The sequence below is a fragment of the Amycolatopsis sp. CA-211722 genome (assembly GCF_056828465.1).
In genome coordinates this window covers 2580722-2692702 of sequence record NZ_CP184752.1, presented here as the reverse complement: position 1 = coordinate 2692702, position 111981 = coordinate 2580722, and the positions used below count along the sequence as shown (strand labels likewise).

Here is a 111981-nt window from a genome sequence, read left to right as displayed (position 1 = left end):
AGATCAACCGGGCGCGCGACTACAGCGACTGGACCTACTCCTGGGACGAGTGGACCAAGCTCTCCGCGCTCGCGAGCTGAAGTACTCCCATGGAACCGGGCGGCCGGAGACCTTCGGGGTCTCCGGCCGTTCGTGTTGGTCGCCGTGCGCTGTTTGGTCGCCGTGCGCTGACTGGAAAGTTCCGCGGGGCGCGGTACCGCGATCGTCCTCCGGTGGTCCTGGAAGGCGCCCCGCAAAACGTTCCAGTGGGCCTTCGGCCCGAAAGAGGGCGCACGGGTGAAGTCTCCGTCGGGCGCGGGGCGCCCTTGGGGAGACAGCGTCCTGAGACTTTCCTAAAAGTCGATGCAACCCCACGGTGAGCGGGACGCATGTCTAACGCGTAAGGCGCCGCGGCCAATGAGCGGCGCCCGGATCGAGGAGACACTTTTGCGTACTCGTATCGCTCTCACTCTCGGCGCGCTGCTGCTGGCGGGCGGCGCCGCCTTCGCGACCACGTCGCTGGCGTCGGCCGATCAGAGCGCGCCGTCGCCGACGGCCACTCAGGCGCCCCAGCCGCCGACCAAGGCGCCCACCGCGGCGCCGGAGGAGCCGACCCGCGCCACCACCGCCCCGCCGCGTCCGGAGCCCGCCCCGCGGACGACCCGCCCCGGCGTCGTGAAGCCGGGCGAGCACCGCGTGCCCAAGGCCGTTCCCGCCGGCCCGACCGGGGATCTCCACCTCCCCGCCATCGTCGAAGGAGCCGGTAACTAGGTGTCGTCGAGCCGCTCGTCGAAGACCGGGACGGGCTCGCCGTGGGACGGCGAGTTCGCCCGGTACTTCGACGAGCGCGCGCACAGCCTGCGTGCCACCGCGTACCTCCTGTGCGGCGACTGGCACCAGGCCGAGGACATCACCCAGGCCGCGCTGCTGAAGCTGTACCTGGCTTGGCCGAGGCTCTCCCGGCACGACGCGCTCGACGGCTACGCGCGCAAGATCGTGCTGCGGACCTTCCTCTCCGAGCATCGGCGCGGGTGGCGCAAACGGGAGAAGCTCACGGACGCGCTTCCCGACGTCCCGGGCGAAACCACCGGCACGGATCAGGAGATGCTGGTCAGGCACGCCCTGTCCGGCATCGCCCCGAAGCAGCGGGCCGTGCTGGTGCTGCGCTACTTCGAGGATCTCGGCGTCGAAGAGACGGCCGCGGCGCTGGGTTGCAGCACCGGGAACGTGAAGAGCCAGGCCGCGCGAGGTCTCGCGACCCTGCGCAAGCGGCTCGGACCGCATTTCAGCGAACTGGCCTTGACCGGAGCGCACGACGATGGGAGGTGAGGGATGGACGAGGACATCAAGGGCGTGCTTTCGCACGGCGCGAGCGGTCCCCCGCTGGGTATCCGGGCGGCGGACATCATCGAGCGGGGTGGCCGGATCCGGCGACGACGCAAGCGGCTGGCGGTGGCGGGGAGTTCGCTGGCGACGGTCGCGGTGATCGTGTTCGGCGCGATCGCCGTCGGTGGTCGCGGCGGCGAGGGCCCCGCTCCGGTCCAGCCCGCGGGGCCGGGCTTGTCGACCATCGCCCCGGCACCGGTCTCACCGGCGCCTTCCGAAACGTCGCCCCGTCCTGAAGTCTCTCCTGAGAAGCCGCCACCACCCACGACGGGCCCGAAGCCCGATCAGACGCGTTCGACACCGAAGACCGTCCAGCCCGGACGTACGACGACAGCCGTTCCTCCTCGCGCTCCGTCACCGACGAAGCAGCCGAGCGAGCCGCCGACGGCGGTCACGACCCACTGATCTTCGCCCGGAACGTCCGTTTCCTGAAGTGTGACCCAAAGTAATCAGAAATTCTCTGACATCGGCTTTACCTGGTGCTTCGTCACCGATTCGGGGGAACGGCGTTCGGTCGACCGATCCAAAGCGCTGAACCCGGACGTTTGAACACCTACGGTCGAGGGAACAAACCCTCGACGATGGGTAAGTAAACGGGTGGGTCGGGAGGTCAAACCCATGGCCGAAGAGGCGCTGAGCGCGTCACATCAGGAAAAAGGGGAACCGGCGGAGGCCCCACCTGAGCAGATCAGAAAGGCCGTCGCCGGAGCGGCGATGGGTAACTGCATCGAGTGGTACGACTTCGGTGTTTTCGGCTTCATGCCCGCCATCCTGGGGCAGGTCTTCTTCAACGCTTCGAGCACTTCGGAAGGTGCGCTGGCGACCTTCGCGGTCCTCGCGATCACTTTCATCGTGCGACCGTTCGGCAGCTTCGTGTTCGGTCCGCTGGGGGACAAGATCGGGCGCCAGAAGGTGCTCGCGCTGACGATCATCCTGATGTCCGGGTCGACGTTCATCATCGGCCTGTTGCCGTCCTACGCGACGATCGGCCCGGCCGCCGCGGTCCTGCTGATCCTGTTGCGCACCATCCAGGGCTTCTCGGCGGGCGGTGAGTACGGCGGCGCGGCGACGTTCATCGCGGAGTACGCGCCCGCCCGGCGCCGGGGTTTCTGGGGCAGCTGGCTGGAGTTCGGCACGCTCGTCGGGTTCGCGATGGGCGCCGGTTTCGTCACGATCTTCACCGTCGTCCTCGGCGACGAGGCCATGCGCGAATGGGGCTGGCGCCTGCCGTTCCTGATCGCGGGCCCGCTCGGCATCGTCGGTCTCTACCTGCGGAACAAGCTGGAGGACACTCCGCTGTTCCAGGAGATCGAGAAGAAGGACGAGGTCGAGAAGTCGCCGCTGAAGGCGTTGCTCAAGAAGCACTGGACGTCGATCCTGCACCTGATCGGCATCGTGGTGATGCTGAACGTCGCCGACTACATCGTGATCACCTACCTGGAGACCTATCTCAAGGACGTGGTCGGGTTCAGCGGGCACGCGCCGTTGCTGATCATCCTGGCGACCATCGCGCTGATGCTGATCCTGATCGTGCCGATCGGCATGCTGTCCGACCGCATCGGGCGAAAACCCATCCTGATCGCGAGTTGTGCGAGCTTCCTGGTACTCCCGATCCCGGCGTTCTCCTTGATGGGCGCGGCCGCGGACGACCAGAACGGCTGGCAGCTCACGCTCGGCGTGCTGATGATCGCGGTACCGCTGGTGCTGATCCTGGCCGTGCTGGCCGCGACGCTGCCGGCGATGTTCCCGACGCAGGAGCGCTACGGCGGTTTCTCCATCGGGTACAGCGTTTCGACCGCGGCCTTCGGTGGCACGGCGTCGTACATCATCGGCAGCCTGGTGAACTCGACCGGCGACAACCTGTGGCCCGCGTACTACCTGATGGGCTCGGCGGCGATCGCGGCCATCCCGATCCTGCTGCTGCCGGAAACGGCCGGGGTGTCGTTGCGCGGCATCGTGAACTCGCGGATCGCGCGACGCCGGAAGCCGGAAACGGCCACTCCCGGCGGCACCTCGGAGCTACCGGCGAGTTAACGTCTGTCCATGAGCCGTATCTCGCAGCCGTGGCCGCCGGTCGAAGTCGAACCGGCGACCGTTCACCCGAAAGCCCCGCAACCGGGCAGCCACCTCGGCATCCACTTCGGTGAGTGCTTCGGGTGCGGCGACGAGATCGAGGCCGGGCTCCACCTGCATTCGACGGTGGGCGAAGGGACGACGGTGTACTCCAAGTTCACCGTCACCTCCGCCCACCAGGGTGCGCCCGGCCTCGCCCATGGCGGTCTCCTCGCCTGCGCCTTCGACGAGGCGCTCGGCGCGACCGTCGGCAACCTGCTGCGCCGCCCCGCCGTCACCGGGAAGCTGGAGACGGATTTCCTCCGGCCGGTCCCCGTCGGCTCGACCCTGTACATCGCCACGAAACTGGACGGCGTCGCCGGCCGGAAGATCTACGTGAGCGCCGACGGACGGCTCGACGCCGAAGACGGCCCGGTCGCGGTGCGGGCGCGGGCGCTGTTCGTGCGGGTCGAATTCGAGCACTTCAGCACCCACGGTGACCCCGAGGCGCTGCAGAAGCTCGCCGCCGCGCACGAGAAGGCCAAGCGCGAACGCGAGTGGGACATCAACCCCTGAGCGTTTCGTCCTCTGGTTGCGGTAGTTCGTCCTACGAACTACCGCAACTAGAGGACGAAACGCGTGTCAGGTCAGGGTTCTCGGCCGGATCGCGTTCGCCTTGTCGACGAGTTCGACCCGCTGGTCGACCGATCCGGCCAACCGGGCCAACGTCCGGTAGCAGCGCTCGAGCCCGAACCGCAGGTCTCGCTCGTCCAGGGCACAGCCCAGCACCTTCGCCCCCGGTGTCGGCTGGTTCTTCGAGTTGAGCCAGCCGTAGGCCGCTTCGAGGACCTCCGCCGACAACCGCGTGCGACGTTCGGCGTCGAGCTGCAGGCGCTCCAGCCTGGTCGAGGCGTCGACGAGATCCCGCTCGGACACCATGACCGGGTCCTTGCCGCCGCCGTTGACCCTGGTCTTGATCTTGATCGCGGCCACCTGCGCGGCGACGTGGTGCGACGACGACGCGGGGACGGCCTCCAGCACCTCGATGGCGCTGGCCCTGGCGCCCTGCGCGAGGTACACGCGAGCGAGGCCGAAGGCGGCGCTGACGTACGACCGGTCCGTTCGCCACACCAGCTCGTAGTAGCGCGCGGCGCCGAAGTAGTCTCCGACCCCCTCCGCGCTGACGGCCAAGGCCAGCTTCGGCGCGATCTCGCCGGGCAGGTCCTCGTAAACCGCTTCGAACGCGACGTGCGCGACGCGGGACCGTCCGCCCGCGAGCTCGATCAACCCGCGATACCAGTCGATCCGCCAGTCGTGCGGGAAACCGGCCTTGATCGCGAGGTATTGCGCGGCCTGCAGCTGCCGCTGGGCCTCGACCAGCTCACCGAGCTCGATCCGGGCGCGGACGATGCGCAGCCGCACCTCGATCGACTCGCGCGGCGCCCCGGCCAGCGACTCGATCGCACCCTTGGGATCGAGCGCGACCGTCGACGCGAGCACGCCGGCCGCCGGGTCGTCCGTGTCGACCTGCGGGATCGGCAGACCCGCGACCACCTCGCCGGGATCCGGCAGGGGCACGCTCCCGCCGTGCTCCGGGACGACCATGTCCACGCCGAACGTGCGGCTCTCCGGGCCGAACACGGTCGAAGCGCCGGGACGGGGCTTCCCGGTGCCCAGCGCCATGATCTCGCGGAGCACACCGGTCAGCTGGTCGGCCATCTCCTCGGCCGCGATGAACCGGCGATCCGGGTCCGTATGCGTCGCGCGCTTCAGGAACCGGTAGTACGAACCGAAGAGCGCGAACAGCGGGACGACGTCCGGGCCGGGCAAGGTGGTCTTGTACTTGGTGGTGTAGCCGGAGAATTCGAAGCTGAGGACGGCGAGCGTGCGGCCGACGGTGTAGAGATCCGACGCCACCGAAGCGCCGTGTGTCGCCAGCTCGGGCGCGCTGTAGCCGGTGGTGAAGAACAGCGGGCTCTCGTAGTCGTCGATGCGGCGGACCGCGCCGAGGTCGATCAGCTTGAGCTGTTCGTGCGTCTGGATGACGTTGTCGGGTTTGAGGTCGCAGTACAGCAGGTTCTGGCCGTGCAGGTACCCCATGGCGGGCAGGATCTCGAGCCCGTAGGCGATCACCTGGCCGATCGGCAGCGGCTCCGGGCGCTTCGTCTCGCGGTGGTGCGCGAGCGCGAGCTGGCGCAGCGACTGGCCGCCGACGTACTCCATGACGATGTAGCCGACCGAGTTGCCGGTGTCGCCGTCCGGATGCTGCACGAAGTTGTGGATCTTGACGATGTTGGGATGCTCGACCTCGGCGAGGAACCGCTGCTCGTTGGCGGCGGCCGCCATCGCGGTGGCGTCACCGGTGTCGATCAAGCCCTTGAGGACGACCCAGCGGTCGCTGACGTTGTGGTCCTGCGCGAGATAGATCCAGCCGAGGCCGCCGTACGCGAGCGCGCCGAGGACCTCGTACTGGCCGCCGACGATCTCCTTCGGCCGCAGCTTCGGGACGAAGGAGAACGGGTTCCCGCACTTCTCGCAGTTGCCCTCGGGCGAACCGGGTTCGCCGTCCTTGCCGCGGCCGACCTTGGCGCTGCAGCTGCCGCAGAAGCGCTTCTCCTCTGACACCATCGGGTTTTCGAGGACCGCGGACGCCGGGTCGCGGTACGGCACCTGCGGGACGTCGACGAGCCCGGCGCCGAGACGGCCGCGGCGCGACGTGCGGGACGACGTCCGGCGCGCGGTGCCGGGGAACGAACCGGTTCCGGTGCCGGTTCCGGTGCCTCGGCTGCCCGATCCGGTCCCCGTCCCGGTTCCGCGGCTTTCGCTGGAGCGTTCGGGGAGGACGCTTTCCGTGCCCGGGTCCGGCAGCGGGCCGGGACCGTTGTCGACGCGCGGCGTCGGCGGCATGATGCTCTGCGTCTCCGGCGCCGGCGAGGCCAGCACGCTGGTCGGCTGCGGCGCGTCGGCGGGCGCCTGCCGATCAGGCCGGACGGCCTGGGGGTTCGGGCTCACCGGGGCCAGATCGCCCGGCGGGCGCGTCGGATCCTCGGCGCCGGGGATCGGCCGCTGACGGCCGCGCGGTGGAGTCTGGGGAGGCTGGACGGGCGCGTGGATGGCCGTGCGCTCGGCGTCGCTCTCCGGCTTGGGCGGCGGTTTGGGCCGCGACGGCTCGGAGAGATCGAGCCTGCCGGAAATGGACGGTTCGGGCGTTTCCCAGCGGACCGGCGCCGGCGGTGTCCAGGAGGCGGGCTCCGCCTCACGACCCGGCGTGGCGTCGTCCGGCGCTGCGTGCCGAGGACGGCGCGGCTCTTCCGACACTGGTACCTCCCGAAATCCCCGCGACAGCGTCCCTCCGATCCTAGACGTGCGCGGGCAGGTCGTGTCCGCGCCGGGTCGAACCCGCTACGGTGCGATGGAGAACCGATTCAGCAGGTGATTAGGGGAGGGACCGGTGCCTGCGTCATTTTCGATGTCGATGGCCCAGCTCGACGTCGTACTCGAGGATCTCGGGCTCGGCAGGTTCGTGCTGCCTTTCGAGATCCCGACCGTCGGGACCACCCTCTCCGAACGCGAGCGGCACTGCGAAGAGATCTGGGCCGGGCTGGCCGAGCGAGGCTTCGCGCGCGATCGCGAGCTGCTGCGCGACTACGAACAGACCCTCCGGCTCTGGGCCACCGGGGACTTCGTCGTCACCATGGAGGCGCACGAGGTCGAGCAGGACGCCGAGTACCTCTACCGGGGCGCTTGGAACAGCGGTCTGGGCGTCGTGAGCCAGCAACGCGGATTCGACATCCTCTTCGAGCCGGTCTACCCCGAACAGGTCGTCGCGACTTTGCTCGGTTATCTGCCGTCCCTGCAACCGTTCCCCGGTCGGGTGACGACGTCCAGCACACTCCCCCCGGCCAAACGCCCGGACGACCCTTTCGACGAGGACCCGGACAACCTCCGCCTGGGTGCCGCCGCTCGCTTCTTCGAACACCCGCTCGCGCGCCTGGGCACGGTCAGCGTCACCCTCCGCGACGACCGGGGCAAACCGCAGCAGAAGAGCGTCCAGTGGTTCGACAGCCTCCAGGGCCGCTTCATGCTCGCCACCGACCGCTTCCCCGACGGCGAGGTCCGCCGCACGTTCACCCCGACGAGTGGCTCTCACCTCGCACGATGGGTCCACGACCTGGTCGAAGCCGCCCGCGTCGGCAGCGCGTGATCCTCGCCGGAGGGCGGGCTTCAGGGCCGTTTCCGCTGATATCGTGATCTGACGAGCGCAACGAGTAACCGGGACTTGGTGCAGGGGAGAGACCATGACTGACGGCGCCGGCGGACCGCCGGGCAACTTCTCGGACATCCTGGGCGACTTCTCGGAGCAGGCCGATCGGATGGTGACGGCGGCGAAGGAAGGACGGTTCGCGGTCAGTCCGGAGATGGGTCAAGCCTACAAGACAGCCCTGCAGGATTACCTGGACAGCTGGACCGGCAACAAGATCCACTTCGACAGCCTGGCGAATTCTCCGGAGCTCGGAACAAGCCCCTATACGGAGCGAGTCGGGCAACACATGACGATGGTCGCGTCAGGTGACGATCAATCCGCGAAAACCCAACTCGAAAGCCTCCAAGCTGTCGTCGAACGCGCGCAGGCGGCAATCGACATGGCGATCAGCAAGTATCAAGCCACCGACCACGCGGCCAGCAAGGACCTCTCCGACATCGGCAAGGAAATCCACTAGATGAGCCAGTACGGGACCAAGTTCCTGAAGCGTTCTCTTCCCATCGCGCTCGCAGCTCTACCGCTCACTCTCGCAGGGTGCACTACCGAAAAGCCCGGGAATCCCACCACGTCTACACCAGCACCATCCACGTCCGGCCAGAACGCCAGCAGCTCCCCACAAGATGCCTTCGGCTCTTTGAAGGCCTGCGACCTATTGGAGCCGATCGCTTCTTCACTCGGTTTCGAGCCTCCGGCGGTCGAGACCTATGAGAGTGACAACGGTTGCGGATCGAGCAAACCCCGATACGGAACCGTAGCGGTCTATCTCGTGCCCAATGCGGGCATCGCGGATCTGAAGACCGACACCGGCGAGGTGAATCAAATCACTGTCGGTGGGCGCAAGGCGGTCGAGTTGCCCGGAAGCGCGGGCAAGGGCGCCTGTCTGATCGGGATCTCCGTCGCCGAGAAGGCCAGGGCGACGGTGAATCTCGGGCTTTCGAACAGCGGCACCACAGAACAAGCTTGCACAGACGCAAAATCCATCGCCGAACAAATCGCACCGAAGCTCCCCCAAAGCGGCTGATCAGATCAGGGAGGGGACATGGCAGACAACGCCGGTCAGGACAACGTCGAGTCGGTGCTGAACCTCGACGGCAAAGCGCGCCGGACGTACGAAGGCAAGCGCTACGCGGAGACTTACGAAGAGGTCAACCAGGGCCCAGGCGGCAACTCCGTGACCGCGCGACTGACGGCGGAGGCGAAGGCAGGCCAGTATTCGAGTGATCAGGCCGCGGCCCTCACCCAAGGCCAGCAGTTCCGTGGCGGACTCGGGCCATCGGACCAGCGCTACGACGGCAACTCGCACGGCGACTTGATCGGCATGGTCTCCAACAACCTCTCCGCCGAGAAGATCGACCAAAAGGGCGAAATCTGGAACAAGCAGGGCGATGCGCTGAACACCTTCAGCAGTGCGCTGAGCTCCGCCGCCAGCAAGGAGGGGGCCCATTGGCAGGGGCCTTCCGCGGAGGCCGCGCACGGGTTCTTCAAGAATCTGGGCAAGTGGGCCGACACCGCGGGCGACGGCGCGTATCTCGCGTCCAACCGGTTCTCCCAGTCGGCCGCCGCGGCCACCACCGCGAAGAACTCCATGCCCGAAGAGATCCCCTTCGACCGCAACGCCGAGTACAAGAACGCCCTCAACCAGCTCGCGACCGGGAATCTCGCGGGCGCGGTGGACACGGTCGGCAACATTTCGGCCAAGCAGGAGCAGTCGTTCCAGGCGCATCAGCAGGCCGCGCAGGTGATGCACACCTACGACCAGTCGCTTTTCGACGTCAACTCCAAGCAGCCCACCTTCGCCCCGCCTCCGGAAATGGGCGAGTCGACGACGGCGTCCGGGTTCTCCGGGGGTACGGAGGCCAAGGGCTTCAGCGGCGGCCCTGGCCCCAACAGCGGTCCTGGGCCGGGGATACCCGCATCGGGTGGTCCGAACGCGCCGGCGCCTGGGATCACCACGGGTGGCGGGCACACCGGCGTGCCCACGCCGGGTCAGCCGGCCGGCGGGCAGCCGGGGACGTTCCGGCCGGGGCCGGCGCCTGGGTTGGCGGCGCTGAACACGCCCGGCCCCAGCGGTCTCGGCCGGTTGGGCAGCGAGCAGTACCGCGGCAAGCCCGGCCGGACGACGAGCGGGCCGGGTGGTAGCGCGGCGAGCCGGTTGACCAACGGCGGAGGCGGCGGGTTCGGGCGCAACGGTGGCTCGGGCAACGTCGCCGAGCGGCTCGCGGGCGGCAAGGTTTCGGCCGGTGAAGCCGAGAAGCTCGCGGGCAAGGGCGGCGGGTCCGGGTCGGGCAAGCTGCCGGAGGAGCGGATCACCCGGGGTGGCGCGGCCGCCGCGGGCAAGACCGGTGGGCCGGGCGCGATGGGCGCCGGCGGCGCTCCCGGTGGCCGCGGCCAGAAGGAAGAGGACAAGGAAAAGAAGTCCCCGAACTACCTGCAGGAGGAAGACGCCGACGTGTTGTTCGGCGGCTACGAAGGCGAAACGAAGCCGGTGCCGCCGGTGATCGGCGAGAAATCCCCGTGAGCCGAAACGGGCCGTTCGGGAGCGAATCCCGGACGGCCCGTTCTCACTTGTACTGGGCCGGAGGCGGCGTTCCGCCCTCGAGTTTGTTCCCGATCCATTTCGCGTAGCTGGTCTGCCACGCGCCGCCGCGCACGTTCTCCAGCACGGCGTTCACGAAGCGCACCATGTCCTCGTTCTCCTTCGGGACACCGATGCCGTAGTTCTCCTCGGTGAACCGGCTCCCCACGATCTTCAGCGTCGGGTCCTGCGCGAGCATCCCGGCGAGGATGACGTCGTCCGTCGACACGGCCTCGACCTGCTTCTGCTGCAGCATCACCAGGCAGTCCGACCAGTTGTCCACCGAGACCGGCACGGGTTTCGACGGATCCGCCGCGATCTTCGTCAGCGAGGTCGACGTCTTGGTCGCGCACACCCGCCGCCCGCCGAGGTCCGACAGGTTCGCGACCTTCGAGCCGGATTCGACCAGGATCCGTTGCCCCGCCTGGTAATACGCGGTCGAGAAGTTGACCTTCTTCAGCCGGCTGCAGGTGATGCTGTAGGTCCGCACCACGATGTCGACCTGCTTCTTCTCGAGCACTTCTTCCCGCAGCTTCGACGGGATCGCGCGGAACTGGACGCGCCCTTCCGCGCTGCCGAAGATCGCCTTCGCGATCTCGTTGACCATGTCGATGTCGAAGCCTTCGAGCTGCCCCGAGGTCGGATTCCGGAAACCGAACAGGAACGTCGTCTGGTCGACGCCCGCGACGAGTTTGCCCTTCTCCTTGATCTTCGCCATCGTCGAGCCGCTGGTGATCGACGTGCCGCTGGTCGGCCGCAGGCTGGCCAGCGGGTTGCAGCTCGTGTCGGTCGTTCCGCCACCGCCGGCGTTGTCGGCGCCGCCGACGTTCGCGGGCAGCGGCGGCGCGACCTCGCCGACGGGAGCCGGGTCGACCGGCGCCCCCGCGCTGCCACAAGCCGTCGCCAGCACCAGGACCGCGCCGAGCACGGCCGTTCGCAGACCGTTCCGCATCACCGGTACTCCCTCAGCCGTTCACGGATTCCCAACGCGGCCCCCGCCGCCGCGATCAGCGCCAGTACCGCGATTCCCGGCGCGAGCAAGGTCAGCGCGCGGTCGGCGCCGCGGGTGTCGTCGAGGAATTCCTGTCGTCCCACGTTGATCGCGGCGACCAGGTTCTCGTCGAGCCGCTGGAACGCCACGGCGGCGCCTTCCTTCTTGTCGTCACGGATGGCGGTGTCGACGGCGTCCTGGTAGGAGCCGTCGTCGTCCTGCCGCCGCACCTGACCGTGTGCCTTGAACCAGGCCGACGCCGCCTGGATGGCCGCGTCCACCTTGTCCGCGGCCGCGCCGCCCGCGGCGAGACCACGGGCCTCACCCAGCAGGCCGCCTTGGCCGTCCGTCCCGCCGAGCTGCCCGGCGAGAGCGGTGAAGTCCTTTTCGTACGCCGCGCCGTCGCCTCGGGCGACGAGGGTCAGGGTTTCGTTGGCCCTGGCCTGCAGCGCCGCGATCCGGGCGCGGACGAGGACGTCCACCTGGTGCGAGCCGTCGTCCTCGCCGCTGCCGACGAGGGAGCTCTGTACGATCAGCGCGACCGCGCCCCACAGCAGGGCCACCACCACCGACACGGTCGCGACGACCAGCCCGACGTTCAGCAGCCGGTTGGTCCTCCGGGTCAGATGCACCTGCGTGACGATCAGCGCGGCGAGCAGGGCGAGCAGCAAAGCCGTTGCCAGCCAAGGGAATCCGGTCGCGTCGTCCTGTTCGGCGGCGAGCCGGTCGGTGTCGGTGCGGTAGAGCTCCTGTGCGGCCGGAAGGATTTTCGACCGCATCAGCTCCGACGCCTCACGCAGATACGAGGCACCGACGGGGAAACCCTGCCGGTTGTAGGTGCGCGCGGTCTCGATCAGTCCTGTGTAGACGGGGATCTCGCGGCCGAGGATGTTGATCTGCTCGGCCGCCTTACCGACTCCGGAGGAGTCCGATGCCGCCTTCGCCAGCGCGGCCCCGGCCTCCGCGATGTCGCGTTCGTACCGCTGGCGCATGGCGAGCGGCTCGGTGCCGATGGACAGGAACGAACTGGCCGCCGTCGCGTCGGCGTCCGAAAGCGCGCGGTAGACCTGTTGCGCGGCGGCGGCGAGCGGTTCGCGGTGGTCGATCAGGCCGTTGATCGTGTCCTTCTTGTCCTGCGCGGCCAGCGTGCCGAACAGGCCCGCGACCAGCGACAGCAGGACGAGCCCGATCGCGATCACCGACAGCCTGCCCGGCGTGGTCGCCGCGGACCGGACGATCGCTCGGATACCGTTGCCCGGCAGTTCGAGCAGCCCGGCGATCCCTCCGCGACCTCCTGGCGCGGGGGGCGGCTCGGGGCTCCCTGGTGGCCCCGGCCGGGTCACTGTGCTCGTCATCGCCGATCCTCCCCATTGGCTCTACCCGCAAAAGGTATCCGAGTCGGGATCAGCGCAGCCAGTGACACCGGTGTGTGTCATCGGCACGTGATCTCCCGGCCGGCGGAAAGGCCCCTTTTTCAGGCGTACCGCACGATCGCGCACTCAGGCGCGGACGGCGGGGGCGACCGAATGCGGGAGCACCTCGCCGTCGGACGGCCGTTCGACCACGACCTCGACGTCGTCGCCGAACCGGTACGGCCTGGCCAGCAGGAACCCGCCGAAATGCCGCCTCATCCTGGACATCTCCGCGCGGACGGTGACGGTGCGGCCGGAGTCGCCGAAGAGATCGCGCGACAGTTCCGACGCCGACCTGCCCTCGCGATGCCGCGCGAGGACGTACAGCATCTCCGCGTGCCGAGGGCTCAGCCGATGCGACCAGGTTCCCGCCGCGCCCGAGACGCGCAGCATGCTTTCCCGCGGAGACCGCAGATCGAGCACGACCCGCGTCGGCGGCGCGTCCTCCCCCTCGGTGAACCGGACGAGCCAGCCGCCGGGCAGCGGCTCCAGCAGGCATTCGCCGTAGGTCGGCAGCCAGGCGCGGCCGGGAGCGGCGGCGTTCGGCAGCGCGATCCGGCCGACCGGGACGAGACCGGCGGAGGCCGCGATCCAGCCGTGCGGGTCGGCGATCACCGCCCGGCCCTTGACCTTGGCGAGCAGCGGTGTGGCCAGACCTCGCAACCGTTCGAGATCCGAGAGATGGGTGGTCCGCAGGTGCGCTTCGGCGAGCTTCGCGACCGTGTCGACGAGGGCGAGGGTCGTCGGGTGCACGGTGGAGGCCGGTCCGGAGAGGTCGACGACGCCGAGCAGCCTGCCGTCCCTCGGGTCGTGCAACGGCGCCGCGGCGCAGGTCCAGTCGTGCTGGTTGCTGACGTAGTGCTCGGCCGAGTAGACCTGGACCGGATGCCTGGCGACCAGTGCCGTCCCGATGGCGTTGGTGCCCGCGGCGTGCTCGTGCCAGTCGACGCCTTCGACGAAGCCGAGCCCGTCGGCGCGGCGGCGGACCGCGGTGCTGCCGTCGCGCCAGAGGACACGGCCGTCGGCGTCGACGACGGCCATGATGTGCGCGGCCTGCTCGGCGAGGCTGATCAGGCCACCGCGCAGAACGGGGAGGACGGCCGCGAGTCCGCTCTCGCGGCGGCGGGCTTCCAGCTGGTCCGGGGTGAGCGCGGACGACGGCGAGCCGCGATCCGGGTCCAGGCCGAGACGCCGCATCCGCTGCCAGGACGCGCCGATGACCGCGCGCGGAGCACTCGGAAGGGTGGTCCCGGCCAGCGCCGCCTCACGCACCTCGGCGAGGGCACGCGCGTGCCGCCGCGGGTCCGCACCGACCGGCAGCGCCGCCTCGAGCTGCACCTGGCCCACTCCTTTGGTCTGTTCAGGCCAGTGTGCCCGGACGTCCCGGGGAGCGGAAGGTCTCTGTGACCTGGGCGCGGCCTACCCGGGGAAGGGCGCGTCCGCGAGGCGGGGCCGGGGAAGGACCTCCGCCGGCTTCCGGCCCAGCAACAGACCGGTCCGGGTGGCCTCGGCCATCACGGCGCGGACGTCGACGCACCACGGGCCGTCGGGCTTCAGCTCCACGAAAGCGCTCTCTCCCGGCTTCAGCACGAAATGCGGCTGGCCGTCGAGCGCGATGGAGCCGCCGGCCGCGGCGAGGTCGACCCGAACCCCGGCGTGCAGCACGCTCCAGCCCCGAACACCCACCGCCCGGACCTCGCCGGGCGCGATCGGCGCCTGGACGACGTACGGCGTCTCGTCGACCGGCCCCAGCGAGACGGCCACACCGTCCACAGTGGACTTCGGGCTCGGGCACAGCCGCCCGGGGATACTCGACAGCCCGACCCCGTCCGGGACGGCGAACGTGCAGTACAGCTCGGTCAGCGACGCGGGATCCCATCGGCTCTCCGAGCACACGCTGACGTCGGTCAGCGCGATCTCGCGGCGGGCCTTCGTGACGACCTCGAGCACGGTCGCGCGGTTCGTGACCAGGTCCGTGTCCACCTGATGGGTGGCCACCAGCCCGGCGGCGAGCCCGGCGACGGCGGACTCGTCGGCGCCTCCGGCGGGCAGCATCAGCAGCGGCACGTCGCCGCAGGCCGCCGCGGCCGCCCGCATCATCGTCCCGTTGCCGAGGCAGATGATCACGCTGGCGCCCGCGTCCACCATCCGGCGGACGGTGCCGATGATCTTCCCCGCGTCGGTCCACACCATCACGCGGCCGGCGCCGGCCACCCTCAGTGCCGAACGCAGGCTCTGGATGTCACGCTCCGAAGCGGGGTTCGCCACGATCCCCGCAACCGCTTCGCCCACATGTCCTCCGCTGCCGCGCCAAGTCCCTACAAGGAAACGACGTCCGGGCCGCGAAAGAAAGAGTTGCACGAGGTTGCATCACCAGGAAAGGGGACGAGGCTTCCGGTCCGCGGTCCGCTTGCCCGCCAGGACACGCACGCCGAGCGGGACGAGCACCAGGCAGAGGGCCACGGCGGTGAGGACGCTGAGGAGCTCGCTTTCCTTGAGCACCCCCATCCAGATGGTGCAGGGCCAGAGGAACAGCAACGCCCTCCCGGTGCCGAAGGTCCCGGCCCGGAAGGCGCCGATGGCCAGCAGCAGTCCCCCGGCGTATTGGCCGACCGACGCGGTGACCGGGATGCGCCACAGCCCGTAGGACAGGTCGACGTAGTCGTCCATCACCAGCTTCGTCGCCTGGTCCAGGCCGAGTGTGTCGACGAGTTCGAAGGCCGTCAGCTCGACACCGGCGGAGTAGAGCCGCGCGAACAAGCCGAACGCGAGCAGCACGAATCCCCAGACGGCCAGTGCGGGCGCCTTCTCCGCGACGATCTTCGCCAGCATCAGGAAAGCCGCCAGCAGGAGAACCGCGCCCAGCAGGAAGACCGAGTACGCGGCCGTCACGAAGCCGGGGTCCGCGGCGTACGCGGCCAGCTGGCCGGGCGCGGCGAACGGGTACTGGTCGAACCACGCGACCTGCTCCGGCGTGAAGTCCGCGAGTACCAGATGTCGCAGCGACAAACCCACGAACCACACGAGCGGTGCGAGAATCAGTGCCACGCCGCCGATCCAGCGGCCGGTTTTGCCGTTCATGGTGGAAGCGTCGCCGATGAGGACGGCCTGAGGCAGCGAGCGAAGGTCAGGAGGAGACCTTGACTTTCGTCAGGCACGAAGTCGGCGGGATGAGCCGGGGCCTGGATGGACGGCACGGGGTGCGGCCGGACCCGGGAAAAGCAGCAGGGCCGCCTCCCCTAGGGGATGACGGCCCTGCTTGGAAAGCTTGGATCAGATCACGGTGACCGAGGTGGCCTGCGGACCCTTCGCGCCCTGCCCGATCTCGAACTCCACGCGGGCGTTCTCCTCGAGGGTACGGAAGCCGTTGCCCTTGATCTCGCTGTAGTGCACGAAGACGTCGCCGCCGCCGTTGTCGGGAGTGATGAAGCCGAACCCCTTCTCGGAGTTGAACCACTTCACAGTGCCCTGAGTCATAAAATCTCCATATGCAACACAAACAAACAGGAAGCCACGTCGGCAGCCCGGGTCATGACCAGACGGTTTGCTTCCCCGGAAACACGAGGAGACACTACGCCCGCTGAGTTCTGCGAGCGTGAACCAACACGAACACAAAAAACGAGACCTGAATCAGTAAAGCACACCTCACGCAGGCCGACAAGCGTCTTCACCCTGGTGTGCGCAGCCGCACTGTACCTCTCCCGGCAGGGCCTCCGGCGGCCGGGCTATTCGCCGCTGGCGGCGCGCAGGGGTACCTCGGTGCCGAACGGCGAACGGCGCAACGCCTCCCGGTTCGTGGCCACGACGGCGATGTCGTGGGTCTCGGCGTCCGCGCTGAACAGCACCGGCACCACGCCGGAAACGGACTTGTCCTGTGGCTTCGTTTCGTCAGCCATGTTTTCTCCCAGTGTCAACACAATGCTCTAAGTACTGCGTGCCAACAACTTCACCGGTGCTCGCTCCGGTCCATATCGGACCCCTCGGTGTTGCGGCGATTGTGCCACGGCCGACCGACAAAATCCGGTCTCCGCGACCGAAAGTCGGCCGAGTCGTCACCGGTTTCCCACCCTTTGGAGCAGGTGAAGGCGGCCCCACAAGGGTTTCTGTGTATCCCCTGAGAAAAAAGTACCGCCCGGTGGTCGGCGCGGCGGCCTCTACTGGCCTCCTTGCTGCGGCCTCGCGGCGCCCAGCAGGCTCGTCAGCCGGATGTCCGGGGTCACCACGTCCGGATCCGTCCTGATGTCGATCACGCACGGCCGTTGCCGCACCAGCGCGCTCGCGATGATCGGCTCCAGCTCTTCCCGATCGTCCACGGTGTACCCGGCGGCGCCGAGCCCGCGTGCCCACGAAGCGAAGTCTGTGATGGGGACGGTGACGCCCGAAAGCCGTCCGTGCTTGCGCGCCTGGTGCACGGCGAGCGGGCCGTGCACTCCGTTCTGGAACACCAGGACGGTCACCGGAACGCGGTAGCGGACGGCGGTCTCGATCTCCTGTCCGGTCATGAGCGCGCCGCCGTCGCCCGCCATCGCGATCACCGTGCGGCGTGGTTCGGCGAGTTTCGCCGCGACCGCCGCCGGGACCGCGTAGCCCATGGCCGCGTTGCTCGGCCCGAGCTGGCTGCGCGGCGCGGTGAAGCACCAGTAGCGATGCATGAACTGGGCGAAGTTGCCCGCGTCGCTGGTCACGATCGCGTCCTCGGGCGCGAGTTTGCGCACCGCCCGGATGACGTCGGCGGGATGGACGCGGGTGGCGCCGCTGGTGTCGGGCGGCGTCATGAAGGTGTGCACGGCGGCGTTCGCGGCCGACGCGCGCCGCTGCCGGGGCGAGGCCACATTGCGCAGCTCACGCAGGAAGGGCTCGACCTCGGAGTCGACCCGGAAGGTCAGGCCACCGCGGCGGGCGGGCTCGATCCCGGTGCCGACCAGCACCAGCGTCTGCGACGGCGTCGGGTAGCGGAAGGACTGGGTGGTGACCTCGTCGAGCTGTGTGCCCAGCGCGAGCACGAGGTCCGCGCGCTCCAGCGCGTCGAGCTGCCGAGCTGGGATACCGATGCCGAGATGGCCGGCGTAGCGCGCGTGGTTCTCGGGGAAGGCGTCCTGACGGCGGAACGCGTTGTACACCGGCAACGCGAGCTCGTCGGCGACGGCGATCAGCTCGTCTCGCGCCGCACGGGCCCGGCCGCCGACGATCACCACCGGATAGCGGGCCTCGTCGACCAGTTGCGCGACCGCCTCGGCGGTCCGGCCGAGCGCGCCGGTGGCGGGCGGCCGCACGGAGGCGACCGGTTTCGCCGAATCGAACGGGACACCCCAGAAGTCGGCGGGGACGGCGACGACAGCAGGGCCCGGCCGCCCTTCGCGGCAGCGGGTCAGCGCCTCGACCAGCAGGCCGGGGACCTCGTCGGGCGATTCCGCGCGGCCGGTCCACTTGGAGATCGGCTCGAACATCGCGGTCAGGTCGGCGGTGGGCAGCTCGCTCGTGGCCCCCGGGTCCTGCGGCGGGTTCTCCAGGAGGACGACCATCGGGCTCTCGTCCTGGTACGCCGTGGAGACACCGATCGCCAGGTTCGCCGCGCTCGGGCCGCGGCCCGCCAGCAGCACGGCGGGGTGCTCGGTCAGCTTGCCTTCGGCCTCGGCCATGAAGGCCGCGCCGGAGTCGTGCCTCGCCGAGACGAAGGTGATCGAGCGCTCGCGTTGCAGCGCGTCGAGCAGATCCAGGAAGGACTCACCCACCACCGCGTACACGCGGTGGATCTGCGCCTCGGTCAGGATCCGCACGGCCGTCTGGGCGACGGACGCTCCCGGTTGGTATCTAATGAGAAGAGCTTAGGCGGGCGGTGATCGGTGCCGTCAAGCGATCTTCCGATTCCGGCAACCCCGGAGCGGCGGAATGTCCGATATTCGGAACGTGTTCGAGCAAGGGAGCACGAAAACGTGACCTCAGCCACCGCCGGACGTGAAACTGTTTTCACTTACGGGGCGCCGGCCTTGAAATACGGCACCGGGTCGAGCGACGAGATCGGCTACGACCTCACCCAGTACGGCGCACGCCGGGTGCTCGTCCTGACCGACGCGGGTGTCGCCGCGACGGGCTGGCCACAACGGATCGCCGAAGGTATCGCGACCTATGGCATCGAAGCCGTCGTCTTCGACGGCGTGCACGTGGAGCCGACCGACGTCAGCATGCGGAAGGCCGTCGACTTCGCCCGCGGGCAGGGCGAGTGGGACGCCTTCGTCGCCGTCGGTGGCGGGTCGGCCATCGACACCGCCAAGGCGGTGAACCTGTTGACCAGCAACGACGGCGACCTGATGGACTACGTCAACGCGCCGGTCGGCGGCGGCCGCGCCCCGAGCGCGCCGCTGAAACCGCTGGTCGCGGTGCCGACCACGACCGGGACGGGGTCGGAGAGCACCACGGTCTGCGTGCTGGACGTGTTGTCACTGCGGGTGAAGAGCGGCATCAGCCATCTCCGGATGCGGCCGAGTCTCGCGGTGGTCGACCCGAGGCTGACGGTCTCGCAGCCGCCGGAGGTCACCGCCGCGAGCGGGATGGACATCCTTTGCCACGCCGCGGAGAGCTACACGGCCAAGCCGTACACCGAGTTCGACCGGAAGCGGCCGGAAGACCGCGTTCCTTACTGTGGCTCGAATCCGCTGGCCGACATGTTCGCCGAGCAGTCCCTGCGGCTGCTGTCGTGGGCGCTGCCCGCGGCCGTGCGCGACGGCTCCGACATGAAGGCGCGCGAGGCGATGGCGCTCGCGGCGACGTTCGCCGGGCTCGGGTTCGGCAACGCCGGGGTGCACATCCCGCACGCCAACGCGTATCCGATCGCCGGGCAGGTGCGGGAATTCCATCCCTCCGGGTATCCGGGCGACGAAGCGATGGTGCCGCACGGGATGGCCGTCTCGCTGACGGCGCCGGCGGCGTTCCGGTTCACCTTCGACGCCGCGCCGGACCGGCACATCCGGGTGGCGAGGCTGCTCGCGCCGGACTACGAATGGCCGGGTGATCTGCGGGACCACCTGCCCGCGGTACTCGGGCAGATCATGCGGGAGATCGGGATCCCCAACGGGATCGGCGCCGTCGGGTACACCGAGTCCGATGTGGACTCTCTGGTTTCCGGCACGGTGAAACAACAACGGCTGCTGGCGACGGCGCCGCGAGAGGCGTCCGAAGCGGATCTGGCGCTCATTCTGCGGGAGTCGGTGACGCTGTGGTGAACGCCGAGTATCCGCATTGGCAGACGGTTCCGTTGCGGTGGAAGGACAACGACGTGTACGGGCACGTCAACAACGTCGTCCACTACTCGGTGATGGACACCGTGATCAACACGTGGCTGATCGAACGCGGCGGCCTCGACATCGAGACCGGCGAAGTCATCGGGCTGTGCGTGGAATCGCAATGCAAGTACCACGCTTCGGTGTCGTTCCCGGGAGAGCTCGAGGTCGGCCTGCGGGTAGGCCATCTCGGCCGGTCCAGCGTGCGCTACGAGGTCGGGATGTACTCGAAGGAGACCGTCATCGCGGAGGGACACTTCGTGCACGTCTTCGTCGACAGGAAGTCTCGGCGTCCGGTTCCCGTCGAGGGCCTCCTGCGTGCGGCCCTCGATGAGCTGAAGGGGACTTTCCCCGCGTAAGACGCGGTGAAGGACGCTTTCGTCGCATCGTACGCGGGGAAAGCGTCCTTCAGCCCCTCTGGACCGGAGCCGGACCGGGCTGGGGTAACCGCGGCGACCAAGCGTGCATGAGCTGCGCGTAGCGCGCGGACCGGTCCATGAGTTCGAGGTGGGTGCCCAGCGCGGTCTCCTTGCCGTCCATCACCAGGACCCGGTCCGCGCGCAGCGCCGACGTCAGCCGGTGCGCGATCACCACCAGCACCCCGCCCCGCTCGGCGAACGCCCGTTCCGCGCGGGCTTCGGCGGGCGGGTCGAGGTGCGACGTCGCCTCGTCGAGGATGACGACGCCCGCGTCGCTCGCGTAGACGCGCGCGAGCGCGATCAGCTGCGCCTCACCGGCGGACAGCGTGCCGTGCCCGATCTCGCCGTCGAGCCCGCCCAGCCGCGTGACCAGCGGTTCCGCGCCGACGGCCACCACCGCCGCCAGAAGTTCGCGGTCCATCGCGGTCTGCGCGAACAGGCCGACGTTGTCCCGCACCGACCCCGCGAAGACGTACGCCTCCTGCGGGATCAGCGCGACCATCCGGTGCCGCAGCGCAGCCGGGACCTCCCGGACCGGAACTCCGCCGAGCAGCACCCGACCGGCCTGCGGTTCGAGCATGCCGGTCAGGAGCCCGGCCAAGGTCGACTTGCCGATACCGCTCGGCCCCACGACCGCGAGCCGCTCGCCGGGCCGCAGGTGCAGGTCGAGCCCACGCACCACCGGCTGCGCGGCCGCGCCCCAGCTGAAGGTCAGGTCGCGCACGTAGATCGCGGTCCCGTCGGGTTCGGCCGCGCCGTCGGGCTCGGGCTCGGCCTCGGCGGTCTCCGCGAGCCGCCGCAGCGCGACGATCAGCCGCAGCACCACGGTGCTCGCGGTCGCGGCCAGCCCGCGCAACGCCGGCTGCATCGTCGTCGCGAGATAGACGAGCGCGCCGAGCGCGGCGCCGGCGGTGAGCACTCCGTCCCTGACCATGCCCGGCGCGACCAGCAGCGCCAGGAGCAGCGGCACGAACCCGCCGGTCGCGATCACCACCGTCCTGGCCGCCCCCGACCGCGCCACCCGCACGGCCGCCGCGGCCTGCGTGTCGATGGCGTCGTAGAGCTCCAGCGCGGCCAGCGGTTCCGCGCCGCAGGCGACGACATCGCGCATCCCCGACAGCGACGCGCCCGCGACCTCGGCGGTCCGCTCGTCGGCCAGCGCCAGCGCGCGCTGACGGCGAGCGAGCGACGGGAGCAGGCAGCCGAACACGAGTACCGAGACCACGACCGGGATCGCCACGATCAACGCGAGCGAACCGGCGACGGTGAACAGCCCGGCCAGCGCCGCCACCGTCGTCACGATCATCCCGCGCGCCTGCACCAGCAGCCCGGCCGTGGCGTCGCGGACGACTTCGACGTGCTGGGTGATGCGGGCGACGCCGCTGGCGTCCGGTTGATTGCGCGGCGGCGCCGGATCGTGCAGGACCCCGCGGACGACGGCCGTCACCAACGCGTCGCGCAACGGCTCGACGACCTTGCCGAGCTGATGCCACACCAGCCGTGAACCGAACGCGCCGATCACGGCGACCAGCCCGAAGACCGCGAGCCAACGCAGTCCGGTGCCTGGTCGATCCGCGGCAAACCCCTCGTCAACCGCGAGTTCGACCAGGCGACCGGACAAGAACGCGGGCGCGCTTTCCAGGACGGAGCAGGCCAGCAGGACCAGCCCGCCGCGCCACTGCCCGGCCAGCGCCGAGCGGTACAGCCCCCAGACGCTCATCGCACGCCCTCGGTGAAGACGGCCTGGTACGCCGGATCCCGCCACAGCTCGTCGTGCGCGCCGACCGCGCGGACGCGGCCGTCTTCCAGCCACACCACCGTGTCCGCCCGCGACGCGGTGGCCGCGCGATGCGTCACCACCACCCGGGTCCGGCCGGGGAGCGTGCGTTCGATCGCCTCTTCGACCGCGGCTTCGGTGACCGTGTCGAGGCTGGCGGTGGCGTCGTCGAGGATCAGCACTCGCGGCGCGTGCGCGATCGCGCGGGCCAGCCCGATCCGCTGTGCCTCGCCGCCGGAGAGCGGTGTCTCCGCGAGCGGTGTCCGGTAGCCGTCCGGCAGCCGGACGATCAGGTCGTCGACCTGGGCGGACCGGCAGGCCGCCCGCACGGCGGCCTCGCCTGCCCACGAGCCGTAGCCGACGGCGTCACCGATGGTCGCCCCGAGCAGCGCGGGCCGTTCGAAGGCGAATCCGACGACCGCGCGGAGCTCGCTCGGCCGCAGCCGCTCCAGCGGACGGCCGTCGAGCAGCGCCGTTCCTTCGTCCGGGGTCAGCAGTCCGCCGAGGACGTTGACCAGCGCGGACTTCCCCGATCCGGATCGCCCGACGACCGCGGTGAACCGGCCGCCCGGCACGAGCAGGTCGACGTCGGCCAACGCGCCTTCGATCGTGACCCCGCGCAGTTCGAGCGTGCCCCGGCCGGGGACGACGCCGAGGTCACCCGGTTCGGGGACCGGCGAGTCCAGCACCTCGCCGATCCGCCACGCGCATGACCGCGCGCGGGAAAGTGTGGTGAGCAAAGGGATCTGGGTGATCAGCCCCATGCCGAGCGCGACGTAACCGAGTGCCGCGAGTACCTGGCCGACGGTCAGCCTGCCGTCCAGCACGCCGAACCCGGCGGCGGCGAGCACCGCGAGTTCGACCGCGGGCAGCAGCAGCCCGGAGCGCCACACCATCCTGGCCTGCGTCCGCCACATCCCGCGGCCGGCGAGGCTCAGTTTCGGCAGCGGCCGCAGCACCCGCTCCGCTTCGCGATCGGCGGTGCCCGACGCCGCGATCGTGCGGAGGCCGGCGACGGCGTCGACCATCCTCGCCGCGAGTTCGCCGGACACCTCCTGATAGGTCAGGACGTCGTCCGCGGTGTTCTTCAGATGGGTGCGCGCGAGCATCAGGCCGAACGGGATGCTGCCGAGGAAGACGAGCGCGAGCCGCCAGTCCATCAGCGCGAGCAGGACGACGGCCCCACCGGAGATCAGGGTGGTCGACCCGAGCTGGACGACGACCGAGGCGACCAGTCCAGCGCCGGTGCAGTCGCCGGTGAGCCTGCTGATCGCGTCGCCGTCGGCGAAGGTCGACCGGGTGCCGAGCGCGAGGTAGCGGTCGGCGAGTTTCCGGCGCAGCCAGGCGGTGGCGGACGCGGTCATCCGCGCGGTGAGGATGCCGCCGATCAGGCCGACGGCGATTTCGGTGACACCGAGGGCGATCAGCCAGGTGACCTCGGGCAGGCTGGGCCGTCCGGCCACGACCGCGTCGACCGCGGCGGCGAGCGCGCCGGGCAGGAGCAGCCCCGCCGCCGTCCCGGCGAGCGCGCTGAGGATCAGCGCGATCAGGCGGGGGCGATCGAGCCAGGTCACCGTGACCAGCAACCGATCGGCGGAACCCGCCATCCCACTCCTCACACCGTGATCCCAACGAGATGAACCGGAAGGCAAAATGAAGGCGCGGGAGCGGCGCACTTGGCCTGTGCCGCTCCCGCGCCTTCAGTGATCAGCCGTGACTCAGTGGCAGGTCAGCAGGCTGACGGTGCTGTTGGCGCAGGAGGCCAGCAGGCTGAGGTTGCTCGCGCCGCCGTGGCTGCCACCGCCGCCGCCCTCGAGAACCTCGGGGGTTTCCAGGGCCTGCAGGTCGAGAACCAGTTCCATGGTGTTCCCTTTCACTAGTTATCTTGGTCCGCCGTCCTCACTGGACAGCAGTTCGGGAGGACAGGAACGGCAGCGCGGCCTTCCCGTCCAGGGTGGCGGCCAGTGCGAGCAGGACGCCCGCGCCGCCGGTGACGACGTCCATCGACAGCCGCAGCAGCTGGTTGCCGGGGAACGCCAGGCCGCCCTTGTACGGCACCGCGTACCAGGCCAGCCGGGAAAGATGCAGGTCGATGGCGTCGCGGACCCGCTGGTCCGGTTCGGCGCCCATGGCCAGCGCGGTCATCAGCCCGCCTCGGCCGAACAGCAGACCGGGATGGATGACGAACTCCCCGCGGCACGCTTCACGCAGGCCGGGCAGGCTCTTCAACGCCTTCGCGTCGGGACGGTGCTTCGCCAGCTCCTCGGCGACCATGAGGATCCCGGCGCTGCCGACACCCACGTAGGGCAGCGTCCGGGTCTCACCGTCGCGGACCTGCAGCGAGCCGTCGTCGGATTCGACGCACTCCTCGATGTCCCGCTCCAACGCCTGGTCGGCGAAGGACAGCCAGCCCTCTTCGCGGGTGCGCTCGAACAGCCGCACGAACAACAGCGCCGGACCGGACCAGCCGTTGAGCAGCCCGGCCCTGCCGAAGTCCCCGGGCGGGGCGGCGGTTTCGAGCGCTTCGGCGAGCCGGACGGCGGTGGCGAGCGCCTGCCTGCCGAACTCGTTGTCCTTGCGGGTCACCGCGAAGTGCAGCTGCGTGAGCCCGATTCCGGACAGGCCGCCTTCCAGACCGTGGTCGGTGGTCTGCTCGACCAGCGTCGCCGACGCCGTCAGCAGCTTGGTGGCCTCGTCCCGGTACCCGAGTTCTTCGAGGACGTACGCGATCCCGTACGAGCCGTCGTAGAACCCCGGACGTCCCGGGGGGTCGCGGCGGATCGAGTCCAGCAGCCAGCGCTCGTGCTCCCGGTGGCGCTCGCCGCTGGTCGCTTTCAGCGCGTGGAGGACGCCAGCCGCGCCGTAGCCGAAGCACGCTCCGCCGACGCGGAACTGTTCGATGTCGCCGGGAAAGAGCCGGTCGGTGCGCTCGGGGGTCGCGCTGGCGAGGATCGCCTCGGTGATCTGCTTGCGCACCAGCGCCCAGTCCGGCTTGTCCTGGTCCAGCTCGGTCGCGCTCGTCAGCGGCGGCACGTTCCGGGGCGCGAGCTCGGCGACGATCGAGTCGGCGTAGCCCTCCGGGACGTCGAAGCGCTGCTGGACGAAGTCCGCGAGCCCGCGCAGCTTCGCCGGGGCGAGCTCGAGGAGCGTGGTCAGCGGCAGGAAGATCCACAGTTTCAGGACGGCGAGCGCGTACTCGTCGACCTCGAAGCCGGTCCGGTCCCGCGGGGCGCGGAAGCCGGGTGCGCCGAGGGCGGGCCGTTTGCCGCTTTCGATGTCGGACGCCATCTCGAAGTCGATCAGCGAGACGGCGTTTTCCTCTTCGTCGACCAGGATGTTGAGCGAGTGCAGGTCGCCGAAGACGATCCCGCGGCCGTGCACCTCGCCGACCATCGCCTCCACCCGCCGGACCAGCGACAGCGCGCGTTCGGTGTACGCGGCGATGTCCGCTTCGGTGGTGTCTCGCCTGGTGAGCGGGTAGTTGCGGGCGAGCCAGTTGCCCAGCGAGACACCGGGCATGTACTCCATCGCGAGGAAGTGGTGCTCCCAGACGGTGAAGCGGTCGTAGGTGGCGGGGATGCCGTCGATGCCCTTCAACCGCTCCAGCACCTCGTGCTCGCGGCGGAGCCGTTCGACGGCGTCGACCTCGTCACGGTCCAGGCCGGCGAACGGCCGCGCCTCCTTGAGGACCACCCGTTCGCCGTCGGTCTTCCGGTCGGCGAGGTACACGCCGCCGCCGTTCGAGAAGTGCAGTGAGCTTTTCACCTGATAGGGGAACTGATCCGCGCCGCCGCTCTTGCGAGCCGCGAGATGAGGCGCGAGGAACTCCGGAATCGTCACCCAGTCGGGTACGGAGAAGGTCGGCTCGCGTTTGTCCGGGACCAGGGTCCCATCCGGTTTGCGCACCGCGAGGACCCGCTTGCCGTCGAGTTCGACCCATTGCTCGGCGAATCCGCCGTAGCGGACGTAGAGCGGCCCGGCACCATACCGAAGATCACTGAGAATGTAAGCCCCCGGCTCACCGTCGAGCTTCGCCGACAACCCGGCGAGAACGCGCTCGAGCTCGTTGTTGTCAGCCGGATAAAGAGTCAGTAACTTGCCGCTGCCGTCGCGCGGAGCGTATTTCGAATTCCTTGCCAGCAGGGTGCTCCGCGAGCGTAGATGCTTGTAGGACACGCCGTGCTCGACACAATGCTCGTGCACCTTCACGAGCACTCGCTCGGCGTTGCCCAAACCTGCTGAAACGTGGATTTTCCAGCCCTGCAAGGGAAGGTTTCGAGCAACAGGGTGCAGCAGCCGCCACACTCCGCGCACCCCGGTGCGCCAGCCCGCCTCGGGAGCGGGCAACAGGGAGGCGAAATCGTCGGCGGCGTCCCCGGTTTCCCGCTGCTCATCGAAGAACAGTGGATCGGCGAAGCAATACGCTTCGTACCGGACGTCCATCGAGCGCCCCCTCCTTGGCACCAATCGGATGGGCCATGTGCACCATCGCGATGGAGAATATTCCACCCGCCGGACCCCGAACGGCCAATCCGCCATATCGGGGGTTCGGCTCGGCTGTTCAGGGACGTGAATTCGAAATCTACCGAATGGTAGGAGTACCCAGCGTGAGATCAACTCGTATTTCAACCACCCGGTCGGTGTGTAACAGGAACGAACCGGCGGCGTAATCCCTGGTACGGGCGGCGATCACAATAACGCGCGACCGAATTGACAGTGCGCCAACCGAACGCGCTTCGTGATCTATTCACCCGAGGTCTGGACCAGTGCGCCGGTGCGTGGCGCCCGCCACGCACCCCACCGGTCGCCCGTCGGCGGTGATCCGCGCGGAGGTACGTTGTCGCCGGTGGAGCAGGTAAGGAGGCCGACGTGATCACAGGCTTCGCGGTGACCGTCGCGATCTGCGCGACGCTGGTCGCGGCGTGGAGTTTCGTCCAGGCCGCGCGCAAGAAGCTCCCGGACAACGCGCTGCTCGGCGGCCTCGCCGTGGTCGAAGCCCAGCTGGTGGCCCAGCTCGTGATCGGGGTCGTGCTGCTGATCGGCGGCGGCACCCCGGGCAGCATGGCCACCTATCTCGCCTACCTGATCGGCTGCCTCGTCGTACTCCCGCTCGGGACGGTCTGGGCGCTGGCCGAACGAACCCGGTCGAGCACCGTGATCCTCGGCATCGCCTGTCTCGCGATCCCGGTGATGGTGCTGCGGCTGCACGAGGTGTGGGCGGGCGCCAGTGCGTGAGGAAACCGAGGAGAAGACGGTGGACAAGGCTTCCGGCCCGGGACGGATCCTGGTCGCCGTGTACGCGATCTTCGCGCTGGCGGCGACTTCACGCGCCGCCGTGCAGATCAGCACCAAGTTCGACGAAGCCCCGCTGGCCTACGCCCTTTCCGCGTTCGCGGCCGTCGTCTATCTCCTGGCCACCGTCGCGCTGGCCCGCCGCGGCGCCGGCTGGTGGCGGGTCGCGCTGATCGCCTGCGCCGTCGAACTGGTCGGAGTGCTGACCATCGGCACCCTCAGCCTCTTCGACCGCGAGGCCTTCCCGCACGCCACCGTGTGGTCGGTCTACGGGCAGGGCTACCTCTTCATCCCGTTGGTCCTGCCGGTGATCGGGTTGTACTGGTTGCGGCGGACGAAGCCCTGACACCGAACTCGCGTGATCGAAGACGTATCTCGCGTGATCAGAGGCGTAACTCGCGTGATTGGAGGCGTAACTCGCGAGTTACGCCTCCAATCACGCGAGTCGCGCCTCTGATCACGCGAGTCACGACTTTGCCCACGCAGCTCACTTGTCGAAGCAGCCCTTTTCGTTGAGCGGCCCGAACGTGGGCAGGACCAGCCCGCACAGGTAGCCGTCGATCCAGCGCCCGTTGCCCGCGACGTTGGTGAGCACCCGGATCGCCGGGGCGAACGCGGCGATCCCCTTGGCCAGTGAATCCTGGTTGCGTTGGAGCATCGACGTCAGCCGGTCGAGTTGGTCGAGCACCGGCCCGAGCTGGCCGTCGTTGTCGGCGACGATGCCGTCGAGCGCGGTCGCGAGCCGTTTCGATCCGTCCAGCAGATCCTTGATCGCCTGCTGCCGGGTGGAGATCGCGCGCAGCAGCGCGTCGCCGTCCCGGATCAGCCGCTGGACCTCGGTGTCGCGGTCGACGAGGGTCTGCGACACCTGCCGGGTGTTCGCGAGCAGCGTCCGGAGTTGCCGGTCGCGGGAGGCGATGGTGCCGGAGAGCTTCGAGATCCCGTCGAGCGCCGAGCGGACGTCGGCGGGCGTATCGGCGAAGGTCTCCGAAATGGTGTCGAAGCTTTTCACGAGTTGGCCGACATCGATGGCGTCGACGGTTTTCGACAGATCCCGAAACGCTTCAAGGACGTCGTACGGCGCGGTGGTCCGCCGCAGCGGAATGGGATCGCCGGGATCGAGGATCGCTTCGCCGCGCGGATCGAGCGCCAGGTACTTCTGTCCCAGCACGTTCTTGATCTGGATGGACGCGCTCGTGGCGTCCCCGACCCAGGCGTCCTTCACCCGGAAGGACACGAGCACGCGATCGCCGTCGAGCTCGATCTCGGACACCTTGCCGACCTTCACCCCGGCGATCCGGACGTCGTTGTCCGCGCGCAGCCCGCCCGCGTCGGAGAATTCGGCGGAATAGGTGGTGCCGCCGCCGATCACCGGCAGCGCGTCGGCGTTGAGCGCCGCCGCCATCCCGAGGGCCATCGTGGTGAGCCCGGCGAGCGCCAGCTTCACCGGATCCACCGCGCCGAAGGACCTCATCGCCTCACCTCGCAGGTCACGAGCGGCAAAGCTTAGGGGCCGCTCCTGCCCATCGCCAGGCGAAACGTTGCACCGATCGGGTGGCAACGTCTGTCCACTATGGACATAGCGCTAGCGCCAAAGCCCGTCCGCCGTCCCGCGCGCGACGTGCTCCTCGTAGATCTCGACCTTCCGGCTGATCAGCTCCAGGCAATCGGCCAGTTCGGCGATCCGGTCCCGCACGGTGTTCTGGTGATCCCGCAGCAGCTCCAGCCGCTTCTCCTCGTTTCCCGGCCCCTGCCGGACCAGTTCGGCGAATTCGCGAATGGTGGCCAGCGGCATTCCCGACGCCCGGAACTTCGTGCAGTTCACCAGCCAATCGACGTCCTGGTCGGTGTACACACGACGGCCGTTCGCGTCCCGTTTCACCGGCGCCGCGAGCAGCCCTTCCTTCTCGTAGAAGCGAAGCGCGTGCACGCTGAGGCCCGTCCGGGCGGTGACCTGGCCGATCGCGAGTTCCGTCACCGGACCGACGGTAGCGCCCTCGACGGTGTTGACCTAGAGAGCCCTCTAGCTCCTAACGTCCGCCCCATGACCAACGCACAACACAAGATCGGCTCCGGCTTCGGCGCGCGCAGCACCGCAGGAGAAGTACTGAACGGCATCGACCTTTCAGGCAGGCTCGCCCTCGTCACCGGCGGATATTCGGGGCTGGGCCTGGAAACCACGCGCGCGCTGGCGAACGCGGGCGCGCACGTCGTCGTCCTGGCGCGCCGCCCGGCCGACGCCGAGGCCGCGCTCGCCGGGATCTCCGGTACCGAGGTCTCCGAGCTCGATCTCGCCGATCTGGCGAGCGTCGAGGCCTTCGCCGGCCGGTTCCTCGGCACCGGCCGGCCCGTCGACCTGCTGATCGCGAACGCCGGGATCATGGCCGCGCCGGAACGGCGGGTCGGCCCCGGCTGGGAGTCGCATTTCGCGATCTGCCACCTCGGCCACCACGCCCTGGTGAGCCGGCTCTGGCCCGCCCTGAAGGCGGCCGGCGGCGCCCGCGTCGTGACGGTGTCCTCCGCCGGGCACCATTCCTCGCCGATGCGGTGGGACGACGTCCAGTTCGAGCGCGGCTACGACCGCTGGCTCGCCTACGGCCAGGCCAAGACGGCGAACGCGCTGTTCACGGTGCGACTGGACGCTCTCGGCGCCGACCACGGGATCCGCGCGTTCAGCCTCCATCCAGGCGCCATCCTCACTCCCCTGCAGCGGCATCTGCGCCACGAGGAGATGGTCGAGCGTGGCTGGATCGACGAACACGGGAACCAGGCCGACCCGGATTTCAAAACGCCGGAGCAGGGCGCGGCCACCCAGGTCTGGGCGGCGACGTCACCGCTGCTCGACGGGATGGGCGGGCTCTACTGCGAGGACTGCGACGTCGCCGAGCTCGCCCCCGAAGAGGGCGAATGGGTCGGCGTGCGCCCGTACGCGGTCGATCCCGGTGAGGCCGCGCGGCTCTGGGAGCTCTCCGAGCGCCTCACCGGGACCTCGCTGGGCTAATTCCAGAACTTGATCTCGGGGTTGCCCGGCACCGGCCCGTCCAGCAGCGGCTGATGCCCGCCACGCAGGTTCCTGTCGAAGAACGCGGAGACGTAAGTCCTGGTCAGCGCCATCCCGCGCTCGCCACCGAGCAGGCCGGGCTTGCCGAGCCCGAGTTGCTCACCGAGAACGCCGACGTCGGTGAAGGACGCGTGCCCGGCCGCCGCGACGCTGATCCAGCGCTTCCAGCCGGTGAGGTTCGGCCAGCTGCCCGCCCACGTCGTGTCCGGTCCGGCCGGGGTGTACTCGCTTTCGCGGCCGAGCAGCAGGAACGGCCGGTCGATCCCGGACGCGGGGATCGGCGACCACAGCCTGCCGTCCAGGTCCGCGCCCGCGCGGATCCGCCGGTCGCCGACCATCGCGGCCGGCGTGCTGTACCCGCCGATGGAATGCCCCGCCATCCCGATGCGGGTCCGGTCGATCAGCCGGGACCAGCGCGACGAAGGACCGGTCAGCGTGTCGAGGACGAACGAGACGTCCGCCGAGCGGATCGGCGGGAGCAGGGTCGAATCCGACCCGCACGCGGCACATTCGGTGACGCGGCCGTCCGGGAAGGCCGTGCCGTGGGACTCGTGGTTGTGGCCGATCAGCGCGACGACGAACCCCCGGCTCGCCAGCTCCTCCGCGAGCCCGGTGAGCGTCGTTCGCGGTTTGCCGAATCCCGGCGACAGCACGACGAGCGCGCGCTTCCCCGGCAGAGGCGGGGCGTCGACCCTGGCGCTGGTCCTGGTTCCGGCGACCAGCGCGGGGTCGACGTCGGGGAGGCCCGATTCGGTCAGGAACGCCTTGGCCTCGGCCAAGGTGAGGTAGGGCCGTTTCGGGCCGAGCGGCACCAGCGCGGGATAGAACATCGACACCATCAGCTCGCGCGGCCCGGACGGCACCCAAGGGTCCTGGCGCGAGCGGTCGACGAGGTGGAGATCGGTGGAGCCGACGGGATGCGAGCCGGTCGGCGGCGGCAGCGTCAGGCGCGGGGTCGCCGCGGCCGGGCTCGCCAACGACACCATGCCGGCGAGGGCGGCCAGCGCGACGAGAAGCCTTCTCATGAGGTTTCCGTTTCTGTCGAGGATCTTCCTGAGACCAGGCTGGAGCCCGGCGCCGTATTCGCGCGTCTGCCGCAGGTCGTATCCCGGGGTCTGCCGCGAGAGGGATTCGCGCGGCCCGCTCCTCCGATTACGCTCGGGTGGTGCTGGCCTTCCTCAGGAATCACCCGAGAGCCGTCGACCGCGGCCTGACCATCCTCATCGGACTGTCCACTGTGGTCTCGGCCGACGACCCGGAGGGTTTCGAGTGGTGGCTGGTCTCCTTGGCGGCCTTGGCTTCTCTGCTCGTCCGGCACCGGAACCCCACGATCACCTTCGCGGCCGGGGGTACGGCTTCGCTCCTGCATCTGGCCATGGGCAACGACCTCAAACCGGTCGACGTCGTGGCGTTGATCGGTCTCTTCTCCGTCGCGGCCTGGGGGTCGCGACGGCGTTCCGCCGGCCTGCTGGCCGCGGGGTTGCTCGTCGCCGGGGCGTGGTCTTTCTACGCCTCGGAAGCGAACACGCGGACCCCCGTCCCGATGCCGCCGCGGCTCATCGTCATCGATCGGCTGGCCCCGGTCGTCACCGACGCCGACGATCACCAAGTGCAGGACTGGGGCGGTTTCCCGGCCATCGGCCTGTCGCTCGGCGTGGCGTGGCTCGCCGGGCTGAACACGCGGCAGCGCCGCGTCCGCCTGTCGGTGCTGGAGCAACGGGCCGCCGATCTCGAACGTGAGCGCGACACCCAGGCCGCGCTGGCCGTGGCCGCCGAACGCGGCCGCATCAGCCGCGAACTGCACGACGTCGTCGCGCACGCCCTGTCGGTGGTGGTCCTGCAGGCCCAAGGCGCCCAAGCGGAGCTGGACCGGCGGCCCGAACGATCGCGGGAGGCGCTGGACGCCATCGTCGACACGGGGCGCACCGCGTTGAGCGAGATCCGGCGGCTGCTCGGCGCGCTCGGCCAGGACGAGCCGGACTGGGAGCCACGGCCCGGTGCGGAGCGCCTGCCGCGGCTGGCCGCCGACATCCGGTCGGCGGGCACGCCGGTCGAGTTCCGCGTCGAAGGGGAACCCCGGCCACTTTCGTCCACAGTGGACCTGGCGGCCTACCGGATCGTGCAGGAGGCGCTGACGAACGTGCTGAAACACGCCGGTCCGGCCGCGTCGGCGGCTATCGTGATGCGCTATGGCCCCGGGACGCTGGAGATCGAAGTGACCGACGACGGCGTCGTGGCGGAACAGCCGTCCGGCACCGGGCACGGCCTCGAAGGGATGCGGGAACGGGTGAACGTCCTGGGTGGCACCTTCGACGCGGGACCACGGCCGGAGCGCGGGTTCGCCGTCCGCGCGACCCTGCCGACATGACGATCCGGGTGGTCATCGCCGACGACCAGGCCCTCGTGCGCACCGGACTGCGGATGATCCTGGACAACGCGGACGACATCGACGTCGTCGGCGAGGCGGGCGACGGCGCGGAGGCCGTCGCGCTGGTGGCGGACCTCGATCCCGACGTCGTGCTCATGGACATCCGGATGCCCGAACTGGACGGCGTCGAGGCCACCGCCGCGATCGCCGCCGCCCATCGTGCCCGCGTCCTGGTGCTGACCACGTTCGACCTGGACGAATACGTCTACGCCGCGCTCCAGGCGGGGGCCAGCGGTTTCCTGCTCAAGGACGCGCTGGCGCCGGATCTGCTCGCCGGTGTCCGGGTGGTCGCCTCGGGCGAGGCGACCCTCGCGCCCACCGTCACCCGGCGGCTGCTCGACCGCGTCGTCACCGGCCTGCCCGTGTCGCCGGCGGACGACCGGCTCGCCCTGCTCACCGACCGGGAGAACGAGGTGCTGCGGCAACTGGCGCGAGGCCTGTCCAACGCCGAGATCGCCGAACTGCTGTTCCTCTCACCCGGCACGGTGAAGACCCACGTGGGCCGCATCCTCACGAAACTCGGCCTCCGCGACCGTGTCCAGGCCGTCGTCTTCGCCTACGAATCCGGGATGATCAGCCGCTGAGCGCGGCGGGCGTGCGCCAGTGCTTGCCGCGCCGGGGCCGCCGGTGCTGGCCGCGCCTGCCGAGGTCGGCGAGGCTGTCCACGGGGCGCGCGGCGAACTCTTCGGCGGTGATGCCCATCCGCACGAGGTACTTGATCTCGCCGCGCACCACCTCCGTGTCACGCAGCCTGCCTTCCTCGCGGAAGCCGAGACCGCCGTGCAGCGAAAGCGAGGCCAGGTTGCCGCCGTACACGCTGACCTCGCATTTGCGGAAGCCGCGCTGCCCGAACATGTGGGCCAGGAGGACGGTGATGGCGTCCGTGGCGTATCCGCAGCGCTGGTGGCGCGGGGCGATCCCGATGCCGTAGCCGAACCGGCCGGTCACCGGGTCGGCGCCGATGGTGCAGACCGAACCGACCAGCATCCGGCCGCGCACCGTCTCGATGCCGAAGTGGATGTCGTCGCCGGAGGACCCCGAGCGGTGCGAGGCCCAGTGCCGGTGCCCGCCGCCGAGCAGCGGTGTCGCCTCGCGGGCCATGTCACGGTCGAAGCCCATCAGGACCCGGCGATCCCCCAGCCCGACCTCGCGCAACCGCACCTTCCGCCCGACCTGCTCGGGCTCCAGGGCGGAGCGGCTCACCGCGTCCGGCCGCACGGGTGCTCACGAACGATCACAAGCATGCTCCGACGATATCGGGTGCCGAAACGCCCGAAGGCCCCCACCCGGTACGGATGGAGGCCTTCGGTGTGAAGAAAGTCAGATGGCGACGACGCGCTGGGCCTGCGGGCCCTTCTGACCTTGGCCGATCTCGAACTCGACGCGCTGCCCTTCGTCCAGGGACTTGAAGCCGCTGCCCTGGATCTCCGAGTAGTGCACGAAAACGTCCGGTCCGCCGTCGTCCTGAGCGATGAAGCCGAAGCCCTTTTCGCCGTTGAACCACTTAACGCTGCCCTGAGCCATACTTTTTCTACCTGCTCTTCATAGCGAGTCTGAGCTCATTCGATGCCCCGATCTCGGGGACCATTCTCGCAGGTCTTGCCCGGTAACACACGTCGCCGTCGCAAATTCGTGCAGATCGCCAGGTCAAGGTCACCCTCGGCGGGTCACCCGGTGGGCCGGACCGCCCCGCGCCCCCAATGCCACATTGGGGACAGTCAGCGTCTCCAAAGCCACATTGGGGACACCTGCCGGCGACCTCGCACACTCCCGACCTGCACACTCGGGCAGCGGACCGCCCGATCGCATCAGTGCGCGTCCGGCTCGGACCCGATCCGGTACGGCACGGGCTTGCCGTCCTCGTCGCATACCTCGACCGGGTTGCCCTCGACGTCCACGATCTTGCCGTCGACGATCTTGTCGCCGTCCTTGAGCCGGGAGAGGGCCTTGAGGTCGGAGTAGTCGATCACCCTGGTCGCGGTCGCGAACACCGACGGGTCGCCGCCCGCCTTGGCCGGCCTCAGGTGGTTGAACAGCAGGTTCAGCACGACGGCCATGAGCGCGGCGGAGCTGATCCCCGAGTGGAAGATCGTGCCGACCCACGCCGGGAAGTGGTGGTAGAACTCCGGCGCCGCGATCGGGACCATGCCCAGCCCGACCGAGGCCGCGACGATCACCAGGTTCATGTTCCCGTTGTAGTCCACTTTGGACAGTGTCTTGATGCCGGACGCCGCCACGGTGCCGAACAGCACCAGCCCGGCACCGCCCAGCACCGGGTACGGGATCGCGGCGACCACCCGGCCGAGCACCGGGAGCATGCCCAGTACCAGCAGGATCACGCCGCCGGCGGTCACCACGAACCGGCTCCGGACGCCGGTGATCGCGACGAGCCCCACGTTCTGGGCGAACGCGCTCTGCATGAACCCGTTGAAGACCGGCGCGACCGCCGAGGACGCCATGTCGGCGCGCAGCCCGTCGCCGATCCGGCGTTTGCCGACCTTCGTCCCGACGATCTCCCCCACCGCGAGCATGTCGGCCGTGGTCTCGGTGAGGGTCACCAGCACGACGATGAACATCGACACGATCGCGGCGACGTCGAAGGTCGGCGCGCCGAAGCCGAACGGGGTCGGCACCGCGAAGATCGGGCCGTCCCAGACCTGGGAGAAGTCGGCCTTGCCCAGCACGGCGGCCAGCACGGTGCCCACCACGATCGACAGGAGGATCGAGAGCCGCGAGATGGCCGGGACGGCGACCTTGCTGAGCAGCAGCACGATCGCCAGCGTCATCGCGGCCAGGCCGATGTTGGAGACCGAGCCGAACTCCGGCGACTTGGTGTTGTTGCCCATCGCCCACTGGGCCGCGACCGGCATCAGGCTGAGCCCGATCACCGTGATCACCGTCCCGGTGACCACCGGCGGGAAGTACTTCACCAGCCGGGAGAACACCGGGGTGATGAGCAGGCCGAGCACCGCGGACGCGATCACCGAGCCGAACACGGCGGGCAGCCCGCCGTCGGCCACGATCGCGGTCATCGTCGCCACGCCCGCGAAGGAGGTGCCCTGGACCAGCGGCAGCCGGGAGCCGAAGAAGGGGATGCCGAACGACTGCAGGATCGTCGCCAGACCACCGATGAACAGGCACGACGCGACGAGCAGCCCGATCTCGGCCGTCGAGACGCCCGCGGCGCCGCCGATGATCAGGGGCGGCGCGATGATCCCGCCGTACATCGTCAGGACGTGCTGGACGCCGTAAGTGAAACTCTTGCCGATCCCGAGCCGTTCGTCCTCGGGCCTGCCGCTCGCGGCCGCTTCGGCCCGCGTCCTCTTCACCATGGATCCGCCTCTCGATAGAAGCGAGCGATGCCGGGCAATTTCAATCTGCGGAGGTTAACTTCCACATAGCAGAACTTGCAAGACCCTGCCCGTACGGGTCGTCCTTCCGGCGGGCGGACAAAGATCCGTTCCGCGCGGGGAGCCCCGGGTGCGGCGATGGTAGAAATCGTCTGCCCCGTCGGTGAGGATCCCGAGGCAGGAAAGACGGCATACATGGCGAATCCGCTGGTCGCTGAGCGTCAGGACTCCACCAAGGCCCACTCCGGGGTCCCGTTGCTGGAATCCGCGATCGACCTCAAGGAAGGCATCGAGAAGGGCGACTGGGCCGCGGTCGCGATGGGCGCGGTCGGGACGGCTCTCGACGCGCTGTCGATGGCCATGGACCCGTTCGGCTCGATCCTCGCCGCGGGGGTCGGCTGGCTGCTCGAACACGTCGGCCCGCTCTCCGACGCGCTCGACGCGCTGACCGGCGACGCCGATCAGATCAAGGCGCAGGCCGAGACCTGGTCCAACATCGCCAAGGAACTCGGCGCCATCGGCACGGATCTGACCGACCTCGTCAAGGCCGACCTGCAGACGTGGGCGGGCGACGCCGCGGACCGCTACCGCGAACGGTCACAGGACACGGTCACCGTGCTCACGGCCGCGCAGAAGGGCTGCGAGGGAGCTTCCAGCGGGGTCAAGACCGCGGGCGAGGTCGTCGCCGCCGTCCGCACCCTGGTCCGCGACATCATCGCCGAACTCGTCGGTCACCTCATCAGCTGGGCGCTGCAGGTGCTGTTCACCCTCGGTATCGGCCTGACCTGGGTGGTGCCGCAGGTGGTGACCGCGGTCGCCAAGACCGCTTCGAAGATCGCCGACCTCACCACCAAGCTCGTCAAGGCGCTCAAGGGCCTGATGCCGCTGCTCAAGAAGGCCGACACGCTCTTCGACGACGCCGCCAAGGCCCTGCGCAAGCTGCAAGGCGGCAAGGTGGACGCCCCGCCGCCGCCCAAGACCAAGGGCGGCAACGACCGCGGGATCGACGAAGGCACCACCAGCTCCAGCGCCGACGGCAACGGCAGGCCGGGCGGCGGCAACGACGGCCCCGCCAACGACAAGAGCACCAACACCAAGAGCGACAACGACCAGACGAACACCAGCGGCACTGGCGGCGGCGGTGGCACGCGCGACCGGGGCGGTGACACCGACACCACCAAGAAGGACGGCAACGGCGACCGCTCGACGTCGTCGGATTCCAAGAACTACTGCGGTGACCCCGTCGACGTCGCGACCGGCGAGGTCGTCATGAAGCAGGTCGACGTGACACTGCCCGGCGACGTGGCCGAACTCGAGCTCTCCCGGACACATCTGTCGTCCTACACCGCCGGCCGCTGGTTCGGTCCATCTTGGACGTCCACAATGGACCAACGGCTGACCTTCCACGGCGACCGCGTCCTGTTCCACGCCGAAGACGGCATGGTGCTGACCTATCCCGTCCCGGCGGGTGTCCCCGTCCTGCCGGTGCAGGGCCCTCGGCACCGGCTGCGCCGCGCGGCGGACGGCTACCGCCTGTCGATGGGCGATCGCGAACTGCTCTTCGCCGGGGCGGGCCGGGTCCTTCCGCTCACGGCCATCGAACAGAACGGCGCCCGCACCGAGTTCGCCTACGCGCCCGACGGAACGCCCGTGGGACTCCGCCGTGACGACGGCGTCGAACTCGCGATCGGCACCGCGAACGGGCGGATCGTCGCGCTCGGTGCTCCCGGACAGCCGCCACTGGTGCGCTTCTCCTACAACCGGCTCGGCCAGCTGAGTGTCGTCTCGGACTACGCGGGCCGCCCGATGACCCTCGACTACGACTTCGGGCACCGGCTCGTCGGCTGGAAGGACCGCACGGGCACCTGGTACCGCTACGTCTACGACGACGCCGGCCGCTGCGTCCGCGCCGTCGGGGCGAGCGGCTACTACAACGCGACGTTCGCCTACGAACCCGGTACGACGCGGCACACCGACGCCGCCGGCCACACCTGGACGTACCGCCTCAACGACGCCAGGCAGCTGATCGAACGCGTGGATCCGCTGGGCAACTCCCAGCGCTACGCCTGGAACCGGCGCGACGAGCTCTTGTCCACAGTGGACGAACTGGGCCGGGAGACCGGCTACGAGTACGGCGAGGACGGCGAACTGGCCGCCGTCCACCGCCCCGGCGGATCGACGGTGCTGCTGACCCACGCCGACGGCGAGGTCCGGCTGTCGGCGGGAGACGTCCGGCGGACGGTCCCCGCGTTCGACCCGGCCACCACGCTGGTCGGCACCGGGATGCCGGTGGAGATCCCGGACGCGCCCGACCCGCTGACCGACGCTCCCGTGACGGACCGCCCCGGCGACCGCGACCTGTTCGGCCGCCCCCGCCTCGCGTACACGGCCTCCGGCGGCGCGGCGAGGCTCGGCTGGACGGCCGACGGGCGCCGCGCCTGGCGGCTGGGCCCCGACGGCGGCCGTGAGACGTGGGTGCACGACGCCGAAGGCCACGTCGTCGAGCACCGCGACGCGGCGGGTGCCGCGCGGCGCCGCGAGTACGGCCCGTTCGGCCTCGTCCTGGCGGAGACCGATGCCGCGGGCGCGCGCACGCGGTTCACCTACGACGGCGAGCTGCGGCTCACCTCGGTGACCAACCCGAACGGCCGCACCTGGCGCTATGTTCGCGACGCCGCGGGCAGGCTCGTCGAAGAGGTCGACTACGAGGGCCGCCGGACCGGGTACGACTACGACGCGGCGGGGCAACTGCTGCGCATGACGAGCAGCACCGGTGACGCGACCGAGTACGACTATGACGTCGCGGGCAACGTCGTGGCCAGGCGCACCCCGGACGACGTCACGCGGTACGAATACGACGCGCTCGGCCGGATGACCGTCGCCGAGAACACCGAATCGCGGGTCGAACTCGTGCACGACGACGGGGACCGGGTCGTCGTCGACACGATCAACGGGCTCGGCGTGTGCTGGCGCCACGACGGCGACGTGCTCGTCCGCCGGACGTCGTCCGGGGTGGACAGTGAGTGGCGGTTCACCGCGTCCGGGCTGCCACGGTCACTGCGGATCGCCGGCCACGAAGTCGAATTCGGCTACGACGACGCCGAGCGGGAGATCACTCGCGCCGTCGACGGCACCGTGGTGCTCCGGCGGCGGTTCGACGCGGAAGACCGGCTCGCCGAAGAGCACGTCTCGGGCGTCGGGCAGCGCGTCTACGGTTATCGGCCGGACGGCAGGCTCGCCGCCGTCGACGACGCGATCCGGCCTTGGCAGCTCACCTTCGACACCGCGGGCCGGGTCAGCGAGGCGCGCGGACCGGCCGGGGTCGAACGGTTCGCCCACGACGCCGCGGGGACCATCGTCCTCGACGACGGCTATGAAGACGACGAGCGGGGCCGGGTCGTGTCGGACCAGGCCCGCGCCTACGAGTGGGACCACCTCGACCGGCTGCGCTCCGTGCGCACCCCCGACGGCGCGCTCTGGACCTACCACTACGACCCGCTGGGGCGACGGTTCGCCAAACGCCGCTGGCTGATCGGCCCGGAAGGCGAAGCCGAGCTCACGCACGACGTCCGCTTCCTGTGGAGCGGGATGACCGTGGTCGAGCGGATGGACTACGACCCCGCCGACGAGTCCTACCGGCTCCTGACCTGGGAACGCTACGACGACGACCGCCCCGTCGTGCAGATCGAGCGCACGGGCGCCCTCGAAGACGCCGTGTTCCGCGCCGTGATCACGTCGCCCGCGGGCACGCCGACCGAACTGCTCGACGAACACGGCACGCTGGTCTGGCAGGACCGCAGCAGTTTCTGGGGTGTGCCGCTGCCCGGCGCCGACACCGCGTCGATGCCGCTGGCGTTCCCCGGCCAGCACCGCGACGAGGAAACCGGGCTGCACTACAACGTCTTCCGGTACTACGACCCCAGGACGTCGCGGTACCTCAGCCAGGACCCGCTCGGCCTCGCCGCCGCGCCGAACCCCGTCGGCTACGTCGACCAGCCGCTGCTCATCGGCGACCCGCTCGGCCTCGTCCCGCCCTGCGGGCGAAGCGGTCCGGGCAACCAGCAGCGGCCTCAGCCGGTCGGCCCCAGCGGGCAACCCCAGCCGCTGCGGAGGAGCCCGCGGAAGCCTCCCATCGACGTCGACAAGATGTCGAAGGAGGAGTTCGAGAAGTTCAAGCCGAAGCTCGACCAGATCCTGAAGGCGGACAAGCATTTCTTCTGGTCCGGCGGCACCAAGAAGCGCAAGCGCGGCGAAGAGGACGAGTACCTCGGCTCGGTCGAGGAGAAGGCCACCAAGATCGCGAAGCAGAACGGCGGAAACACCCTCGAGGGAACCCTCAAGGACAACAACATCAAGATGCCCGGGTGGATCAACGATCCCAACGACCCGAGGAAGGCGCTCGTCCAGGAGAAGTGGGACTACGTCTCCGAAACCTTCGCCAAGAACTCCAACAAGGACACGCACGTGGTCTTCCCCTACTGGCCGGGCAAGGGACACGACGTCTATCCGCATCGCCGCGAGGACAACGTGTTCGACGTGACCGAGTATCCGAGGCTCGAATCGATGGGGATCGACAACATCACCAAGCACAACGCGGAGACCGGGCACACGCGCCCGTACCGGCACACCAAGTGACATTGCCGCCGCTCGCCGGATTTGGTATACCAAAGAGAGTCCGGCGAGAAAGGTGTGCCCGTGGTGATCCGTGACGTCCGCCCGTGGGGTGGACAGCGCAGCGACGTCGAGGTGGCCGACGGCCGGATCACCGCGGTGCGGCCGCACGATCCCGCCGCCACGCCGTCCCCGGACACGGTCGAGGGGCGCGGGCGGCTGCTGTTCCCGTCGTTCAGCGACGTGCACGTCCACCTGGACTCGACGCGGATCGGGCTGCCGTTCCGGCCGCACACCGGCGCGCCGGGGGTCTGGGCGATGATGCTGAACGACCGCGAGAACTGGCGGAAAGCCGAGGTCCCGCTGCCCGAACGCGTCGCCGGGACGCTGGAGCGCATGATCGCGAACGGCACCACACGCGTGCGCACGTACGCGCAGGTGGACGTCGACTGCAAGCTCGAAAAGCTCGACGCCGTCCTCGCCGCGAAGGAACGCTTCGCCAAACACGCGGACGTCGAGATCATGGCGTTCCCGCAGGCCGGGATCCTGCGGGAACCCGGCACCGTGGACGTGCTGGAGGCTTCGCTGCGCTCGGGCGCCACGGTCGTCGGCGGGATCGACCCGTGCTCGCTGGACAAGGACCCCAAGGGCCATCTCGACGTCGTGTTCGGGCTCGCCGAGAAGTACGGCGTCGAGGTCGACATCCACCTGCACGAACCCGGCCACCTCGGCGTGTTCTCGACCGATCTGGTGATCGAACGGGTCCGCGCGCTGGACATGCGCGGCAAGGTCACCATGTCGCACGCGTACGAGCTGGGCTCGATCTCGGAATCGGTGAGCCGTCGCCTGATCGACACGTTCGCCGAACTGGACATCGCGATGGCGACCGTCGCGCCGTCCACCGACGGGCAGCTGTCGCTCGCGGACCTCACGACCGCGGGCGTGCGCGTCGGTCTCGGCGAGGACGGCCAGCGGGACTACTGGAGCCCGTACGGCAACTGCGACCTGCTCGACCGCACCTGGCAGCTGGCCTTCACCCACGGCTTCCGCCGCGACGACCTGATCGAGATGGCGCTGGCCGTCGCGACGATGGGCGGCGCGTCGATCATGAGCCACGACGTCCCGCGGCTGGCGGGTATCGAAGACCGGCCGGGCGTGGCCGTCGGCGACCGCGCCGACCTGGTGCTGGTCGACGGCGAGACCCCGACGAGCGCGGTGATGGACCGCGGCAAGGACCGCACGGTGCTGCACGACGGCGTCGTCGTGGCGGACGGGCTTTCGGTGCTCGGGTAAAACCGTTGGCGCCCGATCGCGGCCGCTGCTAACTTGCCGGAGGCCGTGCGAGCGAACGAGGAGGTGGTACCCGTGAACATTTCGACATGGGTGCTCCCCTCAGGGGTCACGGTCGGGCGATAGGTCGTCCGGGAGCGCCGTTCCACGCGCACTCCCGAAAGGCACGACCATGCGTTTCACTTCCGAACGACGCCTCGAAGACGCCCTCGAGCGCGAATTCACCCTCGGCGAGATCCCCGGCATCCTGTGGACGCCCGAATCGGCCGCACCCGCCCCGCTGATCCTGATGGGTCACCCCGGTGGGCTCGGCAGGATGTACCCCCGGCTCGCGGCCAGGGCCCTGGCCTGCACGGCGACGGGCTACGCCGCGGCCACCATCGAACTCCCCGGAGCCGGTGACCGGCCCCCGTTCCCCGCCGTCGACGAGGCTCGCGCCGACCTGCAGCGCGCACTGAAGGCCGGCGAACCGGTCACCGAAGACATCGTCGACCGGCTCGTCCTCCCGCTGGTCGAAACGGCGGTCCCGGAATGGCGGGCCACCTTGGACGCCCTCCTCGCGCTGCCCGGAATCGGCGGCCCGGTCGGGTTCTCGGGCGGGGTGATCGCCATCGCCACGCGGCTCGCGGTCGTCGAACCCCGGATCGGGGCCGCCGTCCTGTTCGCCGGGAGCTACGTGCCTCGCAGCATCCTCGAAGAGGCGCGGCAGGTCACCATCCCGCTGCTGGTCCTGCTGCAATGGGACGACGAGGGGAATGACCGGCAGCAGGCGCTTGATCTGTTCGACGCCTTCGGCTCGCAAGAGAAGACACTGCACGCCAACATGGGCGGCCACACCGGCGTCCCGCACTTCGAGGGCGACTCAGCCGGCCGGTTCATCACCCGGCACCTGAAATAACCCGATGTCGATTTCCGGGTGCGCCGTTCGTGGGGTAGTCGCAAGGCCGCCACGACCCCAGGAGATGAGAATGTCGCACCCGGAACCCGTCGCCCGCCGCATGTACGACCTGGTCGAGCCCATCGGCTTGATCCCCTACTTCGCCGACGAGTCCGACGAGGCCCTGATGGCGCTCGGCCTCCGCAACCCGTGGGACGCCTACTTCGCCGGGCGGGCCGCGCCGTTCGGCCGGTCGGTGCCCGCCGAAGTGATCCACGCGATCTTCTACAACTTCGCCCCGGGCGAGGTGGCCCGGCATCTCCCGAAGGTCTGGGAGCTGACCACGCCCGAGGCGGCGCTCGCCGCCCGCGAACGCGGCTGTGTCGCGGGGCTGCGGCGGATCCTCGGTGACCTCGCCGACGAACCCGGCGTCAGCCGCGCCGGCGATCTCCTGCTGAAAGCGGCGACCAGCGCCCCGGTGGAGGGACGCGCCCTTTTCGCCGCGGTCCGAACGCTCCCGATCCCGGAGGAGCCCGTGGCCCGGCTGTGGCACGCGGCCACCCTGGTGCGTGAGCACCGCGGCGACGGCCACACCGTCGCCTTGGTGGCCGAAGGCGTCGGCGGGACCGAATGCCACGTGCTCCACGCCCTGTCCGTCGGGATTCCCGCGAACGAGTACGGCCGGGTCGGCCATCTCCCCGCCGCACGGCTGACCGCGGTCGTGGACGCGATGCGCGACCGCGGCCTGATCGGGTCCGACGGGTGGCTCACCGACTCCGGCCGGGCCACCAAGGAGCGCGTCGAGGCAATGACCGACCGGCTCGCGGAAGCGCCCTACAACGCCCTGAGCCCCAGCGAACTCGATCGTCTCGTGGCCGACCTCGAACCGGTCTCGGCCGCCATCCGGGCCGTCATTCCGTGGTAGCCACGACGCGATAGCGCCGGTGGGTGGCGACGCCGGCGACAGATTCGCCCTGGGGGACGAACTCGCCCAGCCGCCCGGCGAACACGGAGGTCCCCTGGCCCAGCACCACGGGGGCCAGATGGAGGTAGACCTCGTCGAGCAGGCCCGCGGCCAGCAGCTGCCCGGCGACGTCGGCGCCCATCACGAGTACGTCCTTGTCCCCCGCGGCGTCCTTGGCACGGTGGACCGCCGCCTCCAGCCCGTCGAAGGCGAACGTGCCGCCGTTGCCGCCGAGGAGGTCTTCCCTGGTCCGATGGGTGACCACGAAACTAGGGACACTGGGCCACGGCGTCCCGCCCCACGGCCGCAGCCCGAGGTCGAAGGTGCGCCTGCCGATGACCGTCGCCCCGACCATCGCGTTCACCTCCTCGACCACGCGGGCGTCGGGCCCCGCCCCGGCCATCCATTCGTGCAGCCGTTCCCCGCCGTCGCCCATGGGCTCTTCGGGTCGGACATTCGGCCCGGCGGTGAAACCGTCCAGCGACATCGACACATCCAGCACCACCTTGCTCATCACAAGGCCTCCTTCGCTCCGGTGTTTCCGGAAGGGGGTCGGAGCGGGCTCGGCCGTCTCGACATCCACGCACGAACGCCCTCGCTCCCCCTTGTGACACCGAAGCCCGGTGGCCTGCATCACCAGGCCGTCCTGTCACGGGAATCGGGTCACCGGGATCTCTTGGTCACGACACCGAGAGAAGGACGCCCACCGCGATGGAGGCCGTCCTCTTCTCGACCGACACCGAAAGGTTCGAACCATGAGCAAGTTCGCGGTGGCCGGAGCGACCGGCCGGCTGGGACGGCACGTCGTCGACGTCCTCACCGAACGAGGACACCACGTCATACCGATGTCCCGGACCACCGGCGTGGACGTCGTCACCGGTGAAGGACTCGCCGAAGCACTCACCGGAGCCGGAAGCATCATCGACGTCGCCTCCTGGCACGACTCCGAACAGGAGGCGGCGACGGAATTCTTCCGCGCGTCGGCCCGCAATCTGCACGAAGCCGGCCGACGGGCGGGGGTCGCCCGGATCACCGCGGCGTCCATCATCGGCGCCGACAAGGCCACCGCCGGTTTCCTCGCCGCCAAGAAGGTGCACGAGGAACTCCTCCTGGCAGGACCTCTACCGGTTCGCGTCCTGCGGGCCGCGCAGTTCCACGAGTTCGTCGGCCGGCTCCTGGACTGGCGGCGGGGCGACGTCGTCCACCTGCCCGCCCTGCCCACTCAGCTCGTGGCCTGCCGCACGGTCGCCGAGGAGCTGGTCGACCTCGCCACCGGACAGGAGGACCCTGGACCGCCGATCCCCGAAATCGCGGGTCCCCGCAGGGAGATCATGGCGGACGCGGCCCGCCTACTCGGCGCCCGCCGGGGCATCGAGGTCGTCGGCGTCGACGGCTCCGATATGCCCGACGCCGAGATCGCGGCCGCCGGCGGTTTCCTGCCGAGCCCGCACGCCAAGCTCGCGGGCCCCACTTTCGCGGAGTGGCTCGACGCCCAGCCCTGAACCGGAATGGCCGAAATCGCCGAGAGCACCCGGCGTCAGGAGAGGAACCCGGTACGAAAACCGGCGGCGACCGCTTCGGCGCGATCGTGGACGCCGAATTTGCGGAAGATCCGCTTGCAATGGGTTTTGACGCTGTCCTCGGAGAGGGCGAGATCGGCGCCGATATCGAGGTTCCGCTTGCCCTGGGCCATGCCCCAGAGGATCTGGAGCTCGCGTTCGGACAGGTGCGGACGTTCGACGGCGGGCGATGCGGTGTCCTGGGGCGCGGCGGCGATGGCCAGTTCGGGGTACAGGCCGTCGTGATTCCGGAGGAATCCGCCGACACCGGGCACCAGGGCGACCGTGCCGGACGATCCGAACATGATCACCGAGGCGTCGGGGGCGACCGACAGCAAGGTCGCCGCGGCCGCGGGACCGGACGGCTCGCCCGGCCGGACGGCGACGAACACCACGTCGGCAGGCGACCGGACGTACCTGCTGACGAGTTCGTCGCCGCTCGCCGCGCATTCGACGCGCCCGATTCCCGGCGCGCCCTGCAGCGATCGCGCGAGCCCATGACGCGTATTCAGCCGGTCGGCGTAGACCAGGATCTCCACCGCCGCGGCCATTTCCGAAGGTTCTTCGCGATCGCGCTCGTTTCGGGGATTGAACACGGCCTCCATGCCCCGGGAACGTCGGTCCATCCATTCCCTTACGCGGGATGAGCAAAACGTTATGAAGTCGATCACCGCGCCGGTTCCGTCGCCAGTACCAGCGACAACGACGCCCCGTTATCGAATCGTAACCCTTGTTCTCGCGTGCCGCGCGATCCAGATCGCGACGAGCGGTTGATCACTGTTTTTCCGATTCACCCGATCGTGCACTTTGGGTCGGGCGCCCCCATTTCGACACCGACGGAAAGTGGTTCGTTCGGGAGCCGGTGACTGTATGGAGTGGCGACGGCGGGTCCCGTAAGTGGCAGTTCCCTATCGCCTGACGGGTCCTTACTGTCGTTTGTTGGGGCAACCCCTTCGAGCAAGCCGGAAATGGTGGAGTGCGATGGTGTGGCTGCGAACGACTCGGTGTGAAACGGGCACGTCGCCCGTTTCGCGCGGTCGTCGCGGGCGCGCCTTGCTCCGTTTCGGCACGCTGGGCGGACTGGCGATCGCCGGATTCGCCGGCGCCGCCGTCCTGGCGGGTTCGGCCACCGCGGAAGAGGTTTCCCCTCTCCCCGTCGCCGCCGACCCACCGGCCGAAGACTCTCCGGAATACCCGCCGCGATCCGTCCCGGCTCCACCGCCGACGAATGTGGGAGACCTGGTGCGGGCAACGGTCCGCGAGGTCACCTCGGACGCCGTCGCGGCGACACAGCAGGCGCTCGGCACGGCGAACACGGCGGTCACCGCCCTGACGGAGCCGGTGCTGGAGACGGCGACGCGGACCGTCCGCTCGGTGACCGACACGGGTTCGGCTCTGGTCGCGCCCGCGGTGCAGACGGTTTCCGAGGTGACCGCACCGTTGACCGTGACCGAGTCGGCGGCACACCGGACGGTCGGCTGGGTCACGGTGACGGTCACCTCGGTGATCTCACCGAAGACACCCGCCCCCGAGGCCACGTCGTTCGTCCCGGCGATGCCGGACATCGCACCGGTCGCGGCGCCGGAACCGGCCGTTGACGCGCCGGTGCCCACGGCCGACTTCGCGGCCGCGGCCGTCGGAGTGACCGACGCGGCGCCGCTGTCACCGGCCGCCGCTCACGCACTGCCTCACCTGACCACCCCCGCCACCCCGTCGCCGCTGTCACCACTGTCACCACTGTCGCCGATCGTCCCGATCGCGCCCGCGGTGCTGCCCGGGAGCGCCCCCTCGTCGGGCACGTCGGCCGCGCAGGGTGGTTCCTCGACTTCCGCCGCGATCTTCGACGGCGGACCGATCGGCTCGCGGTTCACGCTCGGCGAGCCGGTCTCGGATCACCATTTCCCGCTCCGTATGTGTGCGGACGATCCTTCGGTGTCGCCGGACTGACGTGTCGGCCGCCAACGCGATTCACGCGTAAGCGATCGCGAAGCAAATCCCTTGATCGGTAGCGACAGCAGGACCGTCGAGGTGCAACTCGACGGCCGGCACGCGAACTCAGGGCTGAAATCGCGAGTCGGTGGTTCCCGCTGCCACTACCTCCATCAACGGCTGGTGTCCAAGGGCTGTCGGCGAAAACAAGACCCGTTTCACAACAGACACGTCAACCGCCGCGCCGATGTTATCGGCAGGCGCTCATCAACTGGAGCGTTGAAAATGAAATTCACACGTTGGACTCGGCGCCATCGCGCCGATGTCCCCAGCGGAAGGGCCCCCGTCGGCCTTTCCCTCGCGAATCCCTGTTCCCGCCGGTCGAGTCGCACGCTGCGCAATGCGGCCGCGATGTCGGTCACCGCGACCTTCGCGCTGATCGGCTTGACCGCCAACGCCGCTGCCGCCTCCCTGCCGGGCCTCGACGGCCTCGGCCTTTCCGGAACGGACACCACCTCACTGTTCGCGAGCTCTCAGCCCAGCTCGACGGTGAGTGCTTTCGGGACGAGCGGCACCTCCGGCAGCCGGCCCTCGGACCTCCCGACCGCGCAGATACCGACCGTGGGCAAGTTCCTCAGCGGCGACGTGCTCAGCGGTGGCGTTTTCACCGGTGGCCTGTTCGGCGGCGAGACGAAGCAGACGTCCGTCGACCCGAACCAGTCCGGCGGTGGCCACTCGACCGGGGACACCTCCCACGAGGGCGGCGGCGACGCGTGCGACTTCTTCCTGCAGCACATGTGGAAGAACGAGGACGGGATTCCGTTGCTCGGCAGCAACTCGCACGCCCTCACCTACCACACGGACCCGGCGTACAAGAACCTGATCCTGTCGATGGCCAGTGGCGCGATCGGGAACTCGCACATGCCGGTCGTCGACGCCTACGGCGGACCGCTGGGCTGGATCCCGATCTTCAACCCGTCGCACGTGCGGGGCCACGGCACCGATTACCTCACGATGGCGACCGGGTGCGGCGGGATGGGCCTGCCCATCGACACCAAGACCATGGCCGTCGACATGTCCCGGCTGCCGACGCCGGACAAGGTGGCCGACTTCGTCCAGAAGGGGATGCCGAGCATTCCCGACCCGGCGAAGGTCCTGGCACCGGACTACCTCTACAACACCCTCCAGGTCGCCGAGATCATGAACCGGCTCGGCCCGGACACGGTCTTCACCCCGGACGAGTACCTGTCCTTCGCGGGCAACAACTTCGACGCGATGCGCCTGCTGTGGCAGACCGCGTTCGAAAAGATGAGCAGCGGCGACCCGGCCGCGATGCTGGACGTCCTGAAGATCACCGACAACATCAAGACGCTCCAGTCGCTCGGCCTTCCGGGCCTGCCCGGCTCGAGCGGTGAGACCCTCACCGGTGGCCTCCCGACCGGCGGCCTGCCGATCGTCGGAGGCGCGCTCGGCGGTTCGACGCCGATGCAACCGGGCGTCCCCGCCATCGGCGGCAAGCCGATCTCGGGCGAGGGTCCGACCATCCCGGCCGGCTCGCCGGTCTCGGGTTCGGTCACCTTCACCAACAAGGGCACCGAGCCGCTCACCAACCTGAGCGGTTCGTTCCCCGGCGGCACCGTCACCCCGTCCGCGACCTCGGTCGCGCCGGGCGGCACCGTCACCTACACGTTCACGGCTCCGGCGAAGCCGGGCTCGCAGAGCGCGAAGCTGACGATCACCGGTACCAAGCCGAACGGCTCGACCGTCAGCTCGGAGACGACGATCCGCTACGTCGGCACGCCTGCTCCCGGTACGCCCGCTCCTGGCACTCCTGCTCCCGGCACGCCTGCCCCTGGCACGCCTGCTCCGGGTACGCCCGCGCCGGGTCTTCCGGGGCTGCCTCTTCCGGGTCTGCCGAGCCTGCCCCTGCCGGGTACCCCCGGCGAGCCCGGTACGCCGACCCAGCCCGGTCTTCCCGGACTGCCCGGACTGCCGGCCGTCGGTGGGATCTTGGGCCCGGTGACCGGGCTGCTGGGCAACCCGCAGCCCCAACCGACCCCCGTCCCGGTTCCGCAGCCGCAGCCGACGCCGACCCCGGTCCCGGTCCCGGCCCCGCAGCCGGCTCCGCACCCGGTTCCGGTTCCGCACCCGACGCCGCAGCCGACTCCGGTCCCGGTGCCTGTCCCGCAGCCGCAGCCGACTCCGGTTCCGGTCCCGCAGCCGCAGCCGCAGCCGCAGCCGCAGCCGCAGCCGCAGCCGTCGGCGAGCATCTCCGTCGGCACTCCGTTGGTGAACGGGAAGGCCGCGGGTACCGCTCCCGGCCCGAACGTCCCGTCCGGCAGCCAGGTCACCATCACGATTCCGGTGACCAACAATGGCACCGTCCCGGTGTCCGGGCTCGGCGGCACCACCTCGCTCGGCAAGCTGAACTGCGGCTCGGGCCAGTTGGCACCGGGCAGCACCACCCGCTGCACCGTCACCACGACCGCGCGGCCGGGCTCGAACACCGCGCAGTTCAACTTCACCGTGTCGGGTCCGAACGGCACCCAGCAGAGCAAGGCCTGCCGGGTCTTCTACACCGGTACGCCCGCGGGCGCCGGCAAGCTGACGATCACCGGCAAGCCCTCGGTCAACGGCGCCGTGATCGGCTCGAACTCGACCGCGACCGTGCCTGCCGGCAGCAAGTCCACCATCAAGGTGCAGATGACCAACACCGGCACCGCGCCGATCACCGATCTGCGGGGCACCTCGCAGAACGGCCGGGTCACCTGTGGCAGCACGACGCTCGCCCCGGGTGCCAGCACCCAGTGCACGATCGGGTTCACCGCCGGTACCGGCGCCAAGACGGTGAAGGCCACCTTCACCGGCAAGGACGCCGCCGGCAACACCTCGACCGTCGGGTTCTCGCAGCGCTACACCACCACCGGTGTGTGCACCTGCGACCCGGCCAACTCGACCGCCACCGCCACCGCCGCCTCGACCAAGGCGACCACGTCGCCGCTGTCCGCCATTTCTCCGCTGTCCGCGCTGACCGGCGCGAGCACGCACTGACGGATATCGGTTGACGACGGCCGGACACCGCCGAGATCACTGATCGGCCCAGCAGAGCTTGGAAAGGTTTCTCATGCGTACCTGGGTAAAACGGTCCATCCAGACCGGGTTGCTCGCAGGCGGCTTGATGTTCCTCGGCGTGGGTGTGGCCCACGCCGAGGAGGCCACCGAGCCACCGCGAACAAGTGACCAGACGACCGCGGACACCAGTCCGCTGACCACCGTGACGTCGCTGGTGTCGGGACTCGTGCAGCCGCAGAAGGCGGCATCGACCAGCACGACCTCGGCGTCCGCGACGACGACCGGCGCCGATTCGACCAGCTCGACCACGTCGGCGGGCAGCGGATCGGCGACTCGATCGGACTCGTCCGTGACACGAGTCCTCGAGCCGGTCAGCTCCGCGCTGACCACGCGATCGGGCTCGTCCAGCCCGGTGACCGCCGCTTCTGGCGGAGCCACCAGCGTCGCCAAGACAATGCCGGCGACCTCCGCCGGCGGTACCGGCACAGGTGACAGCACTGTCGGTGCGACCACCACCAGCCAGGTGTCGGCACCGGCCGACACCGGGTGCGCGTGCCACTTGACCATGGGCACGCCCACGGTCGACGGCACCAACGCCGGAGCACCGGACAACGCCGTACCGGTCACCGCCGACCAACCGGTGACAGTGACCGTTCCGGTGACCAACACCGGCACCAGCACCGTCGACAACGTCACCAGCACCACCCCCAGCGGTGCGTTGACCTGTTACGACAGCACGCTGACCGCCAGTGAAAGCACCTTGTGCACCGGGCCGTTCACACCGGCCGCGGACACCACCGCGGTCCCGGTCACCGTCACCGGCACCACGGCGAACGGAGAGCAGACCGGCACCACCGGCACCGCCTACGTCGCCCCGGCCGGCGGCAGTGACACCGGGTGTTCGTGTCACCTGACCATGGGCACGCCCACGGTCGACGGCACCAACGCCGGAGCACCGGACAACGCCGTACCGGTCACCGCCGACCAACCGGCGACGGTCACCGTTCCGGTCACCAACACCGGCACCAGCACCGTCAGCAACGTCACCAGCACCACCCCCAATGGTGCGATGACCTGCGCCGACAGCACGCTGGCCGCCAAGGAAAGCACCCTGTGCACCGGAACGGTCACGCCGGCCGCGGACACCACCACGGCGCCCGTCACGGTCACCGGCACCACGGCGAGCGGAGAGCAGGCCAGCGCCACTGGCACCGCCTACCTCGCCCCCGCCGGCCAGGCACCGGCTCCGGTACCCGCACCGGCACCTGTTCCGGCTCCGGCTCCGGTGCCAGTTCCGGCACCGGCACCTGGCACCGGTGACCCGCACGGTGGCTCCGGGAACCCACCCGGAACCCACCCCGGTTCGCCGTCCGGTGGCAGCACCGGTGGCACCGCCGGTCACCAGACCGGTGGTTCCGCGCACGACACGATCGGTACCGCGGCCGGCTACCCGGTGGGTAGCCATCACGGCGGTCTCACTGCGTCGGCGGTCGGCAGCGCCCACGAAGCCGGAACGCACAGCGGTTCGGTCGAAGCGGCCACACACGGGTCCGCGGGCGAGCACGTCGACGCCGGATACCCGGTGCCGGCCGGCGCGGTCGAGGCCGGCGGTGGCGGTACCGCCGATGATCACCAGGGCGTCGTCGGCGGAATCGTCGGTGGCGGACTGGCGGTTCTGGTGATCGCCCTTCTCCTGGTGACGGCGGTATCCGCGCGCCGTCGTCACCTTCGTTAGGGGGAACGGTGTGGTGTGGCCATGCCCCGGCCACACCACACCATCCCTCCTGTTCGACTGGAGTGGGTCATGACCGTGACCGAAATCCAGACCCGGCTCACCCTGCTCGTGCTGCTCGGCTTGTCTTGGATGCTGACCGCCGTCACGGTCCTGCCGGAAAACACCGGCTTCGCCGTGGTGAGCGCGTCCCTCGTCATCATCTGCGCGGTCGGCTGGGAGACGCTCTATCAGGCCGGTCGGCGGTTGCGCCGGGACAAGGAGTGGCCGCGTCCCGCGTTCGGCGCGATCACCGCGACCCTGGCCGCCGCGGCGGCATTGGGGCTGGTGATCGGCCTGACCACGGACAGGACGCCGTCGCCGGCCGCGATAGCCTCCGCGCCCGGCACGACGCACGCCGCACCGTCGGCCTCCCCGCCGCTGGTCGTCGACCCCGCGATCCGGATGGCCCCGATCGCGGTGCGCATCCCCAAGATCGACGCCGACTCGTCGCTGATCAAGCTCGGACTCGACGCGAACCGGCGGATGCAAATCCCGTCGGTGGCCACTCCGATGCAGGCCGGTTGGTACGAGCCGGGACCGGCGCCCGGGCAGACCGGGCCAGCGGTGATCGTCGGTCACGTCGACGGCAGGGCCCAGCCCGGCATCTTCTTCCGGCTGCACGAACTCGCGGCGGGTGACCGCGTCACCATCGAACGCGCGGACGGCTCCGTCGTCACCTTCGTGGTGCACCGAACCATTCGCGTCCCCAAAGATCGCTTCCCCACCAAGGAGGTCTACGGCCGCACTGGCGGTCCGGAACTGCGACTGATCACCTGCGGCGGCTCCTTCGACGGGACCGCGCGCTCCTACCGCGACAACGTGATCGTTTTCGCCCGGTTGGAAGGAGGCAGCAGCCGCGTCGCCGGCGATGGACACGAGACACACGGTCCGCTCAGGGCTTCAGTGCCGTCGAGTTAGCCGAGAGGCCGCAGGACAGTAGCCAGCGAAAATCTGATGGTGGGCCGCCTGGGGCTCGAACCCAGAACCTACGGATTAAAAGTCCGCAGCTCTACCAATTGAGCTAACGGCCCGTGCGGCTGAGTCTAGTAGACCGCCGTCGACCACCAGGATGGCGGGGCGGCCGCCCGAGCGCCACGGAATTGTCGGGGGTGTCTGCCAAGGTCGGGGCATGGACACGATCCCTGACGAGAACTACGCGGCGAGCTGGGAGGGCGACCGTCCGAAGCCTCCGCGCGTGGCGAGTGAGCGCGAGATCCTGACGTCCACCCTCGACTGGCATCGCCGCACCTTCGAGCTGAAGTGCCAGGGGCTGACGCCGGAGCAGATGGCGCTGCGGGCGGTCGAGCCGTCCGGCTTGTCGCTGCACGGGCTGCTCAGGCACCTCACCGGCGTCGAGCGCTGGTGGTTCCGCCTGCAGTTCGCGGGTGAGGACGTCCCGCTGCTCTACTACTCCGACGAGTGGCCCGAGCAGGACTTCGAGGACACCGGCGGCGACGTCGAGGCCGCGTGGGCGGCGTGGCACGACGAGTGCGCGCGGTCGCGCGAGATCGTGGCGGCCGCGTCGCTCGACGACACGGGCAAGAGCCGCCGTGACGGCGAGCCGTTCTCGCTGCGTTGGCTGTTGACGCATCACATCGCCGAGTACGCGCGTCACGCCGGCCACGCCGATCTGCTGCGCGAGCGCATCGACGGGAGGACAGGCCACTGAAACCTTGAAATGCGATGCTGGGCCGATGAACGCCGATCCCGATTCCGGCCTCCTGTCCCCGGTCCGCGCCGGCACGCCCGCCGAGGCGGCGACGGGTGATCTCGCCTGGGTGCGGGCACTGTTGGACACCGAGGCGGCGCTCGCCAGGGCTCAGGCCGCCACCGGGCTGATCCCGCGGGCCGCCGCGGAGGCGATCACCGAGGCCGCCGCGTCGGTCGAGATCGACGTGGTCGGGTTGGCGAGGGCGGCTCGCGAGACGGCGAACCCGGTCGTGGGGCTGATCAAGGAGCTGACCGAGGCCGCCGGGACGGAGTACGTCCATCGCGGCTCCACGAGCCAGGACATCTTCGACACCGCGATGATGCTGGTCGCCGCGCGGACGCGGACGCTCCTCGTCTCGGACCTCGAGGCGACGGCGGACGCGCTGGCCGGCCTCGCCCGCGCGCATCGCGACACGCTCATGGCCGGGCGCACCCTCACCGCCCACGCGGTCCCGACCACGTTCGGGCTCAAGGCGGCGGGCTGGCGCCAGTTGACGCTCGACGCGCTCGACCGGCTGAACCGTGTCGTCCTCCCGGTCTCGCTCGGTGGCGCGGCGGGCACGAGGGCCGCGTACGCCGAGTACGCGCGCCTCGCCGATCTGCCCGACGGCTATCCGCAGCGGCTCCAGACGGCCTTCGCCGAGGAGACCGGTCTGGCCGAGACCACGCTCCCCTGGCACGCCCTCCGCACCCCGACGGCGGACCTCGCGGCCGCCCTCGCGTTCACGGCCGCCGCGCTCGGGAAGATCGCGGTCGACGTCCAGTTCCTGACGCGCACCGAGGTCGGGGAGGTCACCGAGCCGGCGGGTGAGGGGCGTGGCGGGTCCTCGGCGATGCCGCACAAGCGCAATCCGGTGCTCGCGACGCTGATCCGGTCGGCCGCCCTCCAGGTCCCGGTGCTGGCCACGGGCGTCACCCAGACCGTGCTCTCCGAGGACGAACGGTCCGCGGGCGCGTGGCACGCCGAGTGGCAGCTGCTGCGCGAATGCCTGCGCCTGACCGGCGGCGCCGCGCATACGGCGGCCGAGCTCGCCCGAGGCCTGGTCGTGCACGACGAGCGCATGCGCGAGAACCTCGGCCTCACACACGGCCAGATCGTCTCCGAGCGCCTGTCGACCGTGCTCGCCCCGCTGCTCGGCAAGGCGCGGGCCAAGGAGGCGCTGGGACGCGCGTCCAAGCTCGCACTGGAGCAGGGCAGGGCGCTCGGCGAAGTTCTTTCCGGCCTGCCGGAGCTAACCGGAGTCCTCCCCGCGGATTCCCTCGCCGAGCTGCTGGATCCGGCGAACTACACCGGGTCGGCCGGGGCGCTCACCGACGCCGCGCTGGAGGCGCGCGAAGAAAATCCGAAAACTCCTTGAACCGGTCCCGCACCGGCTCCGTGTAGGGGGTACGAGCTCACCGCGCCAAGCCGCGGAACCCCTACGAACAAGGAGAAATCCCATGCTTCGCAAGCGTTTCGTCGTCGCAGCGGCGTCCGCGGCCGTGGGCCTGGTGGCGTTGTCGGCCTGCTCGGGCGGCACCGAGACGGCGGCGCCCGCCGTCGCTCCCGCCGCCGCGGTGGCCGGGGCGGGAGGGAACGCCCCCGCGGCCAAGGGCGAGACCAAGGTGGCCGTGGCCGACGCCGGCGACCTCGGCCAGGTACTCGTCGACAAGGACGGGTTCACGTTGTACCGCTTCGACAAAGACAGCGCGAAGCCGCCGAAGTCCAATTGCGACGGTGACTGCGCGAAGACCTGGCCGCCGATGCTGGCCGAGGGCGACGTCCAGATCGAGGGCGTGGATCAGGCGCTGGTCGGCGAGGTGACCCGCGCCGACGGCCGCAAGCAGGTCACCGTCGGCGGCTGGGCGCTTTACCGCTACGCCAAGGACGCCAAGGCGGGCGAGACCAAGGGACAGGGCGTCGGCAGCACTTGGTATGCCGCGAACGCCAAGGGCGGCAAGGCGGGCCAGGCCGCGAAGGAAGAGGCTCCGGCCGAACAGAAGGACGGCGCCACGAAGCTGGTCGCGACCAACGTCGACGGCATCGGACCGGCCATTGTGGACAAGGAGGGCTTCACCCTCTACATGTTCACCAAGGACAAGAAGAACAAGCAGCCGACCTGCAACGGTGACTGCGCGAAGACCTGGCCGCCGGTGCTCGCCGAGGGCGACGTCCAGCTCGAGGGCATCGACCCGAAGCTGCTCGGCACGGTGAAGCGCGCGGACGGCACCACGCAGGTCACCGTCGGCGGCTGGGCCGTCTACCGCTACGCCAAGGACGCGAACGCCGGTGAGGCGAACGGGCACGGTGTCGGCGGAACCTGGTTCGTCATCGAGCCCGCGGGCTGCAAGAGCACCGCGCCGGTGAAGAACAAGGCGGCCCAGAGCGGGAACGCCGCCCCCAAGAAGGAGGAAGGCGCTCCCGCCCAGGACTACGGTTACTGAGACCTAGTGGGCCAGGCCCGGCGGTCGCTCGTCACGAGCGACGGCCGGGCCTTTCTCGTGCTTCGCCCGTCGCGAAGTGTCCGGAAGAGGCTCGACGACCGTGGCGCTGTCGGCCCGGCCCGTCACCACGTTCTCGTTCTCGTCCTCCGGCAGCAGCACCTTGTGCCGCGCCGGCAGGACCGCGATCAGCAGCCCGAGGGCGGCGAGGCCGAGGTGCAGCCAGTTGTCCGTCGCGTTGAGGTTGAACGGATTCCCCGCCTCTGAGACCGGATTCGTCGAAACGGTCCCGGCGATCATCAGACCCCAGACGAACAGCGCCCCGAAGGCGACGAACGTCAGGAGACCGAAGACCCTGGACCGGCCCGAGCCGAAGGTCAGCAGCAGACCGATCGCGCCCAGCAGGACGAATCCGAGGTTGTAAAGGGGATTCACCGAGAATCCGAGCACCGTCGCGTCGCTGCGACCGGCGAAATCGGCGAACCCGGTCCTGGTGAAGCCCACTATCCCGAACACCAGGAAGGCCAGGCTCGACAGCCCGGCGAGAACCTGCGCGGGCTGCAGGCCCGCGGTCCGGATACGAGCGCGTTGTGCACGTGCCATTGCTCCGCCTCCCAGAGTTGGCGACCTGAATTCAGGCTTGGGTGCCGGATACCCCGGGGTCCTCCCGGGCAAACAGAGGCGGCCGAACGGCCTAACCGTGAACACGATCGGGTGATCCGGTCAACAGGTCGTGTGGGCAAGGTGAGCGGAGTCATTCTCCTGGTGGGGTTGTGCCTGGGCGCCGTCCTCGCGATGGTGCTGGTTCCGCGGTCGCGTCCGGGCCCGGCGGCGGTCGCGGCCGCGGCCGAGACGGTGGTCACCCTCGAAGCCGAACCGGAACCGGCCGAGTCCCCGTCCCCGTCCCCGTCGCCGCCTTCCTCTTCGGCGGCACCGGGATCACCGCCGAAGTCCGTGGACACCGAGGAGCTCGCGGAACTCGTCCCCGGTGGGCAGGTGAGCGTGGTCGTCTACGACCGCATCGCCACCAAGACCACGGTTTCCCTCAAGCCGGAGCGGGCCTACACCTCGGCTTCCCTGGTGAAGCTCCTCATCGCGCTGGAAGCGCTTCAAGCGGGCACACCGGCGAGCACCGTGCAACGGATGCTCTCGGTCAGCGACGACGACATCGCCAGCAGGCTGTGGACGGCCCTCGGCGGACCGGCCATCGTCACCCGATGGGCGGGCAAGATCGGCCTCGGCGGGACGCGGCCGCCCGAGGACCCCGGCCGCTGGGGCGACACCCGGATCACCGCCGCGGACGTCGCGAAGATCTACCGCTATCTGCTGGAGAAGGCGGGCGCGGGGACGCGGACGACGATCATGCGGGCGTTGAGCGGCGCGACGGAGAGCGGATCCGACGGGATCCGGCAGTATTTCGGCATCCCGGACGCCGTCGGTTCCCTTCGCTGGTCGATCAAGCAAGGCTGGTCTTGCTGCCGCGGCTCCCGGATCCTGCACAGCTCCGGAACCGTCGGTGAGGACGATCGCCACATCGTCGTCGTCCTGACCTCCCAGCCGTCGTCGACCACCTACACCGGTGCCGGCAAACGGGTGTCCGACGTGGTGAGGGCGCTCCGCCCGGCTATTGACGACCTGTAAACAAGGTGGGACAGTGGCCGCACGCCGCTCTCCCGGGAGGTCGTCATGAGCACCGAAGCCCGCCTGCCCGCCGTGACCCCGCTCGGCCCGGATTCCGTCGCCTGGCGAGTGGTCGGCGACCGGAGACTGCTGCTCGGGGCGGGGACGGCGTTGCTGCTGCAGGTCGCGCATCCGGTGGTCGGCGCCGGTGTCCACGACCATTCGAACTACACCGAAGACCCGTGGGGCAGGCTCGACCGGACCATCGATTCCTTGCTGTGCCAGGTTTTCGGCGGCCGGGAGGCGGTCGCCGAGGCCGAACGGCTCCGCGAGCTGCACAAGGCGATCAAGGGCGTCGACCACCACGGCGAGCGCTATCACGCGCTGAACCCCGAGGCCTACCGATGGGTGCACGGATCGACCTTCTGGACGACGATCCGCATGCAGGAGGTGTTCATTCATCCCTTGTCCCACAACGAAAAGAACCGCTTCTACGCGGAATGGCGCCGTCTCGGCCTGCTGCTCGGCCTTCGCGAGCACCACATGCCCGAGGACCTCGATGGATTCGAGGCCTACTTCGACGACGTCGTCGCGAACCGGCTCGAGGACAACCGCACGGTCCGGGAACTGCTCCACTCGATCACCATGCGGGACACGCCACCGCCTCCGTGGTGGTTCCTGCCGGAGGCCTTGTGGCGCCCCGTCCGGCCAGCGGGCGGGAACGTGCTGACCCTGTGCGCGATCGGCTTGCTTCCGCCGGTGCTTCGCGACCGCTTGAGTCTCAAGTGGACAGATGCGGACGAGCGGCGGCTCCGGCGCCTCGGCGCAGTCACGAGGGCGGCCGGGAACCGCGTGCCCGACCGGCTTCGCTTGTACCCCAAGGCATATCGCGCCAGGCGCGGGTAGCTACTCGACGACGTCGACCAGCGCGCCCTTGGCTCCGGTGTTCGGCAGCGGCCACGGCTTGACCCCGCCGTTGGTGACGATCTTCTTGTCCTGCGGCGCGGACGGCGGCAGGGTCCGCGCGCCGATCCACGCCAGCACGTCGGGGATCTGCGTCTTGAAGGTGTTCATGTTGTGGCCGGCGTCCGGGATTCGCCACGACGACAGCGTCGCGGGCGTGCGGACGGCCGCCTGGAGCTGATCGAGCGAGGAACTCTCGAAGCCTTCCTTGTCCCCCGCGATCGCCAGGATGTCCACCGGCGAGGGGTGCTTCTGCAGGTTCAGCGTGACCTTGTTCGCGTCGATGATGTCCTGTCTGCCCTTGAACAGGTTCTCCGTCTCCGCGTCCACCGAAGCTTCCGCGTAGCCGCTGACACTCGCCGCCTGGCCGTACCACTGCGGGTGCCGGGTCACGAGGTTCATCGCGCAGTACCCGCCCGAGGACCAGCCCGCCATCGTCCACGCCTTCCGCTGCGGATTGGCGCCGAGTTTCTCGATCGCCCAGTCGCGGATGTCGGCGGTCAGGTAGGTGTCGTTGGCCGATCCGTCGACCTCGTCGACGCACTGGGTGTCGTGGCCGATCTTCGGTTTCCCGGTCGGATCCGGGATGATCACCAGTGACGGCGGGAGCGCGTTCCTCGCGATGGCCGCGTCGAGCTGAGCGGGCAGTCCGTACGGACCGGTGACCACTTCCGGCCCGGACGGATAGTTCGGGATCCATTCGATGACCGGGAATTTGAAGCCCTGGTACGCGGAACCGTAGTACTGGGGCGGGAAATACACCGAGACATCACGGGTCAGGCCGGTGCGCTTGCCGGTCACCGTCATGTACACGACGGAACCCTTGCCCTCCTTGGCGCGCGTCGCCCCGCCGGCGCCCAGCTTGTCCAGGTCCGCGCCGTTCTGCCCACCGACGGCGTCGACCCCCTGCCCCGAGTACACACCGGTGCCGAACAGGGCGCCGACCGTCGGGAAGAACCCGCCGATGATGTTCCCACCCATCCCGGTGCCGACCACGATCAGCACCACCGCGAGGACGATCGTGGCGCTGCGGCCGAAAAGCTTGCGGCGCCAGCGTTCCCAGAAGAACGGAACGGCGATGATCGCGAGCAGGGCCAGCACCACGACGATGACGAGGTTCAGGGTCGAATCCAGCCGGATGGCGCTCAAGCCCAGTCCCATGGCGATCGTCCCTCCCGGCGGCGGCACGCCCCCGCGCCGCGCTTCCCACATCCGGATCAAGAGACGTGCGGCCGCCGGAAAGTGTTGTCCGGGGTGACACGCGTCACCCCGGACGGACCGTCAGCCTTCGAGTGCGGCGCGAAGCACCCCGATCGCCTGCGAGATCGCGGCTTCCGCGGCGTGCGTTCCGCGCAACGTGTTGAGCATGACGAAGTCGTGCACGATGCCCTGGTACCGCACGGCGGTCACCGGAACCCCGGCCTGACGCAGTTTGGCGGCGTACGCCTCGCCCTCGTCACGCAGGACGTCGGCCTCGGCGGTGATCACCAGTGCGGGCGGCAGGCCCGCGAGCTCGTCGAGGCTCGCGCGCAACGGCGACGCGGTGATTTCCGCGCGCTGCGCCGGATCGGTCGTGTACTGGTCCCAGAACCACTTCATGCCGTCGAGGGCGAGGAAGTAGCCCTCGGCGAACCGCCGGTAGGACTCTGTGTCGAAGTTCGCGTCGGTGACCGGGTAGAAGAGCACCTGCTGGCGGAAGGTGACGTCGCCGCGTTGCTTCGCGAGCAGGGTGAGCGCCGCGGTCATGTTCCCGCCGACGGAGTCTCCGGCGATCGCGATCTTCGTGCCGTCGAGCCCGTTTTCGGCGCCGTGTTCGGCGACCCACTTCGCCACGGCGTAGTTCTGCTCGATGGCGACGGGGTAGCGCGCCTCGGGCGAGCGGTCGTATTCGGGGAAGACGACGGCCGCGCCCGCGCCGACCGCGAGCTCGCGGACCAGGCGCTCGTGGGTGTGGAAGTTGCCGAAGACCCAGCCGGCGCCGTGGACGTAGACGATCACGGGCAGCGGCCCGCTCGCGCCCTGAGGCCGCACGATGCGGACCTCGACGCCGTCCACCTGCGTGGTCTCGACGTCCGCGGCGGGCAGTTCGACGTCACCGCCCTGGACCTCGTCGACGGCCTTGCGGCCTTCCTCCGGCGGCAGCTGGAAGAGGAACGGCGGGGTGGCGGTGGCCTCGACGAAGGCCTGCGCGGCCGGTTCGAGGGCCAGGTTGTGCGGGTTGGCGGTCATTTCTGCCTCCTGGGTTCCGAAGTCGATGCGCCCAAGGTAGCTCGCAACTCAATTGTGCACAACTAAAATGTACTCAAGGAGATTTGGCTCACTCGAGTGGCGATCTGCGGCATGATCGACGCACCATGGGGGAACGAGGAGGACCGATGCCGACGGACAACACCGGATCGCTGTGCCTGGACGATCAGCTGTGCTTCGGGCTCTACGCGGCATCGCGCGCCGTGACCGCGCTCTATCGCGTGGTGCTCGACGATCTGGGCCTGACCTATCCGCAGTACCTGGTGATGCTCGCGCTCTGGGAGGAGGACGAGCGGCTGGTCAAGGAGCTCGGCACCGTGCTGAACCTCGATTCCGGCACGCTGTCGCCGCTGCTCAAACGACTGGAGAAGTCCGGACTGGTCGAGCGCGTCCGGCAAGCCGACGACGAGCGGTCCGTCCGGATCAGCCTGACCGGGGACGGCGCCCGGCTCCGGGAGCGCGCGAGCGGGATCCCGAAGATCATCGGCGACGCGATGGGCCTCGACGCGGCCGGTCTCGCCCGCACCCGCGCGGAGCTCGATCGCCTGACCGAATCCGTGAACGCCTACCGCGAGGCCTACGTCCCGGCCGGTTAGCATGGGATTTCCGGCGCGGACAAAGGGATGACGATGATCGATCACGACGCGGCGCTCAAGGCCGTCGAGAACAGCTTGGACCGGCCGTCCGCGGCGCGGGTCTACGACTACTTCATCGGCGGGGACACCCACTACGCCATCGATCGCAACTTCGCCGAGAAGGTGCGCGAGCGTCTGCCGCTGATGGGCGACTACTGCAAGACCAGCAGGCAGTTCCTCGGCCGGGCCGTGCGGCATTGCGCTGAGCTGGGCATCAAGCAGTTCGTCGACATCGGTTCCGGCCTGCCGACGGCCGGCAACGTGCACGAGGTCGCCGACGAGGCGCGGCCGCAGGAGGACACGCACGTCCTCTACATCGACAACGAGCCGATCGCGCTCGCGCATTCGACGTTGCTGCTCGCCGACACCGCCGACCCGGATCGCCACCACGCCATCGCCGCGGATCTGTTCGACCCCCAGGACCTGTGGGACCGGGTGATGGACTCCGGCATCATCGACGTCCGGGAGCCGGTCGCGCTGGTGGTCAACGCGGTCATGCACTTCATCAAGGACGAGCAGGATCCCGACGGGCTGCTGGACTTCTACCGCGACCGGCTCGCCCCGGGTTCGCTGCTGGTGCTTTCCCAGATGACCAACGAGAACCCGGCCAACGAGGAGGAGAAGCAGGCGCTTCTGGACATCCTCGAGTACTACGAGACCACGACGAACCCCGGTTTCCTGCGCACCATGGACGAGTTCCGGCGCTTCTTCGGCGGCTGGCCGCTGCTGGAGCCGGGCCTGGTCTACGCGCCGGCGTGGCACCCGGACGAGAAGACGATCTTCGCCGCTTCACCTTCGGAGTCCCGCGTCATCGGCGGGATCGCCCGCAAGCCGTAGCTCTGCAAGTACGTGAAGGCCCCCTTCATTGCGCCTAACGCAATGAAGGGGGCCTTCACGTACTTGTGACGCGCGTCGCCTTGCAGTGCAACTAGGTGCATATGAAACTAGGTGCATGGCATTGGAGCACGCGATCCTGGTTTCGCTGTCCGAGCGATCCGGCTCGGGCTACGAGCTGACGCGCCGCTTCGAGAAGTCCATCGGGCTGTGGTGGAACGCCACCCACCAGCAGATCTACCGCGTCCTCAAGCGGATGGAGGACGCCGGCTGGGTCGCCGTCGACCACGTCGCGCAGTCCGGGAAACCCGACAAGAAGGTGTACACCGTCGGCGACGCGGGGCGGGCCGAACTCGCCCGTTGGCTCGCCGAACCCGATCCGTCGGCCACCGCCAGGGAGCTCGCCGTGAAGATCCGCGGCGCGGCGCTCGGCGATCCGGCCGCCGTCGCCGCCGAGGTCACCCGGCATCGCGACGCGCACGCGGCACAGCTCGACGCGTACCTGCTGATCGAGAAGCGCGACTTCCCCGACCCCAGCGTCCTCAGTGGACAGTCGTTGCACCAGTTCCTCGTGCTGCGCGGAGGAATCCGAACCGAACAGGGCCACGTCGAGTGGCTCGAAGAAGTCCTCCGGGCATTCCACCACGATGCGTAAGGACCAGCGATGAGCCCGTACCCGAACCTGCTGTCCCCGCTCGATCTCGGCTTCACCACCCTGCGCAACAGGGTGATCATGGGTTCGATGCACACCGGTCTCGAAGACAAGGAAGCGCATTTCCCGCAACTGGCCGAGTACTACGCCGAACGCGCCCGCGGCGGCGTCGGGCTGATCGTCACCGGCGGCTTCGCGCCGAACCGGACCGGCTGGCTCCTGCCGCTGGCGTCGAAGCTCTCGACGCGCGCGGAAGCCAAGGCACATAAGCAACTCACCGACCCGGTGCACGAAGCGGGCGGCAAGATCGCGCTGCAGATCCTGCACGCGGGCCGGTATTCCTATCACCCGCTGAGCGTTTCCGCGTCGGGTATCAAGGCGCCGATCAATCCCTTCAAACCGCGGGCGCTCTCGGGGTACGGCGTGCTGCGCCAGATCCGCGCTTTCGCCGATTGTGCCTTCCTGGCCAAGGAAGCGGGCTACGACGGCGTCGAGATCATGGGGTCGGAGGGCTACTTCATCAACCAGTTCCTCGCCGAGCGGACCAACAAACGCACCGACGAATGGGGCGGCAGCGCGGAAAACCGGCGCCGGATCGCCGTCGAGATCGTGCGCCGCACGCGGGAAGCGGTCGGCGAGGACTTCATCATCATCTACCGGCTGTCCATGCTGGACCTCGTCGAGGGCGGGCAAAGCTGGGAAGACGTCGTCGCTTTGGCCAAGGAGGTCGAAGAGGCGGGCGCGACGATCATCAACACCGGTATCGGCTGGCACGAGGCCCGGGTACCGACGATCGTGACGTCCGTGCCTCGCGCGGCGTTCACCTGGGTGACCGGCAAGCTCAAACCGCACGTCGGGATCCCGGTGGTCACGTCGAACCGGATCAACATGCCCGAGGTCGCCGAGGAGGCGCTGGCCGGCGGCGACGCCGACCTGGTGTCGATGGCGCGGCCGTTCCTCGCCGACCCGGAATGGATCCGCAAGGCCGAGAGCGGGCGCGAGGACGAGATCAACACCTGCATCGCGTGCAACCAGGCCTGCCTCGACCACGCTTTCAAGCGGAAGCTGGTGTCCTGCATGGTGAACCCGCGTGCGGGTCACGAGACCACGCTGACGCTTTCGCCCACCCGCAAGACCAAACGCGTCGCCGTCGTCGGCGCGGGTCCCGCCGGGCTCGCGGCCGCGACCGGCCTCGCCGAACGCGGGCACGCGGTCGAACTCTTCGAAGCCGACGACGAGATCGGTGGCCAGTTCGGGATCGCTCGGAAGATCCCGGGCAAGGAGGAGTTCGCGGAGACCATCCGGTACTACACGCGGCGGTTGGAGGTCACCGGCGTCAAGGTGCGCCTCGGCACGCGCGTCGCCGCCGCCGACCTGGTCGACGCCGGGTTCGACGAGGTCGTCCTGGCCACCGGCGTGACACCGCGGGTGCCGTCGCTGCCCGGTATCGACCACCCCAAGGTTCTGTCCTATGTGGACGTCGTCCGGCACGGGAAGCCGGTGGGCGGCAAGGTCGCCGTGATCGGCGCGGGCGGGATCGGCGTGGACGTCAGCGAGTTCCTGACGCACACCACCTCCCCCGCGCTCGATCTGGACGCGTGGATGGCCGAATGGGGCGTCACCGATCCCGAGCGGGCCGCGGGCGGGCTGACCGAGCGGAAGGTCGAGCCGTCACCGCGGCAGGTGTTCCTGCTGCAGCGCAAGAAGTCCGGGATCGGCGGGGGGCTGGGCAAGACCAGCGGCTGGGTGCACCGGGCCGCGCTGAAGGCCAAACGCGTCGAGCAGCTCACCGGGGTCACCTACGACCGGATCGACGACGACGGCCTGCACATCACCGTCGGTGACCGGCCGCGCGTGCTCGATGTCGACACGGTCGTCGTCTGCGCGGGGCAGGAGCCGGTGCGCGACCTCGTGGACGACCTGCGGGCGGCCGGACTCCCGGTGCACCTGATCGGCGGTGCCGACGTCGCGGCCGAACTGGACGCCAAACGGGCCATCGACCAGGGAACCCGCCTGGCCGCCGTTCTCTGAACTCCTGGCGATGAACCCGCGTTCGCGATCGACGTCGACAGGGCGCTCCCGGAGCATCCATCTCACGAAGTCGGACAGGGCGCCCTGCCGCCGCGATAGCGAGGCCTCGGCCAAGGCGGGTTCACGTGTCGGGCGCTTCGGACATGCGGCTCCAGCTCCGCCCACAAGCTCTGACGAGTGGCCACCTAGATGGCAGGATGAACCCTTGTGCGGGACGTATGCGTGATCGGGCTCGGGTTGATCGGTGGTTCGCTGCTGCGCGCGGCGCATTCGATCGGCCGCACCACGTTCGGGGCGACGACCTCCGAAGCTGACGCGGACGCCGCCAGCAGAGCGGGTTTCGACGTGACGACGCAGGTCGAAGCCGCGCTGGGCAAGGCGGCGGAGCGGGACGCGATGATCGTGCTCGCGGTACCGCTGCCCGCGGTCGAGGAGGTGCTCCGCACCGTTTCCCGGGTCGCCGGGCACTGCGTGCTCACCGACGTGACCAGCGTGAAGGGCCCGGTGCTCGACTCGGTCCGCCGTCGCGCGCCGTACGCGAAGTTCGTCGGCGGGCATCCGATGGCCGGGACGGCGAACTCCGGCTGGAAGGCGAGCAATCCGGCGCTGTTCGGTGGCGCGGCGTGGGTGCTGGGCGTCGAACACGACACCGATCTGACCGCGTGGGCGGAGGTCGCCCAGCTGGTGCTGGACGTCGGCGCGCATGTCGTGCCGCTGCCGGCGGACTCGCACGACGAGACGGTCGCGCGGATCTCGCATCTGCCGCATATCTTCGCGGCCATCCTGGCCACGATCGGCGCGCAGGGCGGGCCGCTGGCGATGTCGCTGGCCGCCGGGTCCTACACGGACGGCACGCGGGTGGCCGGGTCGAGCCCGGCGCTGGTGCGGGCGATGACCGAGGGCAACCGGGACGCGCTGCTGCCCATCGTCGACGAGGCGCTCGGGCGGCTGGGCGCCGCGCGGGGATCGCTGGCGTCGACGGGCGGTCTGGCGGTGACGGTCAACGCGGGTCACGAAGGGGCGCAAGCGTTCGCGGCCGCCAAGGACGCGGAACGCGCCGGGGTCCGGATCAGTCTGGGCGCGCCGGACGCGCGCGACGGTTTGATCGCGCTCGGCGAGCGCGGCGGCCGGATCACCGCGATCGAAGGCGAGACCGCGATCGGCGAGGTCTCCTGACGCGTTTCGTCCTCTGGTTGCGGTCCTTGCGCGTGCAAGTACCGCGTCCAGAGGACGAAATGCGGGGAGTTACTGGCCCTGCGGCGGGTTCTGGGGCTGGGGGTTCTGGGGCGGGTTGTCGGGGGTGTCGTCGAACTTGTTGATGAAGCCCTTCGCCTTCTCGACCCCGGAGTCGATCTGCGAGTCGTGACCGGAGAACTTCGACTTCGCGAAGTCCGCCGCCTTGTCCAGGCCGCCCTCGATCTTGTCGTTGTGCTCGCGGAGAGCGTCGGTGGCCTTGTTCTTCAATTCGTCGAAGTTGATGCCCATGGGCACATCGTCACACAAGAAGCGGCCGGCCCGCCCCGGCGATCACCCGTCGTGGGGACGCTCAGAACGGCCGATCGCCCACGATGGCGACGCGTTCGGCCACCCGCGCGTGCGGGTGGTAGTCGTTGACGGCGTAGTGCTGGGTGGCGCGGTTGTCCCAGAACGCCACCGAACCCGGCCGCCAGGCGAAGCGCACCTGGAACTCCGGGATGTGCGCCCGGCTGAACAGGTACCGCAGGAGCCGGTCGCTCTCGTCGCGGTCCATGCCGACGATGTGCGTCGTGAACGCCTGGTTCACGAAGAGGGTGCGTCGCCCGGTCTCCGGATGTGTGCGGACGACCGGATGCTCGACCGGCGGGAACGCGTCCTGGTGACGCGACAGCAGCTCCGGATCGGAGAAGCGGTCGAAGCCGGGGATGAAGTCGTGCACCGCGGTCGCCCCGTCGATCCGCTCGCGGATGTCGTCCGGCAGGTTGTCGTAGGCGGCGGCCATGTCGGCCCACATCGTGTCGCCGCCGACCGGCGGGACCTCGATCAGCCGCAGCACCGAACCGAGCGCGGGCTCGGGCCGGAACGTGACGTCCACGTGCCAGATGTTCTCGAAGGCGGGCATGCTCGCCGAGCGGGTGAACCGGGTGGTGTCCTCGGTCTCCCCCTTCGGGATGAACGGGTTCGTCTCCAGTTCACCCCAGTTGGCGGCGAACGCGCGCTGATGCGCCGAAGTGATGTCCTGATCGCGGAAGAACAGCACCTTCCACTCCAGCAGCGCGCGGTTCAGCTCGGCGTGGAGAGCGGGCGTCAGCGGCCGGGCGAGGTCGACGCCGCCGATCTCGGCGCCGATCACCCTTCCCAGCGGGCGTAGCGAGAAAAGCTCGTACGGGCGTTCTTCGACGCCCTCCGGCAGGCGCCGCAGCAGCCGCGGCCCTTCGAGGATCCCGCCGTCGGGAACGGTCGCGGGGCGGAGGCGGACACGGTCGGGCAGTTCGATGGACATACGTGCTCCCAGGATTCACCGTCGGATGACTTGGCGAGATGAGGAGCTACGCGGGCGGGGAGCCCAACCGTCCACGGCGCAGGAACAACGCGACGACGCCTTCGCCGGCCGAACGCGTCGGCGCGGACTCCCAGTGGACGGACACGTGGCCATCGTGGGCGCGATTTGGCGCGCGGTCAACGGTGCCCATGAGACGGGACGGGTCATCGCCTCCGCTCGGAGGGGAAGCTCCCCGACCAGGTGTTCCGCTCCTCGCGCGGGCGCAGCGCCTCGGCCAGTACCCACTGCGAATGTGTCGTGCCGCCCCGGCCGACCGGACCGAGCTGGAAGGTGACCCAGCCGACCCAGTGTCCTGTGGTCGTCGCCCGCCACATCCCCAGCAACCCGGGGACCGTTCCGGTCAGATCCAGCCCGTCCGGCAGGCGGGTCTTCACCGCGCCGACGGGGTACACCAGCTTGAGATCGACCCAAACGGGCTGGTTGGGCCGCACCATGCGCAGGTGACGCGGCCCCGGCGGCAGCGTGTCACCAGTGTCGAGCATGGGTCGATTATGCGTGAAAACTCGAACGTCAGTTCGAGATGATGCTCACTCATCCCCCGTACGGGTGGGTGGTCAGGCGCGGCGGTGGTACGGCAGGAACCGGCGGACCAGGCGCAACGGTGCGCGTTCGACGAGGTCGGGGCCGCGCACGGCGTCGAAGGCGGCGCCGATCTGGTCGACGACGCCGGACAGCTGGTCGTTGTCGGGCATCGGCATCTCCGCCGGTTCCCGTTCTTCGCGGACCGCGGCCGCGAGTTCGGCGAGGGCGGCGGTCAGGAGGGCGACGTCGGCGTCGGCCGGGGCGGGGGCACCCCGGCCGAGGGTGACGCCGACCTCGGTGACGGCGTCGGCGACGCGTTCGAGCCCGGCGATCACCGGCCACCACGCGACGGCCTGCCGCCCGGCGGCGGAGGGTTCGACGACGACCTGCTGGAACGCGGTCCGCAGGTCGGCCAGTGCGCGGTAGGCGCGGCGGCGGGCACGAGAACGTTCCAATCGCGCTTCGCCCGACGGCGCGAGCACGAGTCCTTTGTCGACGTACTTCACCAGGCTGTCGAGGCTGTCGGCGAGCCGTCCGCCGACCTGCGGCCGCCGGCTGCCCGGCCAGAGCAGGTAGCCGAAGAGCAGGACGATCGCGCAGCCGAGCACGGTGTCGACGAGGCGTGCGAGTACGACGTCCCAGCTTCCCGTGCTGGCGAGGTCCATCTGCAGGATGATCAGCGGGGTCACGAAGGCGCTGAGGATGCCGTAGTTTCGCACCTTGCCGACCGCGACGCCGCCCGCGAACACGGCGATCAGGAGGACCAGCAGCCAGCCTTCGCCGCCCGCCGCGAGTACGGCCGCGCCGATGCCCACCCCGATCACCGTGCCGATACCGCGCAGCACGGCGCGGCCGAAGACCGAGCCGAAGTCGGGCTTGAGGACGATGCCGACGGTGAGCGTGATCCAGTAGGACCGTTCGAACGGGACGAGCAGCGCGACGACTTCGGCGATCGCGACGCACAACGTGAGGCGCAGCGCGGCGAACCAGGTGAGCGGACCGGAGATCAGCGACCCCGCCCAGCCGCGAAGACGTTTGTGCCACGGCTGGATCTCGCGCCGTTTCCGGTTGTCGCCCTTGCCTATCCGGGCGAGCCCGGCGTAGAGCGCGGCGAGGACCGGGTCGGCGTCTTCGGGTGCCTCGGGTGGCTCCGGCAGGTCCTGGTTCGCGAGTACGGCGGCCGACGTCGCGATGAAGTGGTCGATCACTTCTTCCGGGGCGTGGCGGCCGGCGTTGACCATCGCGACCGACGCCTCGACGGCGGGGGTGCTGGCCGAGAGCAGGTTGAGCAGCTGGCGGTAGGTGGCGTCGCGGCCCGACAGCCAGGATCGCGCGGTGAGCAGCCGGTCGTACGCGGTGTTCATCGCGGTCGTGAGCTGGTGGCGCGCGACGCGGGAGGTGGCTTCGTCGGTCGCGGACAGCATCGCGGCGAGTTCGACGTAGACGTGTGCGACGGCGCCGCGTTCGGGGCTGGTGGCGCGGAAGGTCCAGGTGGCGAGCGCGACGAGCAGGCTCCAGGCGGCGCCCACGCAGAAGTAGCCGAGGAGGACTTCGACGCGCAGGCCGGTGACGTGCTGGCCGGTGCCGAGGACGCAGAAGACGAACATCTGGAGCCCGGCGACCGACGCGTTGCTGCCGGCCGCGCTGATCAGCGCGGACACCGCCGCGACTCCGACGACGACCGGGATGGACGCGGCGGGGATGCCGCCGGTGATCAACCCGGCGAAGTAGCCGAGACCCGCCGCCGCGGTGGCTCCGCCGAGCCGCCGGGCGCGGTAGCGGTACGGGCCCGCGGATTCGGAAAGGACGGTGGGCAGGGCGCCGGTGGAGATGAGCGCGCCGACGCCGATGTCGCCGAGCGCGTAGCCGACGGCCAACGGGATGGCGAGGGCGAGGACGGCGCGGGCGACCATGTTCCACGGAATGGGAACCGGTGTGCTGCGGAGCAGCTGCACCAGCCAATGCGGTGCGGCGATCTCGCGGCGCGGCGTGCTCACGTCCCTATCTTCACTCATGCGACGGTACGGGCGAGGGTGGCACGTTGCGAAAGCCACTTTCACAACGTTGAAGGTTGCGAAAGTGGCTTTCGCAACGTCGCCGGAGGCGGCCCCGTCATCCTCGACCACTTATCCGTGGCGTTCGGAGCGGTTATCGTCGCCGCATGGGCAAGACGTACTCCTTCGAGGTCAACCGGACGAGCAGTGCCCCGCCCGCTTCACTGTTCGCGCTGGAGGCCGATGGTTCCCGGTGGTCGGAATGGGCGAAGCCGGTGGTGTTCCACTCGCGCTGGGCGCGGAAGCCCGACACGGGCGAGGTGGGCGCAGTCCGGGCCGTCGGGCTGTGGCCGGTGTATCTCCACGAAGAGACGCTGGAGTACGAACAGGACCGAAAGCACGTCTACGGCTTCGCGGGTCTCGCGCTGCTGAAGGACTATCGCGCCGAAGTCTCGTTCACGCCGAACGCCTCCGGCGGCACGGACCTGCGCTGGACCGGCCGGTTCACCGAACCGCTGCCCGGCACCGGCGCCGCCGTCCGCACGGCACTGCGCACCGTGATCTCCATCCTGGCCACTCGCCTGGTGAAACACGCGGAACGCACCTGACCCCACCCCCCGCCCTTCCCAAGGGGGGCGACCCCGAGTCCAGTCTACCGGCGATGGGGGCGGGGCAGGGCCGCTCGGCGGAGTTGTCCACAGGTGACGGTGGTTGTGGACAACTCCTGTGGGAACTGAAGGACGCCATAGCCGCATAGGACGCGGCGAAGGGAGCCATCACTGCATCGCGCGCGGCGAAGGGAGCCATCACCCCACCCGGCACGCCGCGAAGGGAGCTTTCACCGCATCGCGCGCGGCGAAGGGAGCCATCACCCCACCCAGCACGCCGCGAAGGGAGCCATCACCCCAGCACGCGCAGCGAGTCAGCCCGCCCCCAGGCACAGGAAGGGACGCCGCAGCGGATCGGCGGCGGTCGCTTCCGCGAGTGCCAAAGCGGGCGCGGTCCCCGAAGCCAGCCGCCGGTGCAGGTCGGACATCGCGGCGGCGGCGGCCTTGTCGCCGACCCGCGCGATCGCGCCGATGACCGTCCGCGAACCACTGGCCAGCAGCGTCCCGGCGAAACCGAGCGCCTCCTCGCCGGGCCGGATGTGACTCATCGCGAGTTCGCAGGCGGCCAGCACCACCCTTTCCGGCGGCTTCGCGAGCCGGGCGGTTTCGTGCGCGTACAACGGGCCGTCGACCAGTTCCAGCCGCGAGAACAGCGCGTTCGCCGGTTCGTGCGCGCCGTGCGCGACCAGATGCGCCATCCCGGAACCGTCCAAAGCGGACAGTACGGTGTCGCTGGTCGCCTCCTTCCCGTCGACGAGCCGGGCCTGCGGGTACACGGTCCGCAGGTTCCGCACCTCACCGACCGAACCCGGCACCCCCGGACCGCCGGCGAGCAGGACCGGGCCGGAGCTCCGCCGCCCCGACGCGCTCACCCAGGCGGTCGCCGACGGCGCGATCGACACCGGATGTCCGTGCAGTGACGGCAAAGCGCCCCACGGCAACGCGTACAGCGAGCCGATCGGCACGATGATCAGCTCGCGGTTCTCCAGCGTCTTCGCCAGAGAAGCCGAGATCAGCTTGTCCAGTTTGTCCGCCCGGCGCCGCGCCGAACCGGTGACGACCTCGACGAGCGGCGCGGGCAGGTTGTCCGGGGCCAGCGCGTCGAGGTCCGCGTGCAGCTGCCGCGCGGTCTCGACGATCTCCGCGAGCGGCCCCAGCTTCAGCAGCCGGAACCGGCCGTGGTCGACCACTACCGCGTACAAGGTGTCGCGATACCCCATCAGGCTGACCAGGACGCGGTCACCGAGCCGCTCCACCACCTCTTCGGGTGTCGAGACCGGACGCGGACGGCCCCATTGGCTGGTGTACCACCCGAGCCGAGTCGCCTCCCGCTGCAGACGGTCGTAGCGCTCCTCGAGCTCCCCGACCGGCTCACCGGACAGCCGCCGCGCCTGGATCGTCCCCTGTACGTGCCGCATCTCGTTGATGTGCCGGGCGAGCGCGGGGTCCTCGATCAGCGGAAGCGGTTCGTAGCGGTACACCTGCGCGCGCGTGCGTTCCAGCCACGCGAACAGGCTCTTCGCGCCGGCACCGCTGCGCCTCGCTTTCTTGAGCACCAACGTGAGCGCGAGTTTTCCCAGTTCCTCACCGTGCGCCGCCGTCCCGCAGACGAGGTCGAGCCCGCCCATGCGGTCGCGGATCTGCCCGAGTTCCGCGAGCCCGGCCCGCGCCTGCGCGAGCGCCGAACGCGGCCGATGCGACGCCACCGCGAGTTCGGCCCGGCACAACCGCAGCTGCATCCGGTGGTCGATCGGCGTGGTCTGCCGTGGTTTCGGTACCTGCGCCAGGAGTTCCTGCGCGGCGACCGTCTCCCCGCGACGGATGAGCAGCCGCACCGCGAACATCCTCGCCGCGCCGGCTTCGTCGCGCAGACCGAGTCCGGCCAGCCGGATGGCGAGATCGGCCAGCCGTTCCGGCAGTTTCGCGGACGGCTTCTTCTCCCGTTCGGCCAGGACTTTCACCGCGTCCGCACGGAGCCTGGTCAGCTCGGCGATCTCCGCCCACCGGCCGTTGCCGCGCCGCAGGAAACTCCGCCGCGCGGACGTCGCGAGCTTCTTCGCGAGGACGTGGTCGCCCTCCAGGATGGCGGCCCCGGCCCGGGCGACCTCGGCTTCGGCGACGAGATGGTGCGCGCCGTTGCCGCGGAGTTCGGGGATGGCCTCGTCGAGATGTCGCGCCGCCTCCTCGGCCAGCCCGGCGGTGAGCAGGGCCTTCGCCTGATCGAGCCGGACGAGCGGCAGCGAACCGGGCCCGTCGGTGACGAAGATCGAGGCCGCCTGCTCGTAATGCCGGAGCGCTTCGGGGATGTCGCCGAGCAACTGGGCGTGATCACCCAGGTTGTGCCGGATCTTCCCTTCGAGCATCCGGTGCCCGTGTTCGACCGCGATGTCGAGCGCGGCGACGAGATCGGCGTGCGCCGCGTCCGGATTGGTCATCTGCAGATGCAGCCAAGCCCGGTTCACCAGGTTGCTCGTCATGAACTGGCTGTGCGCGTCGACGTAGGGCGCGAGGCTGGGGAGCACCGCGTCATAGATCGGGAGCGCCTCGTCGAACCGGCCCGCTCGCATGAGGATGACGCATCGCTGGAGCACGACCGCGAAACGCAGGAACCGGCGAGTTTCCCCTTCGGGCAGGAGCAGGCGTACCCGCTCCGCCTCGCCCAGCCGCGCGAATCCGTCCTCTTGGGACGTGGTCTCCGCTTCCGCGGCCGCGAGACTGACCAGGATCCGGACCCGGATCTCCAACCGTTCGGGACGATCCTCGTCGACCGGCCCGAGCCGGGACAGTCCACGCCGCAACAACCTGATCGCCGCGCCGGGCCCGTGATCGGAGGCCGCCACCCTGGCCCGGCGGTGCAGATCGGCTGCCGACTCGGCTAGGGAATCGACGTCAGGAAGCTGCACGGGCACACGCACTATGGGAGCACACCCGCGCCGCATAACGGAACAGCCGTCCGGTTACAGCACCACTGTCGGGGTCACGACGGTCCGGCGACAGGTCACGTCGCCGAGGTGGATCACGATCTGGGTGGTGCCCTGGGGGACGTTGTCCAGCACGAACCGGCCTCCTTCGTCGGCGGTGGTGGAACTCGTGCCGTGCTCGGCGACGCGAACCTCCACTCCGTACTCGCCGGCGGGCACGAGCCAGCCGTCGATCCGGTGCTTCTTGCCGATCTTGGTCAGGTTGATCATCACGGTCAGATCGCTGACGGTGAAGGTGATCGTGCCGGTGTCGCTGCCGCGCACGCCCGCCGTGGCGTCCATCCGTTCCCAGCGGGCGACCTCGACGTCGAGGTTTTCGAGCGCGAGCGCGAACTGAACCCGCTGCACCAGGTCTCCCGGTGGCGGGTCCAATTCGTCCATGAAGCGCCCGATGTCGGCGAGCAAGGCCTCATCGCCCGGGGAGGTCATCTCCCCCGGCGTCCCGAGGTCGTTCATCGGCTTCCCCCTTCGTGGGCCAGCAGGTCGCGCATCGATTCGAGGCAACGGCCCCTGGTCGGGCCGACACTTCCGCGCGGCATACGGAGTGCTTCGGCGACCAGTTGGTATTCGGCCCGCCCGGCGAGCACGGTCAGCCGGAGGAGCTGCTGACAGCGGTGCGGCAGCCGGAGGAAGGCGCGCCAGACCCGGCGATCCCGGTCGGCGCGGACGGCTTCCTCCTCGGGAGCCGGATGGGTGCTCTCCATGTTCTCGGCCACCTCGTCGGTCAGCGGGACAGGCTGAGCGCGGCGGCCGAAGGGATGCTGGGCCTCACGCCTGGTGGTGGTGATCAACCAGGCGGCGAGTGCTTTGGGGTCCCGAAGTTTTTCGAGTTGGCTGAAGAGGGCCAGCCACACCGTCTGGACCACGTCCTCGGCGGTCAGGCGGTCGAGCCCGTTCGCGCGCGCGACATGCCACACGAGCGGGGTCAGCTCGTGCACAAGTCTGTCCATCGCCTGGCGGTCACCGGCCCGCGCCGCGCGCATGCAGGCGGCATGCAGGTCGGCACCGGTCAGTCCTTCCCATGGCGGGTCTACCTCGGTCGTTTGCACGTCGGTCACCGTATCTGCCCCACTTCGGACGTGTCTTCGTGTCGGCGCTGGCAGTATCGCGGGCCCTTCGGGGAGAAGGAGCGTGCAAGAGGCTCTGGGATACATCAAGTCACTAACTTTTTTGTCGAGTTTCGGTCGTCCCCCTCGGTCTGGGGTGCGGGGACAAAGGCACCGGCCGGCGCGAGTAGGTGTGGACTGCGCACCGGCCGGTCCTTTTTTCCCTCCCCCCGGGCCCGCTCCCCAACGGGCCCGCGTCCGGGCGTCCCCCTCCCCCGAAGGAGCACCCGGAGGCAATGCCCGGAGGCCCCCTCGGCCTCCGGACATCACCTGTCTGTGTTCGATCAGTTCGATTTCGGCGGGTTGCCGAGCGGGTCCCAGTTGCCGTCCGGGCTGGTGCCGGGGCGAGGCGGGACCGGCGCCGTGATCGGCTTCGGCTTCGGAGTCGGCTCTTCGAGGTCTTCGGTGGCCACGGCCTCGTCGTCGACGGGTGCGGTGTTGGTCTCGGTCGTCATCGGGTGTCCCTCATTTCCTCGACTGCTCCATAGGACGCAACGAGGCTGCCACCAGATACACGCAGAGCCAGCTTTTTCATGGAAATTTCTTAATCTGTGGCATGCGAGTGACCTGATCAGCGCTTTTACCGCGAAATGGTGTCGCTGAGTAGCCGCCGGCTCACGTCCGCGAGTTGTTCGGCCCAGCGCCGGTAGCCCTCGGGGCCGGGGTGGAAACGGTCTTCGGCGAAGGTCGCCGGGTCCAGCATCGCGGCGGGCATCGGGACGTGGACGACGCCGGGCAGCAGCGCCAGCCGCGCGGCCGCGGCGTCGAGGACGGCCGACCGGGCGCCGAGGACGTCCCGCAGCGGACGCGGCAGCGAGGGGAACCGCCCCATCGGCGGGACACCCGCGAGCACCACCGGGACCAGGCCCACCCGGCGCCGCACCGCGACGACGAGGTCGAGCAGGTCACGCCGGTAGCGCGTGGCCGAATGCAGTTCGATCGTGTCGTTGACGCCGAGTGCGATCACCACGAGGTCGGCGGGTTCGAGCAGCGGCAGCAGTTCCTCGCGCGCCACGCGGGCGTTGGCGCCGGTCTTGCCGATGGCCTGCCAGGCGACCGCGCGGCCGCCCCGCGCGAGTTCGTCCGCGAGCCGTCCGGTCAGCGCTTCGGCGTGCGTGGCCGCGCCGACGCCGTCCACGGTGGACTCGCCGAGCACCGCGAGCCGCACCGGGCGGCCGTCGCCCTTCACGAGGCCGGCGACCGGCCCCTCGGCGCCGGGCAGTCTCGGCGTCGTGCGGCGCACCCGGACGGCTTGCGCGAGCAGGATCGGGGCGAGCACCACCGCACGGCTGATCACCCCGCGACTCTACTTCCGCGTTTCGTCCTCTGAACGCGATCGTTGCGCACGCAACAACCGCAACGAGAGGACGAAACGCGGGGGTGTCAGCCGTGGGCGATCGAGACCGTCTGCCGGACGAGCGAGTCGTCGGCGGCCGCGCGGAGCAGGTAGTCGGCGACGTCGGCGCGATTGATGCTGTAACTCCCGCGCACGTTGCCGTCGGTGCGGGCGGCGATCGCGCCGGTGTGCGGCCCGTTCAGCAGGCGCGGCGGACGCACGATCGTCCAGTCGAGGTCGCTCGCGCGCACGATCCGCTCGGCGGCGACCATGTCCGCGAAGGCGTGCCGGAGGACCCTGCCCAGGATCGGCTTGACGATGTTCCTGGTGAAGAAGCCGTCGCCGTCCACGAACGGGCCGCTGGCGCTCACCAGCAGCAGCCTCCGCGTGCCCGCCGAGCCGAGCGCGGCGACCGCGGCGTGCGCCCCGTCGGTGACGATGGTCGTCGGGTTGCGGTCGCGGGCGCCCAGCGCCGAGATCACCACGTCGCGCCCGGACACCGCCTCGGTCAACGCGCCGTGCTCGGACAACTGGGCGACGACGACCTCCAGCAGTTCCCCTTCGGCGTGCAGGCGGGACGGGTCGCGGACGACCGCCGTGACGTGGTGCCCCGCGGCCAGCGCCTGCTTGACGACTTCGGAGCCGACCCCGCCCGTGGCACCGAGAACAGTGAGCTTCATGGTCACGCCTTCCTGGGTTAGTGAACACTCACCCACTATGGTGAGTGTTCACCCACCACTTGTCGAGCGAACGCTGAGAAGCCCTCAGGAGCGAACATGGGAAGCCGCGAGGAGATCGTCGCCGCGGCGGCGAAGGTGATGCGCGAGCAGGGCTACGCGCACGCCACGACGAAGGCCATCGCACGGGCGGCCGGCTACTCCGAGGCGTTGCTGTACAAGCACTTCAAGGACAAGACCGAGATCTTCATGAGCGTGCTCACCGAGCGGCTGCCCGCGCTCGGGACGACGCTGGACGAGCTGATGAGTTCCGCGGCGGACGCGCCGCTCGTGGAGAATCTGGCCCGGCTGGCGCGGATCACGCTGGCGTTCTACCTGGAGAGCTTCCCGATCTCGGTGTCACTGTTCTCCTCCCGGGAGCTGCTCGCGACCCATCGGGAACGCGTCATGAGCCGGGCGGGCGGGCCGGACCTCCCACTGGTACGCCTGTCCGCGTACTTGGGCGAAGAGGTCCGGCTCGGCAGGGTCCGCGAGGACGCGGATCTGGACGCGGCGGCGTCACTCCTGCTCGGGGCCTGTTTCCAGTACGCGTTCCTGGCGTCCTTCGAGGACCGCGAGCCGTCCGCGGAGGAGCTGGACGGGTGGGCGAGAAGGCTGGCCGGCACGCTCGTGGTCGCGGTGGCCTCGTGAGTGGCGATTCGCGTGACGGGCAAGTCTGGTCCACTGTGCCGTGAAGGCCACATACGCATCAGCAGTCACGGCGACCGCGGGTGAACTCGACCTTCACGCCTATCCCAAGTACATGAAGGCCCCCTTCATTGCGCCTGGCGCAATGAAGGGGGCCTTCACGTACTTGCACGCGACCAACGCCGCCGGAACATCGTGGTCGCGGTGGCCTCGTGAGTGGCTAGGACGGTTAGAACCGTCCTAGCCACTCACGAGGCCCAGCACCTACTTGCCCTTCGCGGCCCGCATCTCGTGCCACTTCGCGTACATGTCGTTGAGCTCCTTGATCATGAAGCTCAGGAAGTCCCGCATCTCCGCGACCCGCTCACCCGCCGGTGTGTCCGCGCCCAGCGCCGAAACGCCCTCGTCCGCCGCGTCCCGCCACATGGTGATCATGCGGTCGCGCTTCATGAAGGTGGCGTACCAGAGGTCGTCGAAGAGCCGGTAGTGGTCGCGGCGCGAGCCGGGTTCGCGTTCCTTGGCGACCAGGCCGATCTGCTCCAGGTACCGCACGGCTCCGGAGATCGCGGCCGGGCTCACCGAGAGCTGGTCGGCCAGCTCGGCCGCGGTGAGCCGGCCGGCGTCGGTGGTCATCAGCGCGGCGAACACCCTGGCGGGCATCCGCTGCATCCCGATCTGGGAGAGCGTGAGGCCCAGGTGCTCCACGTAACGGCGGACGGCGTCCTCGTCTCTCTGGGTGCTCGAAGCACTCTCAGGCGTCGTCGTCATGGGCACATCCTCTCCTACCTTCCCCAGAGTGATCACACCATCCATACGTTTTCTTAACTTCACAACTTCGTGAAATCACTGTACCTTCAGACGCATGGAAAACGCCATCTCCATCTCCGGCCTCCACAAATCCTTCGGCCGGACCAAGGCCTTGGACGGCCTTGACCTGCGGGTACCCGCTGGGGAGGTGCACGGCTTCCTCGGCCCGAACGGCGCGGGGAAGTCGACCACCGTCCGGGTCCTGCTCGGCCTGCTCCACGCGGACTCGGGGGACGTCCGCCTGCTCGGCGGCGACCCCTGGAAGGACGCGGCGAGCCTGCACCGGCGCCTCGCCTACGTCCCCGGCGACGTGAACCTCTGGCCCAACCTGTCCGGCGGCGAGGTGATCGATCTGCTGGGGCGGTTGCGGGGCGGCCTCGATCAGCGCCGCCGCAAGGACCTGATCGAGCGGTTCGACCTCGACCCCAGGAAGAAGGGCCGCACCTACTCCAAGGGCAACCGGCAGAAGGTCGCGATCGTGGCCGCGCTGGCCTCGCGTGTCGACCTGCTGATCCTGGACGAGCCGACCTCCGGCCTCGACCCGCTGATGGAAGCCACCTTCCAGTACGCGATCCAGGAGGAACGCGAGCAGGGCCGCACGGTGCTGCTGTCGAGCCATATCCTCGCCGAGGTCGAGGCGCTCTGCGACAAGGTCAGCATCATCCGGAACGGGCGCACCGTCGAGACCGGCACACTGGCCGAACTCCGGCACCTCACCAGGACGTCGATCTCGGCCGAACTGGCGGGTCCGCCGAACGGCCTCACCGAACTGCGGAACATCCACGACCTCAAGGTCGAGGGCAACCGCGTCCGTTTCGACGTCGAAACCCGCTCCCTCGACGACGCCCTGCGCCAGCTCACCCAGGTCGGCGTCCGCAGCCTGACCAGCCAGCCGCCGACGCTCGAAGAGCTGTTCCTCCGTCACTACACCACCGAAGCGAGCGCGAAATGACCGCGACGCTGGACCGTCCCGTGGCCGCCGGACCGGCGCATGGACTGGTCGGCACCTGGCAGCTGACCAGGCTGGCGCTGCGGCGGGACCGGATCGTCCTGCCGATCTGGATCGTCCTGCTCGGGATCATGCCTTCGACGTCGTCGGGGACGTTCGAAACGCTGTATCCGACGGCCGCCGAACGGGCCGGCCTCACCGCGAGCATGGGCGCGAACCCGTCGCTTTCGCTGATCTACGGCCCCGCCTTCGATCTTTCGACCGCGGGCGGGTTCACCGCGTGGCGGCTCGGCGGGTTCCTCGCCCTGATCGCCGGGCTGATGGCGGTCTTCACCGTCACCCGGCACACCCGCGCCGAGGAGGACTCCGGCCGCGCGGAACTGCTGGCCTCCGCGGTGGTCGGCCGGTACGCCCTGCTGACCGCGGGCGTGCTGGTGTCCGCCGGCGCGAGTGTCCTCATCGGACTCGTCGAGACCGGGCTGATGATCGGCGCGAAACTGCCCGTCTCCGGCTCGCTCGCGCTCGGCGCCGCCACCACGGCGACCGGGCTGGTCTTCACGGCGATCGCGGCGGTGGCCGTCCAGGTCGCCGAGTATTCGAGGACGGCCAACGGGATCGGCGCCACCGCCGTCGGGGCCGCGTTCCTGCTGCGCGCCGTCGGCGACTCGACCTCGGACGCGACCTGGGTCTCCTGGCTTTCCCCGATCGGGTGGGCGCAGCGGATCCGGCCGTTCGCCGATGAGCGCTGGTGGGTCTTCCTGCTGCCGCTGGCCGCGACCGTGGTCGTCGGCGCAGCCGGGTACGCGCTGCTTCCGCGGCGCGACGTCGGCACCGGCATCGTCCCGCCTCGCCCCGGCCCCGCCCAAGCGGCGGCGTCGCTGCGCAGCCCGTTCGCGTTGGCGTGGCGGCTGCACCGGGGCCCGTTGATCGGCTGGCTGATCGGCACGGCGGTCTGCGCCGCGGTGTTCGGCTCGGTGGCGAGCGGCATCGGGGACGTCGTCGGGGAAAGCCAGCAGGCGAAGGAGATCTTCACCCGGCTGGGCGGCACGGACGCGCTGATCGACGCCTTCATGGCCGCCATGGCGGGCCTGTTCGCCATGGTCGTCGCGCTCTACGGCGTGCAGTCCGCGTTGCGGCTCCGCGCCGAGGAGACCGCGGTGCGGGTCGAGCCGCTGCTCGCGACGAGCGTGGGCAGGCTGCGGCTCTTGGGGAGCCACCTGGTGTTCACGTTCGGCGGCACGGCGCTGATGATGGTGCTCAGCGGTGTCCTTTTAGGACTGTCGAACGGGATGCGGGCCGGCAGTGTCTCCGACGCGATCGGGGACATGGTGCTCGCTTCGCTGGCACAGCTTCCGGCGGTATGGGTGATCACCGGCCTCGCCGTGACACTTTTCGGCCTGGCGCCGAAGTTCTCGACGGCGGCGTGGGCGATCGCCGGGCTGGCGTTGCTGCTCAGCCTGTTCGGCCCGGTGCTGAACCTGCCGCAGGCGGTCGTCGACGCCTCACCGTTCTCGCACGTACCGAAACTGCCCGCCGCGGAGTTCACCGCGACACCGCTGGTCTGGCTGACCGGGGTCGCCGTGGTCGCGCTCGTGGCCGGGCTCATGGGCTGGCGGCGTCGCGACGTCGGCTAGCCACAGGGGAAAACCGTGAAGGCCGTCCGACGGGGTGGACGGCCTTCACGGTACTTGCCGTACTTCGCCGCCGGACGTCACGACCAGCTTCGCGACCGGCTCGCCGCCTCCGCACGCTTTGCTCACCGGATAGGCGAGCGCCGGGGTCACGTCGAGGGTGTAGGGCTGTCCGTCGTCGAGGGTCACCGTGGTCCGGACCGGCGTGGTCGGCAGGCCCCGGGTCGGGATGAAGACGTGCTCGCCGCCGGGCGCGGACTCGGTCACGCAGGTACCGGCCCAGCACAACTCCAGCGACACGCGGGTGGCTTCCGGTGGGACGTCGAGGGAGATCCCCTCCTGCAGGCCGATGGCCGCACAGGCCTCCTCGCCGGAATGGCACGCGGCCAAGGTCGCGAGCAGGAGCAGGCAAACAGGCGCTCTTCGCATACCTGGACAGACGACGCGAAGGGCCGCCCGGGTTGCCTCAGTCGCTGCGGAACCCGGTGGTCGTGGACGGCGGCAGCTCCGTCGAAGTGGGAGATGGCGTCACGGTCTTGGTCACCGTGCGCGGCGCCGGTGTACTGGTGCGGGTGACGACGAGCGGTTCCGGCGCGCTGCCCGGCACGGTCACCGTGACCGGCCCGACCGAACGGGACGTCGTGACCGGCGACGGGGTCGTGCCGACTTCGTAGACGCGGCGCTGCGGCTCGCGGCCTGCCACCAGAAGGGCGGCGACGAGCAGCCCGGTCGCGAGGCCGGCGATGGCCGCGACCGTGACGGAACCCTGGCTCGACATCCGGCACCCCTCAGTAAGCACTGTCATACGAAGCGCAGGTACGAGGACTACTCGTGTCGATCTTACGTTTCGTTACGTTGCGTGCGCAATCCGTCGACAACGATCCGCGCGAGATGGCGTTCTTCGAGCGAATACCGTTCCGCGGCCAGGCATCCGGCGATCAGGGCGCGCAGGTCGTCGCCGTCGATGTCCTCGCGGACCGCGCCCGCGGCCTGCGCCCTGGTCAGTAACGCCTGCGACGCGGACCGGAAGTCGTTGCCCGCGCTCGCTTTGAAACCCAGCCCGGTCGTCTCGGCGAGCGCGTCGCAGAGGGCCCGGTTGCGTGACGCCTGCTGGACGACGCGGTTGAAAAAGCCGAAGAACGCTTCACCGGGGTCTTCGGCGGCCAGCAGTTCGCGCGCTTCCCCCGCGAACTGCTCCAGCCGGTCCACCACGACGGCCTGGAAAAGCGCTTCCTTGCTGGGGAAATGCCGGTAGACCGTGCCCGCGCCGACACCGGCGATCCGGGCGATCTCGTCGAGGGGGACGGCGAGGCCGTCGACGGCGAAGGCCTCTTCGGCGGCCGCGAGCACCTTCGCTCGGTTGCGGCGCGCGTCGGCGCGCAGCACGGGCTTGTCCACTGTTCCCTCCTCGAACCGGGTCCGGCGTTCCGATTCAACGCCGCCTGCGACGAGGGCATTCCTCAATGCACCGCGGTCTGCGTCCCGTCCGGCGTGAGCAGCCCTTGGACCGTGGTGAAGAGGTACTCCCAGACGCCCGGGATCAGCACCACCGCGGCGACCGCGAACACCGGGAAGATCAGCCGGTTCTCCACCTTCTTGCCGGTGCGGAACCGCAGCGGTTTCGGCGGCCGGATCTCGTACCAGGTCTCGCCGGCGATCGGGATCGGGAACAGGAACGGGCAGCCGGACTCGGTCAGCGCGTCGCCGAGGCAGTGCACGAAACACCCGGCCGCGACGGCGACGCCGAGCCAGCCGGAGATCTCCGCGAGTTGCGCCGCCTTGTCCGGCGGGGCGGTCCACACCCACCAGGCGACCGCAGCGCCGCTGACCGGCAGGAGCCAGTCGCCGAGCGCGCCTTCGGCGAGCAGCAGGCCGAGGACGACGACGCCGAACACCGCCCACGGGCCGCCCTCGGCGGTGCCCCAGGAGGTCAGGAAGCCGAGACCGACGGCGAACAGCACGGTGTGCGAGAGATGCCGGTGCTTACCGGTGACCTTCTCGTCCCGTGGTCCCTTGGTCAGCGCGTACAGCGCCGCCGAAACCCGGCGGAGCAGCCAAGAGATCGCGCCGGTGAACCAGCCGAGCAGCTTCGACGCGCGAGCGCCCGGGTGGTCGAGGTCGGGAAGGAGGGCGAAGCCGGCCGTGGTCGCGGCGAACACGACCGCTTGATGCACCGTCCCCGCTCCGACGACGGGCGCGAGCGCGAGACCCGCGCACCATCCGGTCAGGGCATGCGTCCGCCCCATCATCGTGCTGCCCCCAGGTGTCGCGGATCACGAGCCCACGACCGTATCGGGGGATCAGGCGGGGGGCTCCTCCGACACGCTGAGGTGCTCGGCGACGCCGGTGAGCTCGATCACTCGGCTGACCTGCGGGCTGGGCACCAGTTCGAGCTCGACCTCCTTCTCGGCGGCCTGACGCTGTGCCTGGAGCACCACGTTCAGCGCCGAGGAGTCGAAGAACGTCACACCGGTCAGGTCGGCGACCACGCGACCGGACGGTTTGTCCGTGATCAGGGCCCCGAGGGTCTCCTGAAGCTGCGGGCTCGTCAGCAGGTCGAGCTCACCGGTGACCACCACACGCGGTTCAGACGCGTCGGCGTCCAGCGTGATGCTGAAACCGGGCGGCGTGGTGTTCTGGTCCGCTGCGGGCATGCACATTCTCCTCATCAGGTGAGAACCGACGCTCAGCGCCGGAACGCGCCTGTGGTCTCAAGCGACGGCCGCGCCCAGTCCGGACACGGACGCACGCTCTTCTTCGGCGGGTAGGCGTGGCTGTCCCCGCAACGACAGTCCCAACCCTAACCCAGTACGGACGGGGCGCCACGATCGCCGTCGCGCGCGTCGCCGACCGGTGCTCCGGGCGCGCTCAATGCGCGGTCAACGCCTTGCGCCCGGCGCGGCGTTCGCGGAGGAAGAGCTCGCGGCGCTCGATCTCGCCCAGCCCGCCCCAGATGCCGTACGGCTCCTGCACGGCGAGCGCGTGCTTGCGGCACTGCGCCAGCACGGGGCAGGTGTGGCAGATGGCCTTGGCCCGCGATTCGCGCCGCTCGCGAGCCGAACCGCGCTCGTTGTCCGTGTGGAAGAACAAGCTGCTGTCGGCGCCTCGGCACGACCCACGGAGCTGCCAGTCCCACTCTTCCGCCACCACGTTCGGCAGCCGGCTCACGTCAGCCATGTCGGTCCCCGCCTTCCCAGGAGATCGTTTGTCGCCGGTTACATGCCCGCCCCCTGCACGGCTCAAACGTGGGTTTGGTTTGCTCACACCCAGGGCATCTGACCGATCGGCAGTGCAGCTGGAGAGAGGAACACACGTGGTGGACAACACCCCGCCCGGCGGGGAGGGCGCTCAACTCATCGAGGTACGCACGGCCGCGGTACCGCACGTGGTGCCGACTCTCCGGACGATCGTCGCGGACATCGCGATGCGCCAGGACTTCGACCTGGACGCGGTCGAGGATCTCCGGATGGCGGTGGACGAGGCCTGCTCCATGCTGCTCCCCTCGGCCGCCGACGGGCACCTGACATGCGTCTTCTCGTGGAAGGACGGGCGGATCGAGGTGACCGTCTCGGTGCTTTCGGATTCTCCGGAACCCGACGACGAGACCGGTCTGTCCTGGCAACTGCTGACCGCGCTGGCGACGTCCGCGCGACGGAGTGTCACCCCGGCCGACGGCGGCTACCTGTCCAGGGTGGAGCTCATCCGGGAGAGCGAGGCGGCCCGGCCGTGACCGAACCCGTCGAGCAAGACGGCGCGGACGTTCCGGCCCTGTTCGAGCGCATGTGCGCGCTGCCGCAGGACTCCCCCGAGCGCGAGACGCTGCGGGACGAATTGGTGCGCGCGCATCTCGAACTCGCGCGCAACCTGGCGCGCAAGTTCCGCAACCGGGACGAGTCGATGGAGGACCTGGTCCAGATCGCGACGATCGGGCTGATCCACGCCGTCGACCGGTTCGACCCCGGCCAGGGCAGCGACTTCCTGGCCTTCGCGGTGCCCACCATCTCCGGCGAACTGCGGCATCACTTCCGGGACAACAGCTGGTCGGTGCGGGTGCCGCGGCGGCTCAAGGAACTGAACGCGAACATCTCGGCCGTGCGCGAGGAGCTGACGGTGCGGCTCTCCCGGGCGCCCAAGCCCAGTGAGATCGCCGAGCACCTCGGTGTCCCCATCGACGAGGTCTACGAGGGTCTCCGTGCCGGCCAGGGCCGGTACGGCGCCTCGCTGGACAACCTCCTGGAGAACTCCGCGCACACCCGCTTCGGCGAGGCCGACGCCAATCTGAGCCAGGCGGAGCTGCGCGAGGCGCTGCGGCCGATGCTGGAACGGCTGCCCGACCGTGAACGCAAGATCGTCGCGTTGCGGTTCGGGTCCGGGATGAGCCAGTCGGATATCGCGCGCCGTGTCGGTGTTTCCCAGATGCAGGTGTCGAGACTGCTGGCCGCCACGCTCAAGAAACTGCGTGAAGGACTGACCGAGACCGAACTCACCGACGGAGTCTGATTCGACCACGCCCCTTGTGGGTATCAGGGAGGCGAACGGCCGATCTGGGAGTCTCTCGTGAAGGGAGGTGCGGAACCATGACGATGTCCAGGACGCGATCGGAGGGCTCGTTGCCGGTGGTCTCCCTCCCTCTGCCGGTCGATGTGACGGCGCCCGCCGTCGCGCGGCAAGCGGTGCGAGCGACACTGGCGGACTTCGGCCTCGACGGCCCCGCGGTCGACGACGTTCTCCTGGCGACCTCCGAGCTCGTCACGAACGCCTTCGAGCACGGGGAGAAGCCGGACAGGCTCGAAGTCGAGTATTCCGACGGAAGGCTCACCCTGCGGGTCTTCGATTCCGGGACGAACCGGCCGAAGCTGAAGGAGCCGTCACCGATGGCGGCGCGCAGCCGCGGTCTCCAGCTGGTGCACGCGTTGTCCGACGACTGGGGCCACGAGCTCTGCTCCGGCGGGAAGTACGTCTGGGCCGTGTTCAGTCTCGACCGGGCCGACGCGTCAGCTTGAGCGCGGCGTCCGTTTCGGCGATGCGTTCCCGGAGCGATTTCCGCTCCAAGGCCTCGACGGCGGCGACCAGCACCTCCCTGAGCGGGTACGGCAGTTCGGCTTCCAGCTGCGCGGCCGCGGCGCTGGTCGCCGCCCATTCCGCCTCGAGCGTCGGCATCAGCCGCTGTGTCTTTTCGGTCAGCGAGACGATCCGCTGCCGGGCGTCGGTCCCTGGCCGCAGCGAGACGAGGTCCTGACGCGCCATCTGCGCGATCGTCTGGCTGGCCGCGGAATGGGTCACGCCGACTTCGGCGGCGAGGTCGCGGATGGGCAGCGGCCCGTGGGTGACGATCGCGCGGACGAACGGCGTGAACCGCGGGCGGTAGTCGCCCAGCCCGATGTCCTCGAAGAACGCGGCGACGTCCGCCTCGGTCACGTCGAGGACGTGCCTGAGCAAAGTGCCCATCCCTCGTTCGCGCGGCGGCCTCCCCACCAGCGGATCATAACGACATAATCGCCGGATGACGCCCGAAGAGCTGCTGACGACCACCCGGACCGTCCGCAAACGACTGGACCTGACCCGGCCGGTGCCTCTCGAACTGGTCAAACACGCCCTGCAGGTGGCGCTGCAGGCGCCGAGCGGATCGAACACCCAGCGCTGGCACTGGCTCGTGATCACCGATCCCGGGCAGCGGGCCGAGCTCGGGAAGCTGTATCAGCGGGCGTGCCGCGAGTACCTCGACTCCCCGCGGGCGGCGGGGAAGCTGTTCGCGGACGACCCGGAGCGGTCGAAGGTGCAGAAGCGCGTCGGCTCCAGCGTCGAGTACCTGGCCGACAAGATGGGCGAGGTGCCCGTGCACGTCGTCCCGTGCCTGGAGACGAACAGCGCCGAGCTGCCCGCCGGCAACCAGGCCGGCCTGTGGGGGAACCTGCTGCCCGCGGTGTGGAGCTACATGCTCGCGGCGCGCGCCGTCACGCTCGGCACCGCGTGGACGACGCTGCACCTCGCGTACGAGAAGGAGGCCGCGGAGATCCTCGGCCTGCCGGAGAACGTGCACCAGGCCGCGCTCATCCCGACGGCGTTCTACACCGGCGACACCTTCAAGCCCGCCGCGCGTCAGCCGCTCGACGACGTCATGCGGCTGGACCGTTGGTGAGGTAGGACTCCAGCCGGTCCGCCAGTTCCTGGGGACGGCTCAAGGGCACGGAGTGGGAGCCGTCGATCTCGTCGGGGGCGAAACCGAGCCTGTCCTGGACGACCCGGCGCTGGAACTCGGGCGGGAAGAAGCGATCGTCGCGCCCGATGAGCACCTTCGTCGGGACGTCCGGCCACTCGTCCAGCGGCCACGGCTGTCCCCATTCGGCGCTGACCTGGTTCCGGGCGTGCGAGCCCGCCTCCGCGACGATGCCGGCTGGGACGCCGTTGTAGAACTTCTCCTCGTCGGTGAGGTCCTCGGCGTCCTCGAAACCCGTGTTGCCCCACCAATCCCCCGGTGTCTCGCCCGGTTTCGGGATCATCGGGGTCAGCATCACGAGCAGCCGCGCCGAAAGCTTCCCGGCGACGATCGGCGCGGTGAAACCGCCGTAGGAATGCCCCAGCACCACCAGGTCCCGGCGGTCTCCGACCGCGTTCACCACCGCGTCGACATGCTCCGGGAACCCGGCCTTCTCGTCGTCGATCGGCAGGTCGACCGCGACGACGTCATGCCCGCGGCCGGTCAGCTCCGCCTCCAGGAGGTGGAAGTCCCAGGCGCTGCCGCCACCGCCATGGATCAGTACGAAGGTCGCCATGGCCCCAGCCAACCCGAAGCCGGGCGGATCAGCAACGACCGAGCATGTCGCCGAGCGCGCTCTTCTCGGCGATGGTGATCGTGAGGCCGTAGTAGTGCTTCACGGTGATCCAGTCGGTGGCGTAGGTGCACCAGAACGAGACGAGCGGCGGCTTCCACTGGTCCGGCGCCTTGTCGCTCTTCTCCTGGTTGACGTTGTCGGTGACGGCGAACAGCTGCGGCCGGGTCAGGTCGTTCGCGAACTGGCGCCGCTTCTCGTCGGTCCACGACTTCGCGCCGCTGACCCAGCTCTGCGCGAGCGGGACCATGTGGTCGATGTCGACGTCGGTCGGCTTCGTCCAGGTCTCCCCGTCGTAGATGCTCGTCCAGCTGCCGGAGGTCGGGGCGCAGTCGGAACCGGCCTTGACGTCCTTGCCGTCACGTTTGAGCACGAACTCGCGGGTGTTGCAGTTGTTCCCCTGGTTGTCCCAGTGCGGGTACTTCTTGCGGTCGTAGCCGTCCATCGAGCCGCGCGGCGCGACCGTGAGCTCGTCCAGCTGCTTGCGCGCGTCGGCGGCGCTCGCGGGGTTCGCGGGCTTCGGCTGCAACGCGTCGCCCTTGCCGCTCACGAACCAGAACACCGCGAGCACGACGGCGGCGAGGGTGATCAGCAGGAGCAGCCGCTGAGCCGTGGTCATCTGGCTGGTACGCGTTGCCACCGCGCGGTTCCTCTCGACGGGGTTGGGGAGCGCCCGAGTATCACCTCGCGGCGCGAGGGAACCTGGTGCGACACGACGATGACACCGTGCGACGTGATCCAGACCACTTCTCCGGATCGGTTACGGTCAGGCCGTGAACGAGGCACTCATCGGCATCAAGACGGCGAATTGGGCGACCGTCGCGGTCCGCCGCCGGGTCCTCGTGATCGCGCACAACGTCACCACGGTGACACGGCTGCTGGAGGTACTTCCCGCCTTCGAGAACGATTTCCGCGTCCAGGTGGTGTTCACCTGCGCCGAGGACCCGTTCCGGCACGGCCTGCGCGAACTTCTCGACACGCTGGGCATGGCCGTCATTCCTTGGGGCGAGGCCAAACGGTACGAGTTCGACCTGGTCGTCACGGCGAGCCATCACGGCGGGATCGGCGACGTCACCGGCCCCAAGGTCATTCTTTCGCACGGAATAGGATATACCAAGTACTCGCCGGTAAATCGGGAATCAGGAAACCGGCAGATCTTCGGCCTTTCGCCACAATGGTTGCTCTACGACGGCGAACCGATCGCCGAAGCCTACGTCCTCTCCCACACCGCCCAGCTGGACCTGCTCACCGAGACGGTCCCCGCTGCCGCCGAGAAGGCCGTGGTCGCCGGAGATCCTTGCTACGACAGGATTCTCGCCGGCCTGCCGTACCGGGACAGATATCGCGAAGCGCTGGGTTCCGGTGACCGCAAGGTCGTCCTGACCTCGTCGACATGGTGGTCGAACGCCCTGCTCGGCTCCTGGCCGGATTTCCTCCGCACTCTGCTCGCCGCGCTGCCCCTCGACGAATTCCAGGTGCTCGCGGTCGTGCATCCCAACGTCCGGCACGGGCACAGTCCCTGGCAGCTGAACACGTGGCTGGCCGACTGCGTCCGCTCCGGCCTGGTTCTTCTGTCCGAAGTGGACGATTGGCAGGCGGGTCTGGCCGCCGCCGACCTGATCGTCGGCGACCACGGCTCGGTGACCGGATACGGTGCGGCGCTGGGGAAACCGACTGCGTTGGCCGCGTTCGGCGACGACGACGTCGCGCCGGGAACGGCCATCTCGGTGCTCGGCGAGACCGCGCCCCGGCTCGACCGGCGGCGTCCGCTGCTCGACCAGGTCAGGCGCGTCCTCGACGAATACCGGCCGGACGATTTCGCGGGTGTCGCCGAACTGGTCACCTCGGTCCCCGGCGAATCGCTCCAGCGGCTCCGCGGCGTCTTCTACCGGCTACTCGGCCTTTCCGAGCCCGCGAACGAGATCCCGCTCGGTCCGGCGCCCGCGCCCCGGCTCCCGATCCTGCCGTCCCACCGCGTCGCCGCCGAGGTCCACCACGAGACCGACCGTGCCGGGCGGCTCGTCCGGCTGACCAGGTATCCGGCCGAGCTTCGGCGTGGGACCGGGACCGATCCACATCTGTCCTGCCCGGACGACCACCCGCTCCGCTCGATCCGTTCGGGCGCCTCGGTGCTGACCGGCGCGAACGTCGTCGCCGGGCTGCGCGCCGGAGCGGTCGGCGCCGTCCTCGAAGCTGGGCGGAGCGTTGTGACGACACCGTCCGGGCAACAGATCGAGCTGACCGGCCCAGGCCCGACCGAAGTGCACGCCTCTGTCGTCCGCGCTTGGCTGGACGACGGGCATCCTCTCGAGGAGCTGGCTCCGTCGATCACGGTCGAGCTCGGCTTGAGCCGCTACCGCCTGGACGTCACTCTTCGCTGAGCACGGCGCGGATCTCCTCGGCCTGCTTCGCCATTCCCAATCGTTCGAAGAGGGCCAACGCCGGAAGCAGCAGCTCCTCGGCGTCCTCGCTGAGTTCGCGCAGGATCATGCCGAGCCTGCCGCCCGAAAACGCCTTGTTGGCCTCTTCGCCATCGGCGGCACGGAAGAATTCCCAGGCCGCCGCGGCGGGCTCCCGGGCGTCCTCGAAGCGGCCGAGCTTGAACAGCACCCGCCCGGTGTGCATGTCGAGCAACGCCCGCGCCCGCGGTTGCCGCGAGAACTCCATCGAGGCCACCGCTTCCCGCGATTTCCCGAAGAGCTCGAGCGCGGATCCGTGGTCGCCGCGGGCTTCCTTGGCCAGGGCGTACCAGTCGTAGATGCTCTGCCGGCCTGGCGGATAGTCGACTTCCAGCGCTTGCTCGACATACGCGTCGGTCTGATCGAAATCTTCGGCGGCTTCGTGGAGCCCGGTGAGGTCACGGAGGACCTGCCAGCGATCCCGCGGCTCCGTCCAGCGGCCGAGGATCTCGTGATAGGCGTCGATGACGTCGTCGTGCCGCTTCGTCTGATAACCGAAGTACCACAGGGAGAACGGGAAGATCGCCCCGATCTCCCCGGACGGCAGCGCGCGGGCCTCCTTGGCGGCCGCCACGATATTGGGCCATTCCCTCGTGTACTCGGCCCAGGCGTCGCCTTCGAAGGCCTCGACCCCGGCGTAGTGGCTTTCCGCCTGGATCGGGGCGGGCCGGTTCGACAGCGTCTTGTCCAGCGAGACGGCCAGCCGCCAGTTCCACTCGACGGCCTTCGTGGCGATGCCGGCGAAATCCGGCTGGTCGAACTCGGAAAGCGCCTTGTCCTTGGCGAATTCGCGCAGGAGGCTGTGATAGCGGTACCTGCCGGGGCCGGTGCGTTCGATCAGGCTGCCCTTGGTGAGCCGTTCCAGCAGGCGTTTGGTGTGGGGTGCCGCCCGGCCGAGGACCGCCGCGGCGATGGCCGTCCCGAAATCGACGCCGGGGAGCAGGCTCAAGGCCTTGAACGCGAACCGCTCGTCGTCGGCCAGTTCCGCGTAGGCGAGGTCGAAGATCTTGAGGACCGGGTGCTCGTCGTCGAGTTCGAGGGCGTACAAGGGGTTTCCGGCGCTCAGCTCGGCGACGTACTCGGCGGGGGTGCTCCCCGTGTCGCTCAGCCGCGTCGCGGCGACGGAAAGGGCGAGCGGCAGCCCTTCGCAGATCCGGTTGACGGCCTCGATCTCGCGGGCGCCGACCATGGTCCCGGTGCGTTTGACGACCAGCTCGGCGGCCGCCTCCGGCCCGAAGGTCTTGACCACCGACGTGGTGAAACCGTTCATCCGCAGCTTGTCGAAGCTGCTTCGGCTGGTGACGACCACGGCGAGCTGGGGCGAGGCGAACAGCAGCGGCACCACCTGGTCGGCCGTGGCGACGTCGTCCAGGTACAGCAGCACCTTGCGGCCGGCGAGCCGGGCGCGCAGGGCCGCGATCCGGCGCTCGTCCTTGGCCGGCATGGCTTCTCCGGCCACCCCGAGGTCTTCGAGAAGGTGCAAGGCGATCTCCGGGGCCTCCAGTCGCCCCTTCGTGCCCGCCGAACCCTGGGTGTCGCAGAAGAGCACGACCTCGTAATGCTCGGCGACCTCGTGACAGACCTCGGTGGCCAGCACGGTCTTCCCGACGCCTTGGGGGCCGGTGAACAGGATCAGATGAGGCTGCCCGGCGGAGCGGGCCTCTTCGTTGCGCCGGCGGAATTCGGCGCGCTCGGGGCCTCGGTCGACGAAATACGGATTTCGCATCTCTGCGAGCACGGAGCCGCTCCTTCCCCCTCGGGCATCGGCTCCGACCCTACCGCGAGGCGATCTCGAAGCGTGATGACTTCAGCACTTCCCGTTGGCGTTCTGGATCGCGTCGACGGCCAGCGACGCGGCCGGATAGGTCGCCAGCCGCGACCGCATCGACGTCGTCTTCGCCAGGACCCGGCCGTCCCGGAGCAGGCGCTCGACGGCCGGCACGAGCGAGGTCTCCGGATCCCAGACATGGGCGAGTCCCAGTTCCGCGAGTCTGCGTGCGGTGACGCGCTGTTCCCGGCTCCGGGGCGCGACCAGCATCCGCGCGCCCTGCGCCAGCGCCTCCTGCACGGAGTTCATCCCGCCGTGGGTCAGGAACGCGTCGACCCTGGGTAGCAGCTGGCGTTGCGGCAGCCAGCGGCGCGCGATCACGTTGGCGGGCAACGGACCCAGCGCGGAGGGCTGCGTGTGCGAGGTCGCGATCAGCACGGTCCACTCCGTACCCGAGAACGCCCGCGCGATCCGCCGGAAGAAGTCCGGCGTCCTGGCGAAGACGGTGCCGGGCGACACCAGCAACGTCGGGCCGTCGGGCGCCGGGCAGTCCTCGGTGGTGGCCGGCGCGATCAACGGCCCCACGAAACTGAAGCGGTGCGCCCGCGGCTGGAGTTCGGGCAGGGCGTTGACCAGCGCCGGGCCCGAACGGGCCGCGGTGCCGGCGTGGGTCGTCCAGAACGTGACGACGGGCAGGGCGTGCCGCCGGGCGAGACGGCGCGCCCACGGGACCATCGGGTCGGCGATCACCAGGTGCGGCCGGGTGGCGAATTCCCGTTCGCAGCGGCGGGCGGCCGCCGACCAGGCGACACGTCGGCGTGTCCGGTTCCGGATCCACGCGGCGATCTCCGGTGGCCGTGCCGTCGGCGCCACCCGCACGACGTGGTCCGGCGACGAGACCACCGGTTCGGCGCCCGTGCGGCGGACGGCGTCTTCGAATCGCGTGCCGGAGAGGACCACCCGCGCCCGATGTCCCCTGGACACCAATTCGGCCAAGACCGGGAGCATCGGGGTCACATGTCCGTGCGCGGTGTACGGCACGAAGACACAGTCCATCATCGGTCGATCATCACTGTCCGCTTGAGTCCGGGTTCGCCCGGTAGTCGTTGCCGGGATGGTGTCACATCGGGGCCCTGAGCAGCGACTACCCCAGCGACGCTGCCGGAAGGAGCGGGCTTGTGGGCGACGGAAAACGTAAGTGGAACACCCGGGTCGACGACTATCTGAACCGGAAGGCGGCGGAGCGCGGGCACGTGATCGCCATGGCGCGGATGGGATCCACCGCGTTGGAGCGCGGGGATCTCGACGAGGCGGAGGTGTGGTTCCGGAAGGCCGCCGAGGGCGGGGACAGGGTCGCGATGGGCAATCTCGCGCATCTCCTGACCGAGCGCGGCGTGCCCGAACAGGCCGAACGCTGGTACCGCGAAGCCGCGACGGCCGGTGATTCGCATGCCATGTCGCTGCTGGGAAATCTCTGCGCGAAGCGAGGGGATGCGGACGCCGCCGAGGACTGGTGGCGGCGGGCGGCCGCGGAGGGCCGGGTCGAGGCGATGGCGGAACTGGCGCGGGCGCTGCATCGGCGCGGCGAGCTCGAAGAGGCCGAGTACTGGGCCGGTGAGGCCGCAGAGGCGGGCAACGTCGAGGGGATGATCACGCTGGGCGCCGTGCTCTGCGACACCGGCCGGACGTCCGAAGCGGATCCCTGGTGGCGCAAGGCGAGCGAAGAGGCCGACGCGTCGTCGCTGATCAAACTCGGCCACCAGGCCCAGCAACGGGGCGACCTCACGCGCGCCGAAAGCTGCTATCACGCCGCCGCGGCCGCCGGCGCGCCCGACGCCGCCGTCCGCCTCGGCCTGGTGCTGCACCGTCGCGGCGAACTCGATGCCGCCGAACGCTGGTATCTCAAGGCCGCCAAGCGGGGCGACGCGGCCGCGATGACGAACCTGGGTGTGCTCGCCAACGACCGGAACGACCCCGGCGAGGCGACCGCCTGGTACCGGAAGGCCGCGGAACTCGGCAGTGTTCCCGCGTACACCAATCTTGGCAGGCTCGCCGCCGACCACGGGAACTTCCAAGAGGCCGAGCACTGGTTCCGCGCGGCCGCCGACACCGGCGACCAGGCGGGCCTCCATGATCTGGAGGAGCTGTACCGCAACCGTCAGCGGTACTAGGCCTTCCAGTTCCGCATCGCCGCGAAGCCCTCGCGCAGCCGCTGGAGCTTGCGGCTGCGGTACGGGTCCTCACCGTCGTCGAGCCGCCACCGCTCCTCGACGCCGGCGCGGAACACCGCGAGCCCCTCGAAGCCGAGGCCCGCGGTGAAGTCCGCGATGTTCACGTCGACCCGGCCCGAACCGTCGAGGTCCAGCCGCAGCAACCATTCCGCGAGCTCCTTGGGCTCCGGCGGCGAGTCCGCGCAGGCCTCGGCGTACAGCGCGAGCGCGCCCGACACCTCGGAGCCGAGCGCGCCGAAGGAATCCTCGACGAAGTCCAGTGCCTCCACCACCAGCTCGATGACGAGGCACAGCAGCGGCCCGTCCATGAGCTCCCGGGCGGTGGCGAGCACCTCGCGCACCTTCTCGGTGTACGCGACCGTGCCCTGGAAGCCGACGAAACCGCGCAACCGCAACGTTCCCTCGACGTGGCGGCGCAACGCGTCGAGGTCGCCGCGGCCCGCTTTCAGCGAGAGTTTGCGGAACAGGACCGGGTCCTCGTTCGCGTGCCCGACGAGGAGTTCGACCAGCTCGTCGCGGCCCAGCGACTCGACGTACCCGCGGATGTCGGCCGCGCCGCCGTCCGCCACGCCCTCGAGGACCAGCAGCCCGACGGCCACGCAGTGTTTGCAGAAGAAGCCGTCTGCCGCGTGCGGGCAGGAGCACTCGCCGACCAGTCCGCCGTCGACGTTGCGCAACCGGACCGTGTACCGGTCGGTGCCGCTGACCACGGCCGTCACCCCGCCCGCGACGTCGTCCAGTGTCTCGACCGACTCCAGGTACTTCGCGCCTCGCGCGAACGAGACGTCACCGGCCTGCCTGCGGAGTTCGTCCTCGCTGAACCACGTCACCGGCCTATTCTGCGCCTTGGCCCGGCGGCCCGAGGAACAACCCGCCGCTCGCCTCGATGACCTGCCCGGTCACCCACCGGGCGTCGTCGGAGACGAGGAACGCGACGACGTCCGCCACGTCCTCCGCGGTCCCGAGCCTTCGGTGCGCGGTGAGGGTTTCGATGGCGGCCTCCAGCTCCGGTGTGAAGATCGCGCCGTTGTCCGCGGTCCTGGTGGCGCCCGGCGCGACGACGTTGACCGTGATGCCGCGCGGTCCGAGCTGGTGGGCGAGAGTGCGGCTCATCGTCTCGAGCGCGCCCTTGGTCATCGCGAAGGAGGTCTGCGCCGGGTTGGCCATCCTGGTGGCGACCGACGAGACGTTGACGATGCGGCCGCCGTCGTTCAGCGGTGCCCGCTGGATGAGGAAGTACGGCGCCTTCACGTTCACCGCCATCAGGCGGTCGAAGCTTTCGGGTGTGTCCGTCTCGATCGGGCCCGCCGGCTGGGCGGCCGCGTTGTTGACCAGGATGTCCAGGCCGTCGATGCCTTCGAGGGCTTTGTCGACACCTTCCATGGTCGACAAGTCGGCCTGGCCGCTGTCATGCCGTCGGACTTTGACGCCGTCCTTTTCGAGCCGCCGCGCGATCGCCGCCCCGATCCCCCGCGACGCCCCGGTCACCAATGCCGTCTTCATGCTCACCCCAGATGTTAGTGACTAACACTTTGATAGTGTCTACCACGTGAGCCTCCGAGACCGCCAGCGCGCCGAAACCCGGCTTCAGGTGCAGTCGCACGCCATCCGCCTCTTCACCGACGTCGGCTACGACGAGACCACCGTCGCCGACGTCGCCGCGGCCGCCGGCGTCTCGGCGATGACGGTCTACCGGCATTTCCCGACGAAGGAGGACCTGGTCCTCTACGACGAGTACGACCCCGTGACCGCTTCGGCCATCGCTGCCGCGCCCCCTGGGCCCTTGCCCGCGCGGATCGGACACGCGCTCTCGGAAACGGCCGCTCACGGGTCTTCTTCGGAGAAGGCGTTCCTGCTGGCGCGGCTACGGCTGATGATCTCGGTGCCGGCGCTGCGGGCGCGACATCTGGACAGCCAGTACGCGACGGCGGACGCGATCGTGGCCGCTCTCGGTTGTTCTCCCGAGGAGGAGTTTCGGGTGCGGGCTACGGCTATGGCGTGCCTTGGGGCGGCGCATGTCGCGCTGCTTCGGTGGGCGGAGACGGACGGGGAGGCGGATCTGGCGGGGCTGATCCGCGAGACGATGACCAGCGTCTTTGGGGATCAGCGGCACCCAATCAGCAATTAACCGCGCCACGCCATGATCAAGATCCCAAAGTTGTCAGCCCTTACGACTAGCATCGAACCCGTGTTCGATCATGTCCACGACGACGTCCACCGCGGCAGCCAGCGGCACGTGCTCCCAAATGCGAGCCACGCGCCAGCCGGCGTCCTGGAGCGCGTCCGTGACAAGTCGGTCGCGCTCAACGTTCCGCCGAAGCTTTGGCGTCCAGTACCACTCGTTCGACGTGGGCTGGCGGCCATGCTCAGGGCACACGTGCCAGAAACATCCATCCACGAAGATCGCGATCTTCTTTGCGGTAAAGACGATGTCAGGCCGGACGGCGACACCACTGTCCAAAACGAGCCGGAGATCCTTGCGATAACGGTAACCAAGCCGGTGCAGCTGCACACGCAGCGCTACTTCGGGCTTGGTGTCGGTCCGCCGGTTCGCCCGCATATTGCGCGACCGGCCAGGGTTAGCCGCAGCCGGATAAGGACGCCTGGCACTTTGACCTTCTCCAGGTCCGCCACCGCTTGTCTCCGACACGCCTACCTACCACCGAACCTGTCGCTGGACCACGAAGCCTGTCAGGCAAGATACCTCTTGCAGGACAGCGCACGGCCATCGCCTCGGAAGGATCATCATGACTGAACGTCTCAAGGCGATCGAAATCTGCGCTGGCGCCGGCGGCCAGGCCCTCGGCCTTCACCAAGCCGGGTTCGACCACAAGCTCGCCTTCGAACTCGACGATAACGCGTGCGAAACGCTCAGGCAGCAAGCCATTGTGGACGAAGTAGTCGATGGCGATGTCGCCAACCCCAAGAAATGGGAGCTGACCAAGGAGTTCAAGGGGATTGACCTCCTCGCTGGCGGAGTTCCCTGCCCCCCATTCACGATCGCCGGGAAGCAGCTCGGGGCAGACGATGAACGCGACCTCTTCGCCTGGACGGTCGAGCAAGTCGCGGACCTCCAGCCCCGCGCCCTGCTGCTCGAGAACGTCCGGGGCCTCAGCATGCCAAGGTTCGCCGGCTACCGGCAGCACGTCTTGGATCGCCTGACCACGATGGGCTACTTCGCCGAATGGCGGCTTCTGCAAGCTTCCGACTTCAACGTCCCACAGCTACGGCCGCGATTTGTCCTAGTCGCTCTAGAGGCCGAGTACGCTGATTACTTCGCTTGGCCTGAGCCTCAAGGCGAAGCCCCCACAGTCGGCAAGACGCTCAAGAAGCTCATGGGTTCGGCCGGCTGGGAAGGCGCCAACGACTGGGCCAAGAAGGCCAACAAGATCGCGCCGACGATTGTTGGCGGATCCAAGAAACACGGTGGAGCCGATCTCGGCCCGACCAGGGCAAAAGAAGCATGGAAGCTACTGGGGGTCGACGCGATGGGCGTGGCAAACGAGCCACCCCAAAGCGGTGACACATTCGACATAGGACCAAAACTAACCTGCGAGATGGTCGCCAGGATCCAAGGCTTCCCACCCGGAACCTTCTTCTCCGGCAGGAAAACCGCGCAGTACCGCCAGATCGGGAACGCCTTCCCTCCGCCAGTCGCAAAGGCCGTCGGCGAAGCCATCCGCAAGGCCCTAAGCGGCAAGGGGAAGCGAGTGTCCCGCGGGGAAACCGAACACGACCCGGTGTATCGAGCACTGAAAAAGGCCGGCGACTTCGTCAAGGCGGAGACTCTGATCAAGACGAGTGACGGACAGCTCGATGTGCCTGACCTTGAGCGGCGAATCAGCCTCCTGCAACGGGACTTCGATGTCGATGTAGTTACCAGCAATGGAACAACCCTCTACCGCTTGGGCAAGTTCAAGGCCTTTACCGGGCAGCACGACCATAACCGCCATGAGGTCTTCCTCAAGAACCGCGCTCGCATCAGCTGACGAGCTAGCAGGGTGCACCGGGCAGCCGTCCCGTGCACCCTGCTGCAGCCGCACCTTGAACCAATGACTCACTAGCGGGGGACTACCGGCGCTGGCACCGATGACTTCTCACCGCTCCAGGCAATAGCCCAATAGTTCCCCTCAATTTCCGCCTTTGGCCGCGGGTCCTCAAGGTCAACTGGAACTACTCGAGCAGCGATTACTTCCCCTTTTCGGGGGCAATCCAGCCCCAGCGAACGAGCGACTAAGGGATCATTACTTTGATGCCCAAGCACAAGGATCCCCTCGGGCCGAAGGTACGCTCGCGCACCGCCCGAATCCCTCGCACGCTTCATCGAGTCATCCTGCTGCGCAACGGTAGCAATTTCAGCTCTGCGGACGATCCGCCTCTGAACTACCCTGAAAAGCTCATTTACTCGCGATTGCCCAGTGACTCCACGACTCCCACGCGCATTAAAAATCCGTTCCCTATCACTATCAGAAATCTCCAGGAACAAGTTGGGAGCTAGGCGCCCATGATCCTCCCAAAGGGGCAAGATCGCGGAGTGCGCCTCCTTCTTAAGGGTATTCTTGCGATCCCGGTTCGCGCCCCTATTGAGGAACTCCTCACGAACTCTCACCAGACCAGCAGACCATGACTGCGCCAGGTCGTTCGCCCACAAGAGAAGACAGATATGGCCGATAGCCTCAGGTGGCAGCATCCACGCTTTGGACATCGAATACTTGCAATCTACCTGAATTCCTGCGATCCGGTAATCCGTGGCATCTCCATCTTCAAAGCCAAACTCACGATGGAGATTTATCTCAATAAGCGTCCCCATGTGAGTCTTCTCGGTCTTATGAAGCTGATCGAAGGACCATCGGCCGGTGCGTTGCCCATCATACAACTGATCAAGCGTGTCGCGAATAACCTCCGCAACCCTGTTGCCTTCAGGATCCCTACGGTAGAGCTCGTCTCTCACCGCCAGCATCTCAGCATCAGCCCCGAGATAGTCAGCAATGCCAGGAATAGTCAACTATTCAACCCCTCGACTTCAGCAAAGAAAGTTAAGAACTTCACGAAGCTCTGTCAGGACAGAGATTGCCCGAGCTTCCGGAATATCTCTTCACGTTGCGCGCCCGGCAATTGCCAGACATGCGACATCACCCGCTCGACACGACTAGGCTCCCGCTTACCTGCTGCCATCCAAGCAAGGATGGCTTGCTTTTCCTTGCGAGGAAGCTCTGTTATCTCGTCCCACACCTTCCGCCCGTCAAATCTAGGTGCAGCCAGATGCTTAGCAGTCTCGTTACAACGGGAACATTCAGTAACAAGATTTTCCTCACCAGACGGCGAGCCGTACTTGTGCGCCTCCACGTGACCCACGGTCAAGCGGGCCGCGACTTCGGTCTCGTCGGGATAGATCTCGCCAGCGAGAATCCCGCACCTGATACACCGATTTCCATCTCGTTCGAAAACTCTCCTGCGCGTAGAAGCTGTTATCACGCGCAGCCCGGCCGAGCGATGCTCCTTCTCCCATACCGGCAGGCCAACTTTCTCGAGAACGAGCTCCCCCGGCGCCAACCCAGCTCGATCCCGATAGGTCGAGATGATCCAGCCCGCCGGCCGGAGATCACGCATACGCCTGTCGATCTGTTCGACGCCCGGCATCGCCTCACGTAGCTGCTGTTTGACGAACCGGCCGCCTTCACCCACTTCAGCCGCCAGCCAAAGCGCGACCCGCACCCTCGTGCCCAGATTTGAGTCCCTCCAGTCGGGACCCAGGGCTCCCCCTACAGCCAAACTCAACCTCCTAGGGCCTTCGCACCCTTCGCACGCTACGCCGCCGAAGGTTGCTTCGGCAAGTAGCGGCAACACTGTCGCGTCGCGCCACCAAGGCAGCCAGAGCATCCAAGGCGGGCTATGCCACCATGCGACCCCAGCACGATCAGTCACCGCAACTCCGCTCAGACCCGCAAGGCCTTCATTTCTCGTAAATACGTTGCATTGACCAGCCTTCAAGGCCATAGTGAGAGCACTCAACCAATCCCAGGAGCGGCCATGATGGACATGCAGAAGCGAAAGGCGCAGCGTCGGCATTCGGCCGCCGCGTCCATCGCCGTATGTTCGTCACCCTGGTCCTGGCGACGTTCGCGGCGCCATGACCAGCGAGTTCTGGTCGGCAAGGGCTCCCCATCATGACGCCATAGCGCGCTTGATGTCAGGGAGCCGCCCATCGGGAAACCGATCCGGGCGGCTTCTCTCTTTTTCCTGCGCGAATGCGATTCCTTATCGGCGAGCTTGGGAAGCGGAACGGTCTCCAAAACCGTGTCCAGGGGGTTCGACTCCTCCCGCCGGTGCTCGACGCTGCCCATTTCAGCGCGAACCTTGAGAACTGAAGACTTTTCCCGAAAGCTCGTCCCCGTCGTCGAAGAGGCGGCCAGGACGAGCGCCGGTGGAGGCGTGCACTCGCCTCCACTTCACCCCTGTAGCTCAGGTGGACAGAGCGCCGCACTACGAATGCGGAGGTCCCAGGTTCGAGTCCTGGCAGGGGTACTGGTCGGCGTATCCGAGGGGGATTCGCCGGCCGACGGACGCGAGGAGGCACTGGCCCCTCCCACTTTGGGGGTCACCGCGTCCGATGAGCAGCCTCGAGGAGGATTGGCCGAGCCCGGTAAGGCAACCGTCCCGAAAACGGTGGTCGGCGCGAGAGCGTCGCGCAGGTTCGAATCCTGCATCCTCCGCGAGCCCTCGTGGTCCAACGGATACGACGCCGGCGTCCGAAGCCGGGAACGCAGGTTCGACTCCTGCCGGGGGCACACCGACCCAAGCCGCTGGACTTCTGAGCGTCTGCAAGGTCCACAACGGACAGACAAAAAGGCCCTCCCGCGAACGGGAGGGCCTTAGTGCTGTCTCAACCAGACGTGCGCCCGAAGGGATTCGAACCCCTGACCTTCTGATCCGTAGTCAGATGCTCTATCCAGCTGAGCTACGGGCGCTTGTTCAGTTATCAATCTAGCACCTGCCGGAACAGGTACCAGCGGAGGCTCCGGGATTTGAACCCGGGAGGGGGGGTTACCCCCAACCGCATTAGCAGTGCGGCGCCATAGACCAGACTAGGCGAAGCCTCCCAGGCCCAACGACCACTGCTCAAATAGGTTACACACCCCGTGGACCCCCTTGGAAGGCACCCCCCTTAGACACGGCGCGGGGCTCTGAGCAGGGCATATGCGTGCCCCGCCGAGCTCGTCGGCTTCGAGGACGCGAGGGCGGTCTCGGGCCGCGGGCAGGCGAGGTCGCTCGGGGCCCACCGCGGTGGGAACTTCGCGGTGAGCCGCGACGTGAGAAGAATCGCACTCGTTCAGCTCTTCGCCAGCTCCACGAACGGCACGAGGGCGTCGGGGTTCAGCAGGGCGTCGCGGCTGACGGCCCGGTCGGGGGACACACCCGAAAGGATCTTCTTGACCGGGACCTCGCACTTCTTGCCGTTGAGCGTCCGGGGCACCTCGCTCACCTGGACGAACCGGTCGGGCACGTGCCGCGGCGAGAGGGCCCCGCGCAGTTCCTTGCGCAGGGTGGGCTCGACCTCGTCGAGCGACGCGCCCTCGGCCAGCACGAGGAAGCACAACAGCTGTCCGTCTTCGTTGCCCGCCGCCGACGTGTCGATCACCAGCGAGTCCGCCACCTGGTCGAACGACTCCACGACCCGGTAGAACTCGGCCGTGCCCATCCGGACGCCGCCACGATTGAGCGTCGAGTCGCTGCGGCCGTAGATGACGGCGGAGCCGCGTCCGGTGATCCGGATCCAGTCGCCGTGCCGCCAGATCCCTGGGTACATCTCGAAGTAGGCCTCGCGCAGCCGCGAGCCGTCCGGGTCGTTCCAGAAGAACACCGGCATCGACGGCATCGGCTCGGTGATCACCAGTTCGCCGACCGTCTCCACGACGGGCTTCCCGGTCTCGTCGAACGCGGCGACGGCGGCGCCGAGCGCGCGGACCGAGAGTTCGCCCAGCCAGACCGGGACGTCCGGGGCCGACGCGACGAACGCCGCGCACAGATCCGTGCCGCCGGAAACCGAGCAGATCTGGACGCGTTTGCCGACCTCGTCGACGATCCACCGGAAACCCTCGACGCTCAGCGGCGCGCCAGTGGATCCCAAGGCGCGCAACGCGGTGAGGTCGTACCGTTCGGCGGGTTTGAGGCCGGCCTTCAGGCAGCTCTGGATGTACGGCGCCGAGGTGCCGAAATAGGTGACGCGGTGCTGCTCGGCCAAGTGCCACAACACGTTCAGGTCCGGATGCCCCGGGCTGCCGTCGAAGAGCACGATCGTGGTGCCGGTCAGCAGGCCGGAGATGAGGAAGTTCCACATCATCCAGCCGGTGGTGGTGAACCAGAAGAACCGATCGCCGGGGCCCAGATCGCTTTGCAGGGCGAGGGCTTTGAGATGTTCGAGGGTGATCCCGCCGTGCCCGTGCACGATGCCCTTCGGCAGACCGGTGGTCCCCGAGGAGTACAGCACCCACAGCGGGTGGGCGAAGTCGACAGGCTCGAAGGCCAGCTCCGCGCCGGCGTTGTCGGCGAGCAGTTTGTCCCAGTCGAGCGTGCCGTCGAGGCGGCCGCCGGCGTAGTCGACGAGCACGGTCGCTTCGAGCGTGGGGATCTCGTCCCGCAGGGAGTTCACCGTCGACCGGCTGTCGAACCACCGTCCATTGTAGACGTAGCCGTTGACCGCGATCAGCACCTTCGGCTCGATCTGCGCGAAGCGGTCGGTGATCGCGCGGACGCCGAAGTCCGGCGAGCACGACGACCAGATCGCGCCGAGGCTCGCGGTGGCGAGGAAGGCGATCAGCGTCTGCGGGCAGTTCGGCGCCAGCGCGACGACCCTGTCTCCCTTGGCCACGCCCAGCTTGCGCAGCCCTTCCCGCGCGGAGGCGACGGCGGACCGCAGGGCGCCGTACGTCAGCTGCGACGAGAGGCCGTCTTCGCGGTGGAAGATCACGGCGACCTCGTCGTCGGCCTTCGCGGCGCCCGCGACACCGGGCATGAGCGAGTGCTCGGCGTAGTTCAGCGTGCCGCCCGCGAACCACTGGGCGTTCGGCATCTCGCCGGTGAGCACCTCACCGGGCTGGTCGTGCCAGCGCACGCCGAGGAAGCCGGCGACGGCGGACCAGAACTCCGGCCCGCGCCGCACGGAGAACTCCCACAACGCGTTGTAGTCGTCGACCTCCACGCCGCGTTCGGTGCGCAGCCACTGGCGGAACACGTCGATCTTGGTGTCGGACAGGCGGCTCGGCTCAGGGCGCCAGAGCACTTCTGGGGCGTCGGCGGTGTGCGTCACCCCGCGATGTTAACCCTCGTTAACCGAACTGGCGAGCCCCCGTGAACAGCTCGTACGCCATCGCCTTCAGCCGCGACGCGTCGAGCGGGGTGACGGTCAGCCACCCTCGATCGCGGCGAAGCCCGTAGCGGCCGTCGGGAGTGTCCACCCAGGTCAACGTTCCTTCGCCGCGCACCCAGCGGCCCTCCCACGACTTCCTGGCCGCGCCGAGCCGTCCGCCGCCGATCCGCCGCGTCGCGATCCGGACCAGCACGATGACCTCGGGTTCCCGCAGCCCGGCGTCGCGCAGGACGTCGGAGAACGCCGGCTGCCCACCGCGTTCCCCCGCCTCGCAAGCGGCCGTGTAGTCGTCGACCCGCAGGTTGACCGAGAGGCCCCGTCCCTGCTCGCACGGCGGCAACGCCTGCAGCAGGGTCGCCGCGACGAGCGGTTCCCGCAGCGCGGACAGCTCGACGTCGGTGCCCGAGACGCCGATCGCGACCGCGCCGCGATCGGATACGCAGCCGACGGCCCGGTACGCCGGTTCGCCGTCGAGCCGCAGGTCCAGCGTGAGTTCGCTGTTCGCGATGGTGTGCAGCAGCCGCACCAGTTCGGGCGACGGCTCGTCCACCGTGCCGAGGCCGCGTTCGGACAGCGTCGCGCTCGCCGTGGCCACCAGTTCCGCCCGGAACTCCGGTGTCCGCCCGACGTGCGGGACCTCCAGTACCGCGGGCAGTTCGTCGCGTCCGTGCGCCGACCAGAGCAGGAACAGCTCGCCGACGTGCAGCCGGATCCAGTCCATCAGCGGTCGGTCCTCGGGTCTTCGCCGATGACCGGCGGGGTCACGTGCCCGCCGAGACCCCAGACGTCGGAATCCTCGACGAGATAGCCCGGCGACTTGCGGCTTTCGCCGTCCTGCTGCCCTTGCGGCGGCATCATCCCCATCGGCATCCCGCCGATCCCGCCGATTCCCGCGGCCGCGGCCCTGGTCCCGGCGACCTGACCGGGCTGCTGCCCCGCCGGGCCGAACCCGCCGACACCGGACCGGCTGCCCTGCCCCAGGTCCTGGGCCGTGCCGGCGACGCCGGGCGGCGGGACGACGGCACCGCTGCTCGCGCCGGGCTGGCGCGGCGCCTCGACGACGGGTTCCCGCACCGGGATCGGAGCGGCGTCATCGGTACCGCTGCTGCTCGTGGAGTCGTCCGGCGGTGTCTCCGGCTTCGGGTCCGGTTCGGGCTCCGGCTTGGGTTCTTCGGGTTTCTCGAGGATCTTCGGCTGTTCGCCGTACGAGACGAACTGAGGGACCTTCTCGTAGACCTCGCCGGAACTGCGCTGCATCCTCGTCATCACGTCGGCGGCCTGACGATGCAGGTCCTGTGCGCTCTCGTCAGTGGGTTCGGCGACGAGCCGCCCGGCTTCGGCGAATCCGCCTCCCGACGGCGGCGCGGCCGACATGGCCTGCGTCGAATCCAGGTCCGCCACCGGGATCGGGCGGCGCGTCGGCCGCTCCGGCAGCTTGGGAAGCGGCGCGTATCCCGGCGGTTCGGGCATCGTGCGCCGCGCGGTTTCGGCGATGTCCGCCTGGCGGCGTACGCAGTTCGCGACGTTGTCGGCCCGCAGGCTCGTCTCGCTCGCCCAGTCGACGAGCTTGATCGCGACGTCGCGAGCCCGTTCCGCGCCCTCGCCCGTCCAGCCGTCGGCGGTCGCGATGATGGCCGCTCGCAGCTCGGAACCGATCCGGTCGAGGACCACCCCGATGGTCGCCCACTGGCCGGCGACGGCCTCCGCGCTCGCCAGATCCAGCTCGTTGTGGACCATCTCGTAGAGCTGCCGGTGCGGGATGGTCATGTAGTCGATGTCGGCGTAGAGGCTGTCGGGGCCGGGTTCCGGGTCGGGCTCGCGGGGCGGCCACGGCATGGGCAGGATCCGCATCAGCGCTCGTCCTTCCGCTCGTGGTCGACGACGTCTTCCATGTCGAACTTGCGGGCGATCCGCTCGATGCGTTCCTGCCCCTCCTCGTCCGCGGCGACGTACAGCTTCCGCGCCGCCTTCACGGTGAGCTGGAAGTCTTCGAGGACACCGGCGAAATCGGTGAGGACGGGGACGGCGGCTTCGGTTCCCTTGGTCGCGGCGCCCTGGAACCGGTCGCTCATCGTGTGCCCGACGAAGTTGTCGCCCAGTTTCAAGGGCGCCTTGAGTTCCGTCGAACCCTTGATCAGGGCATCGAGCTCCTGCCGGGCTTTCAGCAGCGCGTCGATGAGCTTCTTGGCGGCGTCCTCGGTGACCTTGACGGTCCCCTTCTTGGCATCGGTCTTGGCGGCCCGGATCTTGCTCGCCAGCGGCGCCAAGGCCGGCGCCGAAGCTCCGAACGCGGCTTGTGCCGTCACACGCGTTTCGGGTGACTGTGCCATCGGACCCCTCCCCTGTCACATCTGAAGGGGAATGCTAGCGCGAACGGAGTCATCGCAGGTGGGCGTCGAACCAATTCAGCGTGCGCTGCCAGGCCTCCGCGGCCGCGTCCGGGTCGGCGTCGAAACGGTGGTTGGCGCCCGGGTAGTGGACGACGTTCGTGGCGACGTTCGCCGTCGCCGCCGCGTCGCGAAGTTGCTCGACTTCGGCGCCTCCGGCCTCGTCGCCCGCGTCGCCGTACATGCCGAGCCAAGGACTGGTGAGCCGTCCGGCGATCTCGACCAGCACCGGCAGCCCGGTGACGCCCTGCCCGCCGACGCTGACCGCCGCGCCCAGCCTGCGATTCGACGCCACGACCAGCGCGGCCGTCCCGCCGAGGTCGAAACCGACGACACCGACGAGATCCGCCTGGACACCACGCTCGGCGAGCCAGGAAAGCGTCGCGTCGGTGGCTTCGAGGAGGTCCTGCTGCGTGAGGTCGTCGCGGTCGAGATGCGGGGTGACGGTGAGCCAGCCTTCGCCCGCGAGCCCGGCCAGGAGCAGGCCCAGACCCTCTTCGACCTCTTCGGCCTCCTCGTGCAGCACCACCAGTCCGCCGCGGACGACACCGTCCGGTTCGGCGAAGGTCAGGCGCAGCGTGTGGCCGTCGGCGTGCTGGTGTTCCACCGTGGTCGTCAGGGTCATTCCTCCATCAGACCACTCTTAGGTAAATATTCGGAGCTTGCGCGGGCGCGGGAGGATACGGTGTCGGAGCCGTCCCCCAGACGTAGGAGCGCCGAAGATGTCACCTGTTTCGCCGCGTGCGGATCTCGAATCGTTGCCGAAGTACGTCCCTGGCCGGACAATCCAGGGTGCGATCAAGCTGGCGAGCAACGAGGTCCCCGGTGGGCCGCTGCCGAGTGTGGCGCAGGCCATAGCCGAGACGGCGCGGGGCATCAACCGGTACCCGGACATCACCGCTTCCGGGCTCGTCGAGCGGCTGGCCCGCGAGCTGAACGAGCCCGTCGAGCGGATCGCCGTCGGTTGCGGTTCGGTTTCCCTTTGCCAGCAGATGATCCAGGCGCTGTGCGGCCCGGGCGACGAGGTCGTCTTCCCGTGGCGTTCGTTCGAGGCGTACCCGATCGTCGCGCAGGTGGCGAACGCCGTCAGCGTGAAGGTGCCGCTGACCGCCGGGCACGGGCTGGACCTGGACGCGATGCTGGCCGCGATCACGCCCAAGACGCGGCTGGTCTTCGTGTGCAACCCCAACAACCCGACCGGGACGGTCGTGCGCCGGGCCGAACTGGAGCGTTTCCTCGACGCCGTGCCCTCGGGTGTGCTCGTCGTGCTCGACGAGGCGTACAAGGAGTTCGTGACCGACGCCGAGGTGCCGGACGGCGTCGAACTCGCGCGCGGCAGGGACAACGTCGCGGTACTGCGGACTTTCTCGAAGGCTTACGGCCTCGCCGGCCTCCGCGTGGGTTACGCGGTGGCGCCGGAAGCGATCACCGTCGCGCTGAAGCAGGTCTACATCGCGTTCTCGGTGAACATGATCGCCCAGGCGGCGGCCATCGCCTCGCTCGACGCGGCCGACGAGCTGCTGGAACGCTGCAAGGAGATCGTCTCGGAGCGCACTCGCGTCCGGGATGCCTTGGTGGCCAAGGGTTACGAGGTGCCGGAGACGCAGGCGAACTTCGTCTGGCTGCCGCTGGGCGAGCGGACGACCGAGTTCGCGGAGCACGCGCTGGAGCGCAAGCTGATCGTGCGTCCCTTCGCGGGCGAAGGCGCGCGAGTGACCATCGGGACACCTGAGGAGAACGACCTCTTCCTCGAAGCGGCCGGGGATTTCCCGCGCTGACGACGTTTTCGGCCGGCCCACGCTTCGTCGACCCGCGTTCGGTCGGCCGAGTGCGGGCCGTTCCTTTCGGGGCCAGGCAGGACACTGTCCCGAAAGCCACTTTCGCGACACCTGACGTCCCGAACGTGGCTTTCGCGACACGAGCACGAGCCCAGGCCGCCAGGGAAGCCCGCGTTCGGTCGGCCGAGTGCGGGCCGTTCCCTACTTGAGGAGCAGCTGCACCATCGCGGCGAGGCCGATCACGACGATCACGCCGCGCAGCACCTTCGGCGAGAGCTTGCGGCCGATCTTCGCGCCGATCTGGCCGCCGATCGTCGACCCGACCGCGAGCAGCGCGACCACGGGCCAGCTGACCGGCGCGATGAAGGCGTAGATCGCGCCCGCGACGATGTTCACCACCGCCGACAGGGCGTTCTTGACGCCGTTGAGCCGTTGCAGCGACTCCGACATCAACATCCCCATCACGGCCATCATCATCACGCCCTGCGCGGCCGTGAAGTATCCGCCGTAGATGCCGATCAGGAAGATCAGGAACAGCAGGAGCGGCCCGATCTTGTGGACCGTCCCGTTCTCCTCGCGGCGCTTCGCGACCCAGGCGGCCACTCGCGGCTGGACGATCACGAGCACCACCGCCAGACCGACCAGCGCGGGTACGACGGTCTCGAAAGCGTCCTTCGGCAGCGAGAGCAGCAGGATCGTCCCGCAGATCGCGCCGAAGAACGACGCCACGGCGAGTTTGGCGACCTGGGGCCAGTAGCCCTTGAGCTCCTCCCGGTAGCCGATCGCCCCGCTGACCGTGCCGGGAGCGAGGCCGATCGCGTTGGAGGTCGTCGCCGTCAGCGGCGAGTAGCCGAGCGCGACCAGGACCGGGAAAGTCACGAGCGTGCCCGAGCCGACGACCGTGTTGATGGTGCCCGCCCAAAGCCCCGCGACGAAGATCACGACCGCGTGCCACCACGTCATAAAGCGCTCACGTCCGCACCCTAAGCACCGTTACCTCCTTTCGCGCCGCGGATGTGTCTGGTCGAACATTCAACGAGCCCGTTATGTCTCGTTCGCGGGGAACCTTCAGTTCTCTTCCGGCAGATGGGCCGCGGTGATCTCCGCGGCGACCGTCCAGCCGAGGGTCAGGTACAGCGCGCGACCCTCCTCCGTCGCGACCAGGACCGCTCGCTCCGCCCCGGCGGCGATCGCCACCTCGTCGAGCCTGCGCATCACGAATCTGCCCAGCCCTCGCCGCTGGTGCTCGGGCTCCGTCACGACCTGATCGATCACCGCCGTGCCGCCGGCGATCGCGACCCGGCCGGTGGCCGCGCGCGAACCGTCCGGCGCGCGCACCACCACGTCGGTGACCACGCCGTCGCCGACCAGCTCCGCCCGGTACGGCTCGGGCGCGGCCAGCACGGGCCGCAGCGCGATCGGGGCGCTCATCAGGTACTCCGGCGGGCCGACCTTCCACTCCGGCGGCACCGTCTTCGCCACCTCGTCCCGCGATCCACTCACCTTCAGCCAGGTTCCGGGTTCGGTCAGCGAACGCGCCCGGCGCTCGACCGATCCGGCGTCCGCCAGCACATATCTCACGCGGTGCCCGGGACGCCCGACGTCGAGCCGGTAGCCGTCCGGCTCGGCGACCGGGAGCCCGACACCGCGCGAAAGCGCCCAGCCGTGCACCCAGGCCTTGATCAGTCCTGTCACCCCAGTCATCCCCGGATGATGACACCCCGCACCGACAATTCCGGGCGTTCCGCCGAACCTGCGAGGATGGCACCGTGGCGGGCGACGGGCGCGAACAGGTGTGGAGTGCGACGGTCGATCATCTGCGCACGATGATCGACTCGGGCAGGCTCCCCGCCGGGTCGAGACTGCCCGCCGAACGGGCGCTCTGCGAACAGCTCGGGATCAGCCGCGGTTCGCTGCGCCAGGCGTTGCGGGTGCTGGATTCCATCGGTTACGTGCAGGTGCGGCCGGGGTCGGGCACCTACGTCCGCGAGAACCTCGACGAGCGGCCCCTGCGCGGCTGGTTCTCCGAGCACGAGCAACTGGTCGAGAAGCTGTTCGACCTGCGGACCACAGTCGAGCCGACGCTGGCCGAGCGGCTCGCGCTCGACCACACGCCACGGGTGCTCGAACGGCTGACGGGCACCGTCGACGAGATGGACCGGGCCGCGGCCGACGGCGACATGCTGCGCGTGATCGCGGCGGACGCCGAATTCCACCGGGTGATAGCGGAGAACGCGGGCAACGACGACGTCACCGATCTGCTGCGTTCGGTGCTGTCGCTGGTCGGCGAGGAGCGGCGCGCGGCGCTGCGGCTTCCGGGGCAGATCCGGAAGGCCGTCGACGAGCATCGCGCGATCCTCGAGGCGATCCGCGGTTCGGACGCGGCGGCCGCGCGGGAGATCACCCTGCGGCATCTGCTCGACGCGAAGACCTACGTCCACGACTACACGTCCGGGGATTGACGTTTCCTTGATGGCGCGCGTGGATCCGTGCGAGTAGAGTTTTCAGAAGATTGTGAAACTTCTGACGGGGGTGTGCGATGGAGAAGGTCCGGTTCACCGAAGAGAAGGCGACGATGCTCGCCACGCTGTACGGCCGGGCGCTCGACGCCCGGAGCGATCGGCCGATCCTCGGCGACAAGGCCGCCGACGAGGCCGTCCAGCAGATCGACTACGACTTCGCGTCGCTGGGCGTGAACGCCGACATGGGCCTGACCGTCGCGATGCGGGCCAAACCGATGGACGACTGGGCCGCTTCGTTCCTCCGGGAGCACCCGGACGCGACCGTCGTCCAGCTCGGCTGCGGGATGGACAGCCGCGTGTACCGCGTCGACCCGCCACCTTCGGTGCGGTGGTTCGACGTCGACTATCCCGAGGTCGTCGATCTGCGCGCCCGGATCTACCCCGAACGGGCCGGATACCGCGCCATCGGCACCTCCGTGACGGATTTCGGCTGGCTCGACGAGATCCCGTCCGACAAACCCGGCCTGGTGATCGCCGAGGGGCTGACGATGTACCTGCGGCCGTCCGAAGGCGAGGAATTGGTGCGGCGATTGATCGCGCATTTCCCGCAGGGCGGCGAAATGGTCTTCGACGTCTTCAGCAGGCTGGGGATCAAGCTGCAGAAGCTGAATCCCGTGGTCCGCAAGGCCAAGGCGACGCTGTACTGGGGTATCGACGAGATCTCCGAACTGGAACGGCTCGGCTTGACGCTGGTCTCGAAGCTCGACTCGACGGATTACGCGACACCTGAGGTGAAGGCGCGGATTTCGGCGTCGATGCGGGCGCAGTTGTGGTTCGCGGGACTGTTCCCGGCGTTCAAGAAGATGGGGCGGATCCTGCGGATGCGGTTCTGAGGGCGGTTCGGCTCGTGAGTGGTAAGGGCTTTCGCGGGCTTCCGCCTATCGAACGTGTCGCGAAAGCCACTTTCGGGACATCAGGTGTCGCGAAAGTGGCTTTCGCGACACGGGCACCGGTGGTGAGGTGGCCTGCGCGGGCGAGTGGCCGGGACCACGACACCTTTGCCTTACTTCTCGATGACCGTCCTAGCCACTCACGAGGCGTCAGCGGGACTCCAGCACCCGCTCGACGAACCGGTGCAGTTTGTCCTCCAGCCGCAAGACGCGTTCCTCCAGCGTCAACGACTCGAACGGCTGCGGCACGTCCGGCTTCAGCTCGCCGCGGATGTACTGGCTGCACGCCAGATTCGCGCACGCGTAGATGCCGAGCGTGTTCCCCTCCCGCCCGGATTTCCCGGCGCGGCGGCCGGAGAACAGCGCGATGTCGGACAGCGGATGTGTCGTCGTGCACAGGCCGCACATGTTGCTCAGCAGGACACGGCCCTTCGGCCGGGGAGCGGCCCGGAGGGACAGC

Annotated in this window: 111 protein-coding genes and 7 tRNA genes (2 of these 118 only partly in view); 55 read left to right on the top strand and 63 right to left on the bottom strand. The window is 69.2% G+C overall.

The genetic code is table 11. From position 1 onward, the window contains the following. From ACOCEP_RS13210 to ACOCEP_RS13185, 6 genes are all read left to right on the top strand, one after another. On the top strand, positions 1-80 hold the final stretch of the coding sequence (locus ACOCEP_RS13210; RefSeq protein ID WP_482337485.1) for a L,D-transpeptidase. It extends 1162 nt beyond the left edge of the window; the window shows 80 of its 1242 coding nt (coding positions 1163-1242); its start codon lies beyond the left edge, outside the window; its stop codon occupies positions 78-80. A gap of 316 nt (positions 81-396) precedes the next feature. Continuing rightward, a complete protein-coding gene (locus ACOCEP_RS13205; protein WP_482337484.1) occupies positions 397-750 on the top strand; it encodes a hypothetical protein in 354 nt (117 codons plus the stop codon). Continuing rightward, positions 751-1308 (top strand): SigE family RNA polymerase sigma factor, encoded by a 558-nt coding sequence (locus ACOCEP_RS13200; protein ID WP_482337483.1) that lies wholly within the window; start codon positions 751-753, stop codon positions 1306-1308. Positions 1309-1311: 3 nt separating this feature from the next. Next, positions 1312-1770 (top strand): hypothetical protein, encoded by a 459-nt coding sequence (locus ACOCEP_RS13195; RefSeq protein ID WP_482337482.1) that lies wholly within the window; start codon positions 1312-1314, stop codon positions 1768-1770. A gap of 213 nt (positions 1771-1983) precedes the next feature. Next, positions 1984-3399, top strand: a complete 1416-nt coding sequence (locus ACOCEP_RS13190) for an MFS transporter (RefSeq protein WP_482337481.1) — start codon at positions 1984-1986, stop codon at positions 3397-3399. Between the two features lie 9 nt (positions 3400-3408). Continuing rightward, entirely contained in the window at positions 3409-3993 is a 585-nt protein-coding gene (locus tag ACOCEP_RS13185; RefSeq protein ID WP_020633063.1) for a PaaI family thioesterase, read from the top strand. Between the two features lie 66 nt (positions 3994-4059). On the opposite strand, the gene ACOCEP_RS13180 is transcribed toward ACOCEP_RS13185, so the two are convergent. Continuing rightward, positions 4060-6735: a serine/threonine-protein kinase gene (locus ACOCEP_RS13180; RefSeq protein ID WP_482337480.1), complete on the bottom strand. Its 2676-nt coding sequence runs from the start codon at positions 6733-6735 to the stop codon at positions 4060-4062. 133 nt (positions 6736-6868) lie between these two features. Between ACOCEP_RS13180 and ACOCEP_RS13175 the strand changes: the two genes are divergently transcribed. The 4 genes from ACOCEP_RS13175 to ACOCEP_RS13160 all read left to right on the top strand — a co-directional run bounded on the left by ACOCEP_RS13175 (position 6869) and on the right by ACOCEP_RS13160 (position 10199). Next, positions 6869-7621, top strand: coding sequence for an ESX secretion-associated protein EspG (locus ACOCEP_RS13175; RefSeq protein WP_482337479.1), 753 nt, complete (start codon positions 6869-6871; stop codon positions 7619-7621). A 94-nt stretch (positions 7622-7715) separates the two neighbouring features. Further along, positions 7716-8138, top strand: a complete 423-nt coding sequence (locus ACOCEP_RS13170; RefSeq protein WP_482337478.1) for a hypothetical protein — start codon at positions 7716-7718, stop codon at positions 8136-8138. Then, positions 8139-8702, top strand: coding sequence for a DUF3558 family protein (locus tag ACOCEP_RS13165; RefSeq protein WP_482337477.1), 564 nt, complete (start codon positions 8139-8141; stop codon positions 8700-8702). It abuts the gene before it with no gap. Between the two features lie 18 nt (positions 8703-8720). Further along, positions 8721-10199: a hypothetical protein gene (locus tag ACOCEP_RS13160; RefSeq protein ID WP_482337476.1), complete on the top strand. Its 1479-nt coding sequence runs from the start codon at positions 8721-8723 to the stop codon at positions 10197-10199. Positions 10200-10242: 43 nt separating this feature from the next. On the opposite strand, the gene ACOCEP_RS13155 is transcribed toward ACOCEP_RS13160, so the two are convergent. The 8 genes from ACOCEP_RS13155 to ACOCEP_RS13120 form a co-directional block, all read right to left on the bottom strand. Continuing rightward, entirely contained in the window at positions 10243-11208 is a 966-nt protein-coding gene (locus tag ACOCEP_RS13155) for a glutamate ABC transporter substrate-binding protein (protein WP_482337475.1), read from the bottom strand. Then, positions 11208-12602 carry a hypothetical protein gene (locus ACOCEP_RS13150; protein WP_482337474.1) on the bottom strand — a complete coding sequence of 465 codons (1395 nt, stop codon included), beginning with the start codon at positions 12600-12602 and terminating at the stop codon, positions 11208-11210. The genes ACOCEP_RS13155 and ACOCEP_RS13150 overlap by 1 nt, the downstream gene beginning before the upstream one ends. Positions 12603-12746: 144 nt before the next feature. After that, positions 12747-14006, bottom strand: a complete 1260-nt coding sequence (locus ACOCEP_RS13145; RefSeq protein WP_482337473.1) for a GAF domain-containing protein — start codon at positions 14004-14006, stop codon at positions 12747-12749. 72 nt (positions 14007-14078) lie between these two features. Beyond that, positions 14079-14951: an ATP-NAD kinase gene (locus tag ACOCEP_RS13140; protein ID WP_482337472.1), complete on the bottom strand. Its 873-nt coding sequence runs from the start codon at positions 14949-14951 to the stop codon at positions 14079-14081. Positions 14952-15029: 78 nt separating this feature from the next. Next, positions 15030-15740, bottom strand: a complete 711-nt coding sequence (locus tag ACOCEP_RS13135) for a hypothetical protein (protein WP_482337471.1) — start codon at positions 15738-15740, stop codon at positions 15030-15032. A gap of 192 nt (positions 15741-15932) precedes the next feature. Beyond that, entirely contained in the window at positions 15933-16136 is a 204-nt protein-coding gene (locus tag ACOCEP_RS13130; protein ID WP_005163378.1) for a cold-shock protein, read from the bottom strand. A 248-nt stretch (positions 16137-16384) separates the two neighbouring features. Beyond that, positions 16385-16555: a hypothetical protein gene (locus ACOCEP_RS13125; RefSeq protein ID WP_192747631.1), complete on the bottom strand. Its 171-nt coding sequence runs from the start codon at positions 16553-16555 to the stop codon at positions 16385-16387. 258 nt (positions 16556-16813) lie between these two features. Continuing rightward, complete coding sequence (locus ACOCEP_RS13120) at positions 16814-18475, bottom strand: thiamine pyrophosphate-dependent enzyme (protein ID WP_482339706.1); 1662 nt, start codon at positions 18473-18475, stop codon at positions 16814-16816. Positions 18476-18646: 171 nt separating this feature from the next. On the opposite strand from ACOCEP_RS13120, the gene ACOCEP_RS13115 reads away from it, so the two are divergent. Together ACOCEP_RS13115 and ACOCEP_RS13110 are read left to right on the top strand one after the other, a co-directional pair. After that, positions 18647-19879, top strand: coding sequence for a hydroxyacid-oxoacid transhydrogenase (locus ACOCEP_RS13115; protein ID WP_482337470.1), 1233 nt, complete (start codon positions 18647-18649; stop codon positions 19877-19879). Beyond that, on the top strand, positions 19873-20295 hold the full coding sequence (locus ACOCEP_RS13110) for an acyl-CoA thioesterase (protein WP_482337469.1): 423 nt from the start codon (positions 19873-19875) through the stop codon (positions 20293-20295). Before ACOCEP_RS13115 ends, ACOCEP_RS13110 begins: the two co-directional genes overlap by 7 nt. A 49-nt stretch (positions 20296-20344) precedes the next feature. Here the strand turns inward: ACOCEP_RS13110 and ACOCEP_RS13105 are convergent, their stop codons facing one another. From ACOCEP_RS13105 to lanKC, 4 genes are all read right to left on the bottom strand, one after another. Continuing rightward, entirely contained in the window at positions 20345-22075 is a 1731-nt protein-coding gene (locus ACOCEP_RS13105) for an ABC transporter ATP-binding protein (RefSeq protein WP_482337468.1), read from the bottom strand. Next, a complete protein-coding gene (locus ACOCEP_RS13100; RefSeq protein ID WP_482337467.1) occupies positions 22072-23739 on the bottom strand; it encodes an ABC transporter ATP-binding protein in 1668 nt (555 codons plus the stop codon). The genes ACOCEP_RS13105 and ACOCEP_RS13100 overlap by 4 nt, the downstream gene beginning before the upstream one ends. Before the next feature lie 111 nt (positions 23740-23850). Then, on the bottom strand, positions 23851-23994 hold the full coding sequence (locus tag ACOCEP_RS13095; protein ID WP_091598068.1) for a SapB/AmfS family lanthipeptide: 144 nt from the start codon (positions 23992-23994) through the stop codon (positions 23851-23853). A 37-nt stretch (positions 23995-24031) separates the two neighbouring features. Beyond that, entirely contained in the window at positions 24032-26575 is a 2544-nt protein-coding gene (gene lanKC, locus ACOCEP_RS13090; protein WP_482337466.1) for a class III lanthionine synthetase LanKC, read from the bottom strand. A 426-nt stretch (positions 26576-27001) separates the two neighbouring features. Here lanKC and ACOCEP_RS13085 point away from each other — a divergent pair, with 426 nt between their 5' ends. After that, the gene (locus ACOCEP_RS13085) at positions 27002-27367 is read left to right on the top strand and encodes a hypothetical protein (RefSeq protein ID WP_482337465.1); all 366 of its coding nucleotides are present in this window, start codon (positions 27002-27004) and stop codon (positions 27365-27367) included. Further along, positions 27360-27770 carry a hypothetical protein gene (locus ACOCEP_RS13080; protein ID WP_482337464.1) on the top strand — a complete coding sequence of 137 codons (411 nt, stop codon included), beginning with the start codon at positions 27360-27362 and terminating at the stop codon, positions 27768-27770. Before ACOCEP_RS13085 ends, ACOCEP_RS13080 begins: the two co-directional genes overlap by 8 nt. A 141-nt stretch (positions 27771-27911) precedes the next feature. Here ACOCEP_RS13080 and ACOCEP_RS13075 read toward each other — a convergent pair whose 3' ends face one another. Both ACOCEP_RS13075 and ACOCEP_RS13070 read right to left on the bottom strand, forming a co-directional pair. Further along, positions 27912-28898: an MCE family protein gene (locus ACOCEP_RS13075; RefSeq protein WP_482337463.1), complete on the bottom strand. Its 987-nt coding sequence runs from the start codon at positions 28896-28898 to the stop codon at positions 27912-27914. Between the two features lie 111 nt (positions 28899-29009). Continuing rightward, complete coding sequence (locus tag ACOCEP_RS13070; RefSeq protein ID WP_482337462.1) at positions 29010-29402, bottom strand: MerR family transcriptional regulator; 393 nt, start codon at positions 29400-29402, stop codon at positions 29010-29012. 66 nt (positions 29403-29468) lie between these two features. Between ACOCEP_RS13070 and ACOCEP_RS13065 the strand changes: the two genes are divergently transcribed. Then, positions 29469-30425 carry an SDR family NAD(P)-dependent oxidoreductase gene (locus ACOCEP_RS13065; protein WP_482337461.1) on the top strand — a complete coding sequence of 319 codons (957 nt, stop codon included), beginning with the start codon at positions 29469-29471 and terminating at the stop codon, positions 30423-30425. On the opposite strand, the gene ACOCEP_RS13060 is transcribed toward ACOCEP_RS13065, so the two are convergent. After that, positions 30422-31510 (bottom strand): alpha/beta hydrolase family protein, encoded by a 1089-nt coding sequence (locus ACOCEP_RS13060; protein ID WP_482337460.1) that lies wholly within the window; start codon positions 31508-31510, stop codon positions 30422-30424. The two genes, ACOCEP_RS13065 and ACOCEP_RS13060, sit on opposite strands and share 4 nt — an antisense overlap. Before the next feature lie 140 nt (positions 31511-31650). Between ACOCEP_RS13060 and ACOCEP_RS13055 the strand changes: the two genes are divergently transcribed. Both ACOCEP_RS13055 and ACOCEP_RS13050 read left to right on the top strand, forming a co-directional pair. Next, the gene (locus ACOCEP_RS13055; protein ID WP_482337459.1) at positions 31651-32853 is read left to right on the top strand and encodes a sensor histidine kinase; all 1203 of its coding nucleotides are present in this window, start codon (positions 31651-31653) and stop codon (positions 32851-32853) included. Further along, positions 32850-33497, top strand: coding sequence for a response regulator (locus ACOCEP_RS13050; protein ID WP_482337458.1), 648 nt, complete (start codon positions 32850-32852; stop codon positions 33495-33497). Before ACOCEP_RS13055 ends, ACOCEP_RS13050 begins: the two co-directional genes overlap by 4 nt. Here the strand turns inward: ACOCEP_RS13050 and ACOCEP_RS13045 are convergent. The 3 genes from ACOCEP_RS13045 to ACOCEP_RS13035 all read right to left on the bottom strand — a co-directional run bounded on the left by ACOCEP_RS13045 (position 33487) and on the right by ACOCEP_RS13035 (position 36245). After that, on the bottom strand, positions 33487-34131 hold the full coding sequence (locus tag ACOCEP_RS13045; RefSeq protein ID WP_482337457.1) for a GNAT family N-acetyltransferase: 645 nt from the start codon (positions 34129-34131) through the stop codon (positions 33487-33489). The genes ACOCEP_RS13050 and ACOCEP_RS13045 overlap by 11 nt on opposite strands. Before the next feature lie 102 nt (positions 34132-34233). Then, a complete protein-coding gene (locus ACOCEP_RS13040) occupies positions 34234-34437 on the bottom strand; it encodes a cold-shock protein (RefSeq protein ID WP_005149851.1) in 204 nt (67 codons plus the stop codon). Between the two features lie 284 nt (positions 34438-34721). Next, positions 34722-36245 (bottom strand): nucleobase:cation symporter-2 family protein, encoded by a 1524-nt coding sequence (locus ACOCEP_RS13035; protein WP_482337456.1) that lies wholly within the window; start codon positions 36243-36245, stop codon positions 34722-34724. Between the two features lie 156 nt (positions 36246-36401). Here ACOCEP_RS13035 and ACOCEP_RS13030 point away from each other — a divergent pair, with 156 nt between their 5' ends. The 4 genes from ACOCEP_RS13030 to ACOCEP_RS13015 all read left to right on the top strand — a co-directional run bounded on the left by ACOCEP_RS13030 (position 36402) and on the right by ACOCEP_RS13015 (position 43966). Then, positions 36402-40898, top strand: a complete 4497-nt coding sequence (locus ACOCEP_RS13030) for a DUF6531 domain-containing protein (RefSeq protein ID WP_482337455.1) — start codon at positions 36402-36404, stop codon at positions 40896-40898. 60 nt (positions 40899-40958) lie between these two features. Beyond that, positions 40959-42167: an amidohydrolase family protein gene (locus ACOCEP_RS13025; protein WP_482337454.1), complete on the top strand. Its 1209-nt coding sequence runs from the start codon at positions 40959-40961 to the stop codon at positions 42165-42167. Between the two features lie 169 nt (positions 42168-42336). After that, the gene (locus tag ACOCEP_RS13020) at positions 42337-43062 is read left to right on the top strand and encodes a dienelactone hydrolase family protein (protein WP_482337453.1); all 726 of its coding nucleotides are present in this window, start codon (positions 42337-42339) and stop codon (positions 43060-43062) included. 70 nt (positions 43063-43132) lie between these two features. Continuing rightward, on the top strand, positions 43133-43966 hold the full coding sequence (locus ACOCEP_RS13015) for an SCO6745 family protein (protein WP_482337452.1): 834 nt from the start codon (positions 43133-43135) through the stop codon (positions 43964-43966). Here ACOCEP_RS13015 and ACOCEP_RS13010 read toward each other — a convergent pair. Then, positions 43953-44519 carry a dihydrofolate reductase family protein gene (locus tag ACOCEP_RS13010; RefSeq protein ID WP_482337451.1) on the bottom strand — a complete coding sequence of 189 codons (567 nt, stop codon included), beginning with the start codon at positions 44517-44519 and terminating at the stop codon, positions 43953-43955. The two genes, ACOCEP_RS13015 and ACOCEP_RS13010, sit on opposite strands and share 14 nt — an antisense overlap. 241 nt (positions 44520-44760) lie before the next feature. Here ACOCEP_RS13010 and ACOCEP_RS13005 point away from each other — a divergent pair, with 241 nt between their 5' ends. After that, the gene (locus ACOCEP_RS13005) at positions 44761-45507 is read left to right on the top strand and encodes an SDR family oxidoreductase (protein ID WP_482337450.1); all 747 of its coding nucleotides are present in this window, start codon (positions 44761-44763) and stop codon (positions 45505-45507) included. 35 nt (positions 45508-45542) lie between these two features. Here ACOCEP_RS13005 and ACOCEP_RS13000 read toward each other — a convergent pair whose 3' ends face one another. Beyond that, the gene (locus ACOCEP_RS13000; protein ID WP_482337449.1) at positions 45543-46115 is read right to left on the bottom strand and encodes a response regulator transcription factor; all 573 of its coding nucleotides are present in this window, start codon (positions 46113-46115) and stop codon (positions 45543-45545) included. A gap of 502 nt (positions 46116-46617) precedes the next feature. Here ACOCEP_RS13000 and ACOCEP_RS12995 point away from each other — a divergent pair. Beyond that, positions 46618-47511: a hypothetical protein gene (locus tag ACOCEP_RS12995; protein ID WP_482337448.1), complete on the top strand. Its 894-nt coding sequence runs from the start codon at positions 46618-46620 to the stop codon at positions 47509-47511. 393 nt (positions 47512-47904) lie between these two features. Next, positions 47905-50544 (top strand): COG1361 family protein, encoded by a 2640-nt coding sequence (locus tag ACOCEP_RS12990; RefSeq protein WP_482337447.1) that lies wholly within the window; start codon positions 47905-47907, stop codon positions 50542-50544. Between the two features lie 36 nt (positions 50545-50580). Here ACOCEP_RS12990 and ACOCEP_RS12985 read toward each other — a convergent pair whose 3' ends face one another. Then, positions 50581-51246: a hypothetical protein gene (locus ACOCEP_RS12985; RefSeq protein ID WP_482337446.1), complete on the bottom strand. Its 666-nt coding sequence runs from the start codon at positions 51244-51246 to the stop codon at positions 50581-50583. Between ACOCEP_RS12985 and ACOCEP_RS12980 the strand changes: the two genes are divergently transcribed. Together ACOCEP_RS12980 and ACOCEP_RS12975 are read left to right on the top strand one after the other, a co-directional pair. Further along, positions 51224-52300 carry a hypothetical protein gene (locus ACOCEP_RS12980; RefSeq protein WP_482337445.1) on the top strand — a complete coding sequence of 359 codons (1077 nt, stop codon included), beginning with the start codon at positions 51224-51226 and terminating at the stop codon, positions 52298-52300. The two genes, ACOCEP_RS12985 and ACOCEP_RS12980, sit on opposite strands and share 23 nt — an antisense overlap. A gap of 69 nt (positions 52301-52369) precedes the next feature. Next, positions 52370-53257 carry a class F sortase gene (locus ACOCEP_RS12975; protein ID WP_482337444.1) on the top strand — a complete coding sequence of 296 codons (888 nt, stop codon included), beginning with the start codon at positions 52370-52372 and terminating at the stop codon, positions 53255-53257. Between the two features lie 37 nt (positions 53258-53294). On the opposite strand, the gene ACOCEP_RS12970 is transcribed toward ACOCEP_RS12975, so the two are convergent. Then, a tRNA-Lys gene (locus ACOCEP_RS12970) sits at positions 53295-53370 on the bottom strand. A 98-nt stretch (positions 53371-53468) separates the two neighbouring features. Between ACOCEP_RS12970 and ACOCEP_RS12965 the strand changes: the two genes are divergently transcribed. The 3 genes from ACOCEP_RS12965 (at position 53469) to ACOCEP_RS12955 (ending at position 56473) form a co-directional block, all read left to right on the top strand. Next, a complete protein-coding gene (locus ACOCEP_RS12965) occupies positions 53469-54008 on the top strand; it encodes a DinB family protein (RefSeq protein ID WP_482337443.1) in 540 nt (179 codons plus the stop codon). 25 nt (positions 54009-54033) lie between these two features. Next, positions 54034-55407 (top strand): nitrosuccinate lyase, encoded by a 1374-nt coding sequence (locus ACOCEP_RS12960; protein WP_482337442.1) that lies wholly within the window; start codon positions 54034-54036, stop codon positions 55405-55407. Between the two features lie 82 nt (positions 55408-55489). Beyond that, positions 55490-56473, top strand: coding sequence for an SCO0930 family lipoprotein (locus ACOCEP_RS12955; protein WP_482337441.1), 984 nt, complete (start codon positions 55490-55492; stop codon positions 56471-56473). Between the two features lie 3 nt (positions 56474-56476). Here the strand turns inward: ACOCEP_RS12955 and ACOCEP_RS12950 are convergent, their stop codons facing one another. Then, positions 56477-57073 carry a DUF4383 domain-containing protein gene (locus tag ACOCEP_RS12950; RefSeq protein WP_482337440.1) on the bottom strand — a complete coding sequence of 199 codons (597 nt, stop codon included), beginning with the start codon at positions 57071-57073 and terminating at the stop codon, positions 56477-56479. A gap of 132 nt (positions 57074-57205) precedes the next feature. On the opposite strand from ACOCEP_RS12950, the gene ACOCEP_RS12945 reads away from it, so the two are divergent. Together ACOCEP_RS12945 and ACOCEP_RS12940 are read left to right on the top strand one after the other, a co-directional pair. Further along, positions 57206-58111, top strand: a complete 906-nt coding sequence (locus ACOCEP_RS12945) for a serine hydrolase (RefSeq protein ID WP_482337439.1) — start codon at positions 57206-57208, stop codon at positions 58109-58111. A gap of 45 nt (positions 58112-58156) precedes the next feature. Continuing rightward, a complete protein-coding gene (locus tag ACOCEP_RS12940) occupies positions 58157-58996 on the top strand; it encodes an oxygenase MpaB family protein (RefSeq protein ID WP_482337438.1) in 840 nt (279 codons plus the stop codon). On the opposite strand, the gene ACOCEP_RS12935 is transcribed toward ACOCEP_RS12940, so the two are convergent. Together ACOCEP_RS12935 and ACOCEP_RS12930 are read right to left on the bottom strand one after the other, a co-directional pair. After that, positions 58997-60214: an alpha/beta hydrolase gene (locus tag ACOCEP_RS12935; RefSeq protein WP_482337437.1), complete on the bottom strand. Its 1218-nt coding sequence runs from the start codon at positions 60212-60214 to the stop codon at positions 58997-58999. A 120-nt stretch (positions 60215-60334) separates the two neighbouring features. Beyond that, positions 60335-61282 (bottom strand): alpha/beta hydrolase, encoded by a 948-nt coding sequence (locus tag ACOCEP_RS12930; protein ID WP_482337436.1) that lies wholly within the window; start codon positions 61280-61282, stop codon positions 60335-60337. 146 nt (positions 61283-61428) lie between these two features. On the opposite strand from ACOCEP_RS12930, the gene ACOCEP_RS12925 reads away from it, so the two are divergent. From ACOCEP_RS12925 to ACOCEP_RS12905, 5 genes are all read left to right on the top strand, one after another. After that, the gene (locus tag ACOCEP_RS12925) at positions 61429-61896 is read left to right on the top strand and encodes a MarR family winged helix-turn-helix transcriptional regulator (RefSeq protein ID WP_125679026.1); all 468 of its coding nucleotides are present in this window, start codon (positions 61429-61431) and stop codon (positions 61894-61896) included. A 27-nt stretch (positions 61897-61923) separates the two neighbouring features. After that, on the top strand, positions 61924-62772 hold the full coding sequence (locus tag ACOCEP_RS12920) for an SAM-dependent methyltransferase (protein WP_482337435.1): 849 nt from the start codon (positions 61924-61926) through the stop codon (positions 62770-62772). A 115-nt stretch (positions 62773-62887) separates the two neighbouring features. Further along, on the top strand, positions 62888-63424 hold the full coding sequence (locus ACOCEP_RS12915; RefSeq protein ID WP_482337434.1) for a PadR family transcriptional regulator: 537 nt from the start codon (positions 62888-62890) through the stop codon (positions 63422-63424). Positions 63425-63433: 9 nt separating this feature from the next. Next, positions 63434-65452 carry an oxidoreductase gene (locus ACOCEP_RS12910; protein ID WP_482337433.1) on the top strand — a complete coding sequence of 673 codons (2019 nt, stop codon included), beginning with the start codon at positions 63434-63436 and terminating at the stop codon, positions 65450-65452. Between the two features lie 222 nt (positions 65453-65674). After that, on the top strand, positions 65675-66628 hold the full coding sequence (locus tag ACOCEP_RS12905) for a prephenate dehydrogenase (protein WP_482337432.1): 954 nt from the start codon (positions 65675-65677) through the stop codon (positions 66626-66628). A 69-nt stretch (positions 66629-66697) separates the two neighbouring features. Here ACOCEP_RS12905 and ACOCEP_RS12900 read toward each other — a convergent pair whose 3' ends face one another. The 4 genes from ACOCEP_RS12900 to ACOCEP_RS12885 all read right to left on the bottom strand — a co-directional run bounded on the left by ACOCEP_RS12900 (position 66698) and on the right by ACOCEP_RS12885 (position 70510). Beyond that, on the bottom strand, positions 66698-66937 hold the full coding sequence (locus ACOCEP_RS12900; protein WP_482337431.1) for an antitoxin: 240 nt from the start codon (positions 66935-66937) through the stop codon (positions 66698-66700). A 61-nt stretch (positions 66938-66998) separates the two neighbouring features. Then, positions 66999-67931 carry a TauD/TfdA dioxygenase family protein gene (locus ACOCEP_RS12895; protein WP_482337430.1) on the bottom strand — a complete coding sequence of 311 codons (933 nt, stop codon included), beginning with the start codon at positions 67929-67931 and terminating at the stop codon, positions 66999-67001. Positions 67932-68134: 203 nt separating this feature from the next. Continuing rightward, a complete protein-coding gene (locus ACOCEP_RS12890) occupies positions 68135-68473 on the bottom strand; it encodes a hypothetical protein (RefSeq protein ID WP_482337429.1) in 339 nt (112 codons plus the stop codon). A gap of 72 nt (positions 68474-68545) precedes the next feature. Further along, complete coding sequence (locus tag ACOCEP_RS12885) at positions 68546-70510, bottom strand: FUSC family protein (protein ID WP_482337428.1); 1965 nt, start codon at positions 70508-70510, stop codon at positions 68546-68548. A 164-nt stretch (positions 70511-70674) separates the two neighbouring features. On the opposite strand from ACOCEP_RS12885, the gene ACOCEP_RS12880 reads away from it, so the two are divergent. Then, entirely contained in the window at positions 70675-71115 is a 441-nt protein-coding gene (locus ACOCEP_RS12880) for an SRPBCC family protein (RefSeq protein ID WP_482337427.1), read from the top strand. Positions 71116-71429: 314 nt separating this feature from the next. Here ACOCEP_RS12880 and ACOCEP_RS12875 read toward each other — a convergent pair whose 3' ends face one another. The 6 genes from ACOCEP_RS12875 to ACOCEP_RS12850 form a co-directional block, all read right to left on the bottom strand. Next, on the bottom strand, positions 71430-74030 hold the full coding sequence (locus ACOCEP_RS12875) for a CHAT domain-containing protein (protein ID WP_482337426.1): 2601 nt from the start codon (positions 74028-74030) through the stop codon (positions 71430-71432). A gap of 42 nt (positions 74031-74072) precedes the next feature. Beyond that, entirely contained in the window at positions 74073-74552 is a 480-nt protein-coding gene (locus tag ACOCEP_RS12870) for a hypothetical protein (RefSeq protein ID WP_007030725.1), read from the bottom strand. Beyond that, positions 74549-75154, bottom strand: a complete 606-nt coding sequence (locus ACOCEP_RS12865; RefSeq protein ID WP_034319901.1) for an RNA polymerase sigma factor — start codon at positions 75152-75154, stop codon at positions 74549-74551. The genes ACOCEP_RS12870 and ACOCEP_RS12865 overlap by 4 nt, the downstream gene beginning before the upstream one ends. 332 nt (positions 75155-75486) lie before the next feature. Then, on the bottom strand, positions 75487-75657 hold the full coding sequence (locus ACOCEP_RS12860; protein ID WP_482337425.1) for a hypothetical protein: 171 nt from the start codon (positions 75655-75657) through the stop codon (positions 75487-75489). A 125-nt stretch (positions 75658-75782) separates the two neighbouring features. Then, positions 75783-76499: an SGNH/GDSL hydrolase family protein gene (locus ACOCEP_RS12855; protein WP_482337424.1), complete on the bottom strand. Its 717-nt coding sequence runs from the start codon at positions 76497-76499 to the stop codon at positions 75783-75785. 86 nt (positions 76500-76585) lie between these two features. Next, positions 76586-77218: an NAD(P)-dependent oxidoreductase gene (locus ACOCEP_RS12850; protein WP_482337423.1), complete on the bottom strand. Its 633-nt coding sequence runs from the start codon at positions 77216-77218 to the stop codon at positions 76586-76588. Positions 77219-77314: 96 nt separating this feature from the next. On the opposite strand from ACOCEP_RS12850, the gene ACOCEP_RS12845 reads away from it, so the two are divergent. Further along, complete coding sequence (locus ACOCEP_RS12845; protein ID WP_482337422.1) at positions 77315-77905, top strand: TetR/AcrR family transcriptional regulator; 591 nt, start codon at positions 77315-77317, stop codon at positions 77903-77905. Positions 77906-78166: 261 nt separating this feature from the next. Here the strand turns inward: ACOCEP_RS12845 and ACOCEP_RS12840 are convergent, their stop codons facing one another. Further along, on the bottom strand, positions 78167-78670 hold the full coding sequence (locus ACOCEP_RS12840) for a GbsR/MarR family transcriptional regulator (protein ID WP_482337421.1): 504 nt from the start codon (positions 78668-78670) through the stop codon (positions 78167-78169). Positions 78671-78764: 94 nt separating this feature from the next. Between ACOCEP_RS12840 and ACOCEP_RS12835 the strand changes: the two genes are divergently transcribed. Together ACOCEP_RS12835 and ACOCEP_RS12830 are read left to right on the top strand one after the other, a co-directional pair. Continuing rightward, positions 78765-79661, top strand: coding sequence for an ABC transporter ATP-binding protein (locus ACOCEP_RS12835; RefSeq protein WP_482337420.1), 897 nt, complete (start codon positions 78765-78767; stop codon positions 79659-79661). Continuing rightward, a complete protein-coding gene (locus ACOCEP_RS12830; RefSeq protein WP_482337419.1) occupies positions 79658-81292 on the top strand; it encodes an ABC transporter permease in 1635 nt (544 codons plus the stop codon). The genes ACOCEP_RS12835 and ACOCEP_RS12830 overlap by 4 nt, the downstream gene beginning before the upstream one ends. A 45-nt stretch (positions 81293-81337) precedes the next feature. Here the strand turns inward: ACOCEP_RS12830 and ACOCEP_RS12825 are convergent, their stop codons facing one another. The 6 genes from ACOCEP_RS12825 to ACOCEP_RS12800 all read right to left on the bottom strand — a co-directional run bounded on the left by ACOCEP_RS12825 (position 81338) and on the right by ACOCEP_RS12800 (position 84466). Further along, complete coding sequence (locus ACOCEP_RS12825) at positions 81338-81718, bottom strand: hypothetical protein (RefSeq protein ID WP_482337418.1); 381 nt, start codon at positions 81716-81718, stop codon at positions 81338-81340. Between the two features lie 37 nt (positions 81719-81755). Next, positions 81756-82067: a hypothetical protein gene (locus ACOCEP_RS12820; protein WP_482337417.1), complete on the bottom strand. Its 312-nt coding sequence runs from the start codon at positions 82065-82067 to the stop codon at positions 81756-81758. Between the two features lie 62 nt (positions 82068-82129). Beyond that, entirely contained in the window at positions 82130-82687 is a 558-nt protein-coding gene (locus ACOCEP_RS12815) for a TetR/AcrR family transcriptional regulator (protein ID WP_482337416.1), read from the bottom strand. Between the two features lie 62 nt (positions 82688-82749). Beyond that, positions 82750-83535, bottom strand: a complete 786-nt coding sequence (locus tag ACOCEP_RS12810) for a metal-dependent hydrolase (protein ID WP_482339705.1) — start codon at positions 83533-83535, stop codon at positions 82750-82752. Positions 83536-83589: 54 nt separating this feature from the next. Then, complete coding sequence (locus tag ACOCEP_RS12805; protein WP_126732363.1) at positions 83590-83943, bottom strand: STAS domain-containing protein; 354 nt, start codon at positions 83941-83943, stop codon at positions 83590-83592. 214 nt (positions 83944-84157) lie between these two features. Then, positions 84158-84466 carry a WhiB family transcriptional regulator gene (locus ACOCEP_RS12800; protein WP_016330769.1) on the bottom strand — a complete coding sequence of 103 codons (309 nt, stop codon included), beginning with the start codon at positions 84464-84466 and terminating at the stop codon, positions 84158-84160. A gap of 136 nt (positions 84467-84602) precedes the next feature. On the opposite strand from ACOCEP_RS12800, the gene ACOCEP_RS12795 reads away from it, so the two are divergent. From ACOCEP_RS12795 to ACOCEP_RS12785, 3 genes are all read left to right on the top strand, one after another. Then, a complete protein-coding gene (locus tag ACOCEP_RS12795) occupies positions 84603-85019 on the top strand; it encodes an ATP-binding protein (RefSeq protein WP_016330768.1) in 417 nt (138 codons plus the stop codon). Beyond that, positions 85016-85789: a SigB/SigF/SigG family RNA polymerase sigma factor gene (locus ACOCEP_RS12790; RefSeq protein ID WP_482337415.1), complete on the top strand. Its 774-nt coding sequence runs from the start codon at positions 85016-85018 to the stop codon at positions 85787-85789. Before ACOCEP_RS12795 ends, ACOCEP_RS12790 begins: the two co-directional genes overlap by 4 nt. Positions 85790-85866: 77 nt before the next feature. Then, the gene (locus tag ACOCEP_RS12785; RefSeq protein ID WP_482337414.1) at positions 85867-86292 is read left to right on the top strand and encodes an ATP-binding protein; all 426 of its coding nucleotides are present in this window, start codon (positions 85867-85869) and stop codon (positions 86290-86292) included. Here the strand turns inward: ACOCEP_RS12785 and ACOCEP_RS12780 are convergent. Continuing rightward, positions 86261-86737, bottom strand: a complete 477-nt coding sequence (locus ACOCEP_RS12780) for a MarR family transcriptional regulator (protein ID WP_482339704.1) — start codon at positions 86735-86737, stop codon at positions 86261-86263. The genes ACOCEP_RS12785 and ACOCEP_RS12780 overlap by 32 nt on opposite strands. A gap of 55 nt (positions 86738-86792) precedes the next feature. Between ACOCEP_RS12780 and ACOCEP_RS12775 the strand changes: the two genes are divergently transcribed. Beyond that, positions 86793-87428: a nitroreductase family protein gene (locus ACOCEP_RS12775; protein ID WP_482337413.1), complete on the top strand. Its 636-nt coding sequence runs from the start codon at positions 86793-86795 to the stop codon at positions 87426-87428. Here the strand turns inward: ACOCEP_RS12775 and ACOCEP_RS12770 are convergent. Next, entirely contained in the window at positions 87406-88062 is a 657-nt protein-coding gene (locus ACOCEP_RS12770) for an alpha/beta fold hydrolase (RefSeq protein WP_482337412.1), read from the bottom strand. The genes ACOCEP_RS12775 and ACOCEP_RS12770 overlap by 23 nt on opposite strands. 28 nt (positions 88063-88090) lie before the next feature. Beyond that, positions 88091-88759: an HNH endonuclease family protein gene (locus tag ACOCEP_RS12765; protein ID WP_482337411.1), complete on the bottom strand. Its 669-nt coding sequence runs from the start codon at positions 88757-88759 to the stop codon at positions 88091-88093. 133 nt (positions 88760-88892) lie between these two features. Between ACOCEP_RS12765 and ACOCEP_RS12760 the strand changes: the two genes are divergently transcribed. Then, positions 88893-90500 carry a hypothetical protein gene (locus ACOCEP_RS12760; RefSeq protein ID WP_482337410.1) on the top strand — a complete coding sequence of 536 codons (1608 nt, stop codon included), beginning with the start codon at positions 88893-88895 and terminating at the stop codon, positions 90498-90500. Here ACOCEP_RS12760 and ACOCEP_RS12755 read toward each other — a convergent pair. Beyond that, complete coding sequence (locus tag ACOCEP_RS12755; RefSeq protein ID WP_482337409.1) at positions 90487-92316, bottom strand: NB-ARC domain-containing protein; 1830 nt, start codon at positions 92314-92316, stop codon at positions 90487-90489. The two genes, ACOCEP_RS12760 and ACOCEP_RS12755, sit on opposite strands and share 14 nt — an antisense overlap. A gap of 69 nt (positions 92317-92385) precedes the next feature. Beyond that, a complete protein-coding gene (locus ACOCEP_RS12750) occupies positions 92386-93405 on the bottom strand; it encodes a nucleotide disphospho-sugar-binding domain-containing protein (protein ID WP_482337408.1) in 1020 nt (339 codons plus the stop codon). 119 nt (positions 93406-93524) lie between these two features. On the opposite strand from ACOCEP_RS12750, the gene ACOCEP_RS12745 reads away from it, so the two are divergent. Further along, positions 93525-94517 carry an SEL1-like repeat protein gene (locus tag ACOCEP_RS12745; protein WP_482337407.1) on the top strand — a complete coding sequence of 331 codons (993 nt, stop codon included), beginning with the start codon at positions 93525-93527 and terminating at the stop codon, positions 94515-94517. On the opposite strand, the gene ACOCEP_RS12740 is transcribed toward ACOCEP_RS12745, so the two are convergent. Both ACOCEP_RS12740 and ACOCEP_RS12735 read right to left on the bottom strand, forming a co-directional pair. Then, complete coding sequence (locus ACOCEP_RS12740) at positions 94514-95407, bottom strand: SWIM zinc finger family protein (RefSeq protein WP_482337406.1); 894 nt, start codon at positions 95405-95407, stop codon at positions 94514-94516. The genes ACOCEP_RS12745 and ACOCEP_RS12740 overlap by 4 nt on opposite strands. A 4-nt stretch (positions 95408-95411) precedes the next feature. Beyond that, positions 95412-96080, bottom strand: a complete 669-nt coding sequence (locus ACOCEP_RS12735; protein ID WP_482337405.1) for an SDR family oxidoreductase — start codon at positions 96078-96080, stop codon at positions 95412-95414. A 46-nt stretch (positions 96081-96126) separates the two neighbouring features. On the opposite strand from ACOCEP_RS12735, the gene ACOCEP_RS12730 reads away from it, so the two are divergent. After that, a complete protein-coding gene (locus ACOCEP_RS12730; protein WP_482337404.1) occupies positions 96127-96705 on the top strand; it encodes a TetR/AcrR family transcriptional regulator in 579 nt (192 codons plus the stop codon). A 33-nt stretch (positions 96706-96738) separates the two neighbouring features. On the opposite strand, the gene ACOCEP_RS12725 is transcribed toward ACOCEP_RS12730, so the two are convergent. Continuing rightward, positions 96739-97227: a very short patch repair endonuclease gene (locus ACOCEP_RS12725; RefSeq protein ID WP_482337403.1), complete on the bottom strand. Its 489-nt coding sequence runs from the start codon at positions 97225-97227 to the stop codon at positions 96739-96741. 97 nt (positions 97228-97324) lie between these two features. Between ACOCEP_RS12725 and ACOCEP_RS12720 the strand changes: the two genes are divergently transcribed. Beyond that, complete coding sequence (locus tag ACOCEP_RS12720) at positions 97325-98566, top strand: DNA cytosine methyltransferase (RefSeq protein ID WP_482337402.1); 1242 nt, start codon at positions 97325-97327, stop codon at positions 98564-98566. Positions 98567-98637: 71 nt separating this feature from the next. On the opposite strand, the gene ACOCEP_RS12715 is transcribed toward ACOCEP_RS12720, so the two are convergent. Next, complete coding sequence (locus tag ACOCEP_RS12715) at positions 98638-99537, bottom strand: NaeI family type II restriction endonuclease (protein ID WP_482339703.1); 900 nt, start codon at positions 99535-99537, stop codon at positions 98638-98640. A 98-nt stretch (positions 99538-99635) separates the two neighbouring features. Next, positions 99636-100292: an HNH endonuclease gene (locus ACOCEP_RS12710; protein ID WP_482337401.1), complete on the bottom strand. Its 657-nt coding sequence runs from the start codon at positions 100290-100292 to the stop codon at positions 99636-99638. A 545-nt stretch (positions 100293-100837) separates the two neighbouring features. On the opposite strand from ACOCEP_RS12710, the gene ACOCEP_RS12705 reads away from it, so the two are divergent. From ACOCEP_RS12705 to ACOCEP_RS12690, 4 genes are all read left to right on the top strand, one after another. Then, positions 100838-100906: transfer RNA gene (locus ACOCEP_RS12705), tRNA-Trp, on the top strand. A 122-nt stretch (positions 100907-101028) separates the two neighbouring features. Further along, positions 101029-101102, top strand: a tRNA-Arg gene (locus ACOCEP_RS12700). 99 nt (positions 101103-101201) lie between these two features. After that, positions 101202-101290, top strand: a tRNA-Ser gene (locus tag ACOCEP_RS12695). Between the two features lie 3 nt (positions 101291-101293). Continuing rightward, positions 101294-101365: transfer RNA gene (locus ACOCEP_RS12690), tRNA-Arg, on the top strand. Between the two features lie 106 nt (positions 101366-101471). On the opposite strand, the gene ACOCEP_RS12685 is transcribed toward ACOCEP_RS12690, so the two are convergent. From ACOCEP_RS12685 to ACOCEP_RS12655, 7 genes are all read right to left on the bottom strand, one after another. Beyond that, positions 101472-101545 (bottom strand) — tRNA-Arg (locus ACOCEP_RS12685). Between the two features lie 42 nt (positions 101546-101587). Further along, a tRNA-Ser gene (locus ACOCEP_RS12680) sits at positions 101588-101677 on the bottom strand. A 230-nt stretch (positions 101678-101907) separates the two neighbouring features. Further along, on the bottom strand, positions 101908-103884 hold the full coding sequence (locus tag ACOCEP_RS12675; RefSeq protein ID WP_482337400.1) for an acetoacetate--CoA ligase: 1977 nt from the start codon (positions 103882-103884) through the stop codon (positions 101908-101910). Positions 103885-103903: 19 nt separating this feature from the next. Beyond that, positions 103904-104665 carry an ESX secretion-associated protein EspG gene (locus ACOCEP_RS12670; RefSeq protein ID WP_482337399.1) on the bottom strand — a complete coding sequence of 254 codons (762 nt, stop codon included), beginning with the start codon at positions 104663-104665 and terminating at the stop codon, positions 103904-103906. After that, positions 104665-105795, bottom strand: coding sequence for a PPE domain-containing protein (locus ACOCEP_RS12665; RefSeq protein WP_482337398.1), 1131 nt, complete (start codon positions 105793-105795; stop codon positions 104665-104667). The genes ACOCEP_RS12670 and ACOCEP_RS12665 overlap by 1 nt, the downstream gene beginning before the upstream one ends. Further along, entirely contained in the window at positions 105795-106274 is a 480-nt protein-coding gene (locus ACOCEP_RS12660) for a hypothetical protein (protein WP_482337397.1), read from the bottom strand. Before ACOCEP_RS12660 ends, ACOCEP_RS12665 begins: the two co-directional genes overlap by 1 nt. Positions 106275-106323: 49 nt before the next feature. Further along, a complete protein-coding gene (locus ACOCEP_RS12655; RefSeq protein ID WP_465414817.1) occupies positions 106324-106956 on the bottom strand; it encodes a dienelactone hydrolase family protein in 633 nt (210 codons plus the stop codon). A 97-nt stretch (positions 106957-107053) separates the two neighbouring features. Here ACOCEP_RS12655 and hisC point away from each other — a divergent pair, with 97 nt between their 5' ends. Then, complete coding sequence (gene hisC, locus ACOCEP_RS12650; RefSeq protein ID WP_482337396.1) at positions 107054-108109, top strand: histidinol-phosphate transaminase; 1056 nt, start codon at positions 107054-107056, stop codon at positions 108107-108109. A 201-nt stretch (positions 108110-108310) separates the two neighbouring features. Here the strand turns inward: hisC and ACOCEP_RS12645 are convergent, their stop codons facing one another. Then, entirely contained in the window at positions 108311-109072 is a 762-nt protein-coding gene (locus ACOCEP_RS12645) for a sulfite exporter TauE/SafE family protein (RefSeq protein ID WP_396554624.1), read from the bottom strand. A gap of 105 nt (positions 109073-109177) precedes the next feature. Then, positions 109178-109804, bottom strand: a complete 627-nt coding sequence (locus tag ACOCEP_RS12640; RefSeq protein WP_482339702.1) for a GNAT family N-acetyltransferase — start codon at positions 109802-109804, stop codon at positions 109178-109180. Between the two features lie 74 nt (positions 109805-109878). Between ACOCEP_RS12640 and ACOCEP_RS12635 the strand changes: the two genes are divergently transcribed. Both ACOCEP_RS12635 and ACOCEP_RS12630 read left to right on the top strand, forming a co-directional pair. Next, positions 109879-110571: a FadR/GntR family transcriptional regulator gene (locus ACOCEP_RS12635; protein WP_482337395.1), complete on the top strand. Its 693-nt coding sequence runs from the start codon at positions 109879-109881 to the stop codon at positions 110569-110571. A gap of 77 nt (positions 110572-110648) precedes the next feature. Next, positions 110649-111464, top strand: a complete 816-nt coding sequence (locus ACOCEP_RS12630; protein ID WP_482337394.1) for a class I SAM-dependent methyltransferase — start codon at positions 110649-110651, stop codon at positions 111462-111464. A 207-nt stretch (positions 111465-111671) separates the two neighbouring features. Here the strand turns inward: ACOCEP_RS12630 and ACOCEP_RS12625 are convergent, their stop codons facing one another. Then, positions 111672-111981, bottom strand: partial view of an FBP domain-containing protein gene (locus tag ACOCEP_RS12625; RefSeq protein WP_482337393.1) — the 3' portion only. The gene runs 191 nt beyond the window's last position; the window shows 310 of its 501 coding nt (coding positions 192-501); its start codon lies off the right edge, out of view — the gene reads right to left on this strand; the stop codon is at positions 111672-111674.

Bases quoted from the DNA above. Each gene is read 5' to 3' on its own strand.
- ACOCEP_RS13205 (WP_482337484.1), top strand. From the start codon at position 397: ATGAGCGGCGCCCGGATCGAGGAGACACTTTTGCGTACTCGTATCGCT.
- ACOCEP_RS13195 (WP_482337482.1), top strand. From the start codon at position 1,312: ATGGACGAGGACATCAAGGGCGTGCTTTCGCACGGCGCGAGCGGTCCC.
- ACOCEP_RS13190 (WP_482337481.1), top strand. From the start codon at position 1,984: ATGGCCGAAGAGGCGCTGAGCGCGTCACATCAGGAAAAAGGGGAACCG.
- ACOCEP_RS13185 (WP_020633063.1), top strand. From the start codon at position 3,409: ATGAGCCGTATCTCGCAGCCGTGGCCGCCGGTCGAAGTCGAACCGGCG.
- ACOCEP_RS13170 (WP_482337478.1), top strand. From the start codon at position 7,716: ATGACTGACGGCGCCGGCGGACCGCCGGGCAACTTCTCGGACATCCTG.
- ACOCEP_RS13165 (WP_482337477.1), top strand. From the start codon at position 8,139: ATGAGCCAGTACGGGACCAAGTTCCTGAAGCGTTCTCTTCCCATCGCG.
- ACOCEP_RS13160 (WP_482337476.1), top strand. From the start codon at position 8,721: ATGGCAGACAACGCCGGTCAGGACAACGTCGAGTCGGTGCTGAACCTC.
- ACOCEP_RS13155 (WP_482337475.1), bottom strand. From the start codon at position 11,208: ATGCGGAACGGTCTGCGAACGGCCGTGCTCGGCGCGGTCCTGGTGCTG.
- ACOCEP_RS13150 (WP_482337474.1), bottom strand. From the start codon at position 12,602: ATGACGAGCACAGTGACCCGGCCGGGGCCACCAGGGAGCCCCGAGCCG.
- ACOCEP_RS13135 (WP_482337471.1), bottom strand. From the start codon at position 15,740: ATGAACGGCAAAACCGGCCGCTGGATCGGCGGCGTGGCACTGATTCTC.
- ACOCEP_RS13130 (WP_005163378.1), bottom strand. From the start codon at position 16,136: ATGACTCAGGGCACTGTGAAGTGGTTCAACTCCGAGAAGGGGTTCGGC.
- ACOCEP_RS13125 (WP_192747631.1), bottom strand. From the start codon at position 16,555: ATGGCTGACGAAACGAAGCCACAGGACAAGTCCGTTTCCGGCGTGGTG.
- ACOCEP_RS13105 (WP_482337468.1), bottom strand. From the start codon at position 22,075: ATGAGCGTCTGGGGGCTGTACCGCTCGGCGCTGGCCGGGCAGTGGCGC.
- ACOCEP_RS13100 (WP_482337467.1), bottom strand. From the start codon at position 23,739: ATGGCGGGTTCCGCCGATCGGTTGCTGGTCACGGTGACCTGGCTCGAT.
- ACOCEP_RS13095 (WP_091598068.1), bottom strand. From the start codon at position 23,994: ATGGAACTGGTTCTCGACCTGCAGGCCCTGGAAACCCCCGAGGTTCTC.
- lanKC (WP_482337466.1), bottom strand. From the start codon at position 26,575: ATGGACGTCCGGTACGAAGCGTATTGCTTCGCCGATCCACTGTTCTTC.
- ACOCEP_RS13075 (WP_482337463.1), bottom strand. From the start codon at position 28,898: ATGAGGTCCTTCGGCGCGGTGGATCCGGTGAAGCTGGCGCTCGCCGGG.
- ACOCEP_RS13065 (WP_482337461.1), top strand. From the start codon at position 29,469: ATGACCAACGCACAACACAAGATCGGCTCCGGCTTCGGCGCGCGCAGC.
- ACOCEP_RS13060 (WP_482337460.1), bottom strand. From the start codon at position 31,510: ATGAGAAGGCTTCTCGTCGCGCTGGCCGCCCTCGCCGGCATGGTGTCG.
- ACOCEP_RS13050 (WP_482337458.1), top strand. From the start codon at position 32,850: ATGACGATCCGGGTGGTCATCGCCGACGACCAGGCCCTCGTGCGCACC.
- ACOCEP_RS13040 (WP_005149851.1), bottom strand. From the start codon at position 34,437: ATGGCTCAGGGCAGCGTTAAGTGGTTCAACGGCGAAAAGGGCTTCGGC.
- ACOCEP_RS13035 (WP_482337456.1), bottom strand. From the start codon at position 36,245: ATGGTGAAGAGGACGCGGGCCGAAGCGGCCGCGAGCGGCAGGCCCGAG.
- ACOCEP_RS13030 (WP_482337455.1), top strand. From the start codon at position 36,402: ATGGTAGAAATCGTCTGCCCCGTCGGTGAGGATCCCGAGGCAGGAAAG.
- ACOCEP_RS13020 (WP_482337453.1), top strand. From the start codon at position 42,337: ATGCGTTTCACTTCCGAACGACGCCTCGAAGACGCCCTCGAGCGCGAA.
- ACOCEP_RS13015 (WP_482337452.1), top strand. From the start codon at position 43,133: ATGTCGCACCCGGAACCCGTCGCCCGCCGCATGTACGACCTGGTCGAG.
- ACOCEP_RS13010 (WP_482337451.1), bottom strand. From the start codon at position 44,519: ATGAGCAAGGTGGTGCTGGATGTGTCGATGTCGCTGGACGGTTTCACC.
- ACOCEP_RS13005 (WP_482337450.1), top strand. From the start codon at position 44,761: ATGAGCAAGTTCGCGGTGGCCGGAGCGACCGGCCGGCTGGGACGGCAC.
- ACOCEP_RS13000 (WP_482337449.1), bottom strand. From the start codon at position 46,115: ATGGCCGCGGCGGTGGAGATCCTGGTCTACGCCGACCGGCTGAATACG.
- ACOCEP_RS12990 (WP_482337447.1), top strand. From the start codon at position 47,905: ATGTCGGTCACCGCGACCTTCGCGCTGATCGGCTTGACCGCCAACGCC.
- ACOCEP_RS12975 (WP_482337444.1), top strand. From the start codon at position 52,370: ATGACCGTGACCGAAATCCAGACCCGGCTCACCCTGCTCGTGCTGCTC.
- ACOCEP_RS12965 (WP_482337443.1), top strand. From the start codon at position 53,469: ATGGACACGATCCCTGACGAGAACTACGCGGCGAGCTGGGAGGGCGAC.
- ACOCEP_RS12960 (WP_482337442.1), top strand. From the start codon at position 54,034: ATGAACGCCGATCCCGATTCCGGCCTCCTGTCCCCGGTCCGCGCCGGC.
- ACOCEP_RS12955 (WP_482337441.1), top strand. From the start codon at position 55,490: ATGCTTCGCAAGCGTTTCGTCGTCGCAGCGGCGTCCGCGGCCGTGGGC.
- ACOCEP_RS12950 (WP_482337440.1), bottom strand. From the start codon at position 57,073: ATGGCACGTGCACAACGCGCTCGTATCCGGACCGCGGGCCTGCAGCCC.
- ACOCEP_RS12940 (WP_482337438.1), top strand. From the start codon at position 58,157: ATGAGCACCGAAGCCCGCCTGCCCGCCGTGACCCCGCTCGGCCCGGAT.
- ACOCEP_RS12935 (WP_482337437.1), bottom strand. From the start codon at position 60,214: ATGGGACTGGGCTTGAGCGCCATCCGGCTGGATTCGACCCTGAACCTC.
- ACOCEP_RS12930 (WP_482337436.1), bottom strand. From the start codon at position 61,282: ATGACCGCCAACCCGCACAACCTGGCCCTCGAACCGGCCGCGCAGGCC.
- ACOCEP_RS12925 (WP_125679026.1), top strand. From the start codon at position 61,429: ATGCCGACGGACAACACCGGATCGCTGTGCCTGGACGATCAGCTGTGC.
- ACOCEP_RS12920 (WP_482337435.1), top strand. From the start codon at position 61,924: ATGACGATGATCGATCACGACGCGGCGCTCAAGGCCGTCGAGAACAGC.
- ACOCEP_RS12915 (WP_482337434.1), top strand. From the start codon at position 62,888: ATGGCATTGGAGCACGCGATCCTGGTTTCGCTGTCCGAGCGATCCGGC.
- ACOCEP_RS12910 (WP_482337433.1), top strand. From the start codon at position 63,434: ATGAGCCCGTACCCGAACCTGCTGTCCCCGCTCGATCTCGGCTTCACC.
- ACOCEP_RS12900 (WP_482337431.1), bottom strand. From the start codon at position 66,937: ATGGGCATCAACTTCGACGAATTGAAGAACAAGGCCACCGACGCTCTC.
- ACOCEP_RS12895 (WP_482337430.1), bottom strand. From the start codon at position 67,931: ATGTCCATCGAACTGCCCGACCGTGTCCGCCTCCGCCCCGCGACCGTT.
- ACOCEP_RS12890 (WP_482337429.1), bottom strand. From the start codon at position 68,473: ATGCTCGACACTGGTGACACGCTGCCGCCGGGGCCGCGTCACCTGCGC.
- ACOCEP_RS12880 (WP_482337427.1), top strand. From the start codon at position 70,675: ATGGGCAAGACGTACTCCTTCGAGGTCAACCGGACGAGCAGTGCCCCG.
- ACOCEP_RS12870 (WP_007030725.1), bottom strand. From the start codon at position 74,552: ATGAACGACCTCGGGACGCCGGGGGAGATGACCTCCCCGGGCGATGAG.
- ACOCEP_RS12860 (WP_482337425.1), bottom strand. From the start codon at position 75,657: ATGACGACCGAGACCAACACCGCACCCGTCGACGACGAGGCCGTGGCC.
- ACOCEP_RS12850 (WP_482337423.1), bottom strand. From the start codon at position 77,218: ATGAAGCTCACTGTTCTCGGTGCCACGGGCGGGGTCGGCTCCGAAGTC.
- ACOCEP_RS12845 (WP_482337422.1), top strand. From the start codon at position 77,315: ATGGGAAGCCGCGAGGAGATCGTCGCCGCGGCGGCGAAGGTGATGCGC.
- ACOCEP_RS12840 (WP_482337421.1), bottom strand. From the start codon at position 78,670: ATGACGACGACGCCTGAGAGTGCTTCGAGCACCCAGAGAGACGAGGAC.
- ACOCEP_RS12835 (WP_482337420.1), top strand. From the start codon at position 78,765: ATGGAAAACGCCATCTCCATCTCCGGCCTCCACAAATCCTTCGGCCGG.
- ACOCEP_RS12830 (WP_482337419.1), top strand. From the start codon at position 79,658: ATGACCGCGACGCTGGACCGTCCCGTGGCCGCCGGACCGGCGCATGGA.
- ACOCEP_RS12825 (WP_482337418.1), bottom strand. From the start codon at position 81,718: ATGCGAAGAGCGCCTGTTTGCCTGCTCCTGCTCGCGACCTTGGCCGCG.
- ACOCEP_RS12820 (WP_482337417.1), bottom strand. From the start codon at position 82,067: ATGTCGAGCCAGGGTTCCGTCACGGTCGCGGCCATCGCCGGCCTCGCG.
- ACOCEP_RS12810 (WP_482339705.1), bottom strand. From the start codon at position 83,535: ATGGGGCGGACGCATGCCCTGACCGGATGGTGCGCGGGTCTCGCGCTC.
- ACOCEP_RS12805 (WP_126732363.1), bottom strand. From the start codon at position 83,943: ATGCCCGCAGCGGACCAGAACACCACGCCGCCCGGTTTCAGCATCACG.
- ACOCEP_RS12800 (WP_016330769.1), bottom strand. From the start codon at position 84,466: ATGGCTGACGTGAGCCGGCTGCCGAACGTGGTGGCGGAAGAGTGGGAC.
- ACOCEP_RS12785 (WP_482337414.1), top strand. From the start codon at position 85,867: ATGACGATGTCCAGGACGCGATCGGAGGGCTCGTTGCCGGTGGTCTCC.
- ACOCEP_RS12780 (WP_482339704.1), bottom strand. From the start codon at position 86,737: ATGGGCACTTTGCTCAGGCACGTCCTCGACGTGACCGAGGCGGACGTC.
- ACOCEP_RS12775 (WP_482337413.1), top strand. From the start codon at position 86,793: ATGACGCCCGAAGAGCTGCTGACGACCACCCGGACCGTCCGCAAACGA.
- ACOCEP_RS12770 (WP_482337412.1), bottom strand. From the start codon at position 88,062: ATGGCGACCTTCGTACTGATCCATGGCGGTGGCGGCAGCGCCTGGGAC.
- ACOCEP_RS12750 (WP_482337408.1), bottom strand. From the start codon at position 93,405: ATGATGGACTGTGTCTTCGTGCCGTACACCGCGCACGGACATGTGACC.
- ACOCEP_RS12735 (WP_482337405.1), bottom strand. From the start codon at position 96,080: ATGAAGACGGCATTGGTGACCGGGGCGTCGCGGGGGATCGGGGCGGCG.
- ACOCEP_RS12720 (WP_482337402.1), top strand. From the start codon at position 97,325: ATGACTGAACGTCTCAAGGCGATCGAAATCTGCGCTGGCGCCGGCGGC.
- ACOCEP_RS12715 (WP_482339703.1), bottom strand. From the start codon at position 99,537: ATGCTGGCGGTGAGAGACGAGCTCTACCGTAGGGATCCTGAAGGCAAC.
- ACOCEP_RS12670 (WP_482337399.1), bottom strand. From the start codon at position 104,665: ATGGACTGGATCCGGCTGCACGTCGGCGAGCTGTTCCTGCTCTGGTCG.
- ACOCEP_RS12665 (WP_482337398.1), bottom strand. From the start codon at position 105,795: ATGCGGATCCTGCCCATGCCGTGGCCGCCCCGCGAGCCCGACCCGGAA.
- ACOCEP_RS12660 (WP_482337397.1), bottom strand. From the start codon at position 106,274: ATGGCACAGTCACCCGAAACGCGTGTGACGGCACAAGCCGCGTTCGGA.
- ACOCEP_RS12655 (WP_465414817.1), bottom strand. From the start codon at position 106,956: ATGACCCTGACGACCACGGTGGAACACCAGCACGCCGACGGCCACACG.
- hisC (WP_482337396.1), top strand. From the start codon at position 107,054: ATGTCACCTGTTTCGCCGCGTGCGGATCTCGAATCGTTGCCGAAGTAC.
- ACOCEP_RS12645 (WP_396554624.1), bottom strand. From the start codon at position 109,072: ATGACGTGGTGGCACGCGGTCGTGATCTTCGTCGCGGGGCTTTGGGCG.
- ACOCEP_RS12630 (WP_482337394.1), top strand. From the start codon at position 110,649: ATGGAGAAGGTCCGGTTCACCGAAGAGAAGGCGACGATGCTCGCCACG.